The 114555-nt window shown below is 42.5% G+C and carries 108 protein-coding genes, 8 tRNA genes and 6 pseudogenes (2 of these 122 running past the window's edge); 80 read left to right on the top strand and 42 right to left on the bottom strand.

What is annotated here, in order from left to right:
* From bamA to rnhB, 7 genes and pseudogenes are all read left to right on the top strand, one after another.
* On the top strand, nt 1-1983 hold the 3' portion of the coding sequence (gene bamA / locus ACU6U9_RS20125; RefSeq protein WP_446736751.1) for an outer membrane protein assembly factor BamA. 432 nt of this gene lie to the left of the window's left edge; 1983 of the gene's 2415 nt are visible here — the last part of the coding sequence; its start codon lies beyond the left edge, outside the window; its stop codon occupies nt 1981-1983.
* An 83-nt stretch (nt 1984-2066) separates the two neighbouring features.
* Complete coding sequence (locus ACU6U9_RS20120; protein WP_446736750.1) at nt 2067-2582, top strand: OmpH family outer membrane protein; 516 nt, start codon at nt 2067-2069, stop codon at nt 2580-2582.
* 3 nt (nt 2583-2585) lie between these two features.
* Nucleotides 2586-3602 carry a UDP-3-O-(3-hydroxymyristoyl)glucosamine N-acyltransferase gene (lpxD, locus tag ACU6U9_RS20115; RefSeq protein WP_446736749.1) on the top strand — a complete coding sequence of 339 codons (1017 nt, stop codon included), beginning with the start codon at nt 2586-2588 and terminating at the stop codon, nt 3600-3602.
* Between the two features lie 4 nt (nt 3603-3606).
* The gene (gene fabZ, locus ACU6U9_RS20110) at nt 3607-4059 is read left to right on the top strand and encodes a 3-hydroxyacyl-ACP dehydratase FabZ (protein WP_446736748.1); all 453 of its coding nucleotides are present in this window, start codon (nt 3607-3609) and stop codon (nt 4057-4059) included.
* Nucleotides 4052-4823, top strand: a pseudogene (lpxA, locus tag ACU6U9_RS20105) (acyl-ACP--UDP-N-acetylglucosamine O-acyltransferase). The gene fabZ and the pseudogene lpxA overlap by 8 nt, the downstream one beginning before the upstream one ends.
* A complete protein-coding gene (gene lpxB, locus ACU6U9_RS20100) occupies nt 4823-5962 on the top strand; it encodes a lipid-A-disaccharide synthase (protein WP_446736747.1) in 1140 nt (379 codons plus the stop codon). Before lpxA ends, lpxB begins: the two are co-directional and overlap by 1 nt.
* Nucleotides 5959-6579, top strand: a complete 621-nt coding sequence (gene rnhB, locus ACU6U9_RS20095) for a ribonuclease HII (RefSeq protein WP_446736746.1) — start codon at nt 5959-5961, stop codon at nt 6577-6579. The genes lpxB and rnhB overlap by 4 nt, the downstream gene beginning before the upstream one ends.
* An 11-nt stretch (nt 6580-6590) precedes the next feature.
* Here the strand turns inward: rnhB and ACU6U9_RS20090 are convergent, their stop codons facing one another.
* The 3 genes from ACU6U9_RS20090 to ACU6U9_RS20080 all read right to left on the bottom strand — a co-directional run bounded on the left by ACU6U9_RS20090 (nt 6591) and on the right by ACU6U9_RS20080 (nt 8928).
* A complete protein-coding gene (locus tag ACU6U9_RS20090) occupies nt 6591-6995 on the bottom strand; it encodes a hypothetical protein (protein WP_446736745.1) in 405 nt (134 codons plus the stop codon).
* Between the two features lie 2 nt (nt 6996-6997).
* A complete protein-coding gene (locus ACU6U9_RS20085) occupies nt 6998-7681 on the bottom strand; it encodes a hypothetical protein (protein ID WP_446736744.1) in 684 nt (227 codons plus the stop codon).
* A gap of 77 nt (nt 7682-7758) precedes the next feature.
* Complete coding sequence (locus ACU6U9_RS20080) at nt 7759-8928, bottom strand: patatin-like phospholipase family protein (RefSeq protein ID WP_446736743.1); 1170 nt, start codon at nt 8926-8928, stop codon at nt 7759-7761.
* 96 nt (nt 8929-9024) lie between these two features.
* Here ACU6U9_RS20080 and ACU6U9_RS20075 point away from each other — a divergent pair, with 96 nt between their 5' ends.
* Entirely contained in the window at nt 9025-9639 is a 615-nt protein-coding gene (locus ACU6U9_RS20075) for a riboflavin synthase subunit alpha (protein ID WP_446736742.1), read from the top strand.
* Nucleotides 9640-9695: 56 nt separating this feature from the next.
* Here ACU6U9_RS20075 and ACU6U9_RS20070 read toward each other — a convergent pair whose 3' ends face one another.
* Nucleotides 9696-9947 (bottom strand): glutaredoxin family protein, encoded by a 252-nt coding sequence (locus ACU6U9_RS20070; RefSeq protein WP_446736741.1) that lies wholly within the window; start codon nt 9945-9947, stop codon nt 9696-9698.
* Between the two features lie 34 nt (nt 9948-9981).
* Between ACU6U9_RS20070 and ACU6U9_RS20065 the strand changes: the two genes are divergently transcribed.
* On the top strand, nt 9982-10731 hold the full coding sequence (locus tag ACU6U9_RS20065; RefSeq protein WP_446736740.1) for a sulfite exporter TauE/SafE family protein: 750 nt from the start codon (nt 9982-9984) through the stop codon (nt 10729-10731).
* Nucleotides 10732-10821: 90 nt separating this feature from the next.
* Nucleotides 10822-11433 (top strand): FKBP-type peptidyl-prolyl cis-trans isomerase, encoded by a 612-nt coding sequence (locus tag ACU6U9_RS20060; protein ID WP_446736739.1) that lies wholly within the window; start codon nt 10822-10824, stop codon nt 11431-11433.
* 84 nt (nt 11434-11517) lie between these two features.
* Here the strand turns inward: ACU6U9_RS20060 and ACU6U9_RS20055 are convergent, their stop codons facing one another.
* The 4 genes from ACU6U9_RS20055 to ACU6U9_RS20040 all read right to left on the bottom strand — a co-directional run bounded on the left by ACU6U9_RS20055 (nt 11518) and on the right by ACU6U9_RS20040 (nt 15737).
* On the bottom strand, nt 11518-11883 hold the full coding sequence (locus ACU6U9_RS20055; RefSeq protein ID WP_446736738.1) for a helix-turn-helix transcriptional regulator: 366 nt from the start codon (nt 11881-11883) through the stop codon (nt 11518-11520).
* 263 nt (nt 11884-12146) lie between these two features.
* Entirely contained in the window at nt 12147-13136 is a 990-nt protein-coding gene (locus tag ACU6U9_RS20050; protein WP_446736737.1) for a helix-turn-helix domain-containing protein, read from the bottom strand.
* Between the two features lie 97 nt (nt 13137-13233).
* Entirely contained in the window at nt 13234-15291 is a 2058-nt protein-coding gene (locus ACU6U9_RS20045) for a hypothetical protein (RefSeq protein WP_446736736.1), read from the bottom strand.
* Nucleotides 15288-15737: a hypothetical protein gene (locus ACU6U9_RS20040; RefSeq protein ID WP_446736735.1), complete on the bottom strand. Its 450-nt coding sequence runs from the start codon at nt 15735-15737 to the stop codon at nt 15288-15290. Before ACU6U9_RS20040 ends, ACU6U9_RS20045 begins: the two co-directional genes overlap by 4 nt.
* A gap of 216 nt (nt 15738-15953) precedes the next feature.
* On the opposite strand from ACU6U9_RS20040, the gene ACU6U9_RS20035 reads away from it, so the two are divergent.
* The 4 genes from ACU6U9_RS20035 (at nt 15954) to ACU6U9_RS20020 (ending at nt 22755) form a co-directional block, all read left to right on the top strand.
* Complete coding sequence (locus tag ACU6U9_RS20035; RefSeq protein WP_446736734.1) at nt 15954-18680, top strand: lamin tail domain-containing protein; 2727 nt, start codon at nt 15954-15956, stop codon at nt 18678-18680.
* Nucleotides 18677-19249, top strand: coding sequence for a hypothetical protein (locus ACU6U9_RS20030; protein WP_446736733.1), 573 nt, complete (start codon nt 18677-18679; stop codon nt 19247-19249). The genes ACU6U9_RS20035 and ACU6U9_RS20030 overlap by 4 nt, the downstream gene beginning before the upstream one ends.
* Before the next feature lie 495 nt (nt 19250-19744).
* Nucleotides 19745-22186 carry a hypothetical protein gene (locus tag ACU6U9_RS20025; protein ID WP_446736732.1) on the top strand — a complete coding sequence of 814 codons (2442 nt, stop codon included), beginning with the start codon at nt 19745-19747 and terminating at the stop codon, nt 22184-22186.
* A complete protein-coding gene (locus ACU6U9_RS20020; protein WP_446736731.1) occupies nt 22183-22755 on the top strand; it encodes a hypothetical protein in 573 nt (190 codons plus the stop codon). The genes ACU6U9_RS20025 and ACU6U9_RS20020 overlap by 4 nt, the downstream gene beginning before the upstream one ends.
* Here ACU6U9_RS20020 and hrpB read toward each other — a convergent pair.
* A complete protein-coding gene (hrpB, locus tag ACU6U9_RS20015; RefSeq protein WP_446736730.1) occupies nt 22752-25259 on the bottom strand; it encodes an ATP-dependent helicase HrpB in 2508 nt (835 codons plus the stop codon). The genes ACU6U9_RS20020 and hrpB overlap by 4 nt on opposite strands.
* 110 nt (nt 25260-25369) lie before the next feature.
* On the opposite strand from hrpB, the pseudogene ACU6U9_RS20010 reads away from it, so the two are divergent.
* From ACU6U9_RS20010 to ACU6U9_RS20000, 3 genes and pseudogenes are all read left to right on the top strand, one after another.
* Nucleotides 25370-26656 (top strand): annotated as a pseudogene (locus tag ACU6U9_RS20010) (HAMP domain-containing protein); the annotation flags it as partial.
* 12 nt (nt 26657-26668) lie between these two features.
* Nucleotides 26669-27511: a methyl-accepting chemotaxis protein gene (locus tag ACU6U9_RS20005; RefSeq protein WP_446737209.1), complete on the top strand. Its 843-nt coding sequence runs from the start codon at nt 26669-26671 to the stop codon at nt 27509-27511.
* A 51-nt stretch (nt 27512-27562) separates the two neighbouring features.
* On the top strand, nt 27563-27751 hold the full coding sequence (locus ACU6U9_RS20000; RefSeq protein WP_446736729.1) for a hypothetical protein: 189 nt from the start codon (nt 27563-27565) through the stop codon (nt 27749-27751).
* Nucleotides 27752-27789: 38 nt separating this feature from the next.
* On the opposite strand, the gene ACU6U9_RS19995 is transcribed toward ACU6U9_RS20000, so the two are convergent.
* The 4 genes from ACU6U9_RS19995 to ACU6U9_RS19980 are packed head-to-tail and all read right to left on the bottom strand — an operon-like array spanning nt 27790 to nt 32134.
* Nucleotides 27790-28413, bottom strand: a complete 624-nt coding sequence (locus ACU6U9_RS19995) for a nucleotidyltransferase family protein (RefSeq protein ID WP_446736728.1) — start codon at nt 28411-28413, stop codon at nt 27790-27792.
* The gene (locus ACU6U9_RS19990) at nt 28401-29387 is read right to left on the bottom strand and encodes an XdhC family protein (protein ID WP_446736727.1); all 987 of its coding nucleotides are present in this window, start codon (nt 29385-29387) and stop codon (nt 28401-28403) included. Before ACU6U9_RS19990 ends, ACU6U9_RS19995 begins: the two co-directional genes overlap by 13 nt.
* A gap of 9 nt (nt 29388-29396) precedes the next feature.
* On the bottom strand, nt 29397-31610 hold the full coding sequence (locus ACU6U9_RS19985; protein ID WP_446736726.1) for a molybdopterin cofactor-binding domain-containing protein: 2214 nt from the start codon (nt 31608-31610) through the stop codon (nt 29397-29399).
* Entirely contained in the window at nt 31607-32134 is a 528-nt protein-coding gene (locus tag ACU6U9_RS19980; protein ID WP_446736725.1) for a (2Fe-2S)-binding protein, read from the bottom strand. Before ACU6U9_RS19980 ends, ACU6U9_RS19985 begins: the two co-directional genes overlap by 4 nt.
* A 169-nt stretch (nt 32135-32303) precedes the next feature.
* Here ACU6U9_RS19980 and ACU6U9_RS19975 point away from each other — a divergent pair, with 169 nt between their 5' ends.
* On the top strand, nt 32304-32798 hold the full coding sequence (locus ACU6U9_RS19975) for an asparaginase domain-containing protein (protein ID WP_446736724.1): 495 nt from the start codon (nt 32304-32306) through the stop codon (nt 32796-32798).
* Nucleotides 32799-32894: 96 nt separating this feature from the next.
* Here ACU6U9_RS19975 and ACU6U9_RS19970 read toward each other — a convergent pair whose 3' ends face one another.
* The 4 genes from ACU6U9_RS19970 to ACU6U9_RS19955 all read right to left on the bottom strand — a co-directional run bounded on the left by ACU6U9_RS19970 (nt 32895) and on the right by ACU6U9_RS19955 (nt 36488).
* Nucleotides 32895-33929, bottom strand: coding sequence for a fatty acid desaturase (locus tag ACU6U9_RS19970; protein WP_446736723.1), 1035 nt, complete (start codon nt 33927-33929; stop codon nt 32895-32897).
* 220 nt (nt 33930-34149) lie between these two features.
* Nucleotides 34150-34740: a Crp/Fnr family transcriptional regulator gene (locus ACU6U9_RS19965; RefSeq protein WP_446736722.1), complete on the bottom strand. Its 591-nt coding sequence runs from the start codon at nt 34738-34740 to the stop codon at nt 34150-34152.
* On the bottom strand, nt 34737-35651 hold the full coding sequence (locus tag ACU6U9_RS19960) for a DMT family transporter (protein WP_446737208.1): 915 nt from the start codon (nt 35649-35651) through the stop codon (nt 34737-34739). The genes ACU6U9_RS19965 and ACU6U9_RS19960 overlap by 4 nt, the downstream gene beginning before the upstream one ends.
* A 12-nt stretch (nt 35652-35663) precedes the next feature.
* Nucleotides 35664-36488, bottom strand: a complete 825-nt coding sequence (locus ACU6U9_RS19955; protein WP_446736721.1) for an arylamine N-acetyltransferase family protein — start codon at nt 36486-36488, stop codon at nt 35664-35666.
* A gap of 184 nt (nt 36489-36672) precedes the next feature.
* Here ACU6U9_RS19955 and ACU6U9_RS19950 point away from each other — a divergent pair, with 184 nt between their 5' ends.
* From ACU6U9_RS19950 to ACU6U9_RS19925, 6 genes are all read left to right on the top strand, one after another.
* Nucleotides 36673-37314: an NAD(P)-dependent oxidoreductase gene (locus ACU6U9_RS19950; protein ID WP_446736720.1), complete on the top strand. Its 642-nt coding sequence runs from the start codon at nt 36673-36675 to the stop codon at nt 37312-37314.
* A gap of 27 nt (nt 37315-37341) precedes the next feature.
* Entirely contained in the window at nt 37342-38103 is a 762-nt protein-coding gene (locus ACU6U9_RS19945; RefSeq protein WP_446736719.1) for a type 1 glutamine amidotransferase domain-containing protein, read from the top strand.
* Nucleotides 38104-38305: 202 nt separating this feature from the next.
* Complete coding sequence (locus ACU6U9_RS19940) at nt 38306-39436, top strand: DUF5610 domain-containing protein (protein WP_446736718.1); 1131 nt, start codon at nt 38306-38308, stop codon at nt 39434-39436.
* Between the two features lie 122 nt (nt 39437-39558).
* Complete coding sequence (locus ACU6U9_RS19935; RefSeq protein WP_446736717.1) at nt 39559-39801, top strand: glutaredoxin family protein; 243 nt, start codon at nt 39559-39561, stop codon at nt 39799-39801.
* A 46-nt stretch (nt 39802-39847) separates the two neighbouring features.
* Nucleotides 39848-40555 (top strand): hypothetical protein, encoded by a 708-nt coding sequence (locus ACU6U9_RS19930; RefSeq protein ID WP_446736716.1) that lies wholly within the window; start codon nt 39848-39850, stop codon nt 40553-40555.
* A gap of 116 nt (nt 40556-40671) precedes the next feature.
* On the top strand, nt 40672-41709 hold the full coding sequence (locus ACU6U9_RS19925; protein ID WP_446736715.1) for an NADP(H)-dependent aldo-keto reductase: 1038 nt from the start codon (nt 40672-40674) through the stop codon (nt 41707-41709).
* Between the two features lie 107 nt (nt 41710-41816).
* On the opposite strand, the gene ACU6U9_RS19920 is transcribed toward ACU6U9_RS19925, so the two are convergent.
* Both ACU6U9_RS19920 and ACU6U9_RS19915 read right to left on the bottom strand, forming a co-directional pair.
* Complete coding sequence (locus tag ACU6U9_RS19920) at nt 41817-43025, bottom strand: cation:proton antiporter (protein WP_446736714.1); 1209 nt, start codon at nt 43023-43025, stop codon at nt 41817-41819.
* Nucleotides 43026-43161: 136 nt separating this feature from the next.
* The gene (locus ACU6U9_RS19915) at nt 43162-43665 is read right to left on the bottom strand and encodes a MarR family winged helix-turn-helix transcriptional regulator (RefSeq protein WP_446736713.1); all 504 of its coding nucleotides are present in this window, start codon (nt 43663-43665) and stop codon (nt 43162-43164) included.
* Between the two features lie 311 nt (nt 43666-43976).
* Between ACU6U9_RS19915 and ACU6U9_RS19910 the strand changes: the two genes are divergently transcribed.
* The 3 genes from ACU6U9_RS19910 (at nt 43977) to ACU6U9_RS19900 (ending at nt 46913) form a co-directional block, all read left to right on the top strand.
* Nucleotides 43977-44864: a hypothetical protein gene (locus ACU6U9_RS19910; RefSeq protein WP_446736712.1), complete on the top strand. Its 888-nt coding sequence runs from the start codon at nt 43977-43979 to the stop codon at nt 44862-44864.
* 99 nt (nt 44865-44963) lie between these two features.
* On the top strand, nt 44964-45809 hold the full coding sequence (locus ACU6U9_RS19905; protein WP_446736711.1) for a hypothetical protein: 846 nt from the start codon (nt 44964-44966) through the stop codon (nt 45807-45809).
* A gap of 168 nt (nt 45810-45977) precedes the next feature.
* On the top strand, nt 45978-46913 hold the full coding sequence (locus ACU6U9_RS19900; protein ID WP_446736710.1) for a DUF5692 family protein: 936 nt from the start codon (nt 45978-45980) through the stop codon (nt 46911-46913).
* A 66-nt stretch (nt 46914-46979) separates the two neighbouring features.
* Here ACU6U9_RS19900 and ACU6U9_RS19895 read toward each other — a convergent pair whose 3' ends face one another.
* From ACU6U9_RS19895 to ACU6U9_RS19880, 4 genes are all read right to left on the bottom strand, one after another.
* Nucleotides 46980-47807: a tetratricopeptide repeat protein gene (locus ACU6U9_RS19895; RefSeq protein WP_446736709.1), complete on the bottom strand. Its 828-nt coding sequence runs from the start codon at nt 47805-47807 to the stop codon at nt 46980-46982.
* Nucleotides 47808-47909: 102 nt separating this feature from the next.
* Complete coding sequence (locus ACU6U9_RS19890) at nt 47910-48761, bottom strand: transglycosylase domain-containing protein (protein WP_446736708.1); 852 nt, start codon at nt 48759-48761, stop codon at nt 47910-47912.
* Between the two features lie 51 nt (nt 48762-48812).
* A complete protein-coding gene (locus ACU6U9_RS19885) occupies nt 48813-49481 on the bottom strand; it encodes a hypothetical protein (protein WP_446736707.1) in 669 nt (222 codons plus the stop codon).
* Between the two features lie 76 nt (nt 49482-49557).
* Complete coding sequence (locus tag ACU6U9_RS19880) at nt 49558-50940, bottom strand: MATE family efflux transporter (RefSeq protein WP_446736706.1); 1383 nt, start codon at nt 50938-50940, stop codon at nt 49558-49560.
* Between the two features lie 135 nt (nt 50941-51075).
* On the opposite strand from ACU6U9_RS19880, the gene ACU6U9_RS19875 reads away from it, so the two are divergent.
* Genes ACU6U9_RS19875 through ACU6U9_RS19855 form a run of 5 tightly spaced genes read left to right on the top strand, consistent with a single transcriptional unit; the run spans nt 51076 to nt 55378 of the window.
* The gene (locus ACU6U9_RS19875) at nt 51076-51621 is read left to right on the top strand and encodes an elongation factor P hydroxylase (RefSeq protein WP_446736705.1); all 546 of its coding nucleotides are present in this window, start codon (nt 51076-51078) and stop codon (nt 51619-51621) included.
* Nucleotides 51622-52956 carry a DEAD/DEAH box helicase gene (locus ACU6U9_RS19870; RefSeq protein ID WP_446736704.1) on the top strand — a complete coding sequence of 445 codons (1335 nt, stop codon included), beginning with the start codon at nt 51622-51624 and terminating at the stop codon, nt 52954-52956.
* A gap of 3 nt (nt 52957-52959) precedes the next feature.
* Nucleotides 52960-53376 carry a hypothetical protein gene (locus ACU6U9_RS19865; RefSeq protein ID WP_446736703.1) on the top strand — a complete coding sequence of 139 codons (417 nt, stop codon included), beginning with the start codon at nt 52960-52962 and terminating at the stop codon, nt 53374-53376.
* A complete protein-coding gene (locus tag ACU6U9_RS19860) occupies nt 53373-54251 on the top strand; it encodes a 5'-3' exonuclease (RefSeq protein ID WP_446736702.1) in 879 nt (292 codons plus the stop codon). Before ACU6U9_RS19865 ends, ACU6U9_RS19860 begins: the two co-directional genes overlap by 4 nt.
* Nucleotides 54248-55378: a 4-phosphoerythronate dehydrogenase gene (locus ACU6U9_RS19855; protein WP_446736701.1), complete on the top strand. Its 1131-nt coding sequence runs from the start codon at nt 54248-54250 to the stop codon at nt 55376-55378. Before ACU6U9_RS19860 ends, ACU6U9_RS19855 begins: the two co-directional genes overlap by 4 nt.
* A 76-nt stretch (nt 55379-55454) precedes the next feature.
* Here the strand turns inward: ACU6U9_RS19855 and ACU6U9_RS19850 are convergent, their stop codons facing one another.
* Nucleotides 55455-55607: a PA1571 family protein gene (locus ACU6U9_RS19850; RefSeq protein ID WP_446736700.1), complete on the bottom strand. Its 153-nt coding sequence runs from the start codon at nt 55605-55607 to the stop codon at nt 55455-55457.
* Nucleotides 55608-55671: 64 nt separating this feature from the next.
* Here ACU6U9_RS19850 and ACU6U9_RS19845 point away from each other — a divergent pair, with 64 nt between their 5' ends.
* On the top strand, nt 55672-56586 hold the full coding sequence (locus tag ACU6U9_RS19845) for a class I SAM-dependent methyltransferase (RefSeq protein ID WP_446736699.1): 915 nt from the start codon (nt 55672-55674) through the stop codon (nt 56584-56586).
* A gap of 3 nt (nt 56587-56589) precedes the next feature.
* Here ACU6U9_RS19845 and ACU6U9_RS19840 read toward each other — a convergent pair whose 3' ends face one another.
* Nucleotides 56590-57027, bottom strand: a complete 438-nt coding sequence (locus ACU6U9_RS19840; protein WP_446736698.1) for a hypothetical protein — start codon at nt 57025-57027, stop codon at nt 56590-56592.
* Between the two features lie 9 nt (nt 57028-57036).
* A complete protein-coding gene (locus ACU6U9_RS19835; protein ID WP_446736697.1) occupies nt 57037-58251 on the bottom strand; it encodes a pyridoxal phosphate-dependent aminotransferase in 1215 nt (404 codons plus the stop codon).
* Between the two features lie 141 nt (nt 58252-58392).
* Here ACU6U9_RS19835 and msrB point away from each other — a divergent pair, with 141 nt between their 5' ends.
* From msrB to ACU6U9_RS19815, 4 genes are all read left to right on the top strand, one after another.
* Nucleotides 58393-58788, top strand: a complete 396-nt coding sequence (gene msrB / locus ACU6U9_RS19830) for a peptide-methionine (R)-S-oxide reductase MsrB (RefSeq protein WP_446736696.1) — start codon at nt 58393-58395, stop codon at nt 58786-58788.
* Nucleotides 58785-59447, top strand: coding sequence for a DNA-3-methyladenine glycosylase I (locus ACU6U9_RS19825; protein ID WP_446736695.1), 663 nt, complete (start codon nt 58785-58787; stop codon nt 59445-59447). The genes msrB and ACU6U9_RS19825 overlap by 4 nt, the downstream gene beginning before the upstream one ends.
* A 99-nt stretch (nt 59448-59546) precedes the next feature.
* A complete protein-coding gene (locus tag ACU6U9_RS19820; RefSeq protein ID WP_446736694.1) occupies nt 59547-60026 on the top strand; it encodes a glutathione peroxidase in 480 nt (159 codons plus the stop codon).
* A gap of 78 nt (nt 60027-60104) precedes the next feature.
* Entirely contained in the window at nt 60105-60554 is a 450-nt protein-coding gene (locus ACU6U9_RS19815; RefSeq protein ID WP_446736693.1) for a MarR family winged helix-turn-helix transcriptional regulator, read from the top strand.
* Here ACU6U9_RS19815 and ACU6U9_RS19810 read toward each other — a convergent pair.
* Complete coding sequence (locus tag ACU6U9_RS19810; protein ID WP_446736692.1) at nt 60551-61336, bottom strand: hypothetical protein; 786 nt, start codon at nt 61334-61336, stop codon at nt 60551-60553. The two genes, ACU6U9_RS19815 and ACU6U9_RS19810, sit on opposite strands and share 4 nt — an antisense overlap.
* Before the next feature lie 138 nt (nt 61337-61474).
* On the opposite strand from ACU6U9_RS19810, the gene ACU6U9_RS19805 reads away from it, so the two are divergent.
* The 4 genes from ACU6U9_RS19805 to ACU6U9_RS19790 all read left to right on the top strand — a co-directional run bounded on the left by ACU6U9_RS19805 (nt 61475) and on the right by ACU6U9_RS19790 (nt 61970).
* Nucleotides 61475-61550 (top strand) — tRNA-Glu (locus tag ACU6U9_RS19805).
* Nucleotides 61551-61619: 69 nt separating this feature from the next.
* A tRNA-Gly gene (locus tag ACU6U9_RS19800) sits at nt 61620-61695 on the top strand.
* Between the two features lie 50 nt (nt 61696-61745).
* Nucleotides 61746-61821: transfer RNA gene (locus ACU6U9_RS19795), tRNA-Glu, on the top strand.
* Nucleotides 61822-61894: 73 nt separating this feature from the next.
* A tRNA-Gly gene (locus ACU6U9_RS19790) sits at nt 61895-61970 on the top strand.
* Nucleotides 61971-62050: 80 nt separating this feature from the next.
* Here the strand turns inward: ACU6U9_RS19790 and ACU6U9_RS19785 are convergent.
* Entirely contained in the window at nt 62051-62443 is a 393-nt protein-coding gene (locus ACU6U9_RS19785) for a PA2817 family protein (RefSeq protein ID WP_446736691.1), read from the bottom strand.
* Nucleotides 62444-62458: 15 nt separating this feature from the next.
* Here ACU6U9_RS19785 and ACU6U9_RS19780 point away from each other — a divergent pair, with 15 nt between their 5' ends.
* From ACU6U9_RS19780 to feoB, 6 genes are all read left to right on the top strand, one after another.
* Nucleotides 62459-63394 carry an ABC transporter ATP-binding protein gene (locus ACU6U9_RS19780; protein WP_446736690.1) on the top strand — a complete coding sequence of 312 codons (936 nt, stop codon included), beginning with the start codon at nt 62459-62461 and terminating at the stop codon, nt 63392-63394.
* A gap of 2 nt (nt 63395-63396) precedes the next feature.
* Complete coding sequence (locus tag ACU6U9_RS19775) at nt 63397-64173, top strand: ABC transporter permease (RefSeq protein ID WP_446736689.1); 777 nt, start codon at nt 63397-63399, stop codon at nt 64171-64173.
* Nucleotides 64173-65012 (top strand): NADPH-dependent 7-cyano-7-deazaguanine reductase QueF, encoded by an 840-nt coding sequence (gene queF / locus ACU6U9_RS19770; protein WP_446736688.1) that lies wholly within the window; start codon nt 64173-64175, stop codon nt 65010-65012. The genes ACU6U9_RS19775 and queF overlap by 1 nt, the downstream gene beginning before the upstream one ends.
* A gap of 133 nt (nt 65013-65145) precedes the next feature.
* Entirely contained in the window at nt 65146-65385 is a 240-nt protein-coding gene (locus tag ACU6U9_RS19765) for a FeoA family protein (protein WP_446736687.1), read from the top strand.
* Nucleotides 65382-66491, top strand: a complete 1110-nt coding sequence (locus tag ACU6U9_RS19760; RefSeq protein WP_446736686.1) for a FeoB small GTPase domain-containing protein — start codon at nt 65382-65384, stop codon at nt 66489-66491. The genes ACU6U9_RS19765 and ACU6U9_RS19760 overlap by 4 nt, the downstream gene beginning before the upstream one ends.
* Nucleotides 66373-67653: a ferrous iron transport protein B gene (gene feoB / locus ACU6U9_RS19755; RefSeq protein WP_446737207.1), complete on the top strand. Its 1281-nt coding sequence runs from the start codon at nt 66373-66375 to the stop codon at nt 67651-67653. Before ACU6U9_RS19760 ends, feoB begins: the two co-directional genes overlap by 119 nt.
* A 77-nt stretch (nt 67654-67730) precedes the next feature.
* On the opposite strand, the gene ACU6U9_RS19750 is transcribed toward feoB, so the two are convergent.
* On the bottom strand, nt 67731-68129 hold the full coding sequence (locus tag ACU6U9_RS19750; RefSeq protein WP_446736685.1) for a SirB2 family protein: 399 nt from the start codon (nt 68127-68129) through the stop codon (nt 67731-67733).
* A 98-nt stretch (nt 68130-68227) separates the two neighbouring features.
* Here ACU6U9_RS19750 and ACU6U9_RS19745 point away from each other — a divergent pair, with 98 nt between their 5' ends.
* Nucleotides 68228-68707, top strand: a complete 480-nt coding sequence (locus ACU6U9_RS19745; RefSeq protein ID WP_446736684.1) for a hypothetical protein — start codon at nt 68228-68230, stop codon at nt 68705-68707.
* A 46-nt stretch (nt 68708-68753) separates the two neighbouring features.
* On the opposite strand, the gene ACU6U9_RS19740 is transcribed toward ACU6U9_RS19745, so the two are convergent.
* Nucleotides 68754-69041 carry a hypothetical protein gene (locus ACU6U9_RS19740; protein WP_446736683.1) on the bottom strand — a complete coding sequence of 96 codons (288 nt, stop codon included), beginning with the start codon at nt 69039-69041 and terminating at the stop codon, nt 68754-68756.
* A gap of 306 nt (nt 69042-69347) precedes the next feature.
* On the opposite strand from ACU6U9_RS19740, the gene ACU6U9_RS19735 reads away from it, so the two are divergent.
* Nucleotides 69348-69908 (top strand): chalcone isomerase family protein, encoded by a 561-nt coding sequence (locus ACU6U9_RS19735; RefSeq protein WP_446736682.1) that lies wholly within the window; start codon nt 69348-69350, stop codon nt 69906-69908.
* A gap of 15 nt (nt 69909-69923) precedes the next feature.
* Here the strand turns inward: ACU6U9_RS19735 and ACU6U9_RS19730 are convergent, their stop codons facing one another.
* The 3 genes from ACU6U9_RS19730 to ACU6U9_RS19720 form a co-directional block, all read right to left on the bottom strand.
* Nucleotides 69924-71609, bottom strand: coding sequence for a response regulator (locus ACU6U9_RS19730; RefSeq protein WP_446736681.1), 1686 nt, complete (start codon nt 71607-71609; stop codon nt 69924-69926).
* A 78-nt stretch (nt 71610-71687) separates the two neighbouring features.
* The gene (locus ACU6U9_RS19725) at nt 71688-72131 is read right to left on the bottom strand and encodes a response regulator (RefSeq protein ID WP_446736680.1); all 444 of its coding nucleotides are present in this window, start codon (nt 72129-72131) and stop codon (nt 71688-71690) included.
* A gap of 161 nt (nt 72132-72292) precedes the next feature.
* Nucleotides 72293-74740, bottom strand: coding sequence for a Lon protease family protein (locus tag ACU6U9_RS19720; RefSeq protein WP_446736679.1), 2448 nt, complete (start codon nt 74738-74740; stop codon nt 72293-72295).
* 200 nt (nt 74741-74940) lie between these two features.
* Between ACU6U9_RS19720 and ybfE the strand changes: the two genes are divergently transcribed.
* The 4 genes from ybfE to ACU6U9_RS19700 all read left to right on the top strand — a co-directional run bounded on the left by ybfE (nt 74941) and on the right by ACU6U9_RS19700 (nt 79804).
* On the top strand, nt 74941-75228 hold the full coding sequence (gene ybfE, locus ACU6U9_RS19715; RefSeq protein ID WP_446736678.1) for a LexA regulated protein: 288 nt from the start codon (nt 74941-74943) through the stop codon (nt 75226-75228).
* Between the two features lie 114 nt (nt 75229-75342).
* On the top strand, nt 75343-76671 hold the full coding sequence (locus ACU6U9_RS19710; protein ID WP_446736677.1) for a DUF3422 family protein: 1329 nt from the start codon (nt 75343-75345) through the stop codon (nt 76669-76671).
* Nucleotides 76672-76758: 87 nt separating this feature from the next.
* Nucleotides 76759-77214, top strand: a complete 456-nt coding sequence (locus ACU6U9_RS19705; RefSeq protein ID WP_446736676.1) for a hypothetical protein — start codon at nt 76759-76761, stop codon at nt 77212-77214.
* Between the two features lie 118 nt (nt 77215-77332).
* Complete coding sequence (locus ACU6U9_RS19700) at nt 77333-79804, top strand: efflux RND transporter permease subunit (protein WP_446736675.1); 2472 nt, start codon at nt 77333-77335, stop codon at nt 79802-79804.
* 68 nt (nt 79805-79872) lie between these two features.
* Here ACU6U9_RS19700 and ACU6U9_RS19695 read toward each other — a convergent pair whose 3' ends face one another.
* Both ACU6U9_RS19695 and ACU6U9_RS19690 read right to left on the bottom strand, forming a co-directional pair.
* Nucleotides 79873-81606, bottom strand: coding sequence for a DUF885 domain-containing protein (locus ACU6U9_RS19695; RefSeq protein ID WP_446736674.1), 1734 nt, complete (start codon nt 81604-81606; stop codon nt 79873-79875).
* Nucleotides 81606-82181 carry a DTW domain-containing protein gene (locus ACU6U9_RS19690; protein ID WP_446737206.1) on the bottom strand — a complete coding sequence of 192 codons (576 nt, stop codon included), beginning with the start codon at nt 82179-82181 and terminating at the stop codon, nt 81606-81608. Before ACU6U9_RS19690 ends, ACU6U9_RS19695 begins: the two co-directional genes overlap by 1 nt.
* Before the next feature lie 34 nt (nt 82182-82215).
* Between ACU6U9_RS19690 and ACU6U9_RS19685 the strand changes: the two genes are divergently transcribed.
* From ACU6U9_RS19685 to ACU6U9_RS19665, 5 genes are all read left to right on the top strand, one after another.
* Nucleotides 82216-83103, top strand: coding sequence for a DUF4892 domain-containing protein (locus ACU6U9_RS19685; protein WP_446736673.1), 888 nt, complete (start codon nt 82216-82218; stop codon nt 83101-83103).
* The gene (locus ACU6U9_RS19680; protein WP_446737205.1) at nt 83100-84035 is read left to right on the top strand and encodes a patatin-like phospholipase family protein; all 936 of its coding nucleotides are present in this window, start codon (nt 83100-83102) and stop codon (nt 84033-84035) included. Before ACU6U9_RS19685 ends, ACU6U9_RS19680 begins: the two co-directional genes overlap by 4 nt.
* A 33-nt stretch (nt 84036-84068) precedes the next feature.
* Complete coding sequence (gene prmB / locus ACU6U9_RS19675; RefSeq protein ID WP_446736672.1) at nt 84069-84989, top strand: 50S ribosomal protein L3 N(5)-glutamine methyltransferase; 921 nt, start codon at nt 84069-84071, stop codon at nt 84987-84989.
* A gap of 34 nt (nt 84990-85023) precedes the next feature.
* A complete protein-coding gene (gene aroC / locus ACU6U9_RS19670; protein WP_446736671.1) occupies nt 85024-86118 on the top strand; it encodes a chorismate synthase in 1095 nt (364 codons plus the stop codon).
* 146 nt (nt 86119-86264) lie between these two features.
* Nucleotides 86265-87425, top strand: coding sequence for an MFS transporter (locus ACU6U9_RS19665; RefSeq protein ID WP_446736670.1), 1161 nt, complete (start codon nt 86265-86267; stop codon nt 87423-87425).
* Between the two features lie 173 nt (nt 87426-87598).
* Here ACU6U9_RS19665 and ACU6U9_RS19660 read toward each other — a convergent pair whose 3' ends face one another.
* Both ACU6U9_RS19660 and ACU6U9_RS19655 read right to left on the bottom strand, forming a co-directional pair.
* Nucleotides 87599-88168 (bottom strand): YdeI/OmpD-associated family protein, encoded by a 570-nt coding sequence (locus tag ACU6U9_RS19660; protein WP_446736669.1) that lies wholly within the window; start codon nt 88166-88168, stop codon nt 87599-87601.
* A 138-nt stretch (nt 88169-88306) separates the two neighbouring features.
* On the bottom strand, nt 88307-89251 hold the full coding sequence (locus ACU6U9_RS19655) for an alpha/beta fold hydrolase (RefSeq protein ID WP_446736668.1): 945 nt from the start codon (nt 89249-89251) through the stop codon (nt 88307-88309).
* Nucleotides 89252-89436: 185 nt separating this feature from the next.
* Here ACU6U9_RS19655 and ACU6U9_RS19650 point away from each other — a divergent pair, with 185 nt between their 5' ends.
* The 7 genes and pseudogenes from ACU6U9_RS19650 (at nt 89437) to ACU6U9_RS19620 (ending at nt 95082) form a co-directional block, all read left to right on the top strand.
* On the top strand, nt 89437-90156 hold the full coding sequence (locus ACU6U9_RS19650; RefSeq protein ID WP_446736667.1) for a helix-turn-helix transcriptional regulator: 720 nt from the start codon (nt 89437-89439) through the stop codon (nt 90154-90156).
* Nucleotides 90157-90624: 468 nt separating this feature from the next.
* Nucleotides 90625-91056 carry a hypothetical protein gene (locus ACU6U9_RS19645; protein WP_446736666.1) on the top strand — a complete coding sequence of 144 codons (432 nt, stop codon included), beginning with the start codon at nt 90625-90627 and terminating at the stop codon, nt 91054-91056.
* Nucleotides 91057-91398: 342 nt separating this feature from the next.
* Nucleotides 91399-91844 (top strand): annotated as a pseudogene (locus ACU6U9_RS19640) (ion channel).
* 272 nt (nt 91845-92116) lie between these two features.
* Nucleotides 92117-92668, top strand: coding sequence for a DUF2179 domain-containing protein (locus tag ACU6U9_RS19635; RefSeq protein ID WP_446737204.1), 552 nt, complete (start codon nt 92117-92119; stop codon nt 92666-92668).
* Between the two features lie 178 nt (nt 92669-92846).
* Nucleotides 92847-93266 (top strand): hypothetical protein, encoded by a 420-nt coding sequence (locus ACU6U9_RS19630; RefSeq protein ID WP_446736665.1) that lies wholly within the window; start codon nt 92847-92849, stop codon nt 93264-93266.
* Nucleotides 93267-93467: 201 nt separating this feature from the next.
* Nucleotides 93468-94226, top strand: coding sequence for a penicillin-binding transpeptidase domain-containing protein (locus tag ACU6U9_RS19625; protein ID WP_446736664.1), 759 nt, complete (start codon nt 93468-93470; stop codon nt 94224-94226).
* 277 nt (nt 94227-94503) lie between these two features.
* A complete protein-coding gene (locus ACU6U9_RS19620; protein WP_446736663.1) occupies nt 94504-95082 on the top strand; it encodes a helix-turn-helix domain-containing protein in 579 nt (192 codons plus the stop codon).
* Nucleotides 95083-95260: 178 nt separating this feature from the next.
* Here the strand turns inward: ACU6U9_RS19620 and folD are convergent.
* Nucleotides 95261-96119, bottom strand: a pseudogene (gene folD, locus ACU6U9_RS19615) (bifunctional methylenetetrahydrofolate dehydrogenase/methenyltetrahydrofolate cyclohydrolase FolD).
* 242 nt (nt 96120-96361) lie between these two features.
* Here folD and ACU6U9_RS19610 point away from each other — a divergent pair.
* The 4 genes from ACU6U9_RS19610 (at nt 96362) to ACU6U9_RS19595 (ending at nt 96830) form a co-directional block, all read left to right on the top strand.
* Nucleotides 96362-96438, top strand: a tRNA-Arg gene (locus ACU6U9_RS19610).
* Nucleotides 96439-96462: 24 nt separating this feature from the next.
* Nucleotides 96463-96538: transfer RNA gene (locus ACU6U9_RS19605), tRNA-His, on the top strand.
* Between the two features lie 51 nt (nt 96539-96589).
* A tRNA-Leu gene (locus tag ACU6U9_RS19600) sits at nt 96590-96674 on the top strand.
* Nucleotides 96675-96745: 71 nt separating this feature from the next.
* Nucleotides 96746-96830 (top strand) — tRNA-Leu (locus ACU6U9_RS19595).
* A 114-nt stretch (nt 96831-96944) separates the two neighbouring features.
* Here ACU6U9_RS19595 and ACU6U9_RS19590 read toward each other — a convergent pair.
* Both ACU6U9_RS19590 and gltA read right to left on the bottom strand, forming a co-directional pair.
* On the bottom strand, nt 96945-97859 hold the full coding sequence (locus tag ACU6U9_RS19590; RefSeq protein ID WP_446736662.1) for an NAD(P)-dependent oxidoreductase: 915 nt from the start codon (nt 97857-97859) through the stop codon (nt 96945-96947).
* A gap of 66 nt (nt 97860-97925) precedes the next feature.
* Nucleotides 97926-99206, bottom strand: a complete 1281-nt coding sequence (gene gltA / locus ACU6U9_RS19585) for a citrate synthase (RefSeq protein WP_446736661.1) — start codon at nt 99204-99206, stop codon at nt 97926-97928.
* Between the two features lie 396 nt (nt 99207-99602).
* On the opposite strand from gltA, the gene sdhC reads away from it, so the two are divergent.
* From sdhC to sucD, 9 genes and pseudogenes are all read left to right on the top strand, one after another.
* Nucleotides 99603-99980: a succinate dehydrogenase, cytochrome b556 subunit gene (gene sdhC, locus ACU6U9_RS19580; protein WP_446736660.1), complete on the top strand. Its 378-nt coding sequence runs from the start codon at nt 99603-99605 to the stop codon at nt 99978-99980.
* Nucleotides 99971-100318 (top strand): succinate dehydrogenase, hydrophobic membrane anchor protein, encoded by a 348-nt coding sequence (gene sdhD / locus ACU6U9_RS19575; protein WP_446736659.1) that lies wholly within the window; start codon nt 99971-99973, stop codon nt 100316-100318. The genes sdhC and sdhD overlap by 10 nt, the downstream gene beginning before the upstream one ends.
* Nucleotides 100319-100321: 3 nt before the next feature.
* A pseudogene (gene sdhA, locus ACU6U9_RS19570) lies at nt 100322-102098 on the top strand (succinate dehydrogenase flavoprotein subunit).
* Nucleotides 102099-102116: 18 nt separating this feature from the next.
* Nucleotides 102117-102821 (top strand): succinate dehydrogenase iron-sulfur subunit, encoded by a 705-nt coding sequence (locus ACU6U9_RS19565; RefSeq protein WP_446736658.1) that lies wholly within the window; start codon nt 102117-102119, stop codon nt 102819-102821.
* A gap of 271 nt (nt 102822-103092) precedes the next feature.
* Nucleotides 103093-105924 carry a 2-oxoglutarate dehydrogenase E1 component gene (locus ACU6U9_RS19560; protein ID WP_446736657.1) on the top strand — a complete coding sequence of 944 codons (2832 nt, stop codon included), beginning with the start codon at nt 103093-103095 and terminating at the stop codon, nt 105922-105924.
* A 33-nt stretch (nt 105925-105957) separates the two neighbouring features.
* Nucleotides 105958-107208: a 2-oxoglutarate dehydrogenase complex dihydrolipoyllysine-residue succinyltransferase gene (gene odhB, locus ACU6U9_RS19555; RefSeq protein WP_446736656.1), complete on the top strand. Its 1251-nt coding sequence runs from the start codon at nt 105958-105960 to the stop codon at nt 107206-107208.
* An 81-nt stretch (nt 107209-107289) separates the two neighbouring features.
* Entirely contained in the window at nt 107290-108735 is a 1446-nt protein-coding gene (gene lpdA, locus ACU6U9_RS19550; RefSeq protein WP_446736655.1) for a dihydrolipoyl dehydrogenase, read from the top strand.
* A gap of 174 nt (nt 108736-108909) precedes the next feature.
* A complete protein-coding gene (gene sucC / locus ACU6U9_RS19545; RefSeq protein WP_446736654.1) occupies nt 108910-110076 on the top strand; it encodes an ADP-forming succinate--CoA ligase subunit beta in 1167 nt (388 codons plus the stop codon).
* Nucleotide 110077: 1 nt separating this feature from the next.
* A complete protein-coding gene (gene sucD, locus ACU6U9_RS19540) occupies nt 110078-110950 on the top strand; it encodes a succinate--CoA ligase subunit alpha (RefSeq protein ID WP_446736653.1) in 873 nt (290 codons plus the stop codon).
* 600 nt (nt 110951-111550) lie between these two features.
* Here the strand turns inward: sucD and ACU6U9_RS19535 are convergent.
* On the bottom strand, nt 111551-112510 hold the full coding sequence (locus ACU6U9_RS19535; RefSeq protein ID WP_446736652.1) for an ISL3 family transposase: 960 nt from the start codon (nt 112508-112510) through the stop codon (nt 111551-111553).
* Nucleotides 112511-112590: 80 nt separating this feature from the next.
* On the opposite strand from ACU6U9_RS19535, the gene ACU6U9_RS19530 reads away from it, so the two are divergent.
* Nucleotides 112591-113747 (top strand): IS3 family transposase gene (locus ACU6U9_RS19530; RefSeq protein ID WP_446736237.1). Its coding sequence is split into 2 segments (ribosomal slippage): nt 112591-112849 and nt 112849-113747, totalling 1158 coding nucleotides; the frame shifts between segments, so codons are not numbered across the junction.
* 30 nt (nt 113748-113777) lie between these two features.
* On the opposite strand, the pseudogene ACU6U9_RS19525 reads toward ACU6U9_RS19530, so the two are convergent.
* Nucleotides 113778-113861: pseudogene (locus ACU6U9_RS19525) on the bottom strand (transposase family protein); the annotation flags it as partial.
* Between the two features lie 565 nt (nt 113862-114426).
* Here ACU6U9_RS19525 and ACU6U9_RS19520 point away from each other — a divergent pair.
* A protein-coding gene (locus ACU6U9_RS19520) for a hypothetical protein (RefSeq protein WP_446736651.1) crosses the window boundary here: on the top strand, nt 114427-114555 show its 5' portion. The gene runs 342 nt beyond the window's last position; 129 of the gene's 471 nt are visible here — the first part of the coding sequence; its start codon is at nt 114427-114429; its stop codon lies beyond the right edge, outside the window.

The following is a 114555-nucleotide window of genomic DNA, read 5'->3' as shown; positions in this document are numbered from 1 at the left end:
TACGATGCACAAATTAATACCGAAGTTAAAAAGCTACCACGTAACCGCGTATCCCTAAAAATTGTCGTAGACGAAGGCTCAATAGCCTCAATTAGTCACATCAATATTGTTGGCTATGAAAACTTTGAAAAACAACAGTTACTTAACCAATTTGAATTAAAGCCAACCAATCTTTGGTCTTGGTATTCAAGTGATGACAAGTATTCCCGTGAGAAGTTGGGTGGTGACTTAGAACGCCTACGTTCATTCTATTTAGACCGTGGTTTTATCCGTTTTAACGTTGAGTCCACTCAGGTATCGCTTTCTCCCAATAAAGAAGATGTTTTCATCAGCGTAAACGTACATGAAGGTGATATTTTCACGGTTAATAAAGTGAATTTAGCGGGTGAATTAATTTTAGAAGAAGAGCTGCTGCGTAAGCTGGTTGTTATGGATGAAGGGCAAACCTTTAGTCGTCAAAAAGTAACCTTTACTCAAGATCTAATTGCCAAGCGCCTAGGTAACGAAGGTTTTACTTTTGCCAGTGTTAATGGCGTGCCGAAAATTAACGATGAAGATAAAACCGTTGAGCTGACCTTTTTTGTTGAGCCTGGCAAGCGTACCTATGTGCGTCGAATTAATTTCACTGGTAATGAATCCACCATGGATGAGGTGCTGCGTCGTGAGATGGTGCAAATGGAAGGCGGTTGGGCATCCACTGAATTAATTGAGCAATCCAAAAGTCGCCTAGAACAGTTAGGTTTCTTTAAAGGTGTGAATGTTGAAACACCAAAAGTTCCAGGCTCTGACGATTTAATTGATGTGAACTACAGCGTTGAAGAGCAACCAAGTGGTAGCTTGAACTTAAGCATCGGTTACTCCAGCGCAGACGGTATGATTTTAGGCACCAGTGTTTCGCAAAATAATTTTATGGGTACGGGTAAAAAAATGAGTACCTCATTAAATAAAACGAAGGCGGTTTCCAGCTTGAACTTGTCTTATACCGACCCTTACTACACGGTTGACGGTATTAGTCGTGGTTATGGATTGTTCTATAGTCAAACCGATTTTTCCGAGTTGTCATTAAGTGATTACAATACGGATACATACGGTGGTCGTACCACGTTTGGCTTCCCGATTAGTGGCCGTGAGCGTTTATCATTTAGTATTGAAGCGAGTCGTACGTTAATGGAAGCCCGTACATCAGGCATTGCTGAAGAGATTCTTGGCTTTATTGAAGATGAAGGCGAAGATTTTGTTGAAGTGACATTGGGGAGCAGCTGGAGCTGGACGACCCTTAACCGTGGCTTATTCCCAACAGCCGGTGCTAAGCAAAGTTTGGCACTTGAGGCGACTGTACCAGGCAGCGAATTAGAATATTTCCGTGTGACCTATAATGCGCAAAAATACTTTCCAATCTCAGGTGAATGGACGTTCCGTCTTCGTACTGAGCTAGGTTACGGCGATGGTTATGGTGATACGGGTGAATTGCCATTCTTCCGTAACTTCCGTGCGGGCGGTGTTGGTTCTGTACGAGGTTATTCAAGTAACTCGCTTGGCCCGCGTGGCGCGATTAAGACGGTTCATTACAATACAATAACTGAAAATGGTGAGACGAAAAAAGTAGCGGATGGTGATTACTATGTGGCTGATAACAACAGCTTAGGTGGTAACTTGTTAGCGGAAGCTTCTATGGAGCTAGTCTTCCCGTTGCCCTTTGTTGAAGATCAACGCAGCATGCGCAGTGTGATTTTCTTAGATGCCGGTAATGTATTTGATACAGAGTGTTTAGCGTTAACAGAAGCAACGGCACCTGGCTTTACCAATGACCACCCATCATGTGAAGAAGGCTTTAATGCAGACGAAATTCGTTTGGGTACCGGTGTTAGTTTAACGTGGGTAACGGCCATTGGTCCGCTGACCTTTACCTTTGCTCGATCGTTAAATAGCAAAGACGAAGATGAGACAGAAGGTTTCGAATTCTCATTAGGGCAAGTATTTTAAAATAGTTGCTTGAAAACAGATGCGTTTTCAAGCAGTCTTCTTGGCCAATTTTTACAATAATAAGTGATTAAATAGGAAGTGTTATGTTGAAGTGGATTAAAGTCGCGCTAGTTGGATTATTTTTTGTTACCTCAACTGCGATGGCAGCAGGCAGTAAGATCGCCGTTGTTGATATGGAGCGTGCATTGTTTCAGTCAGAAGGTGCTAAAGCGTCATTTAAGCAAGTTGAAGATCAGTTTGGTGATGATCTTGGCAAAATTAAGCAACTTGAAAAAGAGATGCTTGCTAGTCAAGAAAAGCTGAAAAAAGACGGCGCCATTATGAGCGACGAAGAGCAACGTAAAATTCGTAACGAAATAAAAGAAAAGCAAAGCGAATTTAAATTCTTTGCGGGTAAATTACAGCAAGCAGAGCAACAGTGGCGTCAGCAGTTCTTTCGTTCAAACTTGCCTCGTTTACAAGAGATTCTAAAAGCACTGATTGAAACTGAAAAAGTGGATATCGTATTAAATGGCCAAGCGGTTATTCATGTGGTGCCGGATCTAGATCTAACCAAAAAACTGCTTAATAAGCTTAATGAAGCCAGTGCTGCGAAATAAGTAATGGTCTACACTCTTGGTGAAATTGCTCAGTTTTTAAGTGCTGATGTAATGGGTGATGAAAGCATTAAGATCGATGGCTTGGCTACATTAGCGCAGGCCACGCAAGGGCAGTTAAGCTTTTTAGCGAACATGTCTTATAAAGATCAATTACAGCACACTAAAGCCAGTGCTGTAATTGTTCATCCTAAGCAAGCGGCTGACTGTCAATGTGCCGCACTTGTGATGGACAACCCTTACTTAGGGTACGCCAAGGTCTCTCAACTTTTTAACACTCTCCCTAAAGCCAGCGGCGATATACACACAAGTGCTGTGATTAGTGCAAGTGCAAAAATTGCTGAGGATGTCAGTATTGCGGCTAACGCTGTCGTTGACGATTATGCTGTCATTGAAACGGGCGCAGTCATTGGTGCTGGTGCCATAGTAGGTGCTAACGCACGGATCGGTAAAAACACTCGCTTGCATCATAATGTAAGTATTTACCATGATGTTGTGATTGGTAATGAGTGCATTATTCATAGCGGCGCTGTCATTGGTTCCGATGGTTTTGGCTTTGCCAATGAAAAAGGGCAGTGGGTTAAAATTTGTCAAATTGGCGGCGTGGTTGTGGGTGACCAAACAGAAATTGGTGCCAATACGAGCATCGATCGCGGTGCAATGAGTGACACCATTATTGGTAATGGCGTGAAGCTCGATAATCAAATTCAAATTGCTCACAATGTTGAAATTGGTGACCACTGCGCTATGGCGGCTGGCTGTATGATTGCTGGCAGCACAAAAATTGGTCGTTGCTGTACTTTAGCAGGCGGCGTAGGGGTAGCGGGGCATTTACAGTTGGCAGACGGCACGCATGTGACCGCGATGACTCTGGTAACAAAAAGCATTACTGAGCCTGGTAGCTACTCTTCGGGTACGGCTATGTCTGCAACATCTGAGTGGCGTAAAAGTGCAGCTCGTTTCCGTCAATTAGACGATATGGCGAAACGCATTAAACTCATTGAGAAATCCTTAAAGGAATAACATTATGGCGGTAATGAATTACAATGAAATTACGGATTTATTACCTCATCGTTATCCGTTCCTATTGGTCGACCGTGTCACTGAGCTGGATAAAAAACAGCGTATAGTAGGCTACAAAAATGTCACCAGTAATGAGCCATTTTTTGAAGGTCACTTCCCTAAGCATCCAATTATGCCAGGGGTTTTGATACTCGAATCATTAGCGCAACTAGCTGGGTTATTAGGGCTAGATGCCATCGAAAAAGAAAAGGCCAAAAATACGGTTTATTATTTTGCGGGCGTGGATAAGGCTCGCTTTAAAAAACCGGTAGTGCCAGGAGATCGCTTAGAAATGGAGGCGCGCTATGTTAGTGACAAGCGTGGTATCTGGCGATTTGAATGTGAAGCTTGGGTAGATGGAAAAGTAGCCTGCCAAGCGGAAATTATGTGTGCCGAAAGGGAAATACATTTTGATTGATTCACGCGCTATTGTTGATCCAAGCGCCAAGTTGGCAGAAAACGTGGTAGTAGGGCCGTTTACGATTATTGGCCCAGATGTCACCATTGATGAAGGTACGGTGATTGCTAGCCACGTTGTGATCAAAGGGCCAACCAGTATTGGCAAGCACAACCAAATTTTTCAGTTTTGTACCATTGGTGATGATTGCCAAGATAAAAAGTTTAAAGGTGAGGCCACTCGCTTAGAGATTGGCGATCATAATATCTTCCGTGAAGCGTGTACTGTGCATCGTGGCACCACGCAAGACCAGAGTTTAACTAAGATTGGTAGTCACAAACTTGTTCATGGTGAATGTGCATGTGGCCCATGATGTCATGATTGCTGATAATTGCATCTTTGCGAATGACACCAACATTGCTGGCCATGTTCATATTGGCAATTACGTTATTTTAGGTGGCGCGTCACAGGTGCATCAGTTTGTTAAAATCGGCAGTCACAGTATGTGTGGCACTGGCTCAATTGTTTTAAAAGATGTGCCAGCCTATATTATGGCTAATGGTAATTCGGCTAAACCTCATGGCATTAATGTTGAAGGTTTAAAACGTCGCGGCTTTGAAAAAAATGACATTCGAGTGCTGCGTAACGCTTACAAGACCGTTTACCGTAAAGGCCTCACGCTTGATGAAGCCCGACCTGAATTACTTGAGTTATTGAAAGACTCGCCAGCAGTTGAAGCATTCATTGATAGCATCGATCAGTCAACTCGAGGAATCATCCGCTAATGTCATTGTGCTTTGCCATGGTAGCAGGAGAAGCGTCAGGGGATATCCTTGGGGCAGGATTGATCAAAGCCTTAAAACAACAGCACCCTGATGCCCGCTTTGTTGGTATCGGCGGCCCTAAAATGATAGCCGAGGGGTTTGAAACCTTATACCCCATGGAGCGTTTATCGGTGATGGGGTTGTTTGAGGTATTAGGGCGCTTGTGCGAGTTGCTAAAGATTCGTAAGCAATTGTTCAATACTTTGTTAGATCTAAAACCGGATGTGTTTATTGGAATAGACGCCCCTGATTTTAATTTAAAGCTTGAACAAAAACTTAAAGAAAAACACATCAAAGCGGTGCATTACGTTAGTCCAAGTGTTTGGGCGTGGCGTGAAAAACGTGTATTTAAAATCAAAAAATCGGTTGACCTTGTATTGTGTTTGTTTCCATTTGAAGTGGATTTTTATAAAAAACACGATGTGCCGGCAGTGTGTGTTGGGCACACATTAGCAGACGCCATTGCCATGGAAACCGATACTCAAGGTGCTCGCACGCAATTAGATTTAAATAATGATTCGCCGGTAGTGGCGTTAATGCCGGGCTCTCGTCAAGGTGAGGTGTCGCGTTTAGGTGAATTATTTTTACAAGCTGCGCAGTTGATTAAACAGCAAATACCAGCTGTGCAGTTTGTATTGCCTGCGGCGAATGAAGAACGTTTTAAGCAGTTAACCGATATGCTCGCGGATCATGAAAGTTTGTCTATTAAGTTGTTACACGGACAAAGCCGTGAGGCCATGGCAAGTTCAGATACCGTTCTAATGGCATCTGGCACAGCGGCCTTAGAGGGGATGCTATTTAAAAAGCCTTTAGTCGTGTCGTACAAACTATCAGCATTAACCGCTTATATAGTTCGTAAAATGTTGAAGCAGCCGTTTGTGTCACTTCCTAATTTATTGGCAGGTAAAGAGTTAGTGCCTGAAATTTTGCAAGAAGCGGCTACCGCTGAAAACTTAGCAAATGCAGTGTTGAATTTTTTACAAAATAAAAAGGCATCCGCTCATTTAAAGGCAGAGTTTACCCAATTGCACCAATGGTTGAAGCGCGATGCTGATGTTGCTGCAGCAAGTGCCATTACACACTTAGTTGAATCGAAATGAATGAAATTATTGAGCAAGAGCAGATCTTGCTGGATCAAAACCTGATTTATTGTGGCGTGGATGAAGCGGGGGCCGGTCCTTTGTGCGGTGATGTGGTTGCCGCTGCGGTGGTACTTGACCCAAATAACCCGATTGATCAATTGAATGATTCAAAAAAATTAAGTGAGAAAAAACGTGAAATGCTGTTTCCTATTATTAAGGAAAAGGCACTTGCGTATTGTATCGCCCGTTGCAGTGCGCAAGAGATAGACGACATTAATATCCTCAATGCTCGTATGCTCGCAATGACCCGTGCCATAAACGGTTTAAACCTTAAAATACAGCACGCCTTAATTGACGGTAACCGTTTACCTAAAGATTTACCCTGTGCCGGCACCGCTATTATTAAAGGGGATGCATTGGTTGAATCTATTTCAGCTGCATCAGTTTTGGCAAAAGTGCAGCGCGATCATGATATGGTTGAACTGGATAAACAATATCCTGGTTATGGTTTGGCCAAGCATAAAGGCTACCCGACTAAAGCACACTTAGAGGCGCTACAAGAGCTTGGGCCAACGGAAATATATCGCAAAACATATGGGCCAGTTAAAAAACTGCTTAATGAAGAAACCGCTTAATAGCGGTTTTTTTATGGCTGTGAATGACTGGCGGCAGCATCATTCATACATTGAGGCTGCATAATGAAGCGATCAGGATAAATATCCCATGCGGCGCCAGTCATAAAGTCCACGGGGATGCTTATAAGTCCCACGTCTATAAACAAACCAAGTAAGCTGGTTTTGTTAAATTTTGCTTGAGTGGTATAGGTTTGCTCACATTCACCTTTGCTCACACGGATAACATGCGCTTCGTCGCGTGCTAATTTTTTTTGCGTATAGCCATTTCCCGCAAACCGGTCATCGATATAGATTTCAGCATCTGAGTGGGTTTTGATGCTCACTTGTTGCTCGTTACCGTTAAACATAGATGCGCATGCACTTAATTGAATCGCGGTTAAAATGATAATGAAAAGTTTGATTGTACTGTATTGCATGGTCATTCCTGTAATTGGTATTCAAGCGATAGGCTGGTATACCAATGGGAGAAAGATTCTTGTTCACCGCTGTGATCAATATCAATTTGATTCACTTGTAAGCGCCATAGCCACTGATCAGATGATTTCAAGAGTGCGCTAAACGCGACTTGGCCTTTAATGAATCCATCATTACTTGTATTGGGTTGAACAACCTTAATTGCGTCACCGTTTTCGGCGAAAGTAGTCAGTGTCTCAGTATCTGTGTAGCGTGCATTGCCAATTAAAACACCACCACGCCCTTGAATAATAAAGTAGTCCGTTATGGCGTAAGATAAAACGTGCTCAATATAAAAGCCCTGAGTCGAAATATCGGCTTGGCGCACGCTGCTTGACGTTACTTTTGATTGACTGGTGTCGAGAGTGGTTAGGGTTTTGGTGAATTCTATGCTGCCGTAACTACGGTAACCTACCTCAATGCCATAATTTGGGTGGAAACGGAAACCAACAAAGCCATGCCAAGGCGCATCTGCGCTGGATACATCGCTATAACTGGGTGTTTCTTTAATGGCGCCCAGTGTGCGAATTTGGTCGTTGAATTCCGTTTCAGTTGATGCGTAACCACTGCCAAAACCAATATAATGGGCGACTGGGTAGGCGACTGCTACGTTTGGTAGTGCAAAGAGTAGAATAAATAATAAGCGCATATGAATTATAATTTTATTTTTAAGTATGGTAGCGTGGCAAGAGCGTAACCTCAATGGCTTCATTTGCACAGAGGGAATCAAGCTTGTTTTTTTGAGTCGTCCTCTTCACAAAAAAAACGCAAAATATCGTCTTTACGTTTCATTGCATCATCGTAACCACATTGTATTAAGTCGCGACAGAAACCCCTTTCAAATAATAGGTAACTCAAGACGCCCGCACCGCTTTTATGGGTGGTGCCAGAGCCTTTTAGAAAGAAGCGTAAGCTCTTCGGTAACTCGCGTGAATGGCGAGCAGCAATGTCGTCGATTGACTCACTAGGGTTTATTTCTAAAATCTCAACTGGACGCAAGCCGATGTTTTGTGACTGTATGATGTCTTCAGGGATTTTACTGATGGTGTTATTGATGCGTGACAGACGCTCCACATCACTCTCCATACTATCTAAGAAGGCCGCATTAAACATGTGATTCATAATTTTGGCCATACTTGGATAGTGTTTCATTGGCTCACGTGGTTTGCGTTTGTGGGCTTGACCGCTGACACCAATAACGAGAATTTTATCTGCGCCTAAGTGCAGCGCTGGGCTCATGGGGGCGAGCTGGCGTATTGCGCCATCCCCAAAGTATTCACGATTAATTTGTACCGCAGGAAACACCGCAGGAATGGCCGATGACGCCAATAAATGATCAGCCGTAATGCGGGATCGTAAGCCGATCCGACGCAGGCGCTGCCAGTTTTTAATGCTCTTGTGACCCTGGAAAAAACTGACCGACTCACCGGATGCATAACCCGATGCGGTGACAGAAAGGGCATGCAAGTCTTGGTTGTCGATGGCTTTTTGAATATTTTCAAACAAAATCATTTTTTTAACTAATTGGCGAAGAGGAGAGTTATCCAGTAATGAAACGGGGTCACCAGCCTTGTAGCCAAAAAACGTATTGAGCATGAACTTACTTGACCATTTTAAGACACTTAAAAAATCACTGCTAAAAACCTGATCACAACTGAAATTTTTCCATATATGCTCAAGGCGCTGGATGCCTTGACGGTAGTGGCTTGCGTAACTGGCCAGAGCCACTGCGTTAATTGCGCCAGCACTGGTGCCGCTGATGATATCAAATGGGTTAGGGTGCTCTTGCGGAAGTAAGCGAATAATCGCCTTGAGTACGCCCACTTGATAAGCCGCACGCGCGCCACCGCCAGACAGCACCAATCCTATTTTTTTTGTGTGGGTTTTGCGTATCATTGAGCGCTTGTCTTTTTTCGTCTATGAATGACTTACAAATATATTCTATCTGCTGAGTATAGTTCATAATGCGCTATTTAATTTTGAGGTTTTGCCATGTTTACCGGAATCGTACAGTGTGCTGTCAAAATTGAACGCATCGAAAAAAAGCCAGGTTTGTGGACGTTCACCTTGGCGCTGCCACAAAATCTTATTCCGGGACTCACTATTGGCGCGAGTGTCGCGTTAAATGGCACCTGTTTGACGGTGACCAGCATTAATGAAAACCATGTAACCTTTGATGTCATGATGGCCAGCTTAAAGCTCACAAATCTACAGGCGCTTAAAGAAGGCAGTTTAGTTAATGTGGAGCGTGCTGCAAAATTCGGTGATGACATTGGAGGCCATCAATTAAGTGGTCATGTTTATGGTGTAGCCAAGGTAGTAGAGATAGAGCGCCCTGAGAATAACTGCATTGTATGGTTTGAGCTACTTGATGGCTTTAAACCTTATGTGTTTGATAAGGGTTATATCGGTTTGAATGGTTGTAGCTTAACCATTGCGCAGGTTGAAGAAGATCGCTTCTGTGTGTATTTAATTCCTGAGACGTTGAATGTAACCACTTATCAGAATGTGCAGGTGGGAGATGGTATTAATTTTGAGATTGATAGCCATACCCAAGCGATTGTCGATACGGTTGAGCGATTGCTAAAACAAAAACAATTAGCATAAACAAAAAAAGCACGCTAAGTATCAGCGTGCTTTTTAATGTCTTTATTTATAGTGGTTTATTTCGCTTCTTTCTTTAAATACTGAACAATGTCTCTTGACTCATACAACCATTGTACTTGATTGCTTTCGTCAGTAATGCGCAAGCAAGGTACGGTTGTGCGACCGCCCCCTTGTATTAAATCTTGACGATTCTTTGGGTCTTTTAATGTGTTTTTAAGCTCAACTTGTAGTGGTAAGTTGCGCATCTCTCGTAGCACCATTTGACAAAATGGGCATTGGTCATAGTAATACAGGGCATAGGACGTCATGCGTTCAATTAGCTCCTTTTAAGTGAATATTGTTATGTTAGACCAGATTATACTGTTTTTGATCAGTACCTTGACCAATATTTTTTCAGCATTTGCAGGAGGCGGTGCAGGGTTGATTCAATTGCCTGTGTTGATATTCATGGGCTTGCCGTTTTCTGTGGCATTAGCAACGCATAAAATTGCAACGGTTGCCCTTGGCTTAGGGGCCACGATTCGTAATGTTAAAGAAGGGCATACCAGTTGGCGGCTGAATTTATTTATGCTGGCAAGCGGTATTCCAGGGGTTGTTTTAGGTGCCTATTTTATTATTGGTGTTGACGATCGCGTCGCTGAGATTGCTCTAGGCGTTATGTCACTTGCGTTAAGTTTATATTCTTTGTTTAAGCCGAATCTGGGTCTTGAGCCCAGTGAAAAGAACCGGCATACAATGGGCTGGATTTTAGGAGGCTTTGGTTTGGCGGTCATAGGCTTTGTTAATGGCGCGCTTTCGGCTGGCAGTGGATTGTTTGCCACAATGTGGTTGGTAAAGTGGTTTGGGCTCAATTATAAGCAAGCCGTCGGACATACTTTGATAGCGGTTGGCCTATTTTGGAATGCAAGTGGCGCAATGACGATGGGGTTGATTGCCACAATTCAATGGGACTGGCTAATTGCGTTGGTTTTAGGTTCATTAGTTGGTGGTTATGTGGGTGCACATTTGGCTATTAAGATGGGTTCAGGTTGGATTAAGCGAGCGTATGAAATAGTCACATTGATTGTTGGGGTCAAGCTGATTATTGGATAAAGCGGGTGCAGGGCCTGAACTTTATGGCAGCATATGATAAAGTGCGCGGCGAATTCACTTTCACCTTAGTGTGAGCTTTTTGGAAACATTATGAAATTAGATACACCTGCTGAAAAAGTTAGTTATTTGATTGGTCGTCAAGTGGGCGATCAGCTTAAAGGTAGCCAGTTTGATGGTTTTGCGATCGATGGCGTATTAAAAGGCATTCAAGACTCTATGGCGAATGCTGAGATGCCCCTTTCTCAAGAGCAAATTGAAGAAGCGTATCAAGTTATTCAAGCAAAAATGCAAGAAGAGCAAGCCAAAGCTGCAGAGCAAGCGAAGCAAGTGGGCGTAGATTTTCTAGCTGAGAATGCGAAAAAAGAAGGCGTTATTACACTTGAAAGTGGTCTTCAGTACGAAGTGATGACAGAAGGTAATGGCGCGCAGCCAACACGTGAGTCAACAGTACGTACTCATTACCACGGTACATTCATCGACGGCAGTATGTTCGATAGCTCTGTTGAGCGTGGGCAGCCTGCTGAGTTCCCTGTGGGTGGTGTGATTGCTGGTTGGACTGAAGCCCTGCAATTAATGAAAGAAGGCTCAAAATGGCGTCTATACGTGCCAAGTGATTTGGCTTATGGCCCACAAGGGAGCCAAGGCGCGATTCCGCCACACAGCACATTAGTATTTGAAGTTGAACTGCTTAACGTACTGTAATTTTTAGCTTTCGGTTTACGCCGCTAAAAAGAACGCAAAAAAGCTACCTATAGGTAGCTTTTTTGCGTTTATAGGCCATTAACATTAAGCACTAATGGAAGAGTGCGGAAATTGGAATTGTTGGCGATAAACGGCTGGCGATAGGCCAACCCATTTTTTAAAGGCATGGCGGAAATTGGCGACATCGCTAAAGCCCAATGCTTCTGCAATATCTTCTGTGCTCATGTCGGTATTTTGTAAGCATCTTATGGCGTATTGACGACGTTGGTTATCTAACAGCTTTTGAAAGCTGGTGCCCGCTTCAGATAGCTGTCTGCGTAGAGTGCGGCCACTGATATTAAAAGCGTCGGCTATCATGTCGAAATTTGGGTGGTCTGATAACGACGTCTTTAGAATCTGTTTAATGTCATCTACTAAACCCATGTGTTTAGGCTGAAAGTGAATAGTCATATGTGGCTGGTTGTGAGCACATTGCATAATCAGTCCATCCCGCTAAGTATCGTTTATTGTTATTGGTGTAATTACTCTACTTTGAGATTTGGTAAAGCTCGACTTAAATGAGTTTGCAATAAGCAAAAAGCACTATGCAGAAGATTTAAACCCAGTAAATACAGGCGCTATAGCGGTGGAGTATGGCTGTAACGGAGCACTGTGCAAATGACGAAAAAGCGCTTATTTCGAGTATTTGCACAGTCTCAACTGTGAGGAATAGGCTACTTTGATCGATATTCAGAAGGCGACATGCTCATAATATCTTTGAATGCACGGTTGAATGAACTTAGGGTGCGATAACCCACATCTAATGAAATATTTAATACAGGGCTATCAGGTTCACTTTTTAAGCGTTCAGCCGCCTCGTGAATTCTTAGCTGGTTAATGTAGTCGTTAAAGTTGCGATAGCCTAATGTCTGATTAATCAAGCTGCGCGTTTTATATTCAGGCAATTCAAGTTCAGTTGCCAAGTCCTTAAGTGTGAGGTGTTCGGTGCGATAAAAGCCTTGTTGCATAAGGGTGTTTAGCTTGCAGGCATCCATACTTAAATTTGGTACTGGTGTACAGTCATGCTCTTGCACTAGAGGCTTAATTGTTTCTTCGTGAGATTCTATGTTTGAACTGGGTGTTTTTACTAAACCAAACAACACGCCTTGATGGGTGTGCAGTAAAAAATATGCGCACAGCAGAGTAATAACGCTAATCGATAAATAAGGGAGCCACAGACCAACAATATGAGTATTGGCCGGAATTACTACTAATAAAACGCTGATGCCTACGCCAATTAAGACAGCGCCTCGCAGTTGTCGCCGTGACTCCACAAGATCATCTGACCAGTTTGATATGACGGTCCATAACCCTAACATGATGATTAAGTATTCAAAATAAGATGGCCACGTCCATAACAACGACATAAGCGTCTCATTACTTGAGTCAACAAAGTGACGAGCAATCATGGGTGATAAAAATGTATATAGGGCGATAAAGCCAGAAAAAGACAAGACTTTCGGACGGTGAGAAAACGCCAGCTGACATAAAAGCCAAAAAAGTGCGGGGACCATTGTGTATAAGTCGGCAGCAAATAGTGCCCAAATACCAGGTAACAGCGGCTCGAGTAAGAAGCAAGCCCCTGTAAATAACATAGCGATAAACGTTTTAGTAATGGTTAGCGTGCCATAATCACGATAAACAACCAGAACTAAAACAGACATAACCCCTAAGGCGAAACCCGAAAGCATTAACAAAGCAGTACCTAACTTATATTTTTTATTATTAGGCTCTGGATACTAATGCATGCGCCTTAGTGGCTCAAGGGCGTAATCGGCGCAATATTAACAAGCCAAATAACGTAATAAATCCGATGGGCAGAGAGCCGCCACCGCCAGAGCCAAACTTAGGTTTGTTGTCAGTGATGTTTTGAGTCTCATTGAGTATTACTGTGTGAGTGGTTTGACTCGAGCTGACAGTGAGTATTTGGTCGCTATAGCCTGATTTACTGAAGACAATCGAAAAACGATCACTGGTGTTGGGTAAATTGATAGAAACTTTTCCTGTAGTGTCGCTCACATAATTTTTTTCTATGCCCACAGCGTTTATAACGGTGCTATCCGGTAGTTTGGCCGCTGTATTAGCAATGGCCGTGCCGGATGAATTCTGGACAGTAAATGTATGCATAAGTGCAGGGTAGACAGTGATGTCATCACTGACATCTGCATAAGCATTGCTTTGTGATTTTACGGTTGTTGTCACATTTAATGGCGCTACTACGTTATTGCTGGTGATGTTAAGTAATGCAGGGTTGTATTTTTGAGCATTGTTCGTAGCAGTAACAGACGTCGTACTTTGGTTTTGTTGGTTTAAAAAATTAATCACATTAACTTGGCTTTGGGTTAAGTCATAAGTTGAGTTAGCCGCACCACCTTCAATCGTTAATGTGTAAGCTTCATTGTTAAGTAGCGCCTCACTTGACCAGATAACACGTAATGGTCGATTAATTGTAATACTGATATCAGGATCAGTGCCGTTACTAATGGTTAGGGTATATTCGCCTGCAAACTCACCTGAGCTTTGTGTATTAACAAACACGCCATTACTAGTTTGTGTTAGCAAGGAATCTGCACTCTGTCCTTCATATGTTAGGCTGTAGTTATAGTTACTAGAGCTACTAACAGGTGTAATTTTGACAGTATTACCATTAAATAAGTTATTAAATGTTTGCCCACTCTCTACAGTATCGCAGTTAATATTTAAGTAAAATGCAGGTTTATTAGGCGCCACAATAGACCAGCCTAAGTCTTTGAGTACGCCGAATGCTAATCCTATATCACATGCATTGAGTGCAAGGTTTGGCTCCATTAGTTCATTGGGCGAAACGCTTGTATCGAAATGGCTCACACTGCTGCCTTGTTCTAATGAGCTTGGAGTGTACATTTGAATGTGGTCACCATTAGTAAAGCTGGATGAGTTGTCATTGTCAGAGAATCCATTATTTAATATATTTTCTGCCAATGTATTAGCTTGGCTACCGTTCCAATAAAGATTATTAGTAGCGGTTGCCGAGTTTTTTCGTTTGAGGTTGTCAGATGATGATGTGCCTAATTCTCCCCATGTTTTACCTTCGCTTTTAATGTATAAGAAATTTGAAAACACATCATCAATGACAGCCGAACTGCCATCGTTACTGATTGCAATGGACTTTTCTCCTGTACTTAAATCAACAAGTGATGAAAAGCCGAGACCATGCGTGATTTCGTGTAACAGTACGGTTAGAAAGCCAGTTAAGTTGCCAGTGTTATCATCAAAACCGTAATACCAGTCACCACCAAGTAAGCAAGAGTTGCCACCTAGGTTAGAGTTGAAGTTAGCCGTTATATCGGCATCACCTGGGTAAATATCGGTGCCCTTTAAAGCATTAAATAATGCAATTGGATAAAAAGTATCAATGATTGCACTAGCAGGGAGGGGTTTGTCAGCGTCATTAAAGGCAACATAATCTGAGGCTCCCGCACTGCCTAAAACAGCTGTCCCAGAATCACACGGTAGGCTGCTAAATGAGGCATCTACCACAATCGTTTGGGTGGTGGTAATTTGTGTTGATAAAATTTCAGCGGCTTTAATAAACCCTAGTCGACGTTGTTCGCCAATGGTGGCGCCATTATTACCGCCTTGTACGGCTACGCTTTCAGTTGAATCAAAACCAGAGATAAAATTAAGTTGAATACTTGATGCGCTGCCATTTACCAAACAGTATGAAATACTGCCTACATTGCTCGTGCTGCTAGGGCAGGAGGCTGCAAAGCTTGTGCTGTGGAAAAAGCTTAATGATAATGCTGCGCATAAGAACTGAGTTGGGTATTTAAATATCATTGTGCTGTAACCGTACTTGTATCGGGAATAACCGAGTATTCTTTGATTTCTATTGTGCCATCGGCTTTACGAACAGCAACCGGCATATTTACGTAGCGACCAGCCTGGTTCAGGCGAACACGACCGTGGCTATCTTCTGTTATGGTTTTCGGGCCATGGTGAAATAGCGTGTCCTTTAAGGCCTGTTTCATTTCGGGCGAAAGGTGATCTAGATGGGACTTTACGACCGAGGTGTCGGGTTTGCTTCCTGCATCTGATATGTCTTGTTTAATGTCAGTTTCGCTAGATAACGGTGCTTGCGTTCTCGGCTTGATCATCGAAGCAGTCTCGTTAGTTACAGGAGCGTCAATATGCTTTGCTGTATCAATGATCGATACCTTGTTTAAATCAAATAGCAGCCAAGCAAGCGCAGCGGCAAAAATAACGACGATGACACTAAATTTCATATTTATAGCCCTTTTATGCCAATTCTAAATCTAACTTGCTGCTAGGCACACCATTGATCGTTAAAATTGCGAATTATGCCTGAAATATTTTAAAAGCAAGTGTTATTAGAACGAAATGTGACGATGCTTTTAATCATAACTTACACATTTACAACAGACTTCCTTCGCATTTGGTCTATGTTTACAGCAGCCTTTTATAGTTGTAGTGGTGAACGCGTGATCAGATTAGTTGGTTCGATGTTTGTTTTAATGCTTTCTCTTGCTGGGTGTGGTGGTTCTGGAGGTGGGGGGGTAACAGTTGTAGTAGGGCAAGAGCTCAGTATATCTGGAGTCCCTACTGCTAGTGTAAATGCACAGAGTGCATATAGTTTTTTACCGACTGTTGCCTCTGCAACAGGGTCTGTTATTTTTAGTATTTCGAATATGCCTAGCTGGGCATCGTTTAATTCATTAACCGGCGCGTTAACAGGAACGCCAAGCACTCAAGATATTGGTGTTTATAGTAATATTGTTATATCCGCGTCAGATAACCAGAATACGTCTCGCTTGGATGCATTTAGTATTACAGTTGCATCTGTCCCATCTGTCCCATCTGTTGCTCCCCCAGTTATTAATGATCAAACTAAGTCAGGTTTGGCGTTTAGTTCGGCAGTTGCTTTTACATTAACCGCATCCGATGCGGACTCTCCGACGAGTAGTTATGCGTATTCTATCGTAACGCAAGCTATGCATGGCACAGTTACAATTACTAATAACGCTACATCTACCTTTCAATATCAGCCTTCATCTGTCAGTGGTATTAATGGTGATACTTTTACGATTGAGTTAAGTGATGGTACGAACACTTCGTCAGTGGCAACAGTGACATTGTCTTTTAGTGATGCAACAGCGCCTGCTATAAGTTTATCTCCAAGTAATAACGCTTCGAATGTTTCTTTAGATACCACTTTTATTATTACGTCTGATGATCCTGTTAACACCAGTACAATAACGTATAACAGTTCTGCAGGAGCATGTACCGGAACGATTCAAATCTCAAAAGATAATTTTACAAACTGCATTCAGGTAACATCAGCAGTTGCATCAAATTTAAATCGAACCATTACGATTACAGCTTCGGTGAATATCGACTCAGGTACTGAGTATAAATTTAAGGTGACAACCGGTGTTGCAAATATATTAGGAAATAGTGTCGCAGCAAATGTCACAAATACATTTAACACATCAATAAATAACTTATTAATTACTGAAGTCGGTGAATCTTATTATTCGAATACATTACGTTTCTTTGAAGTGTATAACCCAACATCAGCATCTGTTGATATGTCAAATTACACGTTGAAATCAAAATATTTAGATGGCGCCTCTATTTTTTCGGCTCATGAGTTTTCATTGCCGAGTGTAACGCTTGCACCTGGTCAATACCTTGTTGTTCGTGCTCAAGATGCAGCGGTCACATTTGCTTCAAACAGTCGTGTTGCTTATGTAAAGGATGGTACAAAATTCCCTTATTGGGGGGCAACGGGTTACATTGAATTATTAAAAGCGGGTGTGACAGAAGATTTTGTGACATTTGGAGCATCTTTTTCACCTACGACGGCATCTGCTTGGAGTGGCGCATACGCGACAGCACTTCCTTCTGTAGCAGACCAATATGGTCATAGTATCGGTAGAAGTAGTGCAAACACCGATACTAATTTACAAGGTGATTGGATTTCTTACGACTTTGCGACTGTTGGCGGCGTTAATGATGTAACTTGTACAACGGATGCCGATTCAGATGGGATCCCTGATTGCAGTGAAATATCAGGCAGTACGTTTGCAGGCTTGCCACTTTATGAGTGGGGCGCGCGAACAGGTCAAAAGGACATCTTCATTGAAATTGATTATATGGACTCCACAAATAGTTCTGCCCAAGCTGCAGATGAAGGCATTACTCCGCGAAAAGAAGCATTGCAAAAAGTTGTCGATGTGTTTGCTGCGCAGGGAATTGCAGTTCATTTTGATGTGGGTGATTTATATGATTCTGCCGTAGGTACAGACCCTGCCGATTTTGACTTGGGCGGTGGTGAAGAGGTTCCGTTTATTGATGCAATGACATTTAGTACCGCTACTAGCTTATATGATTATAAATTGAGTTATATGGATTATGCTCGTAAGCAGATTTTCCACTATTTGATGTTTGCTAATACGCAAAATGGATCACAGGGTTCATCGGGACTCGCTGAATTAAATGGTAATGACCTGATTGTTTCACTTGGTGAGTGGGGGTTGAATTCGACGACCACCGCAAATACCAACACGCTCATTAATTATCAGGCCAGTACTCTGATGCATGAATTAGGGCATAATTTAGGGCTTTATCATGGCGGCACTAATGACAGTAATAATTATGAGCCGAATTACTTTAGCATTATGAATTACCTTTATCAGCTCAGTGGTTTATCAACTATTGGTTCGGATGAAGGTGACAGAATATATTATCGCTATGAAATTAATGACGCCAATTATACTTGTTACACTGGCTTGAGTAATCCTCCAAACTCATCAACATTTGTTATGGACTTCTCCCATGGTGACGGTATTGACTTAGACATAAGCTCACTAAATGAAACATTGGGTCTTGGTCAATCATCCACCGACAGTGTTGACTACAATTGCGATGGTGATAAAACAGATACATCCGCAGTCTTGCTAGGTGCGTTAGTTGAAGTAACTGGAACATCCACAGACCACGATGACTGGAGCAATATTAATTTAGATTTTCAACGTTATTTCAGTGGTGATAACTCTGGTGCAAAATTATCATCGGCTCGAGATGTCACTTTAGAAGCGGTATTGATGGTTGATAAAGTAGGTGATGATAGGTCACCAGTCGCTCAGGAGCACAGTCCTTCAGCTGCATTTTTTGAACGCCTACGTGAGCAAATGACAGCTCAATGATAATAAAAAATTTTATAGCGTATTTAATATTGAGTGTACTAGTAGGCTGTCAAACTAATGCCGAGCAAGTGCAGATAAATGCTCGTATTGAGCAGCCGCTGTTTGATATCACTGGTCCAAGCTTTATTGGTACAGAGTCGATCAATATTAATAATAAGGTTGCTAATCTTGGTCCGGTTAGGGTTCAAGATTGGCCTTTAGATCAATTTGAATGCAATAATTGTCAGGTAGAGTTGTCTCGAAAAAACCATCCGGATGGCCAAGACTTGTTGTTTAAGTTGGTGAGCCCTTCAGGTGTTACGACTTGGGTAGCAAGCTCTTATCAAAAATGGTTTAGATTTGATTACTGGAAGCTTGAGTTGTCGGGCAGCCAGTTTACATTATTGAATACACGCTCTAATCAGTTGAGTGAGTTTAATACCGATGTTGTCTCCCCATTTTCTATGGGTGTTGAGTCAAATTGCACTATTCTATGGGCCAATCGTCAGGCGCAAAAACAACCGTCTAAGCATATAGCGGATGACGTAGCGGATTACAAATCACAGATTATTTGGCAGTGTCAAAACTAACTGCATTATGTTCCTTTCTTTTTCAAACCCCTCGTCGCTGCAACTAACTGACCTTATGAGCAGTGGTGCTTAGTATAGTCTCCTTGATTTTCTATTCTAATTCTGGGGCGTTTCTCCCGCTGGGAAAACGCTAATTTTTTGTCATGGTTAGTGGCCGTTGTACAGGTGATAGTAAATGTAAATTTAATATGATCTTGTTTTGCACCACTGTGGGTGACTAGGTGGATGTTGGTATCGTGTTGTATTCTCGAATCCCAGTGGCGTCATCGGGTGTGTAAGTCTCCACTGAATAAGCTATTTGGCACTGCTCGCTGTGTTCTAGGGCCTCACGTAATCAAAGTGAGGATGGCCAGCCGTTTATTAAATGTCTTAAAAGCAAGTGTTATTTGATTGAAATGTGACCTTTTCTTGAATATCAGTATACATTGCACAACAGACTTCCCTTCGCATTTTGTCTAAGCTTATAATGCATTTTTTTATAGTAGCGGTGAGCGTGTGACTAAAGTAGCTGGATTGTTGGTTATATTAATGTTTTTTCTATCTGGCTGTGGCGGGTCGGGCGGGGGAGGCTTAGGGGAGGAAAAAGCTAAAGTCCCTGTTCTTAATGATCAAACTAAATCGGGCTTGAGATTTGACACATCGGTTGACTTTAGTTTGAACACTTCAGATGCTGGCTTCGTACCCAGTAGCTATTTCTATTCAATTGTTTCACAGCCATCACATGGCTATGTCTTTGTCATTGATAGTCGAAATTCTTTGTTCCAATATTATCCTTCAGCAACGGAGGCTGTTAATGGCGATAGCTTTACTGTCCAGCTAACGGATGGAATAAATACATCGTTAGTCGCAACCGTGACGTTATCTTTTAGTGATGAGACCTCACCAAATATAACATTATCGCCAAGTAATAGCGCTTCAAATGTGTCGGCCAGTACAACGTTTGTAGTTTCCTCCGATGATCCCATTAAGACAAGCACGCTAACTTATAACAATTCTGCTGGTGCGTGTTTTGGTACTGTGCAAATTTCAAAAGATAATTTTTCGAATTGTATTGGTATTAAGTCGGCGGTGCCATCTAATTTTAATCGTACGATTACGATGAAGGCTTTGTCTGAAATTGATGACGATGAGGAATACAAGTTCAAAGTGACAACAGGTGTTGAAAATCTTTTTTCTAAAAGTGTGGCGACAAGTGTAGTAAATACGTTTAACACGTCTGTTGGTGGGCTACTTATTACTGAAGTAGGTGAGTCTTATTATTCAAACACACTGCGTTTTTTTGAGGTATACAACCCCACAGCATTCACTGTCGATATGTCAGATTACACATTTAAATCAGGATATTCAGATAGTGGTTATGCTTATTCAACTGCTCATGAGTTCTCATTGCCAAATGTAATGCTTGCGTCAGGGCAATATATTGTGATTCGTGCACAGGATGCTAAGGAAGTATTTGCGTCAAATGATCGTGTAATTTATGTGAAAGACGGTACAAAATTCCCTTATTGGACGGCGACTGGTTATGTTGAGTTATTAAAGTCAGGCATAACAGATGACTTTGTAACATTTGGCGATTCTTACCTGCCTACCACATCATCTGCTTGGGGCGGTACATATGCCCCAGCATTGCCTTCGGCTGCTAATCAATATGGTCATAGTATTGGACGAGATAGTTCGAACACCGATACTAATTCGCAAAGTGATTGGTCATCTTATGACTTTGCTACTGTTGGCGGTGTAAATGATGTCTCTTGTACGGCTGATATTGATGCTGATGGTATTCCAGATTGCAGCGAAGAACCTGGTAGTACGTTTGCAGGCTTGCCGCTTTATGATTGGGGTGCACGTAAGGGTCAAAAAGATATTTTTATTGAAATAGACTATATGGATGCAACCAATGGATTTGCTCAATCTGCGGATGAAGGTATTACACCACGCAAAGAAGCGCTGCAAAAAGTAGTGGATGCCTTTGCAGCTCAAGGTATTGCTGTGCATTTTGATGTGGGTAATTTATACGATTCTGCCGTGGGTACTAATCCTGCCAATTTTGATTTAGGCGGCGGTGAAGAAGTTCCGTTTGTTGATGCAATGAAATTCGATACAGCGACGAGTTTGTATGACTATAAATTAAACTATATGGATTATGCGCGCTTGCAGATTTTTCATTATTTAATTTTTGCGAATACCCAAAATGGGTTGCAAGGTTCGTCAGGGCTAGCTGAATTAAATGGTAATGACGTTATTGTTTCTTTAGGTGAGTGGGGGCTCAATTCAAATAATGTTGCAAATACGAATACCCTAATTAACTACCAAGCCAGTACCTTGATGCATGAGCTAGGTCATAACTTAGGTCTTTATCATGGCGGCACTAATGATGGTAAAAATCATGAGCCTAATTACTTTAGTGTTATGAACTACTTGTATCAGCTAGATGGTTTATCTGAAATTGGCAGTAATGAGGGGGATCGTTATTATGAACATTATTTTTCTGGTGATGCTGATTGTGCGACAGGGACTTTAAATAATTCCCATAGAACTAATGATTTTATTATTGATTACTCGCACGGTAATGCGGCTTTAATAACCACATCATCAATAGATGAAACGCTAGGGTTAGGGCAGATTGCCTCAAATCCTGTGGATTATGATTGTGATGCTGACACGACTAATAAAACAGCTGCAGTTAACGTTGTTGTTGATAAGAAAAAAATCTTAACTTGGACCGATCATGACGATTGGAGTAACATTAAGCTTAATTTTCAACGTTATTCTAGTGGAAGCAATACAGGCGTTTCATTGAATACAGTTCGAGATACTAAACTGGAGTCATTACTAATGCCGGATAATGTGGGCAATGATAGGTCACCTGTTGCGCAGGAATTTAAGCCATCAGCCGCATTTTTTGAACGTTTACGTGAGCAGATGACATCACAATGATTGTTAAAGGATTTATATCTTGCCTGTGTTTGACGCTGTTAATGGGTTGTCAAACCAATGCAGAGCAAGCCCAAATAAGTGATCGTATTGAGCAGTCGTTGTTTGATCTTACTGGCCCAAGTTTTATTGGTACAGAGTCGATTAATATTGTTAATAAGGTTGCTAATTTGGGCCCGGTTAGGGTTCAAAATTGGCCTTTAGATCAATTTGAATGCAATAATTGTCAGGTAGAGCTGTCTCGAAAAAACCATCCTGATGGCCAAGATTTGTTACTTAAGTTGGTGACCCCTTCAGGGGTGACGACTTGGGTAGCAAGCTCTTATCAAAAATGGCTCAGATTTGATTTCTGGAAGCTTGAGTTGTCGGGCAGCCAGTTTACATTGTTGAATACACGCTCTAATCAGTTGAGTGAGTTTAATACGGATGTTGTCTCTTCATTTTCTATGGGTACTGAGCCAAATTGCACTATTCTATGGTCTAATCGTCAGGCGCAAAAACAACCACCTAAGCATATAGCGGATGACGTAGCGGATTACAAATCACAGATTATTTGGCAGTGTCAAAACTAACCGTTTTCTATTCTCTTTTTTGTTAGTCCGCTGGCAACAGCGGCTAACGGATCTTCTGGCCATGGGTGCTTAGCATAGCGCCCTCGGTTTTCTTTTCTGACCTCTGGGTATGCCTCTCGCCAAAAAAACGCTAAATCTTGTGTCATGGCTAATGGTCGTTGTGCAGGTGATAGCAAGTGCAAATTTAATGTGACCTTGCCTTGCGCCACTGTAGGTGATTGTGCGAGCCCAAAGCATTCTTGCAACTTTGCACGCACCACAGGGGGCTTTTCTGAATAGTCGATGCTCGCATGGCGACCAGTTGGTAATTCATAACTTTTAGGAAACCAATCATTTAGTTTTTGCTGGGTAGGCCAGTCTAGTCGGCTCAGTAATGCTTGGCTGTAATCTAATTTGTTTAATTCTGCCGTATGTAAAAAAGGCTCAAGCCAGTTGGATTTGTCGCTTATAAGATCAGGCTCGTCAAAACGTTTAAACTGCTCTGGATATGTTTCGTGGGCAAGTTGTAGCCGCTGTAACATCGCCTTGTGTTCGTCCTTAAACGGTAGGAACGACAACCCTTTTTCTGAAAACGTCTGTAAATAAAATGCATTTTTTTGTGATGCATCAGCCTTGCTAACGGACTCCTGCAATACTAGTTCGCCTAAGCTTTGTCGTTTTACTTGCTGTAGTTGTTGTTTTTCATTCATTTGTAATGAACAAGAAGAATGAAGTTGCTCAGAAAATAATTGCTCAATTTCATCAAGTGTCACACGGCTTGCCAAACGAATAATACTATTAGCATGCAGGCCCTGTTGTTGTGATTGGGATATGTGAGCCACGGCTAAATAATCGGATGATGGCAGTGCATCCAAATGATGAAGCTGACAGCCTATGCCATTACGCAAACGATAGCCTTTACCACGCTTTTGCCCAATACGATCAGGGTAGGCCAGCATGAGTAAGAGACCACTATTCATGCTGTTCACTTTTTTAACTGTAATGTTTAGCATTTTTGCAAATTTATTGGCCAGTTGAATAATGCGCTTGGCTTTTTTAAGGTTAACTTTAGCGTGTTCAAAGTAAGCAGGTAGAGCGCTTTGTTCAAATAACTGCAAGCGAATAGAGATATCAGAGTGTTGTTCGTCAAAAAATAAAGGGTCACCTTCGCTTAAAATAGCCGCTAGCAGGCATGCATCATAAGCCATGTTTAGCTCTTGGGCTTTAATGATCATATGACTCAAGCGTGGGTGTAAACCTAAGGCTGAAATTGTTTTGCCGTGGGGCGTCAGTGTTTCATTTTTAATGACATTTAGCTGGTCTAATAATTCGATGCTATTTGAGTAGCTTTGTTTATCCGGAGGTGTAAGAAACGTATAGTCCGTTAGCGTTAAACTCCCCCAAGCGGCCAACGTTACACTCAGCGGTGATAAGTCACTGCGTTCGATTGCGTGTGGGCTAAACGAGGGGCGACGTTTAAAATCTTCTTCGCTATATAGGCGGTAACATAATCCGGCTTGTACACGGCCGGCTCGGCCGGCTCGTTGAATAGCGCTGGCTTGACTGGCGCTAATCGTAATTAACTCATCCATGCCCATACGCAAATTAAATTGATTGGTTCTTTCTAGTCCGCTGTCAATGACGATTGTGACTTTAGGTAGGGTTAAGCTGGTTTTGGCAATGTCTGTGGCTAATATAATATTTTGCTGGTCTGTATTGCTGAATATTTTATTTTGTTGCTCTGGGTTTAATTGGCCGTGTAATGGCTGGATCGCGAGTGTTTGCTGTTTAATCGCATCAGCAAAGGTGTCAGATAATACTCGTAAACATTGTTGGATTTCTTTCACACCAGGTAAAAAAACTAAAATATCGCCATGTGAATAGTTGGGGTTTAAGCGGGCTAATTCAATTGCATGTTTAACTTGGCCTGATAACGTAGCATGCTGATTCGATTTACTGGGTAAATATTCAATCGCCACATCAAAGCTTTTACCTTCACTACTAATTATTTGGCTATTGAGTTGTGTTGCTAAGTCGTCAGTGTCTAGGGTGGCAGACATAATTACTAACTTTAAATCATTGCGTAAATATTCTTGGCATTGCAACGCCAGCGCCAGCCCTAAATCTGTATGTAGATTCCGCTCATGGAACTCATCAAATATTACAATGGCGCATTGGGGTATATCGTTCTCGTTAACAAGGCGCTGACTTAATATGGCTTCTGTCATAACAACTATGCGGTTGTTTGGGCCTAGGCGGGTGTTGTCACCAGTCATTAAACCAATTGTGTGCCCAATCTCTTCGTTAAGGCCTTGTGCTAAGCGTCTTGCAACTTGCTGTGCAGCAAGCCGTCTTGGCTCTAGTAACCATATTTGACCGTTATCTTGATCGAGTAATTCTAATAGTGCCAAAGGTAGGCCTGTCGATTTGCCTGCACCAGGAGGCGCCTGAACAATCAGGCGAGAGTGTTGATTAAGGTGTGATATCACCTGAGGCAAAATAGCGTGTATGGGTAAGTCAGTCATGGGCAGGCATTATGCTTAGTGAGCGCGGGAATACAAGTCCCTGCAAAACCTAAGCTCTTGTCTATACTTATCAAAGGAATGGCCAAATTTAGTAGAATGAAGGAAGTCCAATGAAGCTGTCGTTGCGATCATTACCGTTAAAAAACAAGCTGTTGGGGGCGATAATTACCGCCTTTTTGGTTTTGGTTGTTATTCTGAATGTTAACCTATCATTCAACCTTGACCAGATGAAAAACGAGCTGGTATCGCAAACCCGTGCGACATTAGAGGAAGAGTTGATTGGCCGCTTAAACAGCGAGGCTAATCAAATTGGTCATCAGGTGTCAGGTTATATTAATGGTGCGTTTAGGGTGCCACTCAGTCTTGCTAAGTCTTTGCAAATTTCCAGTGAAGATGCTGAATATCGTTTAACCCGCGAACAAGTTAACAGTTTGGCTGCGTCTACGCTTCGCGCACACAACGATGTGAGCTCGATTTATGCTCAGTTTGAAACGAATGGTTTTGATGCTCGTGATGAAGAATTTTTAGAGAGTGAATTAATTCACACCGTTGCTAATTCTGGCGCATTAGAGGTGTACTGGATTCGAACGCCTGATGGCAATGTGGAGCAATCGAGAGTTGAAAACTCGGTTGATAAATACAACACCTCTGTGGGCGAGTTTGGTATCCGTGAATCAGAATGGTTTTTGTGTTCAAAAGATTCAAAAAAGCCCTGCGCTATGGACCCATATCTTTATGAAATCAGCGAGGGTTATACCGAATTAATGACGAGCTTGGTGGTGCCTGTTGTTGTCAATAATCAGTTTAAAGGCGTGGTGGGTACAGATGTTAATTTGCCTATTTTTCAAAAAATAATTGATCAAAGATCAAAAGCCCTTTATGGCGGTCAGAGTAGTATTACACTGCTCAGTGACCGAGGATTGGTTGCGGCATCAAGTAAATACAAAGACAAGCTTACTCGACCGCTGTCTGAGTCTCGTGACACATTTGACGGTAAATTGCATGAGCTACACAAGCAAGAAAACAAAACATGGTTGCATGATAAAACGTACTTTGTAGCGGCGCATATTCCGATCAACGCATCCGGTAATGTGTGGTCAATTCTAATTGAATTACCTGAAGAAGTGGTTTTAGCCAATACAAACCAATTGATTCAAACTATTGACAGCAATGTATTAGAAATTATCAGTAGCGCTGTGATTATTGCCCTAGTTGTAACGCTTATAGTGATTGCGATTGTTGTACTGATTATTAATTCAATTGTGCGCCCAATAAAAGAACTTGATCGTATGGTGCAAAATCTAGCCAGTGCCGATGGCGATTTAACCCAAGATATCCGTTTGAATACCCATGCTGAATTAATCTCATTAAGCAACGGTTTTAATAAGTTTATTGTGAAATTACGAGACATGGTTCAGCAGCTTAAATTAGTTGGCGATGCAGCTAAGCAAACGGCTACAAAGGGCAAACAAATTAATCAGAAAAGCTTGGAAGCAACGAACGATCAACAGCGTGAAATTGACAGCGTTGTGACCGCCACAAATGAAATGTCCGCAACCGCTTCTGAGGTCTCGCAAGTCGCAATTGAAGTGGCGAATAGCGCGAAAAACGCACGTGAAACAGTGCTGCAATCACAAAAATCGTTATCAGGCTCGGTCAATACGGTGCAAGAGCTAACCAATGATATGCAACAAGCCAGCAGCTCTATTTCAGAGGTGGCGTCTCGTACTGAGGATATCAATCGAATCATTGATGTTATTCGCGCCATTGCAGAACAAACAAACTTGCTTGCATTAAATGCAGCGATAGAAGCCGCACGAGCGGGTGAGCAGGGCCGAGGCTTTGCTGTTGTGGCCGATGAGGTGCGCAGTTTGGCATCGAAAACACAAACCAGCACAGAAGAGATCAACCAGATGATTCAAAGTCTGCAAGGCGGGGTTAAGCAGGCTGTAACCGTGATTGAATCAGGTACCTCTAAAGCCAAAGGTGCCATGGAAGAAACCCAGACATCCTATGATTCTTTGGCATCTGTGGTGGGGGATATCAGCGATATTGCTGATCACATTACACAGGTGGCCACCGCCGCTGAAGAGCAAAGCTCAGTGAGTGAAGAGATCAGCCGAAACCTTACTATTATTGGTGATGCAGCGCAGGCCCTTGCCAGTCTGGCTGGTGAGAGTAATCAATCAAGTGGTGATCTTGAGAAAGGGATGGCCACACTGGATCATCATTTGGCGTCGCTTAAAACATAACGAGTATTGTAGCGGTGATGGCGCAGGGGTATTATGAGGCAGAGGTGAATTATGACTCCTGATGCCAATAGTAAAAAAGTAGTCTCGCTTGACTCAGTACGTGAAGCAAAAGAGCTTGACCGCAAAGAAGAGAAAGTCGCAGCCATGGCGCAGCGGTTTGAAATGGCACTGCCCACCAAGGCGACACCCATAAAAGACTATTTAAAGAAAAAGCGAAACGCCAAGAACAAAAAACGATAATGCCCGTTAATTTAAACAAGCCAGCCATGCTGGCTTTTTTATTGCTTGTGAGTGATTAAATCCTGCTGCGTATCAATGTCAAAAATAATGCCTTTATCATCTGATGGTGCAGATGTTATCTGCAACGTGGTTAGTAAAAACTGGGCGCCTTTGTCGCCTTGCAATTGCAATAATGCGTGTTTTTGCGAAGCGGGAAATATCACCGGATGCCCAGCTTGTTTCTGGTTGTCTTTTTGATAAATAAGGCGAGTGATGTTGTCTGGCTGCGATAAAAAAAGTTTACTCAGCATCTGATAGCTTTGAGCTTGTATAAATGGCATATCCGCAAGGCACACCATTATGGCATTGTCAGATTTTGCCGCCTTTACACCAATTTTGATTGATGCGCTGAGCCCAGCTTGGTAATCAGGATTATCGATTGTTTTAATATTATGGCTATTGAACAGCGATTTTAATAGGTGATCGTCAGGGCGTACAACACTCAACACTTCGTCGACATAAGGCTGTACATTGAGCGCGCTCATTAACCCCATGGCTTTTGATGTGATATGACCATACTCATTCGTGTATTTAATTTCATGGCGTAACTTATTACCCCCAAAGCGTGAGCCATTACCTGCCGCTAATACGAGGGCAGTAATGCTGGGCTTTAAACTTTGCATGCGTGCTGACTTAAACTTTGCGTGGAGGGTGATAAAGTGACGCCGTTTTTGATAGCAGTGACTTCTGCCAAAATCGATAACGCAATTTCAGCCGGTGTTTTGCTGCCAATATAAATTCCCACCGGGCCATGTAATCGGTCTACTTGTGTTTGAGTGAAGCCAAAATGCGTTTTTAAACGCTCACGCCGATCATGATTATTTTGTTGCGAGCCTAGTGCGCCAACATAAAACGCATGACTGTTAAGTGCGGTTAATAATGCCATGTCGTCGACTTTGGGGTCGTGCGCCACAGCCACAATAGCGGTGCGTTCATCAATATTTAAGTCGTTGATGATGTCGTCTGGAAACCCCTCAAGTAATGGAAATTGAGTCAGAGGCCAGTTTTTTCGATACTCCGGTCGTGGGTCGCTCACCAATACTTCATAGCCTAAGCCTTGAGCCATTTGAGCAAGAAACTGTCCTGTTTCGCCAGCACCAATGATTAATAAGCGCCAAGTGGGCCCAAAGATATTGCCCCATGTATTGCCTTGCAATTCAATTGTGTGTTCTTTGTGCCAAGGGCTTTGTTGAGTGTTTGAGCTATTTAATTCAACACGACGATAAATTGCGCTGCGTGCGTCAATACTATTGATGAGTTGTTGGACTTCATCAATATTGTTAAGCGGTTCGATAATCAGCTGTAATACACCGCCACAAGGCAAGCCGAAATGATGACGTTGCTCAGCGGTTTCACCATACATAATCAGCTGTGGTTTTTCGCACGGTTGTTGAGTTAGGCGAGCAATTAAATCTTCTTCTACACAGCCTCCACTTACGCTGCCATAAAACTGTCCACGTGACGTTACCGCCAATAATGACCCAACAGGGCGGGGGCTTGTCCCCCATGTTTTAGCAACCGAAACCAAAGTCACTTGCTGACCTTGGTTTAATGCGCGCAGGCACCCGTTTAAAACATCTCGTTGTGAGCCTTGCATATAAAACTCCTAAGCCAGCTTTAACGGCAAGCTGCGCAAGCGTTTCCCGGTGGCTGCAAATACACCGTTAGCAACCGCTGCAGCAATGGGAGGTAAGCCCGGTTCACCTACGCCTGTAGGCGCTTCATTACTATCAACAACGATTACATTAAACTCTGGTGATTCGTTCATGCGCAGCATTGGGTAATTATGAAAGTTGGTTTGTTCAACGACGCCGTCTTTTAAGGTGATTTCACCATGCAGTGCAGCGGTTAAACCAAATATAATACCACCTTCCATTTGCGCTTTGATTACGTCGGGGTTAACTGCCGTACCGCAATCGACCACACAGGTCACTTTGTGCACGCTAATCTGATTGTCTTTGACGGATATCTCCGCAACTTCAGCCACGAATGAGCCAAATGATGAATGGGTGGCCACGCCGTGAAAACGGCCCTTGGCAAGGGGCTTTCCCCAGCCTGATTCTTCGGCGGCCAATTTTAAAACATGAGCAAGGCGTGGATTATGTTTTAAATGCTTTAATCGATAGGTCACCGCATCTTGTTTTTGATCCGCGGCCACTTCGTCCATCATGGATTCTTTAAAAAACCCGCTATAGCTGTGGCCAACACTGCGCCAAAAACCCAAGGGTAAACCAGGGTCAATTGTAATGTGGTCAACGTGTTTATTTGGGCTGTCGTAATCTTCAAATAAACCTTCGATGCTTGATGGGTCTACAACCCAGCCATCGAACAACCCATAGCCGCGTTTACTTAGCCAATCGACCATGGCATTGGGCATAAATCCGGGTGCCATAGCATCAACGGCTTCATCCATCATGTAAGGCATAACATTGGGGCCGACGCGCTTTACATGCCAGCTTTTTATGGTGCCGTCTGCGTTTAGACCAATATTAAATTTTGCTAAAGAGGCCGGACGATATAAATCGTGTTGGGTATCATCTTCTCGGCTCCACGTTAACTGCACAGGCAGTTTTGTCGCCTTTGCGATGGCTGTTGTTTCAGCGACAAAATCAGATGCGCTGCGCCGACCAAAACCACCCCCTAAAAAGGTACTGTGAACAGTGACATCATCTTTAGATACATCAGCAAACAGCGCCGCAATGTTATTGGCCATGCCGGGGCTTTGGCTGCCGACCCAAACATCGACTTTACTGTTTTCAATTTTTACCGTGCAATTCATGGGTTCCATGGTGGCGTGTGCTAAATAAGGGGCCCAATATTGTGCGCTGATAACTTTTTTAGCGTTGCTGATGGCGTTAGCATCGCCTTCAGTGTGGCCGTTGTCGCCATCTTGTTTTAATGCATTTTCAAATAACCCCATGCCATTATTTGAATCTAAAGAGTGAGTTGAAAATGCGCTGAGTGTTTCTGGTAATTCCCACTGTACATCCACGTTGGCCAGCGCGTTTTTGGCTTGGTAGTAATGATCAGCGACAACGGCGACACCATTATGAATAGCAACGATGGCTTTGACACCTGCCATGTTTTTTGCGCTGCTGTCATCAAATGATTTTACTGTGCCGCCGTAAACAGGGCAGTGTTTAATCGCCGCTTTTTTTAACCCGTCGAAATCTACATCTAAACCAAACTGTGCCGTGCCAGTACTTTTTGCTGCGGCATCTAAACGCTGATTATATTGACCAATGTATTTGAAATCACTTGCGGGTTTTAGAGGGGTATTTTCTGGGAAATCAAGCGTACTGGCTACGTCAACAAATTCACCATAGGCAAAGGTTTTGCCTTGAATAAAAATTTGGCCATCTTGAGTTTGAATGGTATCCAGCGGTTTATTTAATTGTTTAGCCGCGGCTTGCCTAATAACAAGGCGAGTATTGGCAGCGAGCTGGCGGATAGGTAAAAAATGTCCTTTTATACTGGTACTGCCGCCTGTGACTTGCACACCCATTTCAGGGTTAACATAATCATCATTTTGGCCAGTTTGATGCACAGTGATGTTAGCTGGTGATATATCTAAGTCTTCAGCCAGTAGTGTGGTGAGGCCTGTGTATACGCCTTGTCCCATTTCACTGCGTGGTAAATAAAAGTGTACGGTGTTATTCGGTGTTATTTGTAAAATAGCATTTGGCGTTAAGGTTTGTTGAGTTGCGGCACTTGTGCTGTTTGATAAACCCAACAGTGGAATGCCCACAATTAAACCGCCACCCGCGAGTGTTGTGTGTTTTAAAAAATCACGACGCGATGTATTAATGGTTGTGCTCATAATGAAGCCTCCTTCGCAGATATCACGGGTTCAAAATGCTGCACTGTTTGTAATTTTCCTTGGCCAGACTGTATGTTTTTTGCGGCTTGTTTGATGGCCGCTTTAATTCGAGGGTAGGTGCCACAGCGACAAATGTTACCACTCATGGCGTTATCAATATCTTTATCGGACGGGCTAGGGTTATTGGTTAATAGGGCGGTGGCACTGATAATTTGACCGCTTTGGCAATAGCCGCATTGTGGTACGCTGTGATCGATCCAAGCTTGTTGCACTGTAGAGGTGAACGCTTGATTACCAAGCCCTTCGATAGTGGTGACGCGTTTATTTGCAACCGCAGCCACAGGCAAAATGCAGGTGCGCGTGGACTGACCATCAACCAGCATGCTGCAGGCACCACATAAACCCATGCCGCAACCAAATTTACTGCCCTTGAGCTTGAGATGGTCCCGAATAACCCACAACAAGGGCGTGTCCGTTGGAATGTCGACTTCTATAGGTTGGCCATTTAAGGTAAAGCGCAGCATGCTTCTCTCCAAGCGGTAGCGTCGTTTTTGTTTAGGGTTAGAGTATAGACTCTAAAAATGGATTTCAATACCGCTTTGCATAATTACAGTGTGTTGTCTGGGGTTTGGAATGGGTTTTGTTTATAATGGACGGGTTATTTAGCCCGTTCCATTTTCTTGAGTTTCAATTATGAAAAAGCTATTAGTACTGACCACTGGCGGCACCCTTGATAAAGTCTATTTTGATGCCCTTAGTGAGTTTCAAGTAGGCGCTCCTGTTGCGGGTGATATTTTAGAGCGCATGAATGTAGCACTGGATGTGGAGTTGGTTGAAGTCTGTCGCAAAGACAGTTTAGAGCTTACCGATGAAGACCGTGAAAATCTTAAAACAATCATTGAGTCGTCAACTGCCGATCGGATATTAATCACCCATGGCACGGATACCATGGTAAACAGCGCTAACACAATCGGCGAGCAAGTTGGTAAAGTGATTGTATTTACCGGTGCCATGCAGCCGGCGGCGTTTACGAATACTGACGCGATTTTCAATATTGGCACCGCAGTCGGTGCATTAATGTCACCCAATACACCAGATGGTTGTTACCTTGCTATGAGTGGTCAAGTGTATGCGGCTGATGAAGTAAAAAAGAACTACGACAGTAAGCGTTTTGAAGGCACTAAATAATAACGTGTGATAAATGCTGAATAATAAAAAGCCCGCTTAAGAATGTGATGACTTAAGCGGGCTTTTTTGTGTTTACCTTGTTTTGTTTAGTGGGGTTTAGCCTTGAGTCACGAATTGCCCTTCTGGGCTTTTAGCAAAACGATTGGCTCTTAAAATACTACCAAAGTCATTGAAGCGAACCCCGTTTTCTTTCATGACAGGGTAAACCTTATGTGCCACCATTTGGCGTAAATAAAATGGTTGGCTTACGACAAAATGATGCATGGCATGGGTTGCGCCAAAGTTAAAACAAAATAATTGAGCAGGTAATAAGCTCCAGTGATTCATCACTTGGCATTGTTTAATGAGAGAATCCACATCGCCATAATAGTGCAAGGCTGCCGTCATATTATGTAAACAAAACGCGCGCAATAAATTAGGCAAGATCCAAACGACCATTGCAATAGACAGAATATCCATGGCGTTTAAAAATTGTACTGAATAGCTCAGGCCCAAGGCGGTATTAAGGTTTAAAAAATCATAAAGCATAAAGGCTAAAAAGCCATATAAGCCGATGACATACAAATGGCCTAATGGAGCGCCTTTAAAAGCAAAGCTTAAGTAATGGTAGCCCTTCATATCACGCAGCTCTTTGATACGTAATGTGATAGATAAAAAACCGTCGAGTGAAATAATGATGCGCTTTAATCCGAATGCCATGCCATTACCTAATACACGCTCTTCAATATCATCTTGCGTGCCTGATACTTTGTGATGACTAAAATGCAGGTTGCGGCGGAACCAAGGGTTAACCGTGTTAGGGCGCATTAACCAGACAATGGCCATCATCGTATTTTGTACGGCTAATTTTTTACGGAAATATAAGCGATGAATCAGATCGTGTTCGAGCTCATGGCTGACGGATGCAAAGAACGCCGATATCACGACGCATGCCCAAGCAGGAATCAAACCCGCGATGTAGGCATAGCCAGATAATACCATGCCGACCAAAGCGACCAAGCAAATGGTTAAACCAATGGCATTTTGGTGTAGAACAATAGGGTACTGCTGTTTGAGTTCGGCATCGGCTTGGCGAATGGCCTGCTGAATATTTTTAATCGCCGTTGCATTTTGGTTCTTTGGGCTGTTCATGACATCACATTATTTTTTATTGTTATTTATGGTTACAAATATTAACAATCTGATGGGCAGGTGTCTTTCATTATTAGTGGTACAAATCTACTTCTTTAATCTCAATTGCTTGATTGTCTTACAGTCTGCGTATTGGTAGGTAAGGGGATTTGATGGTGCCATGACGAGGCCTATTGATATGATCAAAAACGCATCAAATATAAAGATATGGTTCTTGGTTTTATTTCAATTTCTTACGAATTCGACTGAGTGCTATCGGTGTAATACCAATATGAGAAGCAATCATTTTAAGCGGTAATTTATCCCGCAGCTGACAATTCTCTGCTAAAAAGTTTAAATATCGCTGTTCGGCTGTTTGCTGAACAAAAGCATACTCCCGTTCTTCTTTCTTAATAAATAAGTTTTCTAATAGCGAATTGTAAGCCATTAAAAAACCTGGTTTGTCTTTCATTGTTTCAAATAAAACGTGCCAATCAAATTCAAGGCATAGCACATCATCTAAGGCTTCAATACTAAATAGTGACTTTGTTTGTTGGCTCATTGCCCGAGTTGAGCCTGCAATTCCTGGGGAACTGGCGAATGACTGTGTGAATTCTTTACCATCCTCTGACAAGCTCAAATAACGGACATAGCCTTTCATTAAAAAGTAGATGTTTGGTGCAAGCTGGCCTTGGTTAATAATAAACTGCCCCGCCTTATAATGTCTGAGCTCACCCTTGAGGCCAAATTTAGAAAAGTCATCTGCGTCTATAGTGATATTATTGCCACTAAAGTAGGCGGTAAAGTCTTGAAGTTGGTTTTGTATGTTCACGATATTATTTTCTGCTCTTTAGAGATTAGATAAAGTGCTATAAGGGTGATGAATATACCAGATACGCTATCCATTAGTTGCGATATCGCTGCCCAGCCTTGTGGAATGACAACCAGTATCGGTATTAAATAAGTAAAGGCCAGTAAGTGATTGGGTCCAACTTTTTTTATCAAATATTGTTGCAAAAAGAAAGTGGCTATTGTTGTGAATACGGTTAAATAAATAAGTGTTTCCCAAAATTTACTTGAATGCCAAGCGCTTTCATTAATTTCCCCAAAACATATTATTAAGGGTACTAACATTAAACTGCCTAAAAGCATAATGTAAAAAGATCCTTGTATTGGCGGAACATCAGATCCCCATTTTTTAATTAATACCACATGAATGGATAAGCTCAGGCAGGCTAATAAAAAAATCCCATCACCTATATGCCATGTAAATATATTAGCATCGTTTCTATTAACGGTTAGTAATACCAAAACTGCACCGACTGTCCCTAATACAAAACCGGATAACTTGGTTTTTGATGTTTTTAGGTTTAGATAGAAATACGTGAGGAGAATGCTCAGCAATGGTACTAATGTGTAAATCACAGAGGTGCGTATTGCGGTGGTGGTCTTTAACGCTTCAAATAACCCAACAAAAAATAGCACTAAAAATAAGCTAATAAAACTGTAGTGTAAATAGACTATTTTATTTATCTTAAATTGAGCGCTGTTTTTTTGATTATGAATGAGGATAATAGGAGTCATTATAATGCTAGCCAATATGAACCGTAACCCTGTGCTTGTAATCGAATTTGCATAAGGTATTAAATCCTCTGAAATCACAAAAGAAGAGGCCATGAGGCTAACCCAAAGTAGTAATAGAGAATTATTGAAAAGTAATGTATTTGAGCGTAAAAAAGTCATTTTCATATCAATCTAAGTGAGATCTTTTGAAATGAACTTTGAAAATAAAAACTCTGCAATGGCAAAATCTAAATTCAGCTCGAAATCACTCATAAGAATTTGATGTAAATGCTTGGCGCTCGTTATAATAGTGGAGATAGTTTCATTATTACTGATACGAAAAAAATCATTATTCCTAAGCGACAAAGTATCATTATAAAATTTACGACAAACAACCATATTATTCACAAACGCAGCATCGGGGCTTTTATGTGAGTAAAAATGGGCTGGTAAGCATTCCGCTTCGCTATAGTCATATAAATTAAATGTGTAAAGGGTAAAGAAGGTGTTATCTTTCAATACTTGATAGCAATAATCACCTTTATTATTTTTGACGATTCGATAAATCGCATCCCCTTGGTCTTGTTCTAATTCAAGTTCTAGCTTAACAGGAAGACGAGCGCCAAAGTGACCAAATCCCGCATCAATAATATAATCATCTCCGGCTAAATTGAGGAGTGTTATGCGGTGGGTTCTTGCTACATCGATATCCCGATTATAAACCACCTTAGCCATTAAAAGCTTTACGTCGAAATTAAGCTCTGATAGTACATTGAATACGAGTTTGTTGTGTTCAAAGCAATAGCCACCACGTTTTTTTTCTACAATTTTTTCAAATATATCTTCTATTTCTAAAGAGATATGTTGACCCAAAACAACGGCCAAACTATTAAAACTATAACGAGCAATATGTTTACTTTGTAATTCATGTAGGAACTTAATATCTGTTGAAAATGTTAAGTCTAAATCGGTTAAATACGCATTGGTTATTGCTTGAAGTGATAGGTTAGTCGTCATTCTTATTTACCAATAATTGTTTTATGTTGCTTACTATAGCCGAACAGTTTCCTGCTGTAATAAACCTAGGTTTATTCCGACGAATAAATTATTTATACAAAATAAACATGGGTTAATTCTTTGAATTGCCCCGTGGTATAAACTTTAACCCTGATACATTAAATTGATACATAGGATAAAGAATATGCGTATTACTGTATTTGGTGCGGCTGGTAGCGCCGGTAGTCGAATAGTGGCTGAGGCCCTATCTAGAGGACATAAGGTGACAGCAGTGGTAAGAAATAAATCACGCTTTGAACAGTTACCAGGCGAAGCTGAAAAACGACAAGGCGATGCCAGTCAAATAGAAGATATTATTGCGCTAAGTAAAGACCAAGATTTAATCATTAGTGCTACCCGTCCGCCCGAAGGGCAAGAAAAAGAACTCATAACGATTAGCCAAGCCCTATTGGCTGGGTTAGCTCAAAGTAAGGTTCGTTTGATTGCGTTAGGAGGGGCTGGAAGCCTAAATGTTGCAGATAAACATAACACGCTAGTAGTCGATGATACTCGCTATGTTTTACCTGCTTGGCGTGAAATTGCACTGGCTTGCGTAGAGCAATATGACGTTTATAAAGCGGATACGCAAACCCATTGGACGTATTTAAGCCCGCCAGCCACTTTGTTGCCAGGTGAAAGAACAGGCAAATTTCGCTTAGGAAAAGACGAATTACTTGTTGATCAGCAAGGGCAGTCACAAGTGTCGATTGAAGATCTTGCTGTCGCACTGATCAATGAAGCCGAAGAAAATAATTTTCCTCAACAGCGCTTTACTCTTGCTTATTAAAAACGAATTAAACATTGGAGACATAACATGAAAACATTTATAACCTTAATATCCATTATCGTAACGTTGCTGATAACAAACATGAGTTATGCCGCAACTCACACAAATAACAAAGAAAGAATATTAATTGTTTTGACCAGTCACACCGAATTAGGCGACACAGGTAAAAAAACAGGGTTTTGGTTGCCTGAATTAACCCATCCCTATTATGAATTTATTCAAGCAGGTTATACCGTCGATATCGCTAGCATAGAGGGCGGTATGGCCCCATTAGATAGCAAAGCTTTCGAAGAAGATGATGAATATCATCAGGTTTTCTTAAATGACGCTAAGCTCATGGCAAAAGTTATGCGAAGTATCCCAATGGCAGACGTAAACCCAGATGATTATGCCGCTGTATTATATTCAGGCGGTTCAGGCCCAATGTGGGACTTTCCTGATAATCAAGATATTAACCGTATTACAGCTTCGATCTACGAAAACAACGGTATTGTATCCGCTGTATGTCATGGTAATGCTGCACTGATCAACGTCACTCTTTCTAATGGCCGTTTATTAATTGCTAATAAACGTCTTGCTGCGTTCACCAATGAAGAAGAAATGTCCCTAGGTACAACAGAGGTTGTGCCCTTTTTATTGCAGGATAAGCTTGTAGAGCAAGGGGCTATTCACGTGAGTGGAAAAGCATGGCAGGAGAATGTAATAGTCGAAGGGCGCTTAATTACGGGGCAAAATCCTGCGTCAGCAAAGAAAGTGGCACAGAGTGTTATCAAGCAACTACAGCGCTAGCCATAATATAAGCCCTCTTAAATATAAGAGGGCTATTTTAGTCAATCTACCTCGCTTAAAAATATGGTTATATCAAACGCCTCTTTTAGATGCTATTCGTCTTATACAATGAGGTGCTTATCCTAAAGTAAAGCCTCTTCAAGTCGATAAGCTGGGTATCACTTATTTAACAAAGCCAAGGCTGGCTACCTAGAGGTGTGCCATGTTGTCGTTTAACTCAGCGTTATTTAACAAGTCTAATTTATACTCACAACCTGTTCAGCCTCGTGTTATGGCTGAAGAAAACCTAGATCAAGATAAATTTGCGCACCAGCGATTGGGCCAAGCGTTAAAAGATAATCTAGGGGTTGATTTACCGCCTGAAAAATCCGTTAACGAAACCAAAAGCCTGTTTGATGTAGACGCGGTGATTAACACCGTCATGGAGCACATTGGTAAACGTATTGACCAAGCACGTGCTAATGGTGCAAGCGATGACGACCTACAGTCGATGTTTAATGCGGCGCGTAGCGGTGTTGAAACAGGTTTTACCCAAGCCCGTGAACAAATTGATGCACTAAATAAGCTGAATGAACCTTTGGCTGAAAGAATTAACTCAGCAGAGCAGGGCATTAATGACGGCATTGATAAGCTCGAAGAGAGTGCTTTTAACCCTCAAGCAGAAATTATAAAAGCAAATACGGTTGAGTATGCGAAAACGTATGAGCGCACCAGTAATAGCTTTGAATTTGAGCTAACCACACAAGAAGGGGATGTGGTTAAAATTCAAGCCATGAGCAATTATGAATCTTATCAAGAAGCACTAAAAGCTAAGGGTAATGGCAGTGAGCTATACGCCAGTTATAGTGAGCAAAACAATAGCTCAGGTTTTAACCTTTTAGTTGAGGGTGATTTAAACGATGAAGAGATGGCTGCCATTGAATCATTAATGTCACAAGTGAATGATCTAGCCAATGAGTTTTATACGGGTGATTTAGGCACAGCGTTTGATATGGCGATGAACCTAACCAGTGATGCGGATCAAATTGCCGAGTTCAGTTTAGATTTAAAGCAAACTCAATTAAATTCTTATGAGTATGGAGCAATGAAAGGCGATGCTCTTGGTAATGCTGGTAAAGGTTATGAAACCGCTAAATTACCAAGTGGCTTGGCTGACCCACTAGCGAATTTTGCACAGGGCGTAAAAGAGGCTTATGAAGAGGCCAATCAATTTGCAAACTCGCGCAGTTTACTAGAAAACTTATTTGACCAAATGGATCAAACAACTCAAATGCTGGGTAAAAGCCAACTACCTGATCTATTGAAACCTATGCTGGATGCGTTAAGCGCATAATTCGCTAGGTAACCGCTTTATGACGGGAAGTACACTTCGCTGTGCTTTCCGTTTTTTTATGGCATTTTTTATTGTTTCATACCGTGGTATTCTGCGCTCATCGCAAAGCATTAGGACTCATTGTGCAGTTAGCGTTATTAGGCACCACGGGTTGCCATTTGTGTGACATAGCAGAGCGCATGGTACGTCGAATTGCCCCAGCATTGGGGTTCAGCTTGGTTTATGTTGATATTGCTGATGATGACATATTGGTCGATCAATACGGCATGCAGATTCCAATATTAAGAACACAAAATGGTCATGAACTCGGTTGGCCATTTACAGAAGACGAATTGATTCACTGGCTAGAAGCGCTAAACGTTTAGCAGTGAAATCAACTACAATAAATAAAAGTAATTAAGGAGCGGTAACGTGTTTCAACGTTTAACTTTAGTAATGTGTGTATTGGCGTTAAGCGCCTGTAGTGGAGTCTCTCGTACAGCGGATGAGCAAGCGATTAGCTATGCATTGGTTGAAGATGTCACCGTACGTAAGTTGACGGATCAATGTAGTGATTTAAGTGTCACGGCAAAACAGGCCGCATGGCGCGGTTATCGCAGCTGGTGGAAGCGTAATGGCAGTTTAGTAGAAGCGGCTGACTATGGTTTAACCTATAACCTTGTGACTTTGACGGATACTCGCCAAGAAACCGGTGCTCGCTATGCCATGGGCTTAACGTTTGACATCGTTGCCGAAGCTGAGCAGCGTGTGACTGAACTACTAAAAAGCGGTGATAAAACGGCCACTTGTTTAGATGTTATGGCTGAATATCGTGATGGTTCAATGGATCTACGTGAAGATTCAAAAATGTACCCGTTATTGGTTAAATTGCAGCAAAAACGCGATGCTCAAGGTGAAGACTTTTACCTTAAGATGAGTCAGATGGAAGGTAAATCAAACAAGAAATTTTCTCGCAGTGCCTACGCAGTTGAGCGTATGGCTAAGCGCGAAGGTTGTGTTAATCCAAAAGTCCGTACACTTAAGTCCGATGGTCCTAATGAAGTGTTAGAAGCCAGTTGTGCCGATGACTCTTACTTCTTGGTACGCTGTGAGTGGCGTAACTGTAAAATTCAAAATTAATTTAGTGGATTACTGGAACGATTTATTCCAGCTTAACGGCTAAGCAAATATTGAGACTCAACACTGAAACCGATAGGGTAAGCCTTATCGGTTTTTTTGTATTTAAAGGGTTAATGATGAAGTTTAAAAAATTAGGTAATACCAATATTGATGTGAGCTTAATTAGCTTAGGCACCATGACATGGGGCGAGCAGAATACAGAGCAAGAAGCCCATGAACAGCTCGATTACGTCCTCACGCAGGGCATTAACTTCATAGATACGGCAGAGATGTACCCTGTGCCACCTAAGCCAGAAACCCAAGGCTTAACGGAGCAGTATATTGGTACTTGGCTGGCTAAACGCGGACAGCGCGATGATGTTGTTTTAGCCACCAAAGTAGCAGGCCCAGGTAATGGCTTGACCTATCTTAGAGATGGTCCGCGTTTAACAAAAGCGCATATACACCAAGCAATCGAAACAAGCTTACAACGTTTGCAGACTGACTATGTTGATTTGTACCAATTGCACTGGCCGGATCGCAACACAAATTTCTTTGGCCAGCTTGGGTATCAAGCCAAGAGTGAAGAAGAAATAACGCCGTTGTTTGACACTATTAGCGCCATTAATGAGCTAGTTCAGCAAGGTAAGATTCGTCATTGGGGCTTTAGCAATGAAACGCCTTGGGGTGTGATGAAAGCATTAAGCATTTGTGAAGAGCACGGTTTTACTAAACCAGTGTCGATACAAAACCCATACAACTTATTGAATCGTACCTACGAAGTGGGCTTGGCTGAAGTGAGTCACCGCGAAAACATAGGCTTGCTGGCGTATAGCCCGATGGCATTTGGTGCGTTAAGCGGTAAATATTTAGGGGATGATAAACCTGAAAAAGGGCGCTTAACACTTTACGAGCGTTTTACCCGTTATAATAATGAACAAGCGGTTAAAGCCATAAATGCCTATGTGAATATCGCTCAATACTTTAACTTAACCCCAGCTCAAATGAGTCTTGCGTTTGTAAATCAGCAATCGTTTGTGACCAGTAATATTATTGGCGCGACCACGATGGCGCAATTAAAAGAAAACATTGCATCAATTGACGTGAGTTTAAGTGACGATGTTTTAAATGAGATTGCCAAGGTGCATATGATTCAGCCTAATCCTGCGCCGTAATCTAGGTTACTATTTAATGCACACAAAAAAAGCGGATGTCATAGCATCCGCTTTTTTTATGTGAAACCAATCTGCATGTCACCACACTAAAATTTAATCAGAGCGCCTTAGCTTTCTAATTTATCGCCTTTGTATTTATAGTATAACTTGATCCAAAATGGAGAAAGCACCGTTGTATAAACGATCACCATAACCAAGGCGGTATAAACTTCATCACTGAAAACAGCGGCTGAAGCGCCTAAGCCAGTAAAAATTAATCCAACCTCTCCTCTGGGCACCATGCTCATGCCAATCACAACTTTTCGCTCCCACGGCTCTTTAATTAACATGGCTCCCGTGAATTTAGTCACAATTGCAACCACAAGTAATGCTAATGAGAAGTACCAGAAGAAACTGGATTGCCAATCAATTTGGCCAAGATCCAGTGACAGACCCACTGATACAAAAAATATTGGCGTAAACAATTGAACAATGGGTCTAATCTGCACTTCAATTTTCTGAGCGAATTCTTTTTCATTATGAAGCGCTGCTCCAAAGGGTAGAAAAAACCGTCTAGAAAGGGCGATCCCCGCTGCAAATCCACCCAGTAATTCAGGTGCGCCAAAAAAGTGAGCTAGCCATGCAAAAAATAATACCAATGCAACAACCGTGGTGGGTTTTAATCCTGGGTAATTGACCCGTGAATCTAACTTCTGAATTTGGCGTGCAAATATTTTAGCGATGATAGGAGCGATCAAAAAGAAAATACTAACAAACGCTAAAATGGTCAGTGTATTTAGCCAGTCGATCTGTCCTTTTGTTGAAAAATCAAAAAGTACGGCTAATAATATGACCCCTAATATATCGTCTAAGACTGCGGCACCTAAAGTAATCTGACCTTCGGTACTGTTTAGGCGATTCATGTCACCCAAGACCCTAATCGTGATACCAATACTAGTAGCGGTTAACGCACCACCCACAAAAAGAGCGCTCAATAACGGCAGCTCAAACCACCAATAAGATAAGGCAAAACCCAAAGCGAAGGGTGCAAAAAAACCGCCTATGGCCACCACCACGGATTTAATACCCGTTTTTGCCAGTTTTTGTAAATCGGTTTCCAATCCCACATCAAACAAAAGCAGAATAACGCCAATTTCACCCATTATCTTAATAACGGCATTCATCTCGACCCAGCCAAATATTGATGGGCCGATAACAATACCTGCCACTAACTCTCCGATCACGGGAGGGGCGCCAAAGTAAGCTAATATTTCACCAAACACCCGAGCAAAGACCAAAATGATCAGCAGCTGAAATATTACACTTGAGGCATCCATATAAAAATTATCTCTTGTCGTATTAGGGGGATTTCCATTCAATAAATATTCTATGAATGCTCGTCTTGATTCAGGTTATTAGCGTCAGGTTTAGAGTATTATCAAAACAAAAAAGTGGCCATGCGAATGTGTTCGATTAAATTTCGCCTTCTAGAAATTTGATCGATTTTCCAAGTAGTTGAATCAATTTATCAGTTTCATTTTTTGTTAATGCCCCCTCTAACCACTGTTCTTGAAGTTGGTGCACAGCCTGTATGGTTTTTTCAACCAAGCTTTTTCCTTTTGATGTTAGATTGACATATTTCACACGCTTATCCTGCTCATTAGTCGAGCGACTCACCAAGCCTTTCTCTTCCAATTGATACAGTATTTTAGTTAAGCCACCAGAGGTAATCAGCATTGAACGTTGCAGCTCCGTTGGTGTAGCTTGATGTGGAGGCGCGGATCTTCGAAGCGTCGTCAAGGCATCAAACTCTGCGGTGCTTAATCCTGTTTTTTCTACTGCGGGCATCACTTTTTGTAGACTCAGCTCCCGAGCTTTTAGCAAATAAATACCAAACTGACCTGTCTGTCCATAAGCTTCCGACCAATATTTTCGATAAAACTCTAACTCTTGCTCTGTGTCATATCGTTCTGCCACCCCGTATTTCTCCTTTATTGTAAAAATTTGTCGCTAAGCCCCGCTGAACTTAGAAAATAAAAAAACTTATATTTTAGCAACTAACAGTAAGTAGCGGCTTTCACTGAGTCCTATAGTTTGTATGAAACATGACCAGGGTCAAGGGAAGTGAGTATAGAACTTAGACGATAAGTAAATATCTTGCAAGAAAGATAGTCAGTAATATACTTATCTTTCTAGATAAATATCTAAAGGGATGTCGCTACACATAGTTTGAAAAGTAACTCAAATGTTGTAACGAACTTCCTTTCAACTACTGGAGTCATGCGCAAATGAATATACCAATTTGGCACTATGCCTTGTCGATGGCTGGGTACATCGCTTTTCTGCTGCTGCTCATTGATATCATGAGAAAACACCCAAGAATAGCCTTTGCACTCTGGATGGCAGCACTGCTCAGTTTTCCCTTATGGGATCAGGTGGAAGGTTGGTTTCGCTGGTCAAAAATCATCAGCGTATTGGTGCCAACGGCCATTATCGTCGGCGGTGCTCGCATAGCTTGGTATTACCGAGGCAACACTCACCCTTTAATGCGAACGTTCCGTGGTAGCTGGGTTCTATATGTTCTATATGGTGTGCTGTTCCTGAATATCGCAGAGGCGACGCTTAAGGACTTAACCACGGGCAACTACTTTAATGCCATCTGTGGCATGATTCTATGCGCCACCATTCCGCTGCCGCTTTACAAAAACAAAATTCAACAATATTGGGTAATTTCTAAAGACAGACCGAACGAATTACTTTTTTACTCCACGGCATCGTGGAACTTCCTTTATACCACTTGGAACATGTGCTTCGTATATGGCGAAAGCCCAGCCTTCTTTGCTAGCTCTTTTTGTATATTAATGGCAGCCGAGTTATACCCAGTACTAAAAAAACGTCCAGAACTTTACATGATTGCCCGTGTTTATTCTTTGGCTCTACATGTTCTTGTGCGTGGCATACACGATGTTTTCACCCCCGTCATGAACTCAGAGCCTTGGTTTAATGAAAACACATTGATGATATGGGGCGGGATTAATTTGGCACTCCATATTCCATTCGCTATTTGGTATTTACGAAAACAACATAAAACCAAAACACCTCCTTATGGTGTAAACCCACCGCCTCATCGTGCCGATTGCGTAAATGAGTTCGATCAAAAAAACGAGCAAATATAAGCACTTTAATTTCGAAATGAGTTTTGAGCTTGCATGTTCATCTCAATATTCGATCAATTGTGGCAGTGAATGAACTGCCAATCAAAAAGAGTACATAAAATGATTAAGCACTTATTAATAATTATGGTTTGTAGCGCCTTTACAGCGAATTATGTCATTGCTGATGAGGGTATCGATATGTCTAGCCCAACCGAAGCGTATACCGCTTTGGGCACGGGTATTGGTAACAAAGGTATGAACCTTAAAGCCATGTACATGTTGTCCGACCCAGGAGCGACTCGTAAAACTGGCTTTATTTTAGAGATGAATGACATAACTGATGAGGAAGGGGGCGATCCTAAATTTGCAGGCTCTGCATCTGGCATGAGCGACGAAGTAACAAATACAAATTATCGTTTTCGTTATGGCTCATTGAATACAGATAACGGTTTGGGTTGGACGCTGGATGCGGTTTTTAAAGATCATCCATTCTTTGGACAAATGTCTGTGATACAGGCAGGGCCTTTGGCCACACTTCCTGTTAACAAAAACACCTTCCTTTGGCCTGTGTTGTTAATTGGTGGTGTCATCACTGAGGATAATAGTCATAAATTGGCAGAGGCTAAAGCGCAAGCGGATACAACTGGCGCTACGCAGCAAAGCCTAAACACATCGAGCAATGGTGTAGATATAGCGTCTCTTATCACATCATTTAAAATGTATGGACGTTATAAATTTAGTGACGACTGGTGGTTTCTGGGGGCTTACACCTGCACCCAATCAATACTGGGTAAGTCATGGTCTGATGATGTGGCTGATGGTGGTTTAGGCATTCGCGATGATCAAATTGAATTAACCCTAGGCTACCAAGTTACTCAAACACAAAACTTACGTTTCAATTTTCACCGTTTATCTGAGAACGAAAGTGATGACAAAATTTGGGTAGAATACCTTTACGCGTTTTAAGTTTAAGGCTTGGTTATAGTATTAAGCTGGATCATAAAAACGCTTTATATAGTGTATAAGGCGTTTTATCAAAGATAATACTGTTGATAACAGATGTTAATATCCACTTAATTTTAAACAATTTATGAGTCAAATGATTTTATAATGAGTCGTGCTAAGGAATAATTTATGGGATTTTTATATGTAATGCCGAATATCGAAGGCTGGGGGATTGCTCTTATTACGCTCTTCGCTTTGATGGCGCTGAATGAGTTTGGACGAACAACAAGATGGGGAGGTATCGCCCTTTTTTTAGTACTTCCTATCGTGCTGACTATTTTTGTTTGGCCAACTACCGCCGCGCCTGGTAATGAATACGGCACAGGAAACTGGTTTAACTGGGTTAAAACTTATTCGGCACTCGCCGGAGCACTTGGTTTTATGGCTATTCGCTTTATTCCAGGCCTTGCTAAAAATAAGTATGTACTCATTTTCCCAGCCGCTATTCTTGCACTTAATATTTTGGAAGCGTGTATTCGTGATTTTCAAGTGTACTCATTTGGCGCATGGGATGGTGCAACCATCGACAACCTTTGGGTGATGTCTGGGCCATGGAATATCATGAACGGAGTTGCTGGCTTACTTAATATTGTCGCGATCTGTGGTTGGGCTGGTATTATTATTTCTAAAGACAAATCAAAAGATATGATCTGGCCTGATATGATTTGGCCTTGGATCCTAGCGTATGATTTCTGGAACTTTGCTTATACTTACAACTGCATTTCAGACCACTCTTTCTACGCTGGAGTTGTATTGTTATGCTCCTGTACCATTCCTGCCTTCTTCATCAAAAAAGGTGCATGGCTACAGCATAGAGCATCAACGCTCGCGATCTGGATTATGTTTGTAATGTCGGTTCCTTCGTTTGTGGATCGCATTGCACCTGTTCCGACTACCCATGACCCAAAAGCATTTTTTATGGTGAGTTTGATTGCGCTATTAGCAAATATTGCTTTAGTGATATATCAGTTTAAAAAGATTCATAAGCAGAAATTAAATCCATTAAAAGATGAGCTATACACAGACTCTTCAGATTACAAACTTGTGATTAAAGAAAATACTTGATCTAGTTTGGTTTCAGGACGGGAGATAGACAATAAAAAAGCCTTATATATAAGGCTTTTTTATTGTCTAGTTTTTATTAATCAACGGGCCATTGTTTTGATTAATGAGCTTACTCAGCTTATGTTCTGCTTTTTTACTGATATCTTGTTTAGGGAATTCATCCATTATTTTGCGGAAAAAGTAACTGGATTTTTTAATGCTCTTATCTGGGTTCTGTTCGCTCATGTAAATTAACCCTAATTGATACAGTGATTTAGCTTTGATGCTGTCACTGGAGCCAGGGTTTTGATAAACGGTTAAATAGACACCGTTAGCATCGTCTAAACGGTTTTCGCGAATGGCGCGCTCACTCATAGGCGTTAGATCAGGGTCAAAAGTTGAGACAGGTTTGCTTAATAAGTGCTCCCTATCAACATGGGCCAATAACTGCTCAGGAGTCATTTGGATGGTTTCTTTTTTACGAGCTTCAATTTCGGCTAAGTGCTCATGCACTCGATCTTGTAAAATACTGTATGGAAACTCGATTAGGTGGCGGTGGAAATAAGCTTTGGCTTTTTCGTCATCACGGTCTTTGTTATAACGGTTCATGTAAATTAAAGCGATTTGATAAATGGCAATGCTTTTCATATCTTGGCTGTAATCATTTTTGCCATAACCTAATAGATAAGTGCTGATCACATCGTTGCTGTTATTTTCGACAATACCATTTAAAGAGTAGGTAATAAGATCGGGCTCTTCATCTAATGCGGCGGCGGCTTTCAAGCGAACATCGGTTTTGTGTTTTAAATACTCGTGATTACCACCGGCACCCAGCACTAGCGGGGTTGTGGCGGCACAGCCGCCTAAAGCGGTAATAATGTATAAAACAATAAATAGTTTAATAGATGGCAGCATAATGATTTCCTATCAATGATGGGCGCAGTTTACTGTGCCTATAGGTTGCTGCAAGTACTTACATCAAGTTTTTAAGACGATGGCGTGTTTTGCCTGCCTCAACTAAAAGAATGACCATTTCATGTATTTATTGTATTGCACTGGGCTTATGTATTCTTTAAAGCGCATGTCTTGCAAAATTCTGCGGTATTTACGCTTGTGCCGTTTGGCAAGGTATTGGTTTTGATAAATCGTGAAATGATATTTACGCGGGCTTGGCATTAATATGGCTAAAAACGCACCTTGTGCGGCATTCAGCTGACTGGGTTTCGCATTGAAGTAATAATGTGATGCCGCTGAAATACCATAAATATCAGGGCCAAATTCAATAATATTTAAGTACAGCTCTAAAATTTCATTTTTAGTAAGGGCTTTTTCGATGCGTTTAGTCACCAGTAATTCTTTTACTTTTCGATAGAGGGTTTTGCTGTTTTCGAAATAAATATTCTTTACGGTTTGTTGTGTGATAGTACTGGCACCATAGCTCCACTCGCGGCGTTTGATGTTTTCACCTAGGGCGCTTACGAGTGCATCGTAATCAATGCCCTGATGGCTAAAAAAGTCACCGTCTTCACTCATGACAATGGCATACAGTAGTTCGCGGTTAATATTGTCGATGCTCACCCATTTATACTGTTTGAGAGCCTTGGGCGATTGTGCATTATTAACGCTGACAATAGCCGTTTGCTTGGCTTGCTCAAAACTGTCTTTTTCAAAGTGAGGTAAGCTTTCGAGTAGTGTAAACGTTGAAATGAGTACAACCATTGCCAGCAGCCAAAATATGGCACCGGTGATCATGAAAATGGATTTCATTAAATGGTAGGGGCTTATGGCTACGCGAATAATACGATTGCGTAGCCGTTTCCAAGGATTGGTTTCTAGGTCGTTTAAGTATTCTTCCTTGATGCGAAACATTCAGTGCCCTTAATAAACGCTGTGCCTAACAATAATGCTCTACAGCTTACATTAGGATGAATGCTTGGCCAAATGAGCCATTGCAGCTAGCGCGTCAGGGTCTTTGGATTTAATTTTATTGGCAATGGTATGCTGAAAAAAGTAATGAAAATCTTTGCGATGCTGCACGCTAAACAAGCAATCATCACCCGTGAGAACCGGAGTGCTGTGTACATTATCTTCTTCAATGCACATGGATAAAATACTGCCATCACTGTACAGGCGCCAACTGTGAATTTCTTGAATGTTGAAGCTATCAAATTGATCATGGCTGAACACCGCGTGAGAGCCAATTAAATCCGGAATTTCTTGTGCAATGCTCACAGAGCCAGATGGCACAATTGGGTAGAATTGCGCGCTTTGTTTGAGAAACTCAGACTTATAAGCAGGAGGGTCAAACAAAATTTGCCCGGTATGGGTGTCCATGAATCCTTCCCAGTGACCATTGAGTGGGTCATCTAGGCTGCGGCAGGCCACTAACCGATTCAGCCAAGGCACCATGGCATCAATGTGACCATCACTCCATATGGCCCAGCAAAGTACTTTAAGGCTAAAAATTTGGTCGGAGGAATCATTGGTATACAGCATCTCAATGCCATCTAACTCGGGCAAAAGACGCTGTATATTCGGTAGATTTCGTTTGTGTTGCCTAAAATCAATAACATCGGCTTGTTTGGCCATATTTACTCCAAGGCTTAATTGCGACTGCTTCCTGCATTTAACTTCAGTATAGGTGCAAAAAAACCAAGGAGTACGATCAGTTTTGAATAACCGCGTGCGGTGTAATATCTTGTTGATTGATCGTTTTGCGACTGACAAATTGCAGTCTAGCCATCAGCAATACTGCATTGACACTCAAGCCCACAATTAGGCCAACCCAGAAGCCGGCCGCGCCCATGGGGGCCGCTTGTGACAGGCCTAAGTAATAGCCTAATGGTAAGCCCACCAGCCAAAACGAAATAATGCTGATCACCAATGTCACCATGGTATCTTTATAGCCACGTAAGGCTCCAGCGGCGCCCACTTGAATGCTGTCACTAATTTGGAAGACAGCCGCGTGCACTAGCAGTAATACCGTCAGTGATAGTACCTGATTGTCTTGGCTATAAAGAGTAGCGAGCGATCCGCCTAAAAAGTAGAGAATACTGGCATTAAACAGAGCAAAAATTAAGTTGATTTGAATGCCGTTTTTCCAAGCTTGCTTGGCACCAAGGGTATTATTACGGCCTAGTTCGTGGCCCACTCGCACGGTGAGTGCGGTTGCCAAGCTCAGCGGCACCATGAATGTCACCGTTGTGATATTCAGTGTGATCTGGTGTGCAGCCACGACAACAGGGCCTAGCTGGGCAATAAACAAAGCAATGATACAAAACAGACTGACCTCAGCAAAAATAGCCAAACCAATCGGCAGGCCAATGGCACTAATCGTGGCAATGGTTTTTGGTTTTGGCCGGGTAAAGTTTTGCAACGGTTTCACCTTTTGGTGATGTTTACTGAACGAGGTAAACAACCAAATAGCGATGGTCATGAGGTAAAACACGATTAAGCTAGCCAGGCCGCAGCCTGGGCCGCCCATGGCTTCAACGGGCCCCCAGCCAAAAACAAACAGCAGATTAAGCGGAATATTCAGTAATAAACCAATAAACGCAATGAGAGTAACGGGTTTGGTTAAATGTACGGCTTCATTATAGGAGCGAAACGCTTGATGAATCGCCACGGCAGGCAAAGCCAAAGCAATATAAAATAGGTAGTCGACGGTAATATTTTGAATGTCATCACTTATGCTCATTAACTGCATCAATGGCCGAGTGCCAAATAACATAATGACCATGGCACACAGACCGATAATCAAACCAAGATAAATACCTTGTTGTAAATAATGGGCTGACTGCGCTTTGTTTTTAGCGCCTTTAGCGTGGGCCACTAGGGGGCTTAGGGCAACCATGATGCCGGCTTCAAACAGCACAAGAGGCAGCCAAATACTGCTACCAACCGCAATAGAGGCAAGGTCCAGTGTGCCGGATAAGCCCGCTATTAGGGTGTCCACTACACCCATGCCAGTTTGAGCCAATTGAGTTCCAAGAATCGGCAGCATCAAGACCATTAATGGCTTGGCTTGTTTGAGAAATGCACTAAACATGTTGCCGATTATTCCTAGTAAAAAAACGCCTAAGTATCGTGATTTTACTATGAAATGCAATGCTCGCGGTTTGCAACTGGTAGGTATCGGCCATAACTGGTATAAAGCAGGCCAGTTAGAATGTTGTAAGAATCTATGTATCACTGCTCAACCGCCATTCAAATATTTAACCAATGCTTTAAAAACGCCATAAATGCGGAGTTGGTTCGAGGCGGGCATGAGCCTATATATATCCCTAGAAGTCAGTATTATCCTTGGGATCGAGTGATTTTTGCTCACGGTTTTTTCGCCAGTGCGTTACATGAGATCAGTCATTGGTGTATTGCCGGAGAGCAGCGTCGCAAGCTTGTGGATTTTGGCTATTGGTATAACCCCGATGGCCGCACACCAGAGCAACAAGCTGAGTTTGAAAAAGTTGAAATTAAGCCTCAAGCGTTAGAGTGGATATTCTGTCGCAGTGCTAATTTCAGATTTAATGTGAGTATCGATAATTTAAGCGGCGATCCTCATTATATTGAACAATCCGCTAACGTCTTCAAAGACAATATATTTGAGCAAGTACAAGAGTATTTGCAACAGGGTTTGCCCCCACGGGCAAAACAGTTCAGTGATGCGCTAATCGCCTATTATCGTCGCGAGCAGCCACTGGATGCATCAGAATTTAAACGGGAAATTTTATAAATGCCAATTGGATTGATTAAAAAGTTATTTACTAAATCAGAACCAGTCAAAAAACCGAGCGCGCCTAAAAAAGCGTCCAAACCTGCTGCTGCGAAAAAAGCACCAGCGGCCCCTACAAAAGCAAAGGCTGCACCTAAGAAGAAGCCAGTTGCTCCTTGGGACCTTAAACAGTTCCACGTCGAACCAGCTGAGGGCAAGACCCGTTTCCATGATTTAAATATAGATGAACGTATCATGCATGGTATTTTTGATTTGGGTTTTCAGTATGCAAGCCCAATTCAAGCAGCATCACTGCCATTGACCCTAGCAGGGCACGATATTATTGGTAAAGCGCAAACAGGTACGGGTAAAACCGCTGCTTTTTTAATTACCGTGTTGCAAAAATTACTTACCACCGAGCCGAGTGAACGTTACGCAAGTGAGCCTCGTGCTTTAATCATTGCCCCTACGCGCGAACTTGCTATGCAAATAGCAAAAGACGCACAAGGGTTATCAAAATACACTGATTTAAACGTGGTAACCGTGGTTGGCGGTGTTGATTACGATAAGCAAAAAGATCAACTTAATGGCATCGTTGATATTGTCGTGGCTACGCCTGGGCGGTTGTTGGATTTTTTACAGCAAAAAGTGGTATTCCTCGACCAAGCCGAATTATTAGTGATTGATGAAGCTGATCGCATGTTAGACATGGGATTTATCCCAGACTTAAAACGTATTATTCGTGCGACCCCTGAAAAAGATATCCGTCAAACTCAATTGTTCAGTGCAACGTATCCTTATGATGTGGTTGCGCTAAGTGAAAGTTGGACATACAAACCCCAGCAAATTGAAATCGAACCAGAATCCGTGGCAACCGAAACCGTTGATCAGCGTTTTTACAGTTTACAAGAAACTGAAAAAGATCAAGTACTGGTTAACTTGTTGGGTCAAGCGACAACAGGTAAAGCGATTATTTTTGCTAATCGCCGCGACACCTCACGTGACCTTGCTGATCGCTTAAATAAAATGGGCGTTAAAGCCATGTTATTAAGTGGTGAAGTGGCGCAGCAAAAACGTGTAAAAACATTAGAGCGTTTTAAAAGCCAAGATAATACGGTGCTAGTGGCCACAGACGTTGCAGGCCGTGGTATTCATGTTGATGACATCACCCATGTATTTAACTACAACTTACCTGATGACCCTGAAGATTACGTTCACCGTATTGGCCGTACGGGTCGTGCGGGTGCCAGTGGTATGGCCATCACTTTCATCGATGAATACGAAGCTTACGGCTTGATGGACTTAGAAAAGTATTTGGGCAAAAAAATCGTAACAGAACCTGTTCCCAAGGGGTAAATTATGACAGCAAGGATGCTGTTAGCGTTCACGTTGATATTTAACAGCATTTTTGCATGTGCACTAAATGCACAGAAAGCTCATGTGCTCATTAAACAGCAAGCCCCAGAATTACTGGGTGATGGTAGTCAGCTGGTCAGTGTGTATTATTTTGGCCATTCCGATGATTTATCCGTGGTGGGGTTAGAGCGAGTAGGTGATGACTACTTACCTATTCGTTGGTTGGTTGTATTTAATAAGGAAACGATGCTGGGTTGGTATTATCCTAGCCTTGAATTTCCAGTTCGATTTGAAAATGGTCACTTAATTTTCCCTAAAGGGGCCAGTGTGGAAGACATCAGCTTATTACCAGCGCCGCCTAAAACGATGATCATTGAAAGCCAATCCATTCCTTTTTATACCCCTAAGAGTATTCGGTGAAACACGCTCATTTAATTGATATTTCCGCTGTTTTTTTTCGTTATTATTTTGCACCGGGCCCCACCATAATTAATGATGATGGTTGGGATGTGTATCCCTTGTTAGCGAGTTTGCGCTGGTTAATGAACCCAGATTTTTTTGATGCTGATGTTACCGTCGCTGCATTTGATGAAAGTTTAGGCACCTGCTTTCGCCACGAATTAGACTCAGATTACAAAGCTAATCGTGCGCTGCCCACCGAAGATATTATTTATCAATTAAGCTTGCTCAAGTCATTTTGTGAGCACATGGGGTTTGTCGTATTAGCAGGTGAAGAATTCGAAGCGGATGATTTTATCGCTGCAAGTGCTGCGGCATTAAGTGATCACCAAATAATCATTCATTCCCGTGATAAAGATTTACGCCAATTGCTTGCCAAAAATGTGGTGATGCGTGACAGCGCTACCGACGCACTGTGGGATGAGGGTCGTTTACTAGCCGATACTGGACTAAAGCCGAGCCAAGTAGTTGATTTTTTATCATTGGTAGGCGATGCCAGTGATAATATTGCAGGAGTGCCCAGTGTCGGGCTGAAAACAGCCACGATACTATTACAAGCCTACGGTGACACCCAAGGCATATATGACGCGATAGAGGCCGAAGAAATTTTGCCTGTCAGAGGGGCTAGGCGCATAACGGTAGCGCTGATTGAGCATAAGTCCCGTGTGCTTTTGAATCACAAATTAACCCGACTTCGTCAAAATATGCCATTGTCTCTTGCACCTTTGGCGTTTAATCAAGACAATTACTTATTCATTGATGCCTTAACTCAACAGTTAGGGATTCATCGGCCGTTGAAAAAGGCCTTAGATACACTAGCTGGATTGTACTTATGAAAATGGTTGCCGATGAAAATATCCCACTGTTGGATGCCTTTTTTAGCGACATGTGCCAAGAACTGGTAACACTGCCTGGTCGCGAGATGACGCCTGATCAAGTGAAAGATGCAGATGTTCTATTGGTGCGCTCTATCACTCAGGTCAACCAGCACTTATTGGAAGGCAGCCGAGTCAAATTCGTAGGCACCTGCACCATCGGCACCGATCACCTTGATACACGCTATCTAGATCAGCACAATATTCAATACGCCAATGCACCGGGCTGTAATGCTAAGTCGGTTGTGGATTATGTTCTTAGCTGCTTACTGGTATTACAAGAACGTAAGCAGAAAAACTGGCAAAACTTTACCATTGGCATTGTCGGCGCGGGTAATGTTGGTGGCATGTTGCATGACACCTTAAAGGCGCTGGGCATGGATGTGGTTGTATATGACCCTAATGTTACAGAATACAGTGCGGTAGAAAATAAAGAGTCGGTTTGGCAACAAGATGTGGTTTCGTTACATACCCCGATTATTCGTGAAGGTGAACACGCTACTTATCATTTAGTTAATAACGCTCGTTTAGATAGTATGAAGCGAGACGCGTGTTTGATAAACAGTTGTCGTGGCGCAGTTGTCGATAATCAAGCCTTGTTAAGTCACTTACAAAACGAGCCGAATTTCAACGCCATTTTAGATGTTTATGAGCATGAGCCGTCGCCATCAGATGAATTAATTAAAGCCTGTTTGTTGGCAACCCCTCACATTGCAGGCTACAGCTTGGATGGCAAGTACGGTGGCACCGCCGCAATTTATGAAGCCTTATGTGAAAAGTGGGCTCTGCCTAAGCGATTAAAATTGGCGCAGCTTATTTCAGAAGTACCCGTGCGTAAATTAAGTTTTAGTAATGAAGCTGATATGGGCTATGTACTTAAGCAGGTTATTCGCAACGCTTATGATGTGCGCGATGACCATTTTCGGATGCTAAGTTTGATGGGGCTGGATGATCAACAAAAAGCAAAAGCATTTGATCGTTTACGTAAAGACTACCCATTAAGGCGTGACCTTAACGGCCAAGGTGTTTCAGCGAAACGTTTGTCCCACCCTGTGTGGTTGCAAGCTTTAGGTGTGCGGGTTAAGTAAATATTCAAATGCTTGTTTGAATAATAGCTATAAAAAAACAGCCTAGGCTGTTTGTGTTTAACGCTACAAGTTGTGATTAAGATTTAGCGGCTTGTAGTATTTTCTTTAAGGCTTTTTGAACCATATCTTCTGTGATAGGCGTCTCTTTGCCTTTTTCGTCAATGATCGCAGCACCGTGCATGGTGTCTTTGTTCGCTTGGGCTGCTTTTGTCGTGGTTGAGTTTGTCATAACGTCACCCCTTAGATATGTATTACCAGTATAGTAATAGCTGGGGTATTGAGCCAAGAGTTTTATGCAAAAAAAAATGATTCTAGATAAAATTTTAAATGAACTGCCCAGTCTTGATGCAAAAAGGCTATTGCATGGCCGTGGCGCACGGTTTGAGGGCTGGGAGCAGGTTAATATTGAAATATACCCACCTGTTTTATGGGTTATTATTTATCAGGCGATTGATGAAACACAGTTGAAGGACCTACTGCTGGCGCTGCAGGAACAACAAAACGCGATTGGTTTAGATGCCATTTATATTCAACGGCGTTATGAACAAGGTAATCCTGTTGAAGTTTTTTTTGGTAGTGATTCTTATTTAGATACAGATTTTAAAGTGAATGAAGGGGGCTTAGCGTACTGGGTGAATTTAGGGCGCAATCAAAATAGCGGTTTATTCTTAGATATGAGTAATGGCCGTCAGTGGATGCGTGAACACGCTAAAGATAAAGCCGTATTAAATTTATTTTCTTATACTTGTAGTTTAGGTATAGCCGCCGCTGCGGGTGCGGCCAATTCGGTTGTTAATATCGATATGGCGAAAGGGGCAATTAAGCGAGGCCAACAAAATTTAGCGCTGAATGAAGTTCCTTGCCGCAGTAATACTTTTATCGCCCAAGATATTTTTAAAATGATTAAAAAGCTAACGCAAAAAGGACCGTTTGATTTGTTAATTGCAGATCCGCCTAGCTTCCAAAGCAAGGCGTTCGATGTGCGCAGGGATTATGAAAAACTATTAACAAAACTTAAACCGGCTTTAGCAGAAAAAGCCCAGCTTGTTTTATGCTTAAACTCTCCCGCACTAGGTGAAGCATTCTTACATGACTTGGTCAGTGTGGTTTTCCCCGATGCAACGTTTGTTGAGCGAATTGCCAACCCAGCTGTGCTGGCGGATGCGAATGAAGACGCATCACTAAAAGTGATGCTATACCAGTTGTAGGGTTTAACTGTTAGGAGTGGCGTTAAAAAAGTACTGCTGAATAATATTTTGCATATCAATACTGGATTGCTCTTTTAACGCTCGCTGCATACGAAAGGCCAGTGTGCTTTCGCGTTTATCAATTGAGTTAGCTTGTTTGAAGTGCTCGCCTGACATGTTCGGGCGAATAAGTTTAACAAACGCCTTTTGAGTCAGCGTACAATCCTCCGCACTTTCTTGCTTGATAATGTCTGAATAACGAATATAACCTTCATCATGCAGCCACATAAGTGCGCCAACCGCGGATAAATAGCGTGGGCTGTGCAAGCCAAATTCATCCATGTCATCTGGCCCGCTAATGTCGTCAATAAACAAACTGACTTTACGCGGAAACTGCTGAAATAGGCTCAGCAAAACTACGCCTATATCGTGATAAAAGTCATCAATGTTTACATCATTCATAATAAAATCTTACTGGCTGTAATGCTCAAAGAAACGACCTATTTTGCCAATGGCTTCTTTTAAGTCATCGACTCTTGGTAAAAAGACCAAACGGAAATGATCCGGTTCAGGCCAGTTAAAGGCGCGGCCATGAACAATTAGAATTTTTTGTTGTTCTAATAAATCCAGTACCATTTTTTCGTCATTTTTAATGTTGAATTTGTTTTGATCCATTTTCACAAAGCTATATAGCGCACCCTTTGGCAGTGTGCAGCTTAAGCCGGGGATATCATTAATCATTTTATGCGCAATGTTACGCTGTTCATAAATACGTCCACCAGGGCGCACCAGATCATTAATGCTTTGGTAGCCACCTAATGCCGTTTGAATAGCGTATTGCGCGGGCACGTTGGCGCACAGCCGCATGCTGGCCAACATATCTAAACCTTCTAGATAATCTTTTGCTTTGTGTTTGGCTCCACTCACCACTAGCCAGCCGCTGCGAAAGCCTGCAAGGCGGTAGCTTTTTGATAAACCGTTAAAAGTAATAATCAGTAAATCTTCTGCCAGTGATGCGGTTGAAACATGCTCGACTTCATCGAATAAAATTTTGTCGTAAATTTCGTCAGAGAAAACAACTAAGTTATTTTGACGCGCAATTTCTAAAATTTCTAATAAAACGTCTTCTGGGTAAAGTGCACCCGTTGGGTTGTTCGGATTAATTAAAACAATTGCTTTGGTACTGGGTGTGATATTTTTTTTGATGTTATCAATATCAGGGTACCAATCCGCTTGCTCATCACAACGGTAATGCACAGGCGTGCCGCCTGCTAAGCTTACGGCGCCTGTCCATAGTGGGTAGTCTGGGGCAGGGATTAAAACCTCATCGCCATTGTTGATTAAGCCTTGAAGCGCCATGACGATTAATTCGCTCACGCCATTACCAAGATAGATATCTTCGATCTCAACACCTTTGATGCCTTTTTGCTGGCAATATTGCATCACGGCTTTACGGGCAGAATACACCCCTTTGCTGTCACTGTAGCCTTGTGAATTAGGCAGTTGATGAATCACATCTTGTAAGATTTCATCAGGTGCGTTTAACTCGAAAGGCGCGGGGTTACCAATATTAAGCTTAAGAATGCGATGGCCTTCATCTTCCATTTTCTTAGCGGCGCTTAAAACAGGACCGCGAATATCATAAAATACGTTGGCGAGTTTGTTAGATTTATGCAAATCGTGCATGAAAAAACCCCGGTGCTGCTTCTTTAAATACAGCAGCTTGTTGACGAAAAAGATGTGTGGATGATACCTAGCTTTTAGCGGGGCTCCAATCACTACATTAAGCTTTCTTATGTATGGCAGAGACTTTTTTAGGTGGTAATGATGGAAAAAATCATAAAAACAGACGATCAATGGCGTGAAGAGTTAGATTCAGAAACCTATCGAATTACGCGTCAAAAGGGAACTGAGCGTGCGTTTACGGGCGCTTTATATACTAATCAAGCAAACGGCACTTATGTGTGTGTTTGTTGCGGGCAGCCGTTGTTTGAATCGAACACTAAATACGACAGTGGTTCTGGTTGGCCAAGCTTTTATCAGCCGGTAGAAGGTGAGGCGCTTGAAGAGCACAGTGATGGCTCGTTAATGATGCAGCGCACAGAGATTGTATGCGGTCGTTGCGACAGCCACCTAGGGCATGTTTTTCCTGATGGTCCTGCGCCAACTGGGCTGCGTTATTGCGTAAACAGTGCATCATTAAAGTTTGATGAAAAAAAATGAAAGACTTCGATTGGATTCTACATCGCGCCCAAGAGCTAAAAGGGGGCGATTTATCGTCTTTTATGCCCCGTATTGAACGCTCTGAAAGTTTGGCAGAGCGTGATGGTGCTTTTTATTTATCCTTGTTAGGGTTGCGTATTTTTAGAGCAGGCCTGAAGCACAGCGTGGTAAATGATAAATGGCCTATTTTTGAGCAGGTCTTTAAGGGCTTTAAGCCTGCCTATGTCGCCAGTTTAAGTGATGAAGCGCTAGAGCAGCATATGTTACAGCCTGGGCTTATTAAGCATTGGGGCAAGATGAAAGCCTTGCGAACCAATGCAGCCTGGATAATGGAGCTTGAGCGAGAGCAGGGAGGCTTTGGGCAGTACATTGCGAGCTGGCCTGTGACCGATATTGTCGGCTTATGGCTGGATATGAAAAAGAAAGGGGCCCAACTAGGTGGCCGTAGTGCTTCTGCTGCCTTGCGTATGGCGGGTAGGGATACGTTTATGCTGAGCGATGATGTCATGGTGCAATTACGCGCCCAAGGTGTCGTCCATAAGATTGACGATAACAAAGCAAAGCGTGATTTGATGGCTATTCAAGCGGCGTTCAATGTTTGGCATGAGCAGTCAGGTGTGCCTATGTCTCATATTTCGCGAATGTTATCTTTTTCATAGCTAAATAATTTTGATTGAAAGATAGACAATGGATGTCTGTTTGGTTAAATTAATTGTGCGCAATTCAATTTTAGAAGATCTTTATAGAAGGTGAAAATAATGTCAGTTTATGACTTTAAAGCATTGGATATTCAAGGGCAGGAGCGTGAACTTGCAGACTATAAAGGCAAGGTGTTGCTGATAGTGAATACAGCAAGCAAATGTGGTTTTACGCCTCAGTTTGAAGGGCTCGAAGTAATGTACAAAGAGCTGCATGATAAGGGCTTAGAGGTATTAGGTTTTCCATGTAACCAGTTTGCTCAGCAAGACAAAGGCAGTGATAGTGAAATTGCAGGTTTTTGTATGAAAAACTACGGTGTTAGTTTTCCTATGTTTTCTAAGGTTGAGGTTAACGGTGACAACGCTCACCCGCTGTATCAATATTTAAAGAAAGAAGCTCGTGGCATCTTGGGGACGCAAAAAATCAAATGGAATTTCACAAAGTTTTTAATTAACCAAGACGGTAACGTGATTAAGCGATTTGCACCGACGGCAAAACCAGAAGACATCGCCAAGCAAGTGCGTACTTTATTAGCGTAATAAAATACTATGGCATTTGACCCAACCTCAGGTAGAGGGTAACTTGCCATACTTATTATTGATTTGATATGAGGCGTTATGAGTAAGTCAGCAGATGAACTGTTAAAACTAGATAATCAGTTGTGCTTTCAACTTTACAGCGCTTCGCGCCTCATGACGAAATTATACCAACCGTTGTTAAAACCGTTAGATTTAACCTATCCGCAATATCTTGTCATGCTTGTGCTTTGGGAGATGCCCATAGGCCATAAATTCACAGTGACAATGTTAGGTGAGCGTTTGAAGTTAGATAGTGGCACGTTAACGCCACTACTAAAGCGTTTAGAGGCTAAACGTTTAATTCAACGTCAACGTAGTAATGAAGATGAAAGACAAGTCTGGGTGCGCTTGACGGCTCTTGGGGAGTCTTTAAAGCAGCAAGCTAAGCGTGTGCCAGAGAAATTGTTATGTGAGGTGAGCGCGAAAACAGAAGAGGTCGTGATGATGCGCGAAATGCTGAAAACGTTATTTGCAAATGCGCCGGATTAATCGTAGATATTCTTTTTAACTTCCCAGTCCTCTTCTTCTTTCATTTTATCCATGCCACTGGCCAGTTGTCCTGATGAGCGGTCATTGCTTTTTTTGCGGTCAATGGCCAGCTTCCCCTCGATGTTCGCTATGGTTTTCTCTATCTCGTCTTTAAGCGGGGTTAAGTATTGTTTGAGTGGGCTTTTTATTACAAGACCTAATGTTAGCTTGAATTTAGACAGAGCAGGGCGGAGCTTTTTAGTTCGCAGTATGCCTTGTGCCATGTTGTAATTCATGTCGATAACGGTGCGCTGCATGATGATTTTTAAATTCTTTACCACGCGTGATCCATGGGCTTTTGGGATGAGTCCGCTTTTGACTGACTTGAGAATTTGATCATGCAGAAACTTCACCATGGTGCGAATGTCATGTGCGGCATCTGGGTTGTCGACTTTGCCACGCTTACTTAGGCGTTTAACGCTGTCATCTTTTTGCGCGAGTGTTTTTTCTAGTTGGATCTCTAGGTCTTGATACAGAGTGTTGAGTGTTTGATGGTCGCTATTGGTTTCAAGGATTTTATTGATAAGCTGCATTGTGCGTTTAAGCATAAAGATGCGAGTAGGTGCGTCGAAGTATATATTAGGAATGACAGCCATGGCATTTTGCATGCGACGCAGGTCATCATTGAGGTCCATCATTTCACGGGCTTTCTCGATACGGCGCTTATCGAGATACCCTTTTAGGAAGAGGCCACCGAGTAATGCGAAGGTTATCAGCGCCCCTGTTACGATGATAGAATCCATTGCTGCTTCTTATCTCCATTAGATATATTTAGTGTAGACCTAAATTAAAAAGTTTTTTGTTAGAAAAAACTTGACGAAATTCAATAAGATACATAAAATGCGCGCCACATTAGACGTGACTGACGTCCTATGTTTAGTGTCCCGTTCGTCTAGAGGCCTAGGACACCGCCCTTTCACGGCGGTAACAGGGGTTCGACTCCCCTACGGGATACCAATATTTATCTTGTTATTGGCAAGATAGTCAGCGAAAGCTGATGTTTAGAGTAGTGAAAGACTCTAATGTGCGGGAATAGCTCAGTTGGTAGAGCACGACCTTGCCAAGGTCGGGGTCGCGAGTTCGAGTCTCGTTTCCCGCTCCAATTTTCTCATTAGACTAGGCCGATTGCCTAATGAGTATCAGTCATTTAGTGTCCCGTTCGTCTAGAGGCCTAGGACACCGCCCTTTCACGGCGGTAACAGGGGTTCGACTCCCCTACGGGATACCACTTATTTAGTGTGTATTGGTTAGCTTAGCTAGCGGGTATGTGACTTGAGAGAAAATCTCAAGGTGAAAGAATTGCGGGAATAGCTCAGTTGGTAGAGCACGACCTTGCCAAGGTCGGGGTCGCGAGTTCGAGTCTCGTTTCCCGCTCCAAATTAAAAAGCCAGAACTTTGTTCTGGCTTTTTTTCGTCTATAGAAAAGTCGTCAGATAATGCTGACGACTTTTCTCGTATTATTTTGCTGTAAAGATAGCTTGTTTAGCGGCTAGGTAGTCAAAGTTTTCGTCGGCTTCTATCATTAGATCTTCGAGCTTTTGAAACTTGGCAATTTCTTCATCAGGCATAAAGTGAAGTGCTTCGCCACCAAAGTACCACAGCACTTCTCTGCCTAGGTGCGGTGCTAATGTTGGGTAGTTACGGAATAGGCGTGTTAACCAGTCTTGTCCTTCAAATACAGCGTTTACATCATGGTTTTGCAGTGCTGTGATGAGATTATTGAGTTGATCAACGAAGCTGGATTCGTCTTCATCAAGGGTTTCTTGATTGAATGGAAAACCTTGTTGCATGGATTTTAAGAAATCTTTCAACAAAATCAGAGTATGATGGTTGGGATTATAGGCTTGCATAGATACGATACGGTTATGAGTTCATTGAATGATTATAAAGGACCGGCCCTTAGTATAACGGGGCTGAAAAAAGTGTATGACAATGGTCATGTTGCTTTAAAAGGCATTAACCTTGAGGTGGCTCAAGGGGATTTTTTTGCCTTGCTTGGTCCCAACGGTGCCGGTAAGTCTACCACACTTGGCATTGTATCTGGGCTAGTGAATAAAAGTGAGGGCCAAGTAAAGCTATTTGGCTTAGACATAGAGGGGGACTGGTATGCCGCTAAGCGTTTGTTAGGGGTTGTTCCTCAGGAGTTTAATTTTAATCAGTTTGAGAATGTAGATGATATTGTTATCACTCAGGCAGGTTATTACGGCTTAAATAAGAAACAGGCCAGAGTACAAACAGAAAAATACTTAAAAGCATTGGATTTATGGGAGAAGCGTGATGTGCCTTCTCGGATGCTTTCTGGTGGCATGAAGCGACGCTTAATGATCGCACGTGCATTGGTCCATGACCCTAGATTACTTATTTTAGATGAGCCAACAGCCGGTGTTGATATCGAGCTGCGCTTGAGTATGTGGAAATACTTACAAAAACTAAATTCAGAATTCGGCACAACCATAATTTTAACTACCCACTATTTAGAAGAAGCTGAAAGTCTTTGTCATAACATTGCCATTATCAATGAGGGCAGGATTGTTAAAAATACGTCTAAGCGTGCACTGCTTGAAGAATTGCACAAACAAACGTTTGTGGTTGAGTTGGCTAAAGAGTATCCCGCTCGACCGGTATTAAGTCGCTTAGATGTCACATGGACCGATGATCGCTGCTTTGAAGTCGATGTTGAAAAGGGCACGGCCATTAATGACTTATTTAAAGTATTTAATGATGCAGGAATTGATGTGAGCGGTATTCGCCCTAAATCAAATCGTTTAGAAGCGTTGTTTGTCGATGCGGTAAGGAAGTAGTTATGTTATTTATTCGCGCATATTGGATTGCTTTTAGTACTATTTTAGGTAAAGAGATTCGTCGCTTTATGCGTATTTGGCAGCAGACACTTCTGCCACCTGCGATTACGATGACGCTGTATTTTATTATTTTTGGTAACTTGATTGGTTCTCGTATTGGTGAGATGTCGGGCTTAAGTTACATGTCATTTATCATGCCGGGTCTAATTATGATGAGTGTGATCAATAATGCCTATTCAAATGTATCAAGTTCGTTCTTTAGTAATAAGTTTCAGCGCAGTGTTGAAGAGTTATTAGTTGCTCCTGTGCCCAATAGTGTGATTTTAGCTGGGTTTGTATTCGGTGGTGTGGCTCGAGGCTTATTAACGGGAATGATTGTTACGATTGTAGCGATATTTTTTACCGATATTCAGGTGCATAATTTTTGGGTACTGATCTCAATTGTATTGCTGTCGTCTATCTTGTTTTCATTGGGCGGCTTTATTAATGCGTTGTATGCGAATAAGTTTGATGACGTATCAATCGTGCCCACGTTCTTACTAACACCGTTATCCTATTTAGGTGGTGTTTTTTTTAGTACCGATTTACTCCCTGAGGGTTGGCGTTTAGTGTCAGAATTTAATCCGATTCTGTATATGGTGAATGGCTTTCGTTATGGGATGTTAGGTGTAACAGATGTGAGTTTGGTGACATGCTATGGGATTTTACTCAGTGTGATTGCGGTATTAACCGCTTATAGTATGTGGTTGTTGAAACGCGGTAAGGGGATTCGCAGTTAATGAGTCAAGATGAAAAAGAGCTGCTTTTAGGTAAGCATACTGAATATGTTTTTGAATACGATAAATCACTGATTTTTCCAATTAGTCGCTCACAAAATCGAGAAAAATTATCGATGCCTTCAACGCGTGTGAACGGTGATTTACCGTTTTATGGGTTTGATGTGTGGACAGGTTATGAAGTGTCTTGGTTGAACCTAAAAGGCAAGCCACAAGTGGCGATCGTTGAATTTACGATTCCTGCTCAATCGTCACATATTGTGGAATCTAAGTCGTTTAAGTTGTACTTGAATAGTTTTAACCAAACTCGATTATCAAGCCAGGCAGAGTTAGAGCAGCGTTTGCAGCAAGATTTATCTGAGGGTTTTGGTGCGACAATTCAGGTTCGTATTTTTGATGTCATGAATTTTCCTATCTCAGGGCAAGATTTGGGGCATTGCATCGATGAGCTGGATATTGAGGTGAGTGATTATTCGCCTAATTCGCTGCTGTTGTCTTTAAATGAACATCAAGAGGTTCAAGAGACGCTGCATTCTCATTTGCTTAAATCAAACTGCCCAGTGACAGGTCAGCCAGATTGGGCGACTGTGATTATTTATTATGATGGTCCGCAGATTAATCGCGAGGCTCTGCTGCAATACATTATTAGCTATCGCAACCATGATGATTTTCATGAGCACTGTGTTGAGCAAATCTTTTGTGATGTATTAAGCAAGGGTGATTTTAAGCAACTTACCGTGACAGCGCGTTACACGCGTAGGGGAGGGCTAGACATTAATCCTACCCGCAGTTTGACACCCCTTGATTCAGCTAATGGTTTGGGTCGTTTAGCTCGCCAATAAAGTTATCAGTTTATCCTTCCTTGCCCTGCATCAATAATGCAGGGCATTTTTACGCTTCTTTACCGTTTAAGCATTATTAATTACTTCTGAGAAGTATTATCATTTAGCCATATGTTTATATCGGATATAAGTCATGTCGATACTCTTTGGCGACCTCAAGGTTGGAGACAATGCCGTCATCTCTAGCTTTAAAGCAGATCAAGTGGATAACAAACAGTGCCAGCGCTTAATGGTGCTTGGTTTAACACCTGGGACGCGCTTTCATGTTACGCGGGTTGCACCACTGGGCGACCCAATTGAGATAAGGTTGAGAGGCTTTAATTTAAGCTTGCGTCGTGATGAGGCACTTGGTCTTTGGGTGGATAAAGTATGAATAACAAACCGTTCACCATTGGTTTGGTTGGAAACCCTAATTGCGGTAAGACGACACTCTTTAATGCTTTGACGGGGACTCGTCAACGAGTCGGTAATTGGCCGGGGGTGACGGTCGAGCGTAAAAGTGGGCATTACCATCATGCACAATCCACTTATGAAGTGGTGGATTTACCCGGTACCTACAGTGTTATTGCGGATATAAACGGTGACTCCATTGATGAACAGATTGCGCAAAAATTTATCTTAGAGCAAGAAGCCGATTTAATCATCAATGTACTCGACGCTTCGAGTTTGGAGCGCGGCCTATATCTAACCTCTCAGCTTTATGATGCGAAGACGCCAATGATCATCGCCTTGAATATGGTTGATGTTGCACACAGTAAAGGCATGCATTTAGATCATCAGGCGTTGGCCGAAAAGTTAGGTTGTCCTGTTATTCCATTGGTGGCTTCACGCGGTGATGGGCTGGTCAGTTTGATGGACACTGTCGAAAGTCGTATTCAAAAAGCGCAGACGGTTGCCCGTCCTTTTATTTATTCGGGCAGCCTTGAATCTACTTTAAATGTTTTAAATGAAATCTTATTAAAGAAAGACTCTACGATATCACCATTACTACCGACTCTTTTACTAGAGCAAAATAGAATCCCACCGGATGTGGATTTAAACATTCCCGAAGCCGCGCACCTGCAATTAATTCAATCGCGTTACGATTGGGTCGACCAGGTGTGTACTGATGTTCTACAGAAAAATCATCAAACACGTAAAACACTCGGCGAATATATAGATGATATTGTACTTAACCGTGTATTGGCATTGCCCATTTTTTTAGGGGTGATGTATTTGCTTTTTTTATTCTCAATTAATGTGGGCAGTGCGTTTATTGATTTTTTTGATATGAGCGCTGCCGCTATTTTTGTCGAGACACCAAGATGGTTGTTGGCAGCTGTTGGCTCGCCTGAGTGGTTAACAACGTTTGTTGCGGATGGTGGTCGGTGGTGGTGTGCAGTTGGTGGCGAGCTTTATTCCTGTTATTGCAGCTTTGTTTTTAGCGTTGTCTTTTCTAGAAGACGTTGGTTACATGGCCCGTGCGGCGTTTATTATTGACCGAATGATGCGATCGTTAGGCTTGCCTGGTAAAGCATTTGTGCCGCTGATTGTGGGTTTTGGTTGTAATGTGCCTGCGGTCATGGCGGCACGCACTTTAAACAGAGAGGGGGATCGACTCGTTACCACCTTAATGGCTCCATTTATGTCCTGCGGTGCCAGACTAACCGTGTATGCTTTATTTGCCGCCGCGTTTTTTCCTGAAAATGGGCAGAATATTGTGTTTGCGCTGTACGTAATTGGTATTGCAGTTGCTGTTTTTACTGCATTTTTATTGCGTAAATTCATGCTGCCTGCACAAGCGAGTTCTTTTATTATGGAGCTCCCGCCTTATTTATTACCGACCTCTCGTAATTTATTTATGCATACTTGGCACCGCTTAAAAGGTTTTATTATGCGTGCAGGTAAGGCCATTGTTGCCGTAGTGATTGTATTAAATGTGCTTAATTCTGTTGGTACGGATGGCAGTTTTGGTAATGAGAACCAAGAGAATTCTGTGCTGTCAGAAGTGGGTAAAGCCATTACGCCCATCTTTACGCCCATGGGCATCGAAGAAAATAATTGGCCTGCAACGGTTGGTATATTTACTGGGTTGTTTGCAAAAGAAGTGGTGGTAGGAACGCTTGATGCGCTGTATTCAAAGTCGGCAAATAATAATGATGATGATTTTAATTTTATTGATGCTATCGCTGAGGCCTTAGCGACAATTCCGGTGAATTTGGTGGATGTATTCAGTAATTTAGCGGACCCGCTTGGTATCAATATGGGCGACTTAAGCGATACTCAGACGATTGCGGCAAGCCAAGAAGTGCATTTGACAACGATAGATGCGCTGCAGCTATTTTTTGTATCACCTTGGGCTGCATTTAGTTATTTGTTATTTATTTTGCTCTATATGCCATGTGTTGCGACTGTTGGCGCGATAGTAAAGGAGCATGGTAACTTCTGGGCGGGTTTTAGTATGTTGTGGTCTTTTAGCGTGGCATACGTATTGGCTGTGGGAGTTTATCAGCTGGTCACTTGGCAGCTTCACCCAACGTCATCAGCTTTGTGGTTGATTGGGTTGTCTATTTGGCAAGTCTTGTTGACGATCTGGCTATTGAGTACCGGAAAGAAGCAAGCAGGGAAAGAAAATTTAATTCCGATGATTGAAGTTAAATAGACCATGTTTGTCTAAAAAAAGCCCAAAGTATAAAAAATACTTTGAGCTTTTTTGTGTTTGATACAGTCAAACTTGGGCTACATTAAGCTGAACAGCCCAAGAGGGTGGTGGGTGCGTGCAATGGTAATCATAAGCAGAACACAGGCAATAGCGGCGGCTAAGTAACCGCTTTGAATGACTTGAGTGTTGCTCTTCATGGCTTTAATGCCAAAAACGATATAACCGACTAATACGATGAGTTTTACTGTAAGCCATGACTGTGCGATGGGGTACTGAGAGGTTGCGAACATTAATAGAACCCCAGTTAATAATAGAAACGAATCAATGGTGTAGGCACTAATCCTGACGGCGAGTTTATCTTGCCACTGCTTTTTTAGCAGCTTAGAGCCGCCGCGTAGCGCGAAATAGAAGATGCTGATGCTGACCAACAATAAATGCGTATGCTTTAAAGGTGCATATAAGGATTCCAGAGCCATATCGGGTCCTAAGTAATTAAATGGGGTTTGCGCTTGACAATTAGTCCATTCGAACATTAAATGATAATCATTATCGTTTGTATTCTAGTGGGCACATCATGAAAATTACGCAAAATATACAGGATGTCATGAGAGATTGGGAATCTTATACGCTCTTAGCGGATAATTTCTATCATCAGCAGGAGTATAAGCAAGCGAGCAAGGTGTTTTCAAAAAGTGTCGAGCTTATTGAGCCTTGGCTAGATAAAGATGAAAAAGAAGTCACTAAAGTCATGCACCTATTTGTTCTCTCTTGTCACAACACAGCTCATGCGCTGAATCAGTCAGGCAAGAATAAAGAAGCCGAGTATTATTATAGCCATGCCCATTTTAGGTTGTTGAGTTTAATTAGTCGGCCTAAGCGTTCTGCCCGTATCATGGAAAATGCATTATATGAGATTAAAACGACATTGAATCAATTGAGGTACTTTTTATTAGCCATGAATAAAGGCCAGCTAGCGGGTAATATTCAAGAGGAGAGTATTCGAGTATTGCGTAAAAGCTACGTCGACTATGTAGAAGATGTTTTTATGGTATAGGCAAAGGAAGCCTTTGCCTATGTGTTCATGCTGTAGTCGGTTGTTACTAGTAAGAAACCGATCCCATTTGAAATTGATCGCCTTCAAGTTTTACGTTGTATTGTAATTTTTGTTTTTTGGCTTCAACCAGTAGTTCGTCACTGCTTAATTGGCTGAGGCGTTGGGTAAGTAGAGCATGATGAATAAGGGAGATCTCACGTTCAGATAAATCTCTAGCTTCTTGAGCCCCGAAGATATGGTTGCGAATTAATTCTCTGCGCCATGCGGATACATCATTCTCAGAGACCATAATTTGCTGAACGATTGTACTGACCATCGGGTTAATATTTTGCATCGCTTATCCCCTAATTTGACCACGAGTTTTCAATGTAGAAGCTAAGTACTGCGCTCACCAGAGAAATGTGCTCTTCATAAGTTAACATTCTAAGCACACTGTTTTTAGGTTGTGTTGCTTATATGGTATTCAAAACTTTGTACCTAAGAACCAATTAACCGATAAATTACACCCAATACGCAAAAAATATATGAAAATCAATGAGATTAGCCTGGGTGACCTTGCGTTACATTAAGGTTTTTCGTTATATATGGGCCCCTTTTAGCGTGTTGCTATAAGGTAACAATAATAAAAAGCGAGCAAACAATGAGAACACTCTTAACTGTATTTTTAATGGCCATGTTCAGCATGGTATCGCAAGCAAAGGAAGTGGCTGGTGTGAACTTGCCTGATAGTTTAAGTGCGCAGGATCAGTCGCTGGCGTTAAATGGTGTCGGTATTCGTTCTAAGTTTTTCATGGATATTTATGCAGCGGGCTTGTACCTAACGCAGACTACGAAAGAAGCGAAATCGATTATCGAGCAAGATAAGCCGATGGCATTGAGGTTACATATTACATCTGGGTTATTAACATCAGAGAAAATGGAGTCCGCGACGCGCGAAGGTTTTGAGAAATCTACCGGTGGCCATACGGCGGCTATTCAGCCAACGATTGATGCGTTTATCGCAACGTTTCAAGATGGTATTGTAGAAAACGACGTTTTTGACTTCGTGTATGTGCCAAGCGTTGGTGTAAAGGTGTTTAAAAATGACACACTAAAAACCACGGTTGAAGGCTTAGAGTTTAAGCAGGCATTATTTGGTATCTGGTTGGCTGAGGATTCAGTCCAAGACGATTTAAAAGAAGGCTTGCTGGGTAGCCTTTAAGTTTTTAAAAGCCAATCACATGATTGGCTTTTTTAGTGCGGTCCATTTTAATAGTGTATCTTTAAGCAAGCCAAGTTTAATGGGTTTGCTTAAAAAGTCATTCATTCCTGCCTCATAGCATTCTTGTTTTTCGTTGTCAGTGGCACCTGCGGTCAGTGCTATGATTGGTATGTCTGCAATACTTGAATTTTTACGAATATTTCTAGTAGCTTGAAATCCATCTAAAATCGGCATTTGACAGTCCATTAATACAAGGCTGTAGGGCTTATTTAAAAGTGCATCAATCGCCTCTTTGCCGTTATTACAAATATCAAACTCATACCCTAAGCGTTTTAACATGGCAGAAATAACCATTTGGTTGGTTCGATTATCTTCTGCTACTAAGATATTTTTATCTGTACTGGCTAGTGGCGTAGGGTTAATAGCCGATGATGTTATGTTATCAGCGCTGCCATGTGCTAATACTATATTAAAAATAAAGGTAGAGCCTTCATTTAATTGACTCTCAACATGAATCTTACCACCCATTAGCTCGATTAGCCGCTTCGTGATTTGCAACCCAAGGCCTGTGCCGCCATATTTTCGCGTGGTTGATGAGTCAACTTGTGTAAAGGCTTCAAAAAGAGAGTTGAGTTTGTTTTCAGGGATGCCGATGCCCGTATCAATGATTCTAAATTCAAGTTGAATATTGCCGTTGCAATTTAGGCAGTGCACATCAATGTGAATGCCACCTTTACTGGTAAATTTTAAACTATTGCTTACAAGGTTTAATAAGATTTGCTTGATTCGTAAAGGGTCACCATTTAAAAACGAGGGAATATTAGGGTCAAGTTTAAAGGTGTAATTCAGTTTTTTTTCTTTTAGTTTAGCAACAAATATATTACCCAGTGATTCGCATATTTCATTTAATGAGAAGTCAGTGTGTTCTAGTTCGAGCTTGCCTGCTTCGATCTTAGAAAAGTCCAAAATGTCATTGATAATACTTAATAATGCTTCACCAGACTTTTCAATTGTGTTGACGTATTTAGATTGCTCTTCACTTAAGTTTGTCTGTGAGAGTATGTCAGCGATACCGATGATGCCATTAAGAGGTGTGCGTATTTCATGGCTCATGTGAGCTAAAAATTGAGACTTGGCTTCAGAAGCCGCAGCCGCTGTACGACTCTCTTGCTCTGCGAGCATAATCTGCTTTTGTAATTCAACAGCATGACGAATATCACGATATGAGCGTAGTGCATTAAGCAAGGCCATGCGTAACTTATGGGCGGTGATATCGGTTTTGCTTAGATAGTCATTAATATCGTAGTCTTGGAATACCGACTCTTCGGGGGCTGCGCCGGGCTGACCTGTGCGGATGAGTAAGCGAATTTCATTGTTACTGTAAACATTACGAATATGGTTTACCAGTTGTAGGCCCGCGTCGTCTGTTTCCATTACAACATCAACGAGTGCAACCGCAACGTTGTCATGATTGCCTAGATATTCAATAGCTTCTTTAGCGCTTAATGCACTGGCAAGGCGAATAGGGTGGCCGTCGAAATGAAATCCACGCAAAACCATTTTGGTTAATTGATGAACATACTCGTCATCGTCAACCACTAGAATTTCATAGTGATGATCGCTGCTGCGAAGTTCATTAGTTGGTTTTTTTGAACTGCTTTCGACTTCATCACCAAAAAGCAGGTCATCGCCTGGACTCATTAGATTCTCCCTAACCCAAATCCAAGGGCTTTAGCGTACAAGCCCAAGTAATATCAATAATGCTTAATAAGCTGAGCATTATACTGGTTTTTCGGTAGAATTTTGTCGGTTGATCCATAAATTTAAAATGTTATTTAGGTCTGCGAATTTAAAAGGCTTACCCATGAAGTCATCCATGTCGACATCGAAGCATGCTTGTTTATTGCTTTCACGGATATCAGCGGTTAAAGCAATTATGGGGGTTCTGGTACGGTTGTTTTGTTGTTCGTACTCGCGAATGTGTGTGGTGCACTCTAAGCCACTCATGCCGGGTAGCATGCAGTCCATGAACACACAGCTAAATGTACCCTGTGTGAATAGCTCTAATCCTTTTTCACCCGTATCGGCTCCAGACACCAAACAACCTAATTTGAGTAGTTGATGCTCAAGTACCATAAAGTTTACGGCGTTGTCTTCTACAACCAATATAGGGGTGTTATGAAAAGGGGGATCGTCAGTGTTGCTTACTGGGTCTTGGGTCATGAGTTAAGGGGTCCATGTTAGCCTACATACTAAAAGATAAGCGAATGTTGTCTTAAAATGACTAATCTAATCTGTATTAACTATGGCAAAAGATGGGGGGATTGCCAGTTGTGCGATGAAATATTTCAAGCCCATTACGGGCTTGAAATATTGGGCATGGACTAGTGCTTGGTTGGTTTTTTAGAGGTTTTTTCCTCTTTTTCTTCTTTCTCGTCTTCAGGGTGTTCTTCTTCTCGGCCAATATCGGCGATATCCCTAAGGCGCTCTAGAACACGATAATTAATAGACCCACGTGGGAATGTGCCTTTACGAGAGAGCTTGCCTGCTTTTTTGTCCATTAGTATTTCAATGGCTTGGTCAACAGACTCTATGCCGTAAATATGGAAATCACCCTGTTCTACCGCCTCAATGATCTCTTTCTTAAGAACAAGGTGTTTCACGTTAGAAGCAGGAATAAGCACACCTTGCTTCTTGTTGAGGCCTCTTGCTTTACAGATAGAGAAAAAGCCTTCAATTTTCTCATTAATGCCGCCAACTGCTTGCACTTCACCGTACTGGTTAATTGAACCGGTTACGGCCAAACTTTGATGGATTGGGATATAGCTTAATGCACTAATTAGCGCACAGGCTTCAGCGAGTGAGGCGCTGTCGCCATCGATGTAGCCATAGCTTTGTTCCATAGCAATTGACGCGCTAACTTCTAACGGGAATTCTTGAGCATAAGTATGACCAAGGTAGCCTGTTAAAATCATCACGCCTTTAGTGTGAATGTTTTGACCAAGGTTTGCTTCTCGCTCGATATCAACAATGCCACGGCCACCAGGGTAAACCGTTGCAGTAATTCGAGCCGGTGCGCCAAATGAACTATCGCCAATTGATAATACGGTTAGGCCGTTAATTTTACCGATGGCTTCACCATCGGTATCAATTAAAATAGTGCCATCGAGTATGTCATCTAATATTTCTTTTTGAATGCGACCGCTGCGTTGTTCTTTTGCGTCGAGGGCACGGCTTACATGTTCTGCGTCTATGCTTTCATCTTGAGCCAGTTTACGTACAAACTCTGCTTCGGCCAGTAATTCAAATAAATCACCTATGCGTGCACTCAAGTGTCTTTGATCTTCAGCTAAGCGTGCGCTTTGTTCGATTAAACGGATTACGCCTGCGCGGCTAATTGAAGCATACGACTTTTCAATGCAGCGGCTTTGCATTAATCGGGCGAATGATTCCATGTGGTCTGTTGTGCAAGGTAGATAGTCATCAAAGTCGACTAAAACACGAAACATATCATTAAAGTCGTCATCTAGATCTTGTAGTAAGTAATAGGTACTACGAGAGCCAATTAAGACAATTTTGACATCTAGCGGAATCCATTCTGGGATGAGTGTCGTTGTGCTGACAAGTCCCATTTCACTGTAAGGGCTTTCAATTTTTAATTGATTTGAAGACAGTGCTCGCTTGAGTGCTTCCCACACAAAGGGTTCGTGCAGTAATTTTTCTGCATCCACAATTAAAAAACCGCCATTAGCGCGATGTAACGCACCCGGGCAAATTTTACGGTAGTGCGTTACTAGAGCACCTTGATCGCTGGTGTATTCGATGCGACCAAATAGATTTGCGTAATTAGGGTGAGACTCATAGATAACGGGTGCGCCGGAATCTTCTTGGCGACTAACCAAAAGATTCGGCATGTAGGTTTCTTCTAGAAACATACGCTTAGCGCTGTCTTCTCTGCTTTCTAATATGCGGTCGTCAGTTAATTCGGCAATAACAGTACGGTGTAAGTTTTCTTTCACCTTGTTTAGGTATTCAAGGATGCTTTCAATATCTTGATACTTTTCAAGTAAAGGCTTAATTAATGGAATAACAGCTTCGTCAATGGTTTCTTGGTTGAGCTTTTTTAAGCCGTCAGTGCTTTCACGTTTCCATTGGGGTAGTGGTACTAATTCGTCGTTTAATTGGCCTTCGAGTTCGTGAATATTGTTATGAAATGCTTCACGGGTGGCTTCATCTAGTTGTGCAAATTCAGTTTCATCGAGGCTTTTACCTTCTTTCATGGGAGTGAAGCTAATGGAGGCGCTGTCACGGTACATGGCGATGTTGAGTTTAAGGGCAGACTGTTCAATGCGATCAATTACTTTGTCGTAGCGTAAGTTGAAATCACGATCTATTAAGCTCTTTTTTTGCTGATAAGTCGGGTGCTCAAATGCAGCAGGAAAGGTCGCTAATAAATTATCGATTAATTCATCTAGATCAGATTTGAATGCTTTACCGTGACCCGCTTGTAGCTCTAGTTTAAGTGGCTCGCGATTATTATCGAAATTGTTTACATAGACCCAGTCGCTTGGGCTGGCCATGCGCTTCGCTTCACTTTTCAAATATTCCGTAATGTAAGAGCTTCTTCCTGTGCCTGAGTCACCCATTACATAGACATTGTAGCCAGGGCGATTCATTGCAACGCCAAATTGAATAGCGGTGACGGCTCGGTCTTGTCCAAGAACACCGTTGTATGGCGTTAGCTCATGGCTTGATTCAAAAGAAAGACTGTTTTCAGGGATTTGGATGCTTAATTGATCGGGTGTCAAAGAAGGGTGTGTCGCTTTTGCCATTCAGGTCAGAACTCCATATATATATGCCCAAACCTTATGGTGTATTGCCCTTTCGAGCAAGTCATTCAGGGCGCTTTCATCGCATTTTTAGCCAACTACCGACAACTTTATGAAAATTGATCAAATTAGCTTCTAAAAATTTGACATTATTACTATGACAGGTCATATTTATTGGTATAAATCTATTGAGAGGAATAAGAATGGGCGTGCAAGTCGAAGATCGCACCACGATAGATATGTTTAAGGAAGTGCAGAAGGGTCGCCCTCGCTCAAATCCTTATCCAAGAGAAGTGCAAATCAGAATTAATAAGCGTGTGCAGAGAATGCGAGATAAGCATAAAGGCATGCGTCGAATGGAAGTTAAAATGCCCACTGAGCTTGTCGAAAAGCTCGATGAATATGCCAAGCAACAAGAATGTACACGTACTGAAGTGGTCGAACTGTGCATTATCGAATGGTTTGAAATGATGGGTGAAGAATTGCCATAGGGCTTTCTAATAGCAGCAGTGTCTCCTGCTCGCTCGCGCCACTAAAGCTGTGTTTTAGTGGCGTTTTTTTTTGCCGTCAAAAACGTGTGTTACTATCGAACCAAATTAAAATAAATGGCTACTCAATGTCAGAACTGCAGCTTAATTCATGATGGGCAAATCTTAAGTCTCCCTATTTATCAGCATCGCAATTCGTTATATGAAGAATTGCATACTCGCCCGTCACCTAAAATTGTCACCCCTTGTTATGTTACGCACTTAGCCATGTCACGTGGTGAAGGGGATATCGAGCAAGAATATAATTTAGTGGTCAGCCTCTGCCAGCGCTTTAGTGTTAATCCGCCAGCGCCGGGTGCATCTTGCTTCTATCAGGGGTTTGGAGGTTTTGAGTTTCGCTGGGAGCGCCACACCGAATTTTCAACGTACACGTTTATTCGTTCAATTGATGAGCAAAAAGCTAGTGAGTTTGCTCTGGCTTTTATACCGAAAGATTGGTTAAACCAATTGCCTGGTGAGTTGGTGGTTGCGTTGAATATCCGTGTGCAAGATGAAGAGATGGATGAAAGCCAGCAGGCTCATTTTTTTGAGGGGCAACGCCCCGTGGGCAGTTGTGTGGCAAATGGCAAAGCAAAAGCTTTAACAACGTTCCGTTTACACAGTGATGGCTTTGGACGATTTTTAGTGGTTAATCATGGCTTGAATGCTTATCAGTCGGGTCGTTTGGTTCAGCGAATTTTAGAGCTGGACACATATCGCCTCACAGCATTGATGGGTTTGCCGGTGGCTAGGGGTTTGAGTTCTGATGTGTCTTATATGGAATCTCAACTGGCTGAGATCAATCAAAAAATAGCTGAAATTCAGACCGAGCAAGATGAGCGAGCGCTGTTAAAGCGTCTTTCTTTAATTGCGGCAAAGGTTGAACAGTATAGAAGCGACACAAATTACCGCTTTGCGGCAACAAATGCCTATCATGCATTGGTTGGTAAGCGATTGGAGCAGGTATTTGAGCAACGTATTAGTGGCTTGCAAACTTTGCGAGAATTTTTAGAGCGTCGATTAACCCCAGGTATTCGAACATGTAACAGTGTGCGGGACCGCTTAGAGGACTTGAGTCGTCGCATTCACCGCACGACCAGTTTGTTGCGTACACGTGTTGAAATCAGTATTGAAAGTCAAAATCATAAGTTATTGGCGTCGATGGATCGCCGTTCAGGCTTGCAATTGAGACTTCAGCAAACAGTTGAAGGCTTATCTGTGGTGGCGATTAGTTATTATCTTTTAAGTTTGCTTGTTTACGGATTTGAAGGCATGGCGCAATGGGGGATTAAGTTAGATCCTAAAGTAGCGGCGGGGGCAGCTATGCCGATGGTATTGTTTGCGGTATATTTGAGCGTTAGACGGCACATTAAAAAGCTAGCAAAGAAGCCAAAGTCTAAAAAGTAAGGAATAAAAGGAATTTACACGGTACCTGTTAGTTAATTGGCATGGTTATCGCTTAATTGTGGCTGGAATCACCTAAAGGACAGCTTTATGACACCGTCAATTGATCCTAGCGCTCATAAAAACAGTAATCGGCACAACGATGGCATGCCTGACTGGCAAGCTATTGCCTGTGTCAAATCTACATCACAGCAATGTGCCAATATCCTGCAGTCGAGCATTCTCTTTTTGCGTCGCTTTATTTGTCATGAATCATTATATGGCGATAGCGAAGGGGCAAAAGAACTGCTTAAAGTTCAAGATTTACTGGGTTCTTTGGAGTCGTTTTCTGAGGAGGCTTTTAATCAACAATTAAGAGACAGCTACGAATACGTTTGCTGCTACCTTGAATTGTTGCATGAAACTCAGGCGCCATTGGATTTGTGTTTAGAATTTGAACGATTAATTCATATCCTCGAAGCTATTCAATGTATGCAGCAGCAATCAACATTGGGTATTGTTGGCTCTTTAGCGCAATTAAAAACCCACCTTAAACCTCATAATTGAGCTTAAATGCTACTTGTGCACCATTGTGTAACAGATTGTTCGACTCTGCCTCTTGCAAGTTGCGCAGCATACTTTTATAAAGGCCAGCTACCTTAGTTAGTAAGTTGTCTTGATTTGTATGTTGCGCTTAGCTCAGTTTTACCAAAATTCTATTTTAAAGTACCCAAAAGCCGCCTTAGTTGCCATGGGGCTGGTTATATTACTTATAGCTCAAGGGGCATCTAACTTTGAGTTAGATGCCTCAGCAGAGTCGCTGGTGTTAGAGAATGATCAAGATTTAGTCAACTATCGAACGGTTTCTGAGCGGTTTGGTAGCAGCGAATTTTTAATTGTGACGTACACCCCGCCTTGGCCTTTATTCTCCGATTCGTCACTTAGTCTTTTAAAGCAAATGCGTGATGACTTGAAAGTATTACCCCGCGTTGCTTCGATTTACTCTTTATTAGATGTGCCGTTGCTCGAAAATCCACCTGTGCCCGTCGCCGAGTTAGTGGGCAACATTAAAAGCTTAGAACACCCAGATGTTGATATTGAGGCCGCTAAGCAAGAGCTGGCAACCAGCCCACTTTATAACAATATGCTGCTTAACCTTGAGCATAATACGACGGCGATTCAAATTAACCGTCCTTTTGACGCTCGTCATCGTGAATTAACAAAAACCCGCGAGGCTTTGTGGAATAAAAAAGCGATTGCTCATTTGTCAGAGCAGGAAATCGCTAAGCTTTCTGAGCTTGATCAGCAGATCAAAGAGTTAAATGCGCAAAACGCTAAGACCCTTCATGAAGACATTATTAAAATTCGTGAAGTGCTCAAGCCGTATCAATCTCAAGCCGAAGTGTATCTGGGTGGTGTGCCCATGATCGCAGACGACATGATCACCTATGTTGAGAGTGACATGTATACTTTTGGCTTGGGTGTGTTTGTGTTTTTAGTCATTACCTTGCTGTTTATTTTTCGCCGAGTGCGCTGGGTTGTTATTGCCCTAGGCTGTTGCACTCTTACTGTAGCGGTGATGGTCGGCTTATTAGGATTGTTTAATTGGCGTGTGACGGTTATTTCAAGCAACTTTGTTAGCTTGTTACTCATTATGACCATGTCCATGTGTATACATTTGATTGTGCGATATCGAGAGGCTCATGCTGCGCGCCCCGATGCATCACAATATGATTTGGTCAAAGAAACCATCGGGCATATGTTTAAGCCGTGTTTCTATATGGCTTTAACGACCATGGTTGCCTTTAATTCGCTTATTTTCAGCGGTATTCGCCCGGTTATTGATTTTGGTTGGATGATGGCAACCGGTGTCTTTGTTGCCTTGTGTATTGTGTTTATTTTGTTTCCTGTGTTTGCGTTGTTGGCGGGTAAGGGGACTGAGTCTGCCAGTGCAAAAGATCACAGCCCGATTACCGATTTGTTCTTATGGATCACGCTTAAACACGGTGGCAAGTTGCTGTCTATTAGTGTGGTTTTGACTGTTTTAGTTGTTGCAGGTTTGGCACAGCTAAAGGTTGAAAATAGTTTTATTAGTTATTTTAAGGAATCCACTGAGATCCATCAGGGGATGAACGTAATTGATCAGCGCTTGGGTGGCACAACGCCGCTTGAGGTGATACTTAACTTTCCGGTTGTTAGCCAAGAATGGGAAAGCGAAGAGAATGATGATTTCTTTTTTGATGAAGTTGAAAAGGAAGATCCGACTAAATACTGGTTTACCACCGAAAAAGTAGAGCGCATTAAAAACGTTCATGCGTACTTAGAAGCGCAACCTGAAATAGGCAAGGTGATTTCTCTTGCCACAATGGTTGAAGTGGCGGAAAAAATTAATGGTACTGAGCTAGGCAGTTTTGAGTTAGCGTTGCTTTATAGTGCGATTCCAGATGAATTTAAAGCCATTGTATTAGACCCTTATGTTTCACCCGAAAATGGTCAGGCAAGAATTAGTTTACGAATTTATGATAGTCAGCCTGATTTGAAGCGTGCGCAATTGTTAGAACGCATTGAGCGAGATCTTCAAAACGAGTTTGGCTTAAAGCAAGACGAATTCATGCTTGCCGGTATGATGGTCTTGTATAACAACATGCTACAAAGTTTATTTACGTCTCAGATATTAACGTTAGGCGCTGTTTTTATCGGCATTATGTTGATGTTTATGCTGTTGTTCCGCTCTTGGAAGATGGCGCTTATTGCTATTGTCCCTAACTTACTTAGTGCAGGCGTGGTGTTGTCGGTTATGGGCTGGGCAGGTATACCGTTAGATATGATGACGATTACAATTGCAGCCATCACTATTGGTATTGCGGTTGATGATACCATTCACTATATCCACCGCTTTACAGAAGAGTTTCATGAAGTGGGTCAATATGAGCAGGCCGTTAGAAATTGCCATGGTTCAATCGGTAAAGCGGTTTACTACACATCTTTAACGGTTGTTGTGGGCTTTTCGATTCTGGCGCTGTCGAACTTTATACCAACGATTTACTTTGGCTTGTTAACGGGCTTGGCCATGTTAATAGCGCTAGTATTGGTACTAACGCTATTGCCACGGATGCTAATTGTATTTAAGCCTTTTGGCGATGAATCCAAGCCTTAACTTCTTTCTCTAGTAGAGTAAGGGGCAAAGGCCCAAGGCTTAAAATAAACGCATGATAGGCTGGTAGATCANAACTTCCAGCCTAATTCTTTTTCAGCCAATGTTTTTAATTCTAAAAACTTCAATTGACCAACCTTGTAAGCAGTTGCCTGCCCAGGCATAACTAAGTAGCGTTTAATCGCATTGAGCGAGTCTTCTTTAGAGAATGGCGTGTTCGCTAGGCGAAACGTTAATGCTTTTTCTATATCCCAGCCGTAGTAATGCAACCCAGTATCAATGACCAATCGATTGGCACGCCATAGTTCCATGAGCAAGCGGCCGTATTCGTTCCAAGGGTCTTGGTATGCGCCTAGTTCTTTTGCAAGTGTTTCGGCGTAAAGTCCCCAGCCTTCGCTGTATGCGGTGAAATGTATGTGGCGACGAAACTCAGGTATTTCTGTGCTTTGTTGTGCGTAAATAGTTTGTAAGTGATGACCTGGGATTGTTTCATGATAGGCCAGTGCCTCAAATTGAAAGGCAGGCATTTCGTTTAGTTTTGAGCCGTTCATATAATAGCGCCCAGGACGTTTGCCATCATCACTAGGGCTTTGATAAAAGGCAACCGGCGCGCTTTGCTCGCGGTAAGCTTCAACCTCTAATACTTCCATGGGAATATTAGGGATGTCTTTAAACGCACGGCTAAGCTGGCGGTTCATATTTTTGATGTAAGCTTTGCTTTTATCAAGTGCTTGTTTGTTGGTTTCAAAGTAGAGGCTTTTTTCTGTGCGAGTGAACTCAAATAACGCGGCTAAGCTAGGTTGCTTCAGCTGCGGTAATAACTGGGTGATAGCCGCTTTAATACGGGCAATCTCATCTAAACCTAATTGGTGTATTTGCTCGGCCGTTAGCTTGGTGGTTGTGATGGCTTCTAGGCGTAAGTTGTAATACTCCTTGCCTTGTTCAAATTGGTGCAACCCTGTGTTTAGGCTTGTTTGTGCGCGTTCTCGTTTTAGATGGTTAATGAGTTTGCTATAAGCGGGTACGTAACGCTTTTTAAGGGCTCGCTTTAGTTGGTCTTTTAATACCTTTGCGCTTGAATCATATAAATCTAAGGGCTCTATTTTCTGTAAAAAATCACTCCAAATGATGTTATGTATTTTACTGCGATCAATTGGGTGGCCTGCGATGAGGCTTTCGCTGGTTTTAATGACTGAATCATAAACAAAGCTTGGTGGTCGAATGCCTTTTGCTTCGCGCATCTCTAGCTGTTTGATCAGCTGTTGTATGAGTTTACTCGTGCCATTAACTCGGTCGATATAATGGCGAGCATCCTCAATGGTATCCACTTGGTGAATGTTAATTAAAAAATTAGGGATCTCACTATGCAGGCCGTACATTTGATTTACAGGAAAGCTTAGTAAACGAAATTCGTAATGCTTAATATCTTGCTCAATTTGATCTTGTAGCAATGCAAGGCTTAGAGCCGTTTGGCGCTCCAATGCACGAAGGTTGATGTTACTAATACGAACTAGGAATTCTTTTTCTTGGTTAAGTTGCTCTAGCTCATAATCATCGGAAATATCATCCCATTTTCCATAATTAGTTTTGAGTCCACGATAGGCTTGCAGCATTGGGCTGCTGGATATTTGCCAGTGGCTATATTCTTCAATAAGCGTGTCAGCGAGTTGCTGCTGACTTTGTTTAAATGCTTCTGTTAGTGTTGGCTCGTTGATCGATTGTGGCTGAGTATTGAGCTGACAGGCAGATACAGCCAACACGGCTGTCAAAAGAAGACTGGTTTTTAGTGGGTATTGAAATAACATTATTTAAGTTGTCCGGCTTGTCTTGCCTGTAAGTAGGCATCTTGAAAACAGTGTAAAAATTGTATCAGTTCTAGACCGCAATTCCTTTGATTCTGTTCAATTAACCAATAAGCTAAGCTTTCGAGTGTGCTCAAGCCTTGTTGATTACGTCTTAGTCGATATTGGCTCTCTTGTGTTTTGACACTCACGCGAGGCAGTTGTGCCAGCCATGGGCTTTGTCTCATTATCTTGTGGGACTCTTGCCACGTGGCATCTAAAATTAAATATCCTTTAATTGTATTGTGATCTTGTAAGGCAGGCTTTTGCGTATCATCAATAGTCTGGTTGTGATCGTCAGGGTAGAGTAAAGCGTAATCTTTAAATTGCGCGTTTAATTGAGCGTTTTTTAATCGGTGCCAGCTGGTGCTGTGAATGTCGGTCGCAATTTTCAACAGGCGGCCGGTATTACTGCGTTTTGAGTACTCTCTAGGGTGATATAGTAATGTACAGGGTTTTGTCAGTGACACTTTAGGCGCATACTGGCAAACGCAAGATGCCGTTGGTAGGGTGCAGTGAATACAATAGATAAATGACACTTTCACAATCAGCCGGTTCAGTTTAAGTTAAACAATGAAATACACAGTGCAAGGTAGCCCAATGGTAACAAAATTTGTTCAGTTTTTATTCTTAATCCTTGTGATTCAGTCCTCTTGGGCTGTTGATCCTATTATTGGTAGCGAACAAAAGAGCTATGGTACAACGCAAGATAAAGACCATCGTTTAATCTTAGGCGCGATTCAGCGCATTAGTGGGGCAATGAAACCTGAGGCTGAAGTGCGCTTATCCGGCAAAATAACCCATTGGTTATGGCAGCTGCCTGAAGGTCACACAAGCCAAGAGATATTCGATGTTTTAAAAGATCAACTAACCCCTAAAACCACAACGTTATTTGAATGCCAGGGCAGAAGCTGTGGCCTGAGTAATGACTTCGCAAACCAAGTATTTGAGCAATCTATTTTATATGGTCGTGATAGTGACCAACTTTATTGGATTGGTTTGTCGGATGAGAAACGCCCTACCGTTTGGATTGTGTATGCATCCGCTAGAAGCGCTAAGCGTGTATATGCCTATGTTGAGCGAATCGTATTGGATAAAGACCAAGTAGAAAAACTAGATGGCTTTGTGCAAAAGGGTCAAGCACAGGTTTTATTTGATCAAGGTTATATTGTGTTCAATCAATTGGGCGATAACGTGCGCTTAAGAGATTCGCAAGTGAGCTGGTTAAAAGCGTTATTAATCGACAACCCGAACAAACGCTTTGCATTGGTAGTGCATCGTTATGGTCGTATGGAGAATCAGGCATTAATTGAGCGAACTCAAGGCGAGGCTGATGGTCTATTGGATCAAGTAGCCAAAGCAGGCGGTTTTATTAAAAACCTGTATGCCCATGGTGCAGGGGCGGTTATGCCCCGTGAATTATTATTAGATAGAATTGAGTTGGTAGAGTTGAAAAAATAATGAAATCTATTTCTCTTGTTTTAGGCAGCGGTGGTGCTCGCGGTTATGCACACATTGGTGTGATACGCGCGTTACTTGAAAAAGATTATGATATTAAAAGTATTGCGGGGTGCTCTATGGGCGCCGTTGTCGGAGGTTTTTACGCAGCCGGAAAGCTTGATGAGTTTGAAGCTTGGGCCCGATCGCTAAGCTATCTTGATGTGCTTAAACTAGTGGACATAAGCTTACTGAGTAATGGGGCCATCCGAGGCGACAAGCTGTTTAATCTTTTAGCTGAGATGTTAGAAGATATTCAGATAGAAGATTTAAATATCCCTTTTACAGCGGTTGCAACGGACTTAATTAAGCAAAAAGAAATTTGGTTCTCTGCGGGCAGTCTTGAAGAAGCGATTAGAGCGTCAAGTGCGATACCTTCATTGTTAATGCCGGTTATAAAAGGCAATCGGCTTTTAGTCGATGGTGCTGTACTAAATCCTTTGCCTATTACACCTGTGGTTGGCGATCATGCTGAGTCGATTATTGCCGTGGACTTAAGCGCTGAAGTCCCGATGCCGGGCGGTAAAAGCATAGAAGAAGATGAAGAGCGAAAAGCCGCTTATGCATTAGATAAATTGAATTGGTTTGGGCAAATGAAGCTAAAAACCTTACAGTTTTTTGAGCGCGATGAAGAAGACGAAACCGCAAAAGCACTGACAGCCAACCTCGGTAAGTTAGGGGTTGTATATCAGATGTTTGATACCATGCAGGCATCATTAACTCATTATAAGATTGCGGGTTATCGTCCTGATCTTTTGATTCGTATGCCCAAAGACTCGATTCGATTCCATGAGTTTTATCGCGCAGAAGAGCAGATCCAATTAGGTTATGACATTACGTGTCGTGCGCTTGAAGGGTTTGAGCGTGGCGAGTCTAATACTTATGGTCAGCTTTAAGTTAAACTGCGACAAATTTTCAAGAGATGTCCTGTGAAAAATATTTATGAGCAGGCAGTAGAGCAACTGCCAAGTATTATTGACTGGGTGCGTTTTGCGTCCAGTGAATTTGAGCGCCAAGGCGTGTATTACGGTCACGGTACTGATAATCCTTGGGACGAAGCGTTGCTGCTGGTAACAGCTAGCTTGCAGATGCCTTTTGAAATCAGCCCTCAGCAAGCGCAATGCCGTTTGATTAACGCCGAGCGCGAGCAGCTAGCTGAACTTATTCAGCGCCGTATTGATGAGCGCATTCCAGTGGCCTATTTAATTAATGAGGCTTGGTTCTGCGGTTTGCCGTTTTATGTGGATGAGCGCGTATTAGTGCCACGCTCACCACTGGCTGAAATGATTCAAAACGGCGTAAGCCCATGGATGGACGGAAAAGAGCCTAATCGCGTATTGGATTTATGCTGTGGCAGTGGCTGTATCGGTATTGCTGCATTGCAAGCTTTCCCTGATGCCCAGCTTGATTTAGCGGATTTAAGTCGTGATGCGTTGGACGTGGCAGAGATTAATATCGAGCGTCATCAGCTGTTTGATCAAGTGGCCGCCATTGAGTCTGATTTGTTTTCAAACCTGCAACCCGGCTATGACCTGATTCTATCGAACCCCCCATATGTGGACGCGGAAGACTTAGCCGATATGCCAGCTGAATATCAGCACGAACCAGCAATGGGCTTAGGCAGTGGCAATGATGGCTTGGATATTACTCGTCAAATTCTCGCCAATGCTTGTGATTATTTGAGTCCAGAAGGGGTTTTGGTGGTTGAGGTGGGCAATTCCTGGATTCACCTAGAAGCCGAATTCCCTGAGGTGCCGTTTACATGGGTAGAGTTTGAGCACGGTGGCGATGGGGTGTTTGTATTCACCCGCGAACAACTGGCCGCGCATCAGCATCACTTCCGTGTATAATGTGTCGAATTTTTAGTTGATAAGCAGTTTACTTATGTCTGGTAATTCATTTGGTAAATTATTCACCGTCACCACTTTCGGCGAGAGCCATGGCGTGGCGTTAGGCTGTATTCTAGATGGCTGCCCTCCGGGCATTGAGATTACAGAAGAAGAAATTCAAGTAGAGCTAGACCTGCGCAAACCGGGTACGTCTAAGTTCACCACTCAGCGCCGCGAGCCTGATCAAGTTAAGATCATGTCGGGTATTTTCGAGGGTAAAACCACGGGTACGCCCATTGGTATGATCATCGAAAATACCGATCAGCGTTCAAAAGATTATGGCGATATCTCACAGAAATTTCGCCCAGCCCATGCTGATTATGGTTATACGCAAAAATATGGCTTCCGTGATTACCGTGGTGGTGGCCGTTCAAGTGCTCGTGAAACCGCCATGCGTGTGGCAGCGGGTGCCATTGCTAAGAAATTTCTAGCCGCTAAAGGCATTGAAGTACGTGGTTACTTGTCACAACTTGGCCCAGTGAAAGCTGAAAAGTTTGATTGGGCGCAAGTGCGTCAAAATCCATTTTTCTGTCCAGATGTTGATAAGGTGCCAGAAATGGAAGCTTACATGAATGCCCTGCGTAAAGAAGGGGATTCAATCGGTGCAAAAATCACTGTTGTGGCCACTGGCGTTAAACCCGGTTTAGGTGAGCCCGTTTTTGATCGTTTAGATGCGGATCTTGCTCATGCACTTATGAGCATTAATGCGGTTAAGGGTGTTGAAGTGGGTGATGGTTTTGATGTCGTGGAGCAAAAAGGCTCGGAGCATCGTGATGAAATGACACCGGAGGGTTATCTTTCGAATCATTCTGGCGGTGTGTTGGGCGGTATTAGTTCTGGCCAAGACATTATTGCGCACATTGCACTTAAACCAACGTCAAGTATTACCGTGCCGGGTAAAACCATTGATATAAATGGTGAGCAAACTGAACTGATCACCAAAGGTCGCCATGATCCGTGTGTGGGGATTCGTGCAACACCTATTGCCGAAGCGATGATGGCCATTGTGCTGGCGGATCATTATTTGCGTCACCGCGGTCAAAATGCGGATGTGGTTTGTACAACGCCAGTGATTCCGTCACAAGCGTAATTGATTGAGCTAAAATTGTGGGAGGGCACTTGTGCGCGAAAGGCCTTTTATGCCTTTAATCGCGCGCAAGCGCCCTCCCACAGTTGTTTTAAGAGAGTTAATTATGTTTCGTAGTCATTATCGTTTTAATTCTTTTGTATTGATCCATGCCTGTTAGTAGCTCAGTGCCTTATTGGCGACTCTCCTCATTTTATTTTTTCTACTTTGCCTTGTTAGGCTGCATTTCTCCCTATTGGGGTTTGTTTCTCGATGATAAAGGTTTCAGCGCTCAAGAAATTGGCGAGTTGATGGCGTTATTTGGATTGGTGCGTATTCTTGCGCCGAATGTCTGGGGCGCGCTTGGCGACTACACAGGCAAGCGCATGCCGCTATTGCGTATTGGTTGTGCCATTTGCTTTTGTGTGTTTTTAAATGTTTTTTGGGTGGAGTCTTTTCTTTGGATAGCGCTCATTATGATTGGCTATGGCTTCTTTTGGGCTGCGGTGCTGCCACAGTTTGAAGTGGTTACTTTAAATTATTTACAAGATCAAACGGATCAGTATTCTAAGATTCGCACTTGGGGTTCTATCGGCTTTATTGTGTTTGTGGCGTTACTGGGTTGGGCATTTGATTATATTAGCGTCAGTTATCTTCCGGTGTTTATGTTGGTATTGCTGGCCGCCATATTTTTTAGTAGCACTTTTGTTAAGGGCAAAGAAATTACCCACGAGCACGAAAGCACCGATGGTTTCTTATCGTTAGTGCTTAAGCCTACTGTCATCGCATTTCTGTTAGCCGCATTTTTAAATCAAGTGAGCCACGGTGCTTATTACACCTTTTTCAGTTTGTACCTAGAGCAATTTGGTTACAGCAAAAGCATGACTGGTTTTTTGTGGGCACTAGGTGTGATTGCAGAAGTGGGTATATTCTTAATTGCCCATAAAATCTTTGCAAAAATAGATCACAAAACAGTATTGGTAGTGAGTTTATTATTAGGTAGCTTACGCTGGGTTGTGACAGCTCACTATGTTGAGACCTTATGGCTGCTCGCCATCATGCAATTACTGCATGCCGTAACGTTTGGTGCTATGCACGCCGTGGCGATGCATTACATTCATTTATATTTTAAAGGCAAACACCAAGGGCAAGGCCAAGCCTTGTTTTCAAGTTTAACGTATGGGGCAGGCGGCGCACTGGGCGCCTATATATCTGGCCTTGTTTGGATGCAAGACATGGGTGTTACTATGTTTGAGTGGGCAGGGTACAGCGCTTTGCTTGGGGCGTTTGTTGCTTGGGCGTGGGTGAGTAAAGAAAATAAAACCCAATAATTTGTAAGAGGGTGCCCAGCGCCCGACCAAAGTTAGATAACGTTACCTTTTTTGATATAACGAGCTCGCTTTAAAGATCACCTGACACTCATGTATTATGAAGTCCCTCACACACGGTGCACTGTTAATTAATGCGGTCATTATTATTAGTTAAACCCATTAAATAAAAGTTATTATGTCTTTCGCAGCATTGGTATTTTTAGCCCAGCTTCAGATGACGTGATCAATAAGCCTAGCCTTTTAAATTGTGTTTCTTTTTTCTTAGCACTCATTACCCACCAGATAGAATCTCTTTTATAGGAGGGGGCTAAATTAGTAAAAAATATCCAAGCTGGTTGGTTTGCTTTGATCTGCTCTTCATACTCTTTGGCAAGTGGTATATTCCTTTTCTCAGAAGAATAGCCTTGCGCATCCGTTCGATTGTTAAAAACGTGCATGCCTTCTGGTTTCATCTTACCAAATTGTATCAGTGTTTTTACTTTCTTTATGTTTACAGCGCTCCATACACTGTTTATTTTGCGTGGAGTAAAGCGAATCTTATAGCTCTCTTGATCAATTGTTTGCCTTATGCCGTCAATCCACCCAAAGCGAAGAGCGGTATCGACTGATGCAGACCATGTGATGGTTTCACGTTCAGTGCCTTTTTTGTAATAGCCGAGCCAAAGTTCACTTGTGTTAGCATGATGTGCTTCTAACCAATCGCTAAGCACTTCTTGGTTTATGAAAAAAATGACATCCGCCATCTTCTAATCTCCTTTGTTAGTGGCACTCTTTACATTACAGCGCATTTTTCTGTAATGGGTTTGTGTTGTTACCGTATGCTCGTTTACCCTCCGGTTTGTCCGAAGGGGTTGCGTTGTGCCTTACAAGCGCGCTTGGTTTTATGCGTTATTCTGCTTTTTTAACCATTTTAAAATGACTTGGTTTGTTTCTTTTGGTTTTTCTTGCTGGATCCAATGGCCACAATCTAAATTGACCACCTCTACGTTAGGTACGAATTCTGTTAGGTTTTGAGATTCGGGGATGGCATCGTGATCGCCATAGATCATAAGTGTAGGGTGTTGAATGATGGGATTCACGTGCGCTAATAAATGCCAGTTGCGGTCAATATTTCTATACCAATTAATGCTGCCAGTGAATCCTGATGATTTGAAGGAGGATACAAAAACAGCGAGTTCTTCGGCACTCATTATAGGCTCACCGAGTGGCGTTTCTGCTTTGGCGAGTTTGATCATCATCATGCCAGGTTCAGGTAACGCAGTTGGGATGTTCTTGCGGAACATGTTGTGAAGGAACTGTGCGGTATTTTCATTTAGCACGGCATCTGCAACGCCGGGCTGTCGATTGAAGTGAACAAAATAATAGTCGTCGCCAAGAAACTCTTCCATGAACTCGATCCACGGTTTTGCTGTGCGAACTTGGTAGGGCAGAGCTAAATTTATGATTTTATTTACCCGCTTCGGGTGCAATAAGGCCAGTCCCCAAACGACATTGGCACCCCAGTCATGGCCGACAAAGGTGGCATCTTCGTATCCGTAGTGATCGAGAAGTGCGATGAGGTCCCCTGATAATTGTTCGATATCATAAGCAGTTACTTCTGGCGGGCACGATGAATTGCCATATCCCCGCTGGTTTGGAGCGATGACATGATAGCCTGCGGCTGCAAGGGCCGGTATTTGGTGGCGCCAAGAAAAAGCATGTTCTGGCCAGCCATGACAAAGCACAATAGGGTTGCCTACATTTTGTTGGCCTGCTTCGAAGACCTCGAGTGTTACCCCATTGACTGAAATAAGGGTGGGCTTGGGGAAATCGATTGTATTTAGCATTGTTTTTCTCTTTTAACTATTTGAGGTGATCAGGCTGTGCCTTCTGTTTTAGATGGCATTCCTTCCTGTCTTGGGAATTTGCGAATGTGTGTGACCATTTCGAAATCTCCTTGCTGACATGGACAGATAATGTATATAACCTAATGGTGCCAAATACTGTCACCATTGAATGGTAACCTGACAAAATGAATGTTCGTCTACGACAAGAATCCATCGTGCGAAGCCTGCGCCGCAGCGGTACATCGACAGTTGCAGACTTGGCGGCGGAGGTCGGTGCATCGAGGCGTACCGTGTTGCGTGATATTAGCGCGCTGCGTGATGAGGGCTTTGTTATTTACTCTGAACCTGGGCGTGGAGGGGGGTTACAGCTTGATCCGCAATCTGTTCAGACAACTGCGCGACTTTCGGTTGCGGAGGTTTTTGCGCTTCTCATTAGTGTTGCTTCGATGCGCGCAGCCGGAAACCTGCCGTTTTCGGGGCTGGCAGATGCTGGACTGGCCAAAATTGAAAAAGCATTACCATCAGATAAGGTACGCGATCTGCGTCGTTTTCTGGATTGCTTGTATGTCGGGAGACTTGCACCGCAGGTAGATATATCCGATATGGGCGCAATGGACCCCGCGCTGCTGCCCGCTTTTGAGGTGGCTTTTTTGCAAAGATTACATTTGCGCTTTGCGTACCGAGATGCAAAAGGGGTGGTAACTAGCCGAGATGTTGAGCCGCAAGCCATGCTGATTTTACCGCCATTATGGTATTTGGTGGCTTGGGACCCAGCGCGTAAAGATTTTCGTCATTTTAGGATGGATCGGATTAGTCAGCCTGAATACGTTGAAGGCATCACATTTCGTCGGCGACATGTGCCGTTTGAGGATAATGTCTCTCCAATTCGAAAATTACCCCGCTGACTTTTGATTACAGAAAATAAAAATTTAAATTGTATCGCCGCTGTACTTTAAGTTAGGTGAAGCATGTATGAATGACGAGATAAATCATCTTAAATAGTGACTGATTTCACATAGTAAATAGTGTGACGGTTGAAATTGAGTCCGTTATATTAAATAATAGTTACTGTGGTTTTTTATTTATATTATTGCGTAAAAAATATTTTTGTGACTCAGTTTTATTTTTAAAAACAAGCCGCGAGACAGTAAATCTTTCAAGTACATAATGAATTCCTCTCTTCCGATAATAAGACATCTTTAAATAACTTAACAGTCTATCAGTGCCATAGATCTTTCCTACACTTGGGTCTGGCAATCATTGGATTGTCAGTCATGTATTTACAATGGGAGGCAAAATGAAAAACGTAAGTAAAAGAATTATGACAGGCATGCCAATACTGGCTTTTGTTTTCACACAGCAAGGAGTGAATCATGAATATTCAAAGTAAGCTGTTGTCTGCGCTCAGTATTGTCATTATGAGCTTATTCGTCAGTGGTCATGCGATGGCGGCAATCATCGTCGTGCCAATGGGACACCCTGATGCAAGTCCAACGGCATCGGCTTGCCATGTGGGTGGTACAGTCGGAAATGGCGGGACATATGGGGACCTAACCCCTTTCAATGGGAGTTCATGTACTGACCCAAATGGCTGTTGTGTGATTGAAGGCGATCAAGCGCCGCCCATTACAATTATTACATCAGTGAGCTCAGGTTATGTGTCTGAATATACACGTGCTTTTGAGGAAAGTGGTTCGACGCCACAAGAAGATAACTGGCAGTATGGTGATGAAGATGGGTTGTGGTGCAATGTGAAAGATCACGTTAAGTTCTGCCAAAGTGAAGCGCCACCTTGTGGCGGTTAATAATGGATGTGTGCATCCGGATGAAATAGGTCTTAAATAATATTGTGACTTTTTCATTCTCATTTTATTGCAGTAATCGTTTTACGTAGGCACTCAATGCAATGTCATATTAGGCTGTAATTAGCTTGCCTAAATTTAGGTAATAATAAGGTGATTGTAATGAGTGTCTCGTTAATATTGTGATGTGTTATATAGGTGATTATAAATAGGTCATAATTTTCAAGGCATAGATAGCCTACCTCATTTATGTGTCTAAATTAGCGGTCGCTTAAAAATAGATTATTTTCAAGATAATATTATTTACTTTGTTGTATTTCCTGCCAAGAAAAAGGCTTTTTCGCTGTGTATATCTTTATTTTAAACTGTCTTGTTGTGGCGGTATCTGTGTTAGTGCTCTATGAGTTTTTCTACCAAATGAGTGTTTGTTTGGTCAAAATAAACGTACTGCATTACTTTAGAATTGTAGTGGGTGAATTTGATGCGCTGATTGCCTATGCAATTTAAATATGGATTTTTGCTATTGCTTATTATTTTATGAATAAATCGGAGGGATGGGGTTATCTTAGTGGTGAGTTCAATGGCAGTTTAATGGATTGCGCTTGCTTTTCTTTTGCCGTCTATACCACGCTGGGGTTTGGTGATATTCACCCTAGCGGCCATTGAGGTATCTAACCGGTATTGAATCACTAACAGGCTTGGTGCTTATAACATGGACGGCGTCGTTTCTTTATTATGAGATACAGCGTCATTGGCAGGTAGGCGTGGGTGATGAAACGACTATTAAATAACGCGTTTTGCCCTTTTTTGTGTCTTAGTTGTAAAGCTATTATTTAGCCTTTCTATATCTGCGTTTTTATTAGTCCGTTCTCAAGCTTAATCTTTGGCGTATATTGCGCACTTTACGTGGTAAGTAAATGGCGATTTGATCAATAAATATTTATTTAGTGTGTTTGTCTATATGGGGCTACTCTAAACATACGGTTTTGGAATAACTACAATGTTTATGTTCCTTTAATCGGTAAGTTAATGCCTTAATTACAGTTATCAAGGAGTATTTTTTATCGAAACACTTATAGAGTACCCTTATTTATTAGTCCCCTTGATATTCCTTTCTCGAGTCGCGGATGTCTCCCTTGGTACATTTCGAACAATTGTAGTTTTTCGTGGCCATAAAATTTTGGCCTCTTTTATAGGTTTCTTTGAGATCATCATTTGGTTGATGGCTGCGTCGCAAGTTTTGACAAATCTTGAGCAGTGGTATCTTGCATTTGCCTATGCCAGTGGTTTTGCCGTCGGTAATTATGTTGGTATTACAATTGAGGGTAGATTTGCCATTGGTAGTGAGATTGTTCGGTGTATTTCATTCAACCGGGATGTTTTAGCGGGTAAGTTACGTGATGTGGGATTTAAGGTTGTGTCATTCGATGGAGATATGGGGGATGCCTATCCGGTTGAGCTGTTGTTTATTATTGAAAAAAGACGCAATGTTCCTGGGCTAATCCAACTAATTAAAGACCTAGATGGGACGGCTATATATTCCGTATCGGATGTGAAAAATATTTATGAGGGTCCAGATCTTCTTCCTCGTCGTAGCATGTTTAGCCGAAAGTAAGTTTATGCAGTCTATAAATATACCATTTAAATAATGTATGGTTCGTTACGGCTTAAAATAGCCACACATTCTAACATGTTGATTGCTACATATTACTTTGTGCCAAATATGTGATTTTTTAATTAAAGGATTTTAACGATATTCTTTATATTGGTATTGCTTGTATAAAGAGGTGAGCATGAGTGAGCAAGTTAAATCAGCGCTTATGTGGCTTACACATATTCTTGATTCTCAGCAGGTTCGGTATCAAATAGTGGGCGAGCTTGCTGCTTATATTCATGGTAGTTTACGTGACGTGGCGGATATTGATCTTTATATTTCTAAGTCTAACGTGGAAAAAATATTACCCCTTGTGGATACTTTTATTTCTAAACCACTTGCTCATTATATCGAAGGTTCTTGGGATCTAGAGTATTTCCAGCTTATTTATCAATCTCAGAAAATAGAAATTGGCCTATCACCCGGTACTAAAATTTTCGATTCTAATGGTGGCCAGTGGATTGAATTAGAAATAAACTTTAAGGAATCGCTCCTTGGTGAGTATTACGGAATGGCTGTGCCAGTGATGCCTGTCTGTGATTTACTCCGATATAAGTGAATCCTTGGTCGAGAAGTTGATGCAATCGACATTACTGCGTTAACGGGTATTTCCCATCGTAAAAAGTATTTAAATCCATAGGCTCTGTGTGGTATTTTCAGCTCACACGGTTTCATCCATTTAAGTGCATCTGTTGAGCTTTTTGATTAGGGCTTAAACGTACTGATGTGTACTTTTTAAGTATTTAATATCGAGAAATAAATGATCGGTTTTAGAATTTTTATATTATTAATGATTAGTAGTAGCCTGCATGCTGAAGAGGCTCAGATTGAGGCTCTTTTTAAATCAAGTGACATTACCGGGTCAATACTGATTGAGTCAGGTGATGGGGCGATTAAGCATAAATATAACGTTAATGATCAAGACAGTTTTGTGCCTGCTTCGACATTTAAAATCCCCAACACACTCATTATATTGGAAGAAGGGCTGATTAAAGGCACATCAGAGATTATAAAATGGGACGGTAAAGAGCGGGAATACGCCTCTTGGAATAAAGATCAAACACTTAAAAGTGCTTTCCAATATTCATGTGTATGGTGCTATCAATTTTATGCAAGGCAAATAGGTCATAAAAAATACCACGAGTATCTGCGTAAATTTAATTATGGGAATTATTTGACAGGCAGTGATATTGCTCGCTTTTGGTTAGATGGTGATTTAAGAATTTCGGTTGATGATCAAATTAAATTCCTGCGTAAGGTTTATGCTGAAGACCTGCCAGTGAAAAATAGTCATATTAAAACCCTAAAAAGCATAATGCTGTCAGAGGAGAATGAAGGTTATAAGGTTTGGTCAAAAACAGGCTGGTCAGGAAAAGATGGCTGGTTTGTTGGGTATGTTTTGGTTGATGAGCAAGAATGGTTTTTTGCTACTCATATTGAGGTGACTAAAAAATCGGATTTGGCGCTGCGCAAAAAGCTTACAATGGAGTCACTTAAGCTTTTAAAGATTATTCATTAGTCAGTAACAGTGTGATGTTCATGAGTAGGCCTTAAATAAGGGTGTGAATTAGCGGCCTGTCTCTGATTTCAGTGCAAACTTTAACCTCTATAAAACGGTGGCCATGGCCACCGTTTCTGTTTGTTGTAGAGTAGACTGCTTTTTGTTCAATCCTCTGCTTTTTGTTATGGTTTTGGCAGTATGCATACCGTTGTCGTTAGGGTGACGTAAATATGTCGTATACAAAAGAGGGGTTTTTAGCAGAATATAGGGTTCATATGTTCTATGAGAAAAGAAAATGAAGATAAACGCTGAAAAAATTATAAATGAGCGAAAATCGAAAGCTTGGAGCCAGCAGCATTTAGCGGATGCAAGTGATGTTAGCTTAAGGACTATACAGCGCGTAGAGAATAACGGAGCGGGTTCCCAAGAGACTATTAAAGCACTAGCTGCTTGTTTTTCACTAAGCGTAGATGAATTATTTGTGGCTGAAGCGCCGCAATGTAAAAGCTACTTTAAGTCAAAAGTTGCACTTATATGTTCAATTATGACAGCATTATTTGCAGGTATGCTGTTCATTGCTCCAGTTTCTGTGGCTTCTGATATTAAGATCAGTGCGGAGCAAGTGCAGTTGTCTGCGGATGGTGACTGCGAAATATTCAGCGACAATGTTGAAATATTTGTCCCGCAGGGCGTTCCATTCGAAGTTTCAATGGAGAATATTTGGGGGACTGATATTGCATCGGCTGCAAGCGGTCGTGTCAGAATACACTTGAGTGGCTCTATAATTGTCATTGATAGAGCCATTATTATTAAGATGGAAGATGGCGTTAAAATCACGACAGGTTATGCTGAGAAACGCTTTGTCGAAGTCTAGTTTTATCTTCTGATTAAGTCGTTAAGCTAGGAGGTTTGAGTTTTTCTGAGGGTTGGCTTTATTATGCGGCTTGGTGGTTTGGATTTTGTGTGCTGGCTTTATTTTGCGTTTATCGCTGTTTTGGCTGGTGTAAAAAGGGCGCACTTTGCGCCCTTTTTTGTCTTATGGTGGTTAACACTTAAGCATCATGAAACGTCTCACACGCATACAGCGTATTTTCCATTAGAGTAGCAACTGTCATTGGTCCAACACCACCGGGAACGGGTGTGATGTGGCTGGCGCGCTCTGCTGGCTACGTCATAATCTAAGTCACCGGCCAGTTTGCCGTTATCTAGGCGGTTGATGGCCACGTCTATTACGATTGCGCCTGGTTTAATCCAGTTGGCATCCACAATGCCGCGTTTACCAATGGCAACAACTAATAAGTCGGCTTGTGATACATGGTGTTTTAAATCTTTAGTGAAGCGGTGGCAGATAGTAGTGGTGCTGCCTGCTAGTAGTAATTCCATGGCCATTGGGCGGCCAACGATGTTTGATGCGCCCACGATAACCGCGTGTAGGCCTTTTACATTGAGTTTGTAATGGTCAAGCAGCGTCATGATGCCAGCAGGCGTGCATGAGCGCAGAACCGGGATGCGCTGCGCTAGGCGACCTACGTTGTAAGGGTGAAAGCCATCTACGTCTTTTTGTGGGTGGATGCGCTCAAGAACCTTGGTACTGTCTAAATGAGCCGGTAATGGCAGTTGAACGAGAATACCGTCTATGGTGTCGTCTGCGTTTAAATCGTCGATTATGGCAAGTAGGGTGGCTTCGTCAGTGTCGCTTGATAGGTTGTGGCCTACGCTATGAATGCCTATGGCTTCACATGCTTGGCGCTTCTTGCCTACGTATACTTCGCTGGCGGCATCGCTGCCCACTAGGATTACGGCTAAACCAGGTGCACGTTTGCCGGCATCTTTACGCTGTTGAATACGTTGAGCAACTTGCTCTTTGATGGTGGCGCTTACGGCGTTACCGTCTATGCGTTGTGCACTCATGGCTTTCCTACTGGTATGCGTATAAAAATTTTCGCAATTTTCGCATGGTTCGCCTGTAATACAAAGTACTGGTATCAATTCTTGTGAATTCTTGGAACTGCTTGTTTTATATAAAATTTTTTGAGAAAAGTGTTGACGAGATGGGAGTCCATACGTATTATGCGCCCCACTTAGTGAGCACTACTGCACTGAGTGACAAACGAAAGTTTGTGTCTGACGTCTAATTTGATTAGACAGATGAAGCGCCCGTAGCTCAATCGGATAGAGCATCGGCCTTCTAAGCCGAGGGTTACAGGTTCGATTCCTGTCGGGCGTACCAGCCTTTGGTTTAAGTAGTATTGTGGTGACTGTAGCTCAGTTGGTAGAGCGCAGGATTGTGATTCCTGTGGTCGAGGGTTCGATCCCCTTCAGTCACCCCACTTAATTTCTGGCTTGAGTAATCTTCTAGATACTTGAGGCAAAAATGCAATGCGGATGTGGTGAAATTGGTATACACGCCAGATTTAGGTTCTGGTGCCGCGAGGCGTGAGAGTTCGAGTCTCTCCATCCGCACCATTTATTCTTTAAGAGTAAGTGGTGTTTTTTTTAGAGCTACTGTATCAACTCTATGAGTTGGCCTCTGTTGTGCGGGGGTGGTGAAATTGGTAGACACGCCAGATTTAGGTTCTGGTGCCGTAAGGTGTGAGAGTTCGAGTCTCTCCCTCCGCACCATTTACTACTTAGTAAATGAATTCTTGCTTCAAATCCAAAAATTAAATTCCCTTTATTGTTTTGATTTTCTCATGATTAACTTGAGTTGATTGATCATTTTTATCGTGCCTGCTTTTATTCTTTTTGATTGAGTCTTAATAGTAAGCTGGATGTGTCTAGTTTGCCGTGCCCTTGGTGTTGCAGTTCTCGGTAGAATTGATTAACAAGTGTGGTGATTGGTAGGTTGGCCTGAATGTCTTGTGCGCTGGTTAGGCAGATGTCTAAGTCTTTGCGCATTAGGTCGACGGCAAAGCCAAAATCGAATTCACCTTTGATCATGGTTTCGTGGCGGTTGTTCATTTGCCATGAGGCAGCTGCTCCATTTCCAAGGGTTTCCATTACCTTATTCATATCTAGGCCAGCCTGTTGTCCAAAGTGGATGCCTTCGGCAAGTGCTTGTATTAGGCCGCCAACACAAATTTGATTAACCATTTTGGTTAGCTGCCCCGAGCCTGTCTCGCCCATGTGGTTGAATGATTTGCTGTAGCAGGCGGTAATCTCTTGGGTGCGCTGTGCTGCATGATTGTCACCGCCGCACATTACGGTGAGTTGGCCGTTGATAGCACCTTGTTGTCCGCCTGAAATAGGTGCGTCCGCGTAATCAATGTGCAGGCTTTTGAGTTTTGAGTGCATACGCTTGGCTAATTCGCTGCTGGTTGTGGTGTGATCAATAATAAGGCTGCCTTTCTTGAGGCTTTGACTTGCGCCATTTGGTCCAAAGATAAGCTGCTCTACATCATTATCATTGCCGACACACAGTATGAGTGTTTCGCAGTTTTTACAGGCGTCTTCGGCATTTTTCGCGCTTTTGTGTGTAGGGTGTTGCTTGAGCCAGTTCTTGGTTTTACTTGTGGTGCGATTGTAGGTTGTGATGGCGTGGCCTTGATTGGCGAGGTGGCTTGCCATTGGTGCGCCCATGTTGCCGAGCCCAATAAATGCAATGTTCATGTGTTTGTCGCTCTGTATTGGTTGGCTGTTTATTTTAATCATAAAAAAAACCGCGCTGCGAGCAGGGCGGTTTTTTTATTTGTCGCTATTTACTGCGCCATGCTGAGGTTACTTTTTAGGGTAATCACGTTGTGTATGGCCAGTGTAAAGCTGACGTGGACGAGCAATGCGGTATTCGTTACCGATCATTTCGTTCCAGTGAGCAATCCAGCCTGGTGTGCGGCCTGTAGCAAAAATCACAGTGAACAGTTCAGTCGGGATGCCGATTGCTTTAAGAATAATACCTGAGTAGAAATCTACGTTCGGGTATAGGCCGCGTTTTTGGAAGTATTCATCTTCAAGCGCGATTTTCTCAAGCTTCATTGCCATTTTTAGCATTGGGTCATCTTGCAGGCCAAGCTCAGAAAGTACTTCGTCGCAAGTTGTCTTCATTACTGTGGCGCGAGGGTCGTAGTTTTTATAAACACGGTGACCAAAGCCCATTAGGCGGAACGGGTCGCTCTTGTCTTTGGCTTTTGCTAGGAATTCATCAATACGGGTTTCATCGCCGATTTCATCTAGCATTTTAAGTACAGCTTCGTTGGCGCCGCCGTGAGCCGGCCCCCAGAGTGCCGCGATACCAGAAGCGATACACGCATATGGATTGGCGCCAGTTGAGCCAGCCATACGAACAGTCGATGTTGATGCGTTTTGCTCGTGGTCAGCATGCAATAAGAAGATGCGATCCATTGCGCGAGCCAGTACTGGGTTGATTTCTTTTTCTTCGGCTGGTGTGTTGAACATCATGTGAAGGAAGTTTTCAGAGTAGCTTAGGTCGTTACGAGGGTACATGAACGGTTGGCCCATGTTGTACTTGTAAACCATTGCGGCCAGTGTTGGCATTTTTGCAATTAAGCGGTGCGCTGCAATTTCACGGTGTTTAGGATCGTTGATATCTAAAGAGTCGTGATAAAAAGCCGATAGTGCGCCAACAACGCCACACATAACGGCCATTGGGTGTGCATCGCGACGGAAACCATTAAAGAAATGAACAAGTTGTTCATGCACCATGGTGTGGTGTGTAATGGTGTCGACAAATTTTGCTTTTTCTTCTTTACTCGGCAATTCGCCGTGAAGTAAAAGGTAAGATGTTTCTAAGAAATCTGAGTGTTCGGCCAATTGCTCGATCGGGTAGCCACGATGTAAAAGTACACCTTTGCCGCCGTCAATATATGTAATCTTTGATTCGCATGAAGCGGTTGATACAAAGCCTGGGTCGTAGGTGAATTTACCTAAACCGGCTAAGCTGCGAACATCAATTACGTCAGGGCCTATGGTGCCTTCGTAAATTGGCAGTTCTAGGGTTTCATCGAAACCATCAATTTTTAACTGCGCCTTTTTGTCAGCCATGCATGGCCTCCTATCTGCTATTTCTGATACTGGTATTCTGTTGAATACCCGAATTATGTTGAGCAATAATCGCTCTGTACCGTTGCAAAGACGGCCAACTATAGAGCCAAAATAGTGATTGTCAATTATTGACCATGAGATCTTGGTGTAAGTTTAGTCGAACTGTGCAAGGAATGATCTATTATTAATCTAAGCACGTAAAATTGAGCAAAATACACTTTTTAAGTTTAGGTGCTTATTTGTATTTAACAAACTCTGTGTCTATAATTCGGCGCGTTTGCGAAGGCACTAAAAAGACCCGTAAGTTCGCATTTTCATTAAGAAAAGTGCACAACAAGCGAGCCTGCCCACATAAGCTCGCCTTATTTTGAGGCGTGAGAGAGAGTGTAGAGAACCGTGAATCAACAACGACCAAAAAACCTTGATCTGACTACGATCAGATTTCCTCTTCCTGCTTTGACTTCAATCACTCATCGTATTGCGGGTGTGATTTTATTTGTAGGTGTTATTTTTCTGTTATGCGCTTTGAACGGTTCACTTGAATCGGCCGAAGGATTTGCAGCAGCGAAACAATCGATGACTACTGGTTTCGGTAGTTTTATTACTTGGGGTTTATTATCAGCATTGGCTTTCCATTTTGTTGCTGGCATTAAACATTTATTTATGGATATGGGCATTGGTGAAACAAAAGAAAGTGGTAAGGTTGCTGCCATTCTTACCTTGGTTCTTTCAAGTGCACTAATTGTTCTAGCAGGAGTTTGGGTATGGGCGTAAGTATCACTAACTTCAGTCGCAGTGGTTTGTCCGACTGGCTGATTCAGCGTTTTTCAGCTGTAGTCCTTGCTGTTTACTCAGTGTTTATAGTTGGTTACCTACTATCAAATCCTGAATTGAGCTTTGCTCAATGGCAAGAATTTTTTGCTTGTACTTGGGTGCGTATTTTCTCGTTATTGGCGCTCATTTCTACAGTGGCTCATGCTTGGATTGGTATGTGGACGATATCCACGGACTATATTAAACAAGCTGCTATTCGCTTTGCATTCCAAGTGACTTGCTTTTTAGCAATGTTTGTTTACTTGGTTTGGGGCATTGACATTATTTGGGGTGTATAAGTCATGACAGCCGATATTCGTACAATGACATTTGATGCCATCGTAATTGGTGGTGGTGGTGCAGGCATGCGTGCTGCATTGCAATTAACAGAAGCCGGTATTAAAACCGCCTGTGTAACAAAAGTTTTCCCAACGCGCTCTCATACTGTATCTGCACAAGGCGGCATCACATGCGCAATCGCGTCTAATGATCCGAATGATGATTGGCGCTGGCACATGTACGATACCGTTAAAGGTTCCGATTACATCGGTGACCAAGACGCGATCGAATACATGTGTAAAGTGGGTCCTCAAGCGGTATTTGAATTGGACCACATGGGTTTGCCGTTCTCTCGTACAGAAGAAGGTCGTATTTATCAGCGTCCTTTTGGCGGTCAATCTAAAGGTCCAAATGACCCAACTCAGGCTGCACGTACCTGTGCTGCTGCTGACCGTACTGGCCACGCACTTTTACATGCCTTGTATCAAGGTAACTTAAAAGGCGGTACTACATTCTTAAACGAATGGTATGCAGTTGACCTAGTTAAAAACGAAAAAGACCAAGTTGCTGGTGCAATCGTTATTTGCATCGAAACGGGTGAAACCGTTTATATTCAAGCAAAAGCCACAGTACTTGCGACAGGTGGTGCAGGTCGAATCTTCCAGTCCACAACGAACGCATTAATCAATACTGGTGACGGTATGGGTATGTCTTTACGTGCTGGTGTGCCTGCACAAGACATGGAAATGTGGCAGTTCCACCCAACGGGTATTGCAGGCGCTGGTACGCTTGTAACGGAAGGTTGTCGTGGTGAAGGTGGTTACCTAATCAATAAAGACGGTGAGCGTTTCATGGAACGTTATGCCCCTAACGCGAAAGACCTTGCAGGTCGTGACGTTGTGGCCCGTTCAATGGTTATGGAGATCCTTGAAGGTCGCGGTTGTGGCCCTGATGGTGATCACGTAATGCTTAAGCTTGATCACCTTGGTGAAGAAACGCTTAACGCTAAGCTACCTGGTATTCTTGAGCTGTCTCGTACATTTGCTCACGTTGACCCAATTAAAGAGCCAATTCCCAGTTGTACCGACTTGTCACTATATGATGGGTGGCGTGCCGACTAATATTGGTGGTCAAGCGATTACGCAAGACGAAAACGGCGTTGATAAAATCATCGAAGGTTTATACGCCTGTGGTGAAGCGGCTTGTGTATCGGTACACGGTGCTAACCGTCTTGGTGGTAACTCTCTGCTTGACCTTGTGGTATTTGGTCGTGCGGCTGGTTTGCAAATTGAAAAGAGCTTCCGTGAAGGTTTTGATTCTTTAGACCCTCGTGAAGAAGATATTACACGTGCAATGGCTCGTCTAGAGCGCTTAAACAACAGTACCTCTGGTGAGCCTGTTGCGAAAGTACGTGCGGACCTTCAAAAATGTATGCAGCTTTACTTCGGTGTATTCCGCGAAGGCGAAGCCATGCAGAAAGGCTTAACGATGCTGAAAGAAATTGGTGAGCGTGTTAAAAACACTTACCTTGAAGATAAATCTTCTGCTTTCAACACAGCTCGTATCGAAGCGCTTGAGCTAGATAACTTGTACGAAGTGGCACTTGCAACTGCAATTGCAGCTGAAGAACGTAAAGAATCTCGTGGTGCTCACGCACGTAACGACTTTACTGAGCGTGACGATGTAAATTGGTTGTGCCACTCATTGTATTTCCCGCAAGATCAAAGCATTAAAAAACGTGCTGTGAACTTTGCGCCGAAAACAATGCCTGCGTTCCCACCAAAAATTCGTACATACTAAGAGTGGGGGAGAGAGAATATGTTAGTTAGCGTATATCGTTACAACCCAGAGGTCGATGCCGCACCTTATATGCAGGATTACGAAATCGAAATCCCGGGTGGCAAAGACTTAATGGTGCTAGATGTTTTAGCACTTGTTAAAGAACAAGACTCAACTTTGGCTTATCGCCGTTCATGTCGTGAAGGCGTGTGTGGTTCAGATGGTATGAACATTAGTGGTAAGAACGGTTTAGCCTGTGTGACGCCAATCTCAGAAGCGGCTAAAGGTAATAAGTTAGTATTGCGTCCGTTGCCTGGTTTACCGGTTATCCGTGACCTAGTAATTGATATGAGTTTGTTCTATCAACAGTTTGAAAAGGTTAAGCCTTTCTTACAAAATAATACACCTGCGCCAGCGATCGAGCGTTTGCAGAGCCCTGCAGAGCGTGAGAAGTTGGACGGACTTTATGAGTGTATCTTATGTGCATGTTGTTCAACGGCATGCCCATCATTCTGGTGGAACCCTGATAAATTCATTGGTCCTGCTGGTTTGTTACAGGCTTACCGTTTCTTAGCGGACAGCCGAGATACATCAACACAAGAACGTTTAGAGGGTCTTGATGATCCATTTAGCGTTTTCCGTTGCCGCGGTATCATGAACTGCGTAAGCGTATGTCCTAAAGGGTTGAACCCAACCCGTGCAATAGGCCATATTCGCAACATGTTGTTGTCTCGTGAGATCTAATTAAATAAAGGGGCTATATGCCCCTTTATTTATTCGTAAGAGTGCATTTGAAACACAATACGTCAGGCATGACGTAAAAAAATATAAAAAAAAGGCCCTTTAGCATCATATTTGCTAGGCTGTTATATAGATACCAATATAGATACCAACAGGGAATCGGGTAACCCCCGTATTGCTTGAAAAACTTCAGACCACACCCGGTCATCTGTCGATCCACGCAGCGAGGTTTGGAAAGTAGTGCCCCTAGACATAATTTAAAGGTGGTTTAGTCATGCACGAAGGCTCGATGGAGCAGCTATGGAGTACGTCTCAGCTTGCTGGTGGGAACGTTGCGTACATAGAAGAGCTATACGAATTATATTTAACAGACCCTAATGCGGTCTCTGAACAATGGCGTAGTTATTTCGCGACCTTACCTAGAGTAGAAGGTGGTGGTCTTAATGATATTCCGCATTCTCCTATACGTGAGCAGTTTGTTCTTATCTCTAAAAACCAGCGCCATGCTGGTACCGTAACGCAAAGCCAGGCGTCTAGTGGCTATGATCAAAAGCAGTTACGTGTTTTCCAACTAATAAATGCATATCGTTTCCGTGGGCATCAACATGCCAAGCTTGATCCATTGGGGATTATGGAGCGAGAGCAAGTCCCAGATTTAGATTTACGCTTCCATGAGTTATCAGAAGCGGATATGGACAGTATTTTTCAAACAGGCTCTTTGTTCATTGGTAAAGAAGAAGCCACGTTATCCGAAATTGTAGAAGCACTTGAAAAAACCTACTGCCAAACAGTGGGTGCTGAGTTTATGCACATTGTTGATACCGCCGAAAAGCGCTGGTTCCAACAACGTATTGAAAGTGTACGTGCCAAACCTGAATACAGTGATGAAGCTAAAATACATTTACTTGAGCGTTTAACCGCTGCTGAAGGCTTAGAAAAATATTTAGGCTCTAAATACCCAGGCGTAAAACGCTTTGGTTTAGAAGGTGGTGAATCGCTGATTCCCATGATGGATGAATTAATTCAGCGTTGCGGTACTTATGGCGCAAAAGAAATCGTTATCGGTATGGCTCACCGTGGCCGTTTAAACTTACTGATTAATACACTTGGTAAAGCGCCTTCTGATTTATTCGATGAATTCGATGGCAAGGTGCAGTTCGACCACTCTGGTGATGTTAAATATCACCAAGGGTTTAGTTCTAATGTGCTAACCCCTGGTGGTGAAGTGCATTTGGCACTTGCGTTTAACCCGTCTCACCTTGAAATTGTATCCCCTGTAGTTGAAGGCTCCGTTCGAGCACGTCAAGATCGACGTGGTGATAAGATCGGCGAAACCGTTGTGCCTGTTGCGATTCATGGTGACTCTGCATTTGCTGGTCAGGGCGTGGTGATGGAAACATTCCAAATGTCACAGACTCGCGGCTACAAGACAGGCGGAACCATTCACATTGTTGTAAACAACCAAGTTGGTTTTACAACAAATAAACGTGAAGATGTGCGTTCAACTGAATATGCAACGGATGTTGCTAAGATGGTTCAAGCGCCTATTTTGCACGTTAATGGCGATGACCCTGAAGCGGTTTTGTTTGTCACTCAGCTGGCAGCCGATTACCGTAATGAATTCCATAAAGATGTGGTGATTGACTTAGTTTGTTACCGTCGTCGCGGTCATAACGAAGCGGATGAGCCGTCTGCCACGCAGCCTTTGATGTATAAAGTCATCAAGGCGATTAAAACCACGCGCACACTTTACGCCGAGCTTTTAAATCAAGGTGGTGTGGTAGATGACGAAAGCATTAAAGCGATGGACGAAGATTATCGTAATGCCTTAGAAGCCGGTAAGCACGTTGTAAAAAGCTTGGTGACAGAACCAAAATCTGAAATGTTTGTCGATTGGGCGCCGTATCTTGGTCATGATAACAACCTGACTGTTAGCACCGAATTTGATCTTAAGCGCTTGCAAGAATTAGCAAATAAGATGCAAGACGTACCTGACGGGTTTGCCGTACAGCGCCAAGTAAATAAAATTCTTGAAGATCGTCGTAAAATGGCTGTTGGTGCCTTACCGATTAACTGGGGTTTTGCTGAGACAATGGCGTACGCTACGTTACTTGAAGAGGGTTACCCGATTCGCTTAACGGGCCAAGATGTGGGTCGTGGTACGTTCTCTCACCGTCATGCTGTGTTGCATAACCAAAAAGATGGCGCGTCTTATTGTTCACTGCAAAATATGAGTGAAGACCAGCCAACGTATACTATTCATGATTCCTTGTTATCTGAAGAAGCGGTGCTGGGTTTTGAGTACGGTTACTCAACTACCACACCGAATTTATTAGTAATTTGGGAAGCTCAGTTCGGCGATTTTGCCAACGGTGCTCAAGTGGTAATGGATCAGTTTATTTCCAGTGGTGAACACAAATGGAGCCGCCTGTGTGGCTTAACCATGCTGTTGCCCCACGGTTATGAAGGCCAAGGTCCAGAGCATAGCTCGGCTCGTTTAGAGCGTTACTTACAACTATGTGCCGAACACAATATGCAAGTATGTGTGCCTTCAACGCCTGCGCAAATATTTCATTTGTTACGTCGCCAAGCGATTCGTCCATTGCGTAAACCACTAGTGATTATGTCGCCGAAGAGTTTGCTACGACACAAAGAAGCCATTAGTACCTTGGAAGACCTTGCACAGGGCTCTTTCCAAAATGTTATTCCCGAAGTCGAAGATGTGAATCCAAAAGATATTAAACGTCTTGTACTGTGTAGCGGTAAAGTTTATTACGATCTGATCGATCGTCGTCGCACAGAAGAAATGAAGCATGTTGCTATTGTTCGCATTGAGCAGTTGTATCCCTTCCCTGAAGAAGAGTTGTTTGCTGCGATTTCTCCTTATACAAATTTAAAAGAAACAGTTTGGTGTCAAGAAGAACCAATGAACCAAGGTGCTTGGTATAGTTCACAGCATCACATGCGACGAGTAGTTAATCAGCATGGTTCAAGTTTGTATTTAGATTATGCAGGTCGTGAAGCTTCGGCTTCACCTGCTGCAGGTTATATGGCGTTGCATTTAGAGCAACAAGAGCAATTGATCAAAGATGCACTGGGCCTTTAGGCTTAAGCGAACAACGAATTAGGAATAGTGAACATGAGTATTGAAGTTAAAGCCCCCGTTTTTCCAGAATCAGTTGCTGACGGCACCATTGCAACTTGGCACAAGCAAGTTGGTGAGCCTGTAAAGCGTGATGAATTGTTGGTGGATATTGAAACCGATAAAGTAGTCTTGGAAGTGGTTGCGCAATCGGATGGCGTCATTAAAGAAATAATGAAGCCAGAAGGTGAAACCATATTAAGCGCCGAAGTAATTGCTATCTTCGAAGCAGGCGACATCAGCAGTAGCGATGCACCAGCTGAAGCGGCGCCAGCGGTTAAGCCTGCATCAGATGACTCATCTGATAGTGAAGATTTAAAAGTAAACCCTGCCGCACGTAAGCTTGCCGAAGAAAAAGGTGTGTCATTAGCTGACGTTAAAGCGACAGGTAAAGATGGGCGTATTACCAAAGAAGACGTACTCAGTCATCTTAAAACACCAGAAGCCGTGCCTGCTCAGGCCGCAGCACCAAGTGCGAGTGCACCAGCTTCTGCAGCACCGGCGAAATCCGCACCAGCGCCAATACCAAGTTTTAATCCTGGTGAGCGAGCTGAAAAACGTGTGCCAATGACACGGTTACGTGCAACCATTGCTAAGCGTTTAGTCGCTGCACAGCAAAATGCAGCCATGCTAACTACGTACAACGAAGTTGACATGAAAGCCGTAATGGAATTGCGCAAGCAATATAAAGACATGTTTGAGAAAAAACATGACGGTGCACGTTTAGGTTTTATGTCATTTTTTGTGAAAGCAGCAACAGAAGCGCTAAAACGTTTCCCATCTGTAAACGCATCCATTGATGGTACCGATATTGTTTATCATGGCTACCAAGATATTGGTGTTGCTGTCTCTACGGAAAAAGGTTTAGTCGTACCGGTTTTACGTGATGTCGACGCAATGGGTCTTGCTGATATTGAGCGTGGTATTGTTGAGTACGCAGGTAAAGCGCGTGATGGCAAATTAGGCATAGAAGAAATGCAAGGCGGTACGTTCACCATTACTAATGGTGGAACTTTTGGGTCACTTATGTCGACACCTATATTAAACCCACCACAAACTGCTATCTTGGGTATGCATAAGATTCAAGATCGTCCGATGGCGATTAATGGCCAAGTTGAAATTCGTCCCATGATGTACCTAGCTCTATCTTATGACCACAGAATGATTGACGGCAAAGAAGCGGTTCAATTTTTAGTAACGGTTAAAGAATTACTAGAAGATCCAGCGCGTATTTTGTTGGATATCTGATTTAAAAATAAGATGGCCCAGTTCAGCTGGGCTTGAATAAAATTTATGTTATGCCCCTAAGCGCGCATAAAAGGAAAAGTCATGGATAAGTTTGATGTTATCGTAATTGGTGGTGGCCCAGGTGGCTATGTTGCTGCAATTCGCGCGGCTCAACTAGGATTGAAAACAGCGTGTATTGATAAGTGGCTAAATGCAGATGGCAAAGGTGTATTTGGTGGTACATGTCTTAATGTTGGTTGTATTCCGTCAAAAGCATTATTAGACAGCTCTTACAAATACGAAGAAGCAAAGGATAATTACGGTATCCACGGTATTAGTATTAAAGATATCAAAATGGATATTCCTGCCATGCTTTCTCGTAAAGAAAACATCGTTAAGAATTTAACCCAAGGTGTGGCCGGCTTGTTTAAAGCAAATGGCGTAACACCACTTGAAGGTTTTGGTAAATTGTTGGCAGGTAAAAAAGTCGAATTTACTAATCATGCTGGTAAAACAGAAATACTTGAAACGGATAATATTATTCTGGCAACCGGTTCTGTGCCTGTTGAGATTCCGCCAGCGCCTCTAACGGAAGGGGCTATTGTTGATTCATCAGGCGCGCTAGAGTTTACTGAAGTCCCTAAGCGTTTGGGTGTAATTGGCGCAGGTGTAATTGGCTTAGAGCTTGGTAGTGTTTGGAATCGTTTAGGTTCAGAGGTAACTGTTTTAGAAGCTCAAGATAAATTTTTACACTTGGTTGATTCGCAAGTGGGTAAAGAAGCCGCGAAACAGTTCAAGAAGCAGGGTATGAACATTATGCTGGGTGCACGCTTGACGGGTACGGAAGTGAAAGGCAAAGGTAAGAAGCAAGAAGTAATTGTTTCTTATACCGATAGCGAAGGCGACAAAACAATTACGTTTGATAAGTTAATTGTGGCGGTTGGTCGACGTCCGTATACCGAAAATTTATTGTCAGGTGATAGTGGTGTTAATCTTGATGAGCGTGGTTTCATTTTTGTAAACAGCCGTTGCGTCACGGATGCACCGGGTGTTTATGCAATTGGCGACGTGGTTCGTGGTCCAATGCTTGCGCATAAGTCTTCTGAAGAAGGTGTAATGGTTGCTGAGCGTATTGCGGGACATAAGGCGCAAGTTAACTACGATTGTATTCCTTCAGTAATATATACTCATCCTGAAATCGCTTGGGTTGGTAAGAGCGAAGATGAATTAAAAACAGCGGGCGATAAATATAATGTTGGTATGTTCCCATTTGCGGCGGTTGGCCGTGCAATGGCAGCCAACGATACGGCTGGGTTTGTAAAAATTATTGCAGATGCTGAAACAGATACGATTCTTGGTGCCAGTGTGATTGGTCCTAGTGCTGGTGATTTGGTACAGCAAGTGGTGATTGCCATGGAGTTTGGCTCGAGTGCAGAAGATTTAGGTATGATGGTATTCTCACATCCAACCTTATCTGAAGCCGTTCACGAAGCAGCCTTAAGCGTTAATAATCATGCTATTCACAAGCAGAACCGTAAGTCTAAATAGCCTGAAAAATAAACTGGTTAGTGTGAAAGCTAGCCAGTTTTACGTTTAAATACCTTGGTTTTCACCTCCTAAGTGTCTTTTGTTCTGAGTTTTTGTTATAACAAAAATCTATAAGGCGTACTAAGTTGTTTTAGTGCGTGATTTTTTTATCAAAGAAAGCACGACGAGGTCATCATGAATTTACATGAATATCAGGCTAAGCAGCTTTTTGCCGCTTATGGTTTACCTGTCTCACAAGGGGTTGTAGCCACTTCGCCTGAGGAAGCTGTGAAAGCAGCGGATAGTGTTCCCGGCAATGCGTGGGTAGTTAAAGCGCAGGTTCATGCAGGGGGTCGTGGTAAAGCAGGTGGAGTCAAAGTAGTCACAACCAAAGATGAGATTAAAGCCTTTGCCGAAAATTGGTTAGGCAAAAATCTTGTCTCATATCAAACCGATGCAGGTGGTCAGCCTGTTCATCAAATCCTTATCGAAGAATGCACGGATATTGACCAAGAGTTGTACCTTGGTGCCGTTGTTGATCGTGCATCTCAACGAGTGGTTTTCATGGCATCCACCGAAGGTGGTGTTGAAATTGAAAAAGTCGCCCATGAAACCCCTGAAAAAATTCTTAAAGCTGAAATTGACCCATTAACGGGTGCTCAGCCTTATCAGGCTCGCGAATTGGCTTTTAAACTGGGTTTAAAAGATCATCAAATCAAACAGTTCACCCAAATCTTTTTAGGTTTATCAAAGTTGTTTTTTGAAAAAGATTTAGCGCTGTTAGAAATCAACCCATTGGTAGTTACCAAAGCGGGTGATCTTCATTGCCTTGATGCCAAAATCAATATCGATGGCAATGCGTTATACGCACACAAAGATTTACAAGCCATGCATGACCCATCACAAGATGACGCGCGTGAATCAGAAGCGGCAAAGTGGGAACTTAACTATGTTGCGTTAGATGGCAACATTGGCTGCATGGTTAATGGCGCAGGCTTAGCCATGGGCACCATGGATATTATTAAATTAAATGGCGGCGACCCAGCTAACTTTTTGGACGTTGGCGGCGGTGCAACCAAAGAGCGTGTAGCTGAGGCGTTTAAGATTATTCTTTCAGACGACAAAGTGCAGGCTGTATTAGTGAATATCTTTGGCGGCATTGTGCGTTGTGACATGATTGCTGAAGGTATTATAGGGGCAGTAAAAGAAGTCGGTGTTAAAGTGCCTGTCGTCGTTCGTTTAGAAGGCAATAATGCAGAGCTTGGTTCTCAAAAATTGGTTGAAAGTGGTTTAGATATCATTGCAGCGACCAGTTTAACGGATGCCGCTCAGCAAGTAGTTAAAGCAGCAGGAGGCAAATAATATGAGCATTTTAATCGATAAAAATACCAAAGTTATTTGCCAAGGTTTTACGGGCTCACAGGGCTCGTTCCATTCTGAGCAAGCCATTGAGTACGGTACAAAAATGGTTGGCGGCGTCACACCGGGCAAAGGTGGTACCACACACTTAGGGTTACCTGTTTTTAATACGGTAAAAGAAGCGGTAGAAGTAACAGGCGCTGAAGCATCTGTTATTTATGTACCTGCGCCGTTTTGTAAAGACTCCATTTTAGAAGCGGCCAATGGCGGCATTAAGCTAATTGTTTGCATCACAGAAGGCATCCCAACGCTTGATATGATGGTGTGCAAGATGCGTTGTGACGAACTGGGTGTAACGCTGGTTGGGCCAAATTGCCCAGGTATTATTACACCAGGTGAATGTAAAATCGGCATCATGCCTGGTCACATTCATAAACCAGGTAAAGTAGGCATCGTATCGCGCTCAGGTACATTAACCTATGAAGCGGTCAAACAAACCACCGATTACGGTTTTGGCCAGTCTACTTGCGTAGGTATCGGCGGCGACCCAATTCCGGGTTCAAGTTTTGTCGATATATTGCAACGTTTTCAAGATGACCCAAAAACCGAAGCCATCGTCATGATTGGTGAAATTGGTGGTACCGCTGAAGAAGAAGCGGCCGAGTTCATCAAAGCCAACGTTACTAAACCAGTGGTTTCTTACATTGCTGGTGTGACGGCACCTGCGGGCAAACGTATGGGTCATGCCGGCGCGATTATCGCGGGCGGCAAAGGCACAGCCGCCGAGAAGTTCGAAGCTCTAGAAGCGGCCGGTGTTAAAACCGTGCGCAGTCTCGCCGACATTGGCGAAGCACTAAAAGAAAAAGCAGGTTGGTAAACAAACTGTGATTAATAAGCCCTCGTAAGAGGGCTTATTTTTTGTGTCATCAAAAATCCTCACTACCCAGTTACACTTTTTAATGGCCTATTAAGGAGAGTAATTATGTCATTCGAAAACCATGGTTTAACCGCTTGAGTTAAACGCATCAATTTTGACGTCTTTCTGACATTAAAAGCACACGGCAAACTCACCCACGAAGACTACCTTATTATTAACCTAATGATAGAAGGGGCCTTAGAACAACTTAAACCCCACACATAAGTGCATTCATAGACGCCAGCGAACTTGAAGGCAGGGAGCTAAGAGCCGCATGGATGATTTAAAGCTTGGCAATAAAAAATGGGTGGATTGTGCAGTCAAAAAAGCCAGCACGTTGTTTGCGAGGGAGCATAGAACCCGAACGAAGTGACCCCGTAACGCCATTCATCCTGAGCTTGTCAAAAGGTGCGCTTAACTATCTAGAGTAGGCATTTTATATATTCAAATAGATTTTGGTGGTTGCCGTGTATCAATGGCGCATTATGCTATCGGTTCGTGTTTTTTTCGGTAAAATATGCCGCACTAAAACTCGTGTATACACCCGGCTCTTCCCCTGATTTAGTGGAATGCCATATCTAGCCCGCCAAAACGAAAAATGATAGAAGACTTATATCGCTCAATATTTCTATAGCCCCTCGATTGTCTGCCTAGTGCCTTAATGTTGTTGTTTAGTGCTTCAGCTCGACCATTTGAAACACCGTAATGCATTGCATTGATAATACCCTCCAGATAATTTTCTATCGTTCCTACAACAGATGTTAAAGCTTTAATCCCTGCTTCTTTCGCTAGCTTAATCCATGTTTTCCACGCTGATTTAGCTTGGATGTAGCTCACCGTTTCCCAGATGATTCTAAATTGCTCTTTGAAGTACCAGGCTACGGCTGTTTTTATTAAATATTGTTTTTGTCCGTCAAGGATATCTTCAATTTCTTCGGTTCTATTTTTTTCGTTTTTAAACCATAAAAACCGTGACTTATGGTGCTTAAGTTTATTTAGATTAGGCATAGATCTTACTTCTGATCTTTGCACATGAAGTAATGCCTCATTCAGCATTTTGGCAATATGAAAGTGATCATAAGCAATTAGTTTTTTAGCTCTGCGTCCAAAGCGAGTAAAAACAGCTTTTTTATAGGCCGCACTTAAATCCATTGATATGGATTTCATTTTATTAATGTCGTGCACCGGTATGCTGGCAAAGCACTGCAATAGGCTCTCGCTAGATCGGCCGTCCTTGATGGTAAGTACCTGGCCTAGCTGGTTTGAAAGTACTGTAATGAAAACTCTAGGCTTTCCTACACATGTCTCATCTACAAATAGATGTTTACATGAGAACTTCCTTCGCCTTTTCAGGCCTCGATTAACACCTCGCTTAATAATCCCGTCAATTGCATTCCAACTGAGTTTAAGTTGGCGTGTTAGCGCAAGAATAGACGTTTCGGCTGCCCACTTCAGAACTTGATTTTCGAACATCAGTGTATAGCGGGCGCTATCTTCTGCCCATGGTACAGAAATCGTCAAGCAGCCATTGTAGTGGTACAGTGATTTTGGCCACCTAAATAGAGGTGATATCATCACCTCATAAGTATCTTAGGTGACATATGAGTAAGCAAGGTAGAAAGCATTTTACACCCGAATTTCGTTTAGAAGTTGCACAACTAATCGTTGATAAAAATTATTCTGTACGCGAAGCTGCTGAGTTAATGAATGTCGGTAAATCCACCGTCGATAAGTGGGCAAGACAGCTCAAACTTGAACGTGATGGTGGAATACCAGCAGCATCCCCAATGACCCCTGATCAAATCAAAATTCGTGAGCTGGAAAAGAGAATTAAAGACATTGAAGAAGAGAAAGAAATCCTAAAAAAGGCTACCGCTCTCTTGATGTCGGACTCGATGAGAGGTTCTCGTTAGTCCAGAAGCTGAAAGAGAGCTACGCCGTTACGAAGCTATGCAATGTATTTGAAGTGTATCGCAGTAGTTTTAAATATTGGTTAAGTCACCCAGAAAAACTTACCTCTAAAACGATTGAGTTGCATAGTAGAATTCGGGAAATGTTCAGGCTAAGTAACGGCTCTGCGGGCGCTAGAACAATCAGTACGATGGTGACTCAATCAGGTATTAAATTAAGCCGCTACAGGGCAAGAAAAGCCATGCAGTACTTGGATTTAATTAGCAAACAACCTTTTGCGCCGAAGTACAAGAAAGCAAATAACGAGCACCTTGCAGTGCCCAATTTACTTAATCGCCAGTTTAATGTGGCCGCACCTAATCAAGTTTGGTGTGGTGATGTCACTTATGTTTGGATCGGGAAAAGATGGGCTTATTTAGCTGTGGTAATGGATTTATACGCCCGCAAGCTAATTGGCTGGGCGCTCTCATTATCGCCAGATAGTCAGTTAACCAGTAAAGCTTTACAACATGCCTATGAAAGCCGAGGGCAACCTAAAGGAGTGATGTTCCATTCCGATCAAGGTATGCATTACACCAGTAGAAAGTTTAGGCAAACACTATGGCGCTGCCAGATAAAACAAAGCATGAGTCGTCGAGGTAATTGCTGGGATAATGCACCAATGGAGCGATTTTTTAGAAGCTTAAAAACAGAATGGATGCCGAAATATGGGTATAGCAATTTTGCTGAGGCTGAATATTCGATAACAAATTATATCGCAGGTTATTATTCTCAGTTGAGACCACACCAGCATAATAATGGGAAGACTCCAAATGAGGCAGAAGGATTATTCTTTCAAGCCTCTTAAACTGTGGCCAGATTTACTTGACCACTACACATGTTCTTTACAGTTTACCCTAGGGACATCAGCCTCAATTATTGTTTGAAACTGACAGGTATCAAGGTGACGCCATTACCTTATTTTAGAGTCGTATCGCTTTGAATCAATATCGCATTAGGGCATGACATTGAAGACGCATTACAACTCACCACAACCGTTATTTGACCTGAGCTTTCCTCAAGACGAACACCGGATACTTCCCATGGTGCCTTAAGCTGCAGAATTTTATTCTATAAGGTGCGCTGATCCATGCTGACCTCCAAAATCTAGAGGCCTGATTTATCAGATTCAAATGGTATTTTGCTAAATTTCCACCAGATCAGGGGAAGAGCCATACACCCGCAGTTGATGTTAAGTTTTACGGTAAATTTAAGTACAGTGGCTCGAAAAATAGAAAAAGTTCTCGTTTTTGTCTATTCAATAATCCCAAAATGCTTTAGATTCAATAGCTTATCAAATTCGAATCCTAAATCATGAGACCCTATGATTTAGGATAAAAACGGCGTGCTCATTTTTATTGGATAAAATCAGCCTTTATTTAATATAAGTATTTATTAATCAATCATTTATAGCGCTTTTGATAGGGTGGTTAAAAATGCAAAAATGAGCATGCGCACTATTAAAATGTTAGCCAACAGGAGGCATCTTGAAGTTTCAAGTTAAATATAACCCTCATTCAGATTTGGCTAGCTTAGCTCAGTATCAGCTTGACGGTATTGAAAAAAAACAGCTCTCAGCTGATACCACTGGTCTTACGTTAGACATAAAGGCATGT

Source organism: Pseudomonas sp. HK3 (assembly GCF_052920985.1).
Note: the sequence above shows the minus strand (reverse complement) of the source record. Positions and strands in the feature narration are given on the sequence as shown.

What these genes read in the sequence shown, in the direction of transcription:
- ACU6U9_RS19820 (WP_446736694.1), top strand. Translation starts at nt 59,547, where the DNA reads ATGTCAGTTTATGACTTTAAAGCATTGGATATTCAAGGGCAGGAGCGT.
- ACU6U9_RS19665 (WP_446736670.1), top strand. Translation starts at nt 86,265, where the DNA reads ATGCCTGTTAGTAGCTCAGTGCCTTATTGGCGACTCTCCTCATTTTAT.
- ACU6U9_RS19620 (WP_446736663.1), top strand. Translation starts at nt 94,504, where the DNA reads ATGAAGATAAACGCTGAAAAAATTATAAATGAGCGAAAATCGAAAGCT.
- ACU6U9_RS19920 (WP_446736714.1), bottom strand. Translation starts at nt 43,025, where the DNA reads ATGGATGCCTCAAGTGTAATATTTCAGCTGCTGATCATTTTGGTCTTT.
- fabZ (WP_446736748.1), top strand. Translation starts at nt 3,607, where the DNA reads ATGGCGGTAATGAATTACAATGAAATTACGGATTTATTACCTCATCGT.
- ACU6U9_RS19775 (WP_446736689.1), top strand. Translation starts at nt 63,397, where the DNA reads ATGTTATTTATTCGCGCATATTGGATTGCTTTTAGTACTATTTTAGGT.
- ACU6U9_RS20030 (WP_446736733.1), top strand. Translation starts at nt 18,677, where the DNA reads ATGATAATAAAAAATTTTATAGCGTATTTAATATTGAGTGTACTAGTA.
- ACU6U9_RS19785 (WP_446736691.1), bottom strand. Translation starts at nt 62,443, where the DNA reads ATGCAAGCCTATAATCCCAACCATCATACTCTGATTTTGTTGAAAGAT.
- ACU6U9_RS19865 (WP_446736703.1), top strand. Translation starts at nt 52,960, where the DNA reads ATGACAGCAAGGATGCTGTTAGCGTTCACGTTGATATTTAACAGCATT.
- ACU6U9_RS19870 (WP_446736704.1), top strand. Translation starts at nt 51,622, where the DNA reads ATGCCAATTGGATTGATTAAAAAGTTATTTACTAAATCAGAACCAGTC.
- ACU6U9_RS20055 (WP_446736738.1), bottom strand. Translation starts at nt 11,883, where the DNA reads ATGACTATTCACTTTCAGCCTAAACACATGGGTTTAGTAGATGACATT.
- ACU6U9_RS19685 (WP_446736673.1), top strand. Translation starts at nt 82,216, where the DNA reads ATGAAATACACAGTGCAAGGTAGCCCAATGGTAACAAAATTTGTTCAG.
- ACU6U9_RS19625 (WP_446736664.1), top strand. Translation starts at nt 93,468, where the DNA reads ATGATCGGTTTTAGAATTTTTATATTATTAATGATTAGTAGTAGCCTG.
- queF (WP_446736688.1), top strand. Translation starts at nt 64,173, where the DNA reads ATGAGTCAAGATGAAAAAGAGCTGCTTTTAGGTAAGCATACTGAATAT.
- ACU6U9_RS19780 (WP_446736690.1), top strand. Translation starts at nt 62,459, where the DNA reads ATGAGTTCATTGAATGATTATAAAGGACCGGCCCTTAGTATAACGGGG.
- ACU6U9_RS19565 (WP_446736658.1), top strand. Translation starts at nt 102,117, where the DNA reads ATGTTAGTTAGCGTATATCGTTACAACCCAGAGGTCGATGCCGCACCT.
- ACU6U9_RS19745 (WP_446736684.1), top strand. Translation starts at nt 68,228, where the DNA reads ATGAAAATTACGCAAAATATACAGGATGTCATGAGAGATTGGGAATCT.
- ACU6U9_RS19825 (WP_446736695.1), top strand. Translation starts at nt 58,785, where the DNA reads ATGAAAGACTTCGATTGGATTCTACATCGCGCCCAAGAGCTAAAAGGG.
- ACU6U9_RS19945 (WP_446736719.1), top strand. Translation starts at nt 37,342, where the DNA reads ATGAAAACATTTATAACCTTAATATCCATTATCGTAACGTTGCTGATA.
- ACU6U9_RS19765 (WP_446736687.1), top strand. Translation starts at nt 65,146, where the DNA reads ATGTCGATACTCTTTGGCGACCTCAAGGTTGGAGACAATGCCGTCATC.
- ACU6U9_RS19660 (WP_446736669.1), bottom strand. Translation starts at nt 88,168, where the DNA reads ATGGCGGATGTCATTTTTTTCATAAACCAAGAAGTGCTTAGCGATTGG.
- ACU6U9_RS19710 (WP_446736677.1), top strand. Translation starts at nt 75,343, where the DNA reads ATGGCTACTCAATGTCAGAACTGCAGCTTAATTCATGATGGGCAAATC.
- ACU6U9_RS19995 (WP_446736728.1), bottom strand. Translation starts at nt 28,413, where the DNA reads ATGCAAAGTTTAAAGCCCAGCATTACTGCCCTCGTATTAGCGGCAGGT.
- ACU6U9_RS19630 (WP_446736665.1), top strand. Translation starts at nt 92,847, where the DNA reads ATGAGTGAGCAAGTTAAATCAGCGCTTATGTGGCTTACACATATTCTT.
- ACU6U9_RS20040 (WP_446736735.1), bottom strand. Translation starts at nt 15,737, where the DNA reads ATGAAATTTAGTGTCATCGTCGTTATTTTTGCCGCTGCGCTTGCTTGG.
- ACU6U9_RS19895 (WP_446736709.1), bottom strand. Translation starts at nt 47,807, where the DNA reads ATGCTGCCATCTATTAAACTATTTATTGTTTTATACATTATTACCGCT.
- ACU6U9_RS20090 (WP_446736745.1), bottom strand. Translation starts at nt 6,995, where the DNA reads ATGCAATACAGTACAATCAAACTTTTCATTATCATTTTAACCGCGATT.
- ACU6U9_RS19700 (WP_446736675.1), top strand. Translation starts at nt 77,333, where the DNA reads ATGTTGCGCTTAGCTCAGTTTTACCAAAATTCTATTTTAAAGTACCCA.
- ACU6U9_RS19750 (WP_446736685.1), bottom strand. Translation starts at nt 68,129, where the DNA reads ATGGCTCTGGAATCCTTATATGCACCTTTAAAGCATACGCATTTATTG.
- ACU6U9_RS19905 (WP_446736711.1), top strand. Translation starts at nt 44,964, where the DNA reads ATGATTAAGCACTTATTAATAATTATGGTTTGTAGCGCCTTTACAGCG.
- ACU6U9_RS19985 (WP_446736726.1), bottom strand. Translation starts at nt 31,610, where the DNA reads ATGAGCACAACCATTAATACATCGCGTCGTGATTTTTTAAAACACACA.
- ACU6U9_RS20050 (WP_446736737.1), bottom strand. Translation starts at nt 13,136, where the DNA reads ATGTCTGTTTTAGTTCTGGTTGTTTATCGTGATTATGGCACGCTAACC.
- ACU6U9_RS19845 (WP_446736699.1), top strand. Translation starts at nt 55,672, where the DNA reads ATGCAAAAAAAAATGATTCTAGATAAAATTTTAAATGAACTGCCCAGT.
- ACU6U9_RS19730 (WP_446736681.1), bottom strand. Translation starts at nt 71,609, where the DNA reads ATGAGTCCAGGCGATGACCTGCTTTTTGGTGATGAAGTCGAAAGCAGT.
- ACU6U9_RS19645 (WP_446736666.1), top strand. Translation starts at nt 90,625, where the DNA reads ATGAATATTCAAAGTAAGCTGTTGTCTGCGCTCAGTATTGTCATTATG.
- ACU6U9_RS19855 (WP_446736701.1), top strand. Translation starts at nt 54,248, where the DNA reads ATGAAAATGGTTGCCGATGAAAATATCCCACTGTTGGATGCCTTTTTT.
- ACU6U9_RS19925 (WP_446736715.1), top strand. Translation starts at nt 40,672, where the DNA reads ATGAAGTTTAAAAAATTAGGTAATACCAATATTGATGTGAGCTTAATT.
- ACU6U9_RS19590 (WP_446736662.1), bottom strand. Translation starts at nt 97,859, where the DNA reads ATGATTAAAATAAACAGCCAACCAATACAGAGCGACAAACACATGAAC.
- ACU6U9_RS19910 (WP_446736712.1), top strand. Translation starts at nt 43,977, where the DNA reads ATGAATATACCAATTTGGCACTATGCCTTGTCGATGGCTGGGTACATC.
- ACU6U9_RS19940 (WP_446736718.1), top strand. Translation starts at nt 38,306, where the DNA reads ATGTTGTCGTTTAACTCAGCGTTATTTAACAAGTCTAATTTATACTCA.
- ACU6U9_RS19815 (WP_446736693.1), top strand. Translation starts at nt 60,105, where the DNA reads ATGAGTAAGTCAGCAGATGAACTGTTAAAACTAGATAATCAGTTGTGC.
- ACU6U9_RS19705 (WP_446736676.1), top strand. Translation starts at nt 76,759, where the DNA reads ATGACACCGTCAATTGATCCTAGCGCTCATAAAAACAGTAATCGGCAC.
- ACU6U9_RS20120 (WP_446736750.1), top strand. Translation starts at nt 2,067, where the DNA reads ATGTTGAAGTGGATTAAAGTCGCGCTAGTTGGATTATTTTTTGTTACC.
- ACU6U9_RS19850 (WP_446736700.1), bottom strand. Translation starts at nt 55,607, where the DNA reads ATGACAAACTCAACCACGACAAAAGCAGCCCAAGCGAACAAAGACACC.
- ACU6U9_RS19835 (WP_446736697.1), bottom strand. Translation starts at nt 58,251, where the DNA reads ATGCACGATTTGCATAAATCTAACAAACTCGCCAACGTATTTTATGAT.
- sdhD (WP_446736659.1), top strand. Translation starts at nt 99,971, where the DNA reads ATGGGCGTAAGTATCACTAACTTCAGTCGCAGTGGTTTGTCCGACTGG.
- ACU6U9_RS19735 (WP_446736682.1), top strand. Translation starts at nt 69,348, where the DNA reads ATGAGAACACTCTTAACTGTATTTTTAATGGCCATGTTCAGCATGGTA.
- ACU6U9_RS20070 (WP_446736741.1), bottom strand. Translation starts at nt 9,947, where the DNA reads ATGACGTCCTATGCCCTGTATTACTATGACCAATGCCCATTTTGTCAA.
- ACU6U9_RS19810 (WP_446736692.1), bottom strand. Translation starts at nt 61,336, where the DNA reads ATGGATTCTATCATCGTAACAGGGGCGCTGATAACCTTCGCATTACTC.
- ACU6U9_RS19725 (WP_446736680.1), bottom strand. Translation starts at nt 72,131, where the DNA reads ATGACCCAAGACCCAGTAAGCAACACTGACGATCCCCCTTTTCATAAC.
- sucD (WP_446736653.1), top strand. Translation starts at nt 110,078, where the DNA reads ATGAGCATTTTAATCGATAAAAATACCAAAGTTATTTGCCAAGGTTTT.
- ACU6U9_RS19560 (WP_446736657.1), top strand. Translation starts at nt 103,093, where the DNA reads ATGCACGAAGGCTCGATGGAGCAGCTATGGAGTACGTCTCAGCTTGCT.
- ACU6U9_RS19960 (WP_446737208.1), bottom strand. Translation starts at nt 35,651, where the DNA reads ATGACTTTTTTACGCTCAAATACATTACTTTTCAATAATTCTCTATTA.
- ybfE (WP_446736678.1), top strand. Translation starts at nt 74,941, where the DNA reads ATGGGCGTGCAAGTCGAAGATCGCACCACGATAGATATGTTTAAGGAA.
- ACU6U9_RS19890 (WP_446736708.1), bottom strand. Translation starts at nt 48,761, where the DNA reads ATGTTTCGCATCAAGGAAGAATACTTAAACGACCTAGAAACCAATCCT.
- ACU6U9_RS19900 (WP_446736710.1), top strand. Translation starts at nt 45,978, where the DNA reads ATGGGATTTTTATATGTAATGCCGAATATCGAAGGCTGGGGGATTGCT.
- ACU6U9_RS19885 (WP_446736707.1), bottom strand. Translation starts at nt 49,481, where the DNA reads ATGGCCAAACAAGCCGATGTTATTGATTTTAGGCAACACAAACGAAAT.
- ACU6U9_RS19740 (WP_446736683.1), bottom strand. Translation starts at nt 69,041, where the DNA reads ATGCAAAATATTAACCCGATGGTCAGTACAATCGTTCAGCAAATTATG.
- ACU6U9_RS20085 (WP_446736744.1), bottom strand. Translation starts at nt 7,681, where the DNA reads ATGCGCTTATTATTTATTCTACTCTTTGCACTACCAAACGTAGCAGTC.
- ACU6U9_RS20000 (WP_446736729.1), top strand. Translation starts at nt 27,563, where the DNA reads ATGACTCCTGATGCCAATAGTAAAAAAGTAGTCTCGCTTGACTCAGTA.
- aroC (WP_446736671.1), top strand. Translation starts at nt 85,024, where the DNA reads ATGTCTGGTAATTCATTTGGTAAATTATTCACCGTCACCACTTTCGGC.
- ACU6U9_RS19840 (WP_446736698.1), bottom strand. Translation starts at nt 57,027, where the DNA reads ATGAATGATGTAAACATTGATGACTTTTATCACGATATAGGCGTAGTT.
- lpxB (WP_446736747.1), top strand. Translation starts at nt 4,823, where the DNA reads ATGTCATTGTGCTTTGCCATGGTAGCAGGAGAAGCGTCAGGGGATATC.
- ACU6U9_RS20060 (WP_446736739.1), top strand. Translation starts at nt 10,822, where the DNA reads ATGAAATTAGATACACCTGCTGAAAAAGTTAGTTATTTGATTGGTCGT.
- ACU6U9_RS19955 (WP_446736721.1), bottom strand. Translation starts at nt 36,488, where the DNA reads ATGACGACTAACCTATCACTTCAAGCAATAACCAATGCGTATTTAACC.
- ACU6U9_RS19990 (WP_446736727.1), bottom strand. Translation starts at nt 29,387, where the DNA reads ATGCAAGGCTCACAACGAGATGTTTTAAACGGGTGCCTGCGCGCATTA.
- rnhB (WP_446736746.1), top strand. Translation starts at nt 5,959, where the DNA reads ATGAATGAAATTATTGAGCAAGAGCAGATCTTGCTGGATCAAAACCTG.
- lpxD (WP_446736749.1), top strand. Translation starts at nt 2,586, where the DNA reads ATGGTCTACACTCTTGGTGAAATTGCTCAGTTTTTAAGTGCTGATGTA.
- ACU6U9_RS19720 (WP_446736679.1), bottom strand. Translation starts at nt 74,740, where the DNA reads ATGGCAAAAGCGACACACCCTTCTTTGACACCCGATCAATTAAGCATC.
- ACU6U9_RS19980 (WP_446736725.1), bottom strand. Translation starts at nt 32,134, where the DNA reads ATGCTGCGCTTTACCTTAAATGGCCAACCTATAGAAGTCGACATTCCA.
- msrB (WP_446736696.1), top strand. Translation starts at nt 58,393, where the DNA reads ATGGAAAAAATCATAAAAACAGACGATCAATGGCGTGAAGAGTTAGAT.
- ACU6U9_RS20075 (WP_446736742.1), top strand. Translation starts at nt 9,025, where the DNA reads ATGTTTACCGGAATCGTACAGTGTGCTGTCAAAATTGAACGCATCGAA.
- ACU6U9_RS19875 (WP_446736705.1), top strand. Translation starts at nt 51,076, where the DNA reads ATGTATCACTGCTCAACCGCCATTCAAATATTTAACCAATGCTTTAAA.
- gltA (WP_446736661.1), bottom strand. Translation starts at nt 99,206, where the DNA reads ATGGCTGACAAAAAGGCGCAGTTAAAAATTGATGGTTTCGATGAAACC.
- ACU6U9_RS19760 (WP_446736686.1), top strand. Translation starts at nt 65,382, where the DNA reads ATGAATAACAAACCGTTCACCATTGGTTTGGTTGGAAACCCTAATTGC.
- hrpB (WP_446736730.1), bottom strand. Translation starts at nt 25,259, where the DNA reads ATGACTGACTTACCCATACACGCTATTTTGCCTCAGGTGATATCACAC.
- ACU6U9_RS20020 (WP_446736731.1), top strand. Translation starts at nt 22,183, where the DNA reads ATGATTGTTAAAGGATTTATATCTTGCCTGTGTTTGACGCTGTTAATG.
- ACU6U9_RS19650 (WP_446736667.1), top strand. Translation starts at nt 89,437, where the DNA reads ATGAATGTTCGTCTACGACAAGAATCCATCGTGCGAAGCCTGCGCCGC.
- odhB (WP_446736656.1), top strand. Translation starts at nt 105,958, where the DNA reads ATGAGTATTGAAGTTAAAGCCCCCGTTTTTCCAGAATCAGTTGCTGAC.
- ACU6U9_RS19970 (WP_446736723.1), bottom strand. Translation starts at nt 33,929, where the DNA reads ATGAACAGCCCAAAGAACCAAAATGCAACGGCGATTAAAAATATTCAG.
- ACU6U9_RS20080 (WP_446736743.1), bottom strand. Translation starts at nt 8,928, where the DNA reads ATGATACGCAAAACCCACACAAAAAAAATAGGATTGGTGCTGTCTGGC.
- ACU6U9_RS20045 (WP_446736736.1), bottom strand. Translation starts at nt 15,291, where the DNA reads ATGATATTTAAATACCCAACTCAGTTCTTATGCGCAGCATTATCATTA.
- ACU6U9_RS20005 (WP_446737209.1), top strand. Translation starts at nt 26,669, where the DNA reads ATGGTTCAGCAGCTTAAATTAGTTGGCGATGCAGCTAAGCAAACGGCT.
- ACU6U9_RS19880 (WP_446736706.1), bottom strand. Translation starts at nt 50,940, where the DNA reads ATGTTTAGTGCATTTCTCAAACAAGCCAAGCCATTAATGGTCTTGATG.
- lpdA (WP_446736655.1), top strand. Translation starts at nt 107,290, where the DNA reads ATGGATAAGTTTGATGTTATCGTAATTGGTGGTGGCCCAGGTGGCTAT.
- sucC (WP_446736654.1), top strand. Translation starts at nt 108,910, where the DNA reads ATGAATTTACATGAATATCAGGCTAAGCAGCTTTTTGCCGCTTATGGT.
- ACU6U9_RS20065 (WP_446736740.1), top strand. Translation starts at nt 9,982, where the DNA reads ATGTTAGACCAGATTATACTGTTTTTGATCAGTACCTTGACCAATATT.
- ACU6U9_RS19975 (WP_446736724.1), top strand. Translation starts at nt 32,304, where the DNA reads ATGAAAAAGCTATTAGTACTGACCACTGGCGGCACCCTTGATAAAGTC.
- ACU6U9_RS19655 (WP_446736668.1), bottom strand. Translation starts at nt 89,251, where the DNA reads ATGCTAAATACAATCGATTTCCCCAAGCCCACCCTTATTTCAGTCAAT.
- ACU6U9_RS19950 (WP_446736720.1), top strand. Translation starts at nt 36,673, where the DNA reads ATGCGTATTACTGTATTTGGTGCGGCTGGTAGCGCCGGTAGTCGAATA.